Source organism: Kitasatospora sp. NPDC056531 (assembly GCF_042794375.1).
In the GTDB taxonomy this organism is placed as follows: domain Bacteria; phylum Actinomycetota; class Actinomycetes; order Streptomycetales; family Streptomycetaceae; genus Kitasatospora.
Window position 1 is genome coordinate 131291 of the sequence record NZ_JBHTTU010000005.1, and the last position, 95263, is coordinate 226553.

The following is a 95263-nucleotide window of genomic DNA, read 5'->3' on the forward strand; positions in this document are numbered from 1 at the left end:
TGGGTCTTTTCTTTGGGGTTTTACGACCGCCGTTTCCTGACCCCTTCCTTCCCCACCTCCACCATGTCTGTGGGGTGACCGGCCGGGGGGGGGGCCCCCGTCGCAGGCGGCCCCCACCCACCGATCGGCGCGGCTCAGCCGGCCTTGACCAGTCGGCGGGCTGGCCTGCGGCGGCTCCTCGAACCGGGCGAGAGTGCCGCTGCCACGTGCGGACGCTGTCGGATCCATCCGGCCGGGGCCGGGCCGGAGCCGGGGTCAGGGCAGGCGGCGAACGATCCAGTGGGCGAGTTCGGCGCCGACCTCCTGGAGCAGTCGCCGCGTCTCGGCCATCGCGACCTCGGGACTCCCGGCCCGGTCGGCGAGGGAGTGCACGGAGGTGATGCCGTGGGCGGCCAGTTCGGCGGGCGGGACCTCCACCCGTCCCGCGACCGCGGCGACCGGGACACCCGCGCGACGGGCCCGGTCCGCTACGCCGATCGGCGCCTTGCCGCGCAGGCTCTGCGCGTCGAGGCAGCCCTCGCCCACCACGACGAGGCTCGCCCCGGCCAGCGCAGCGTCCAGACCGAGTTCGGACAGCAGCACGTCGACACCCGGCTCCCGTCGGGCCCCCAGGACCAGCGACGCGAAGCCCGCGCCACCCGCCGCACCGGCGCCCGGCCGGCCGGACAGATCGGTTCCGAGTCGCGTCGCCATGAGCCCCGCGAACCGACGGAGCCCCGCCTCCAGCAACGCGACCTGGTCGGGATCGGCCCCCTTCTGCGGGGCGAAGACGGCGGCCGCGCCGTCCGGCCCGAGCAGCGGGTTGTCGACGTCGGAGGCCAGCACGAGCCGGATCTCCCGCAGGCGCGGGTCCAGGCCGGTCAGGTCGATCGTCTCGGCGTCCACCAGGGCCGCACCGCCGGGCGGCAGTTCGGCGCCGCGGGCGTCCAGCACACGGGCGCCCAAGGCCCGCAGCAGGCCGGCCCCGCCGTCGGTGGTGGCGCTGCCGCCCACGGCGAGGACGAGCTCCCGGCAGCCCAGATCCAGTGCGGTTTCGATCAGTTCACCCGTGCCCCTGGTGGACGCGGTCAGCGGTGCGCGCCGGTCCTCGGGCAGCAGGTGCAGCCCGGAGGCCTCGGCCAGTTCCACCACCGCCCGGTCGCCGCGCACGGCCAGCCGGGCGGTGACCGGCTCGCCGGCGGGACCGCTCACCCGGACCGGTACGGCCCGGAACCCGGCCGCGAGGAAGGCGTCCGCCGTCCCCTCGCCCCCGTCGGCGACCGGTGCCTCACGGACCGACAGCTCCGGTGCCGTTCGCCGGATCCCCTCGCCCAGCCAGCGGCAGGCCTGAACGGCGCTCGCCGACCCGCGGAACTTGTCGAGGCAGAGCAGGATCGGTCCGCGAGCGGGCGCATTGGTCAGTGACACGGCGCCAACGTAGCAGGAGGTCCCATCTCTGAGAAGCGACAGGATGATCAAGCCCACGGTTGGACGCCTCGGCATGTCCAGATCCACTGCCCTGACAAGGGGTTTCAAAACTTCTCCCACGAAACCCCTGGACTCGCCAGCACATGCCTCCTATAAATCCATCCCATGAATCAAGGTGATGTGAACGCTCACAGCGCGGCCCGCTTTCCCCGTCGCACCGTCCACCTGGACTTCCACACCGGGCCCGACATCCCCGACGTGGGGCGGGACTTCGACCCGGTGACCTTCGCCCGGGCCTTCAAGGAAGCCCACGTCGACAGCGTCACCCTCTTCGCCAAGTGCCACCACGGCCACCTCTACTTCGGGACCGACCGGCCGGAGCGCCACCCGGGCCTGGACCCCGACCTCGACCTGCTCGCCGAGCAGGTCGAGGCCCTGCACTCCGTGGGCATCCGCACGCCGATCTACCTCTCCCTCCAGGTCGACGAGTACGCGGCCCGGGAGCACCCCGAATGGATCACGGTCGACGAGAAGCTCAAGGTCACCCGCTGGAGCGCCACCGCCTTCGAGGCGGCCTGGAACATCCTCGACATGTCCAGCCCCTACGCCGACTACTTCGCCGACCAGTTGGACGAGGTGCTGCGCCGCTTCGCCCCGGTCGACGGCATCTTCATCGACATGTGCTGGAACCAGCCCAGCGCGAGCCGCTGGGCGATCGACGGGATGCGCCGCGAGGGCCTGGACCCGACCGACGAGGACCACCGGAACCGCTACGCCGACCTCGTGGCCAAGCGCTACATGGCGCGCTACTCCGCCATGGTGGAGAAGACCCTCCCCGCCGACGCCGTCCAGGGCGTCTGGTTCAACAGCCGCCCGAAGACCGGCCTGTCCGAGGAGCGGCAGTTCATCCGGCACGTCGAGATCGAGGGGCTGCCCACCGGCGGCTGGGGCTACGCGTTCCTGCCGTACGTGGCCCGCTTCGTCCGCCCGCTCGGGCTGCCCGTCCTCAGCCACACCGGTCGCTTCCACGAGAGCTGGGGCGACAACGCCGGCCTCAAGCCCCTGGCGGCCCTGCGCTACGAGACCAGCCAGATGCTGAGCCACGGCCTGACCGGCGGCGTCGGTGACGTGCTGCACCCGCGCGGAGTGCCCTCGCGGGCGGTGTACGAGCTGATCGGCTCGGCCTACGGGCACATCGCGGCATGCGAGCCGTTCCTGGAGGGCGCACAGGTCGTCAGCGAGATCGCCGTGGTCGTGGACCCCGGTCTCGGCGACAACCCGGGCGCGAGCAACATCGGCGCCGTCCGGGCGCTCCAGCAGCTCCGCGCACAGTTCGAGATCGTCCCGCCGACCGCCGACCTGAGCGGGTACCGGGCCGTCGTGGTACCGGAGAGCACCCCCGTGGACGACGCCCTGGCCGAGCGCCTGGGCGCGTACCGCCAGGCCGGTGGCGCCCTGCTGCTGGTCGGGCCCGCGCTGCTCAAGAACGGCACGGAGCCGGCCCTGCCCGACCTCCCGGTCGAGGGCCTCGCCCCGGCTCCGGCCGGGGAGACCTTCCTCGCCTGCGAGGGCGTGCCCGGAGCTCCGGAGGACTTCCCGGTCATCAACTGGGGCTCCCGGCTGACCGCCCGGGCGCTGCCCGGCGCCGAGGTCCTGGCCCGGGTCGTGGCGCCCTACTTCCCGCGCTCCTGGGACCGCTTCTGCGGCCACCAATACACTCCCCCGGCCGGCCCGACCGACGAGGTGGCCGTCGTCGTCGGCGGCGGGGTGGCCGCCGTGACCGTGTCTCTGCTGGAGGCCTTCCACGAGCACGGCCTGGAGACGTACCGTCAGCTGCTCGGCGCCGCCCTGGACCGGCTGCTGCCGGACCCGCTCGTCCGCGCCGGCGGGCCGGTCCACCTGGAGACCACCGTCGCCCGGACCGCCACGAGCACCGTGGTGCACCTGATCAGCTTCCTCCCGTCCCGGGAGACCCCACAGCTGGACCTGGTGCACGACGCGTTCCCGCTGGTCGACGTGCCCGTCGCGATCCGGCTCTCCGCCGCGCCGCGCTCGGTGCGGCTGCAGCCCGTCGGCCAGGAGCTGGCCTGGGAACACGACGGCGAGTACGTCCACGTGCGGGTCACCACCGCGGAGGGGCACGCGATGGTCGTGGTCGAGCACGACTGACGCGGTAGCGGCCCCGGGGCGCTCCCGGGGTCCGTCCTCAGACTCCCGCAGGCGGAGGTTTGAGGACGGACCCCAGGACCGTCAGCCGACGGGCAGCAGGGTCGGGTCCGCCATGATCCGGCGGACCGTCGTCAGCGCCGCGCCCAGCAACGGCCCGCGCCGGCCCAGGGCGGACGGGCGCAGCGCCTCCGGGGCCCAGGGCCGCACGGTGACCCGGGCGGCCAACTCGGCGCGTACGGACGGCAGCAGCCAGTCGGCGAGGTCCGAGTAGGCGCCGCCGAGGACGAGGCCGTCCGGGTCGATGAGGTCGACGGCCGACGTGAGGGCCAGGCCCAGGGCGCGCCCCGCGCGGTCCAGCGCCGCCAGGGTCGCCGGGTGCCCGGCGCCCGCCCGTTCGGCCAGCAGGGCGACCGCCTCGCCCTGGCCGTGGTTTGGGAGAGCGGGCCTCGCGCAGCACGGCCGCCTCGCCCGCGTACTGCTCCAGGCAGCCGCGGGCGCCGCAGGCGCACTCGGGGCCGTCCGGGTGGACGGGGAGGTGGCCGAGTTCGCCGGCGAAGCCCCGGGCGCCCCGGAACAGCCGCCCGTCGATGACCAGGGCGGCGCCGATCCCGGTCTCGGCGGAGACGTGCACGAAGGTCTCCACCGGCTGCCCGGCGGTCCAGTACTCGGCCAGTGCCCCGAGGTTGGCCTCGTTCTCCGGTTCGGGCACGGTGTCCGCGTCCGGCCAGTGGTCGGAGAGCCGGACGCCGCGCCAGCCGAGGTTGGGCGCGCGCTCGACCAGTCCGCCGGGTTCGTTCGGCACCACCCCGGGCACGGCCAGGATCCGGCCCTCGACGCGCAGCCCGAGGGTGGCGGCCTCCGCCTCCGCCGCGGCGGCCATCGCGGCGACCTCCGCCAGCACCTCCTCGGCCGGTCGGCCCGCGTTGGCCCGTTCCTCCCGGCGCCACACGCGCGGCTCGCCCCGCAGGTCCACCACGCACGCGCCGAGGTGGGTGACGCCGATCTCCAGGCCGAGGCCCGCCGGGCCCTCGCCGCTCACGGCCAGTGCCCGTCCGGGCCGGCCGGGGCGTCCGCTGGCGGTGGCCGCCGCCTCGGTGAGCGCGCCGCGTCCGATCAGCTCGTCGACCAGCGAGGAGACGGCCGCCCTGGTCAGCCCGACGCGTCCGGCGACGTCCGCGCGGGAGAGCGGGCTGTACGCGGCGACGGCGCCGAGGACCACCGCGAGGTTCTGCCGGCGCATGTCCTGTTGCGACGCGGGCCCGTGCTCCGCACTCCTGCTCGCCTTGCCGACCACCGTCACGCGCCGCTCCTCCTACCGGTCCTCGGCCGGAGCGCCCTGCAAGGCCCCGGCCCGACGCAGGGTATCGCCGATCCGCATCAGCGCGTCCTCGTCCTTCTCCACCGGGTCCAGCACCGGGCCGTGGGCCGTCCGCCAGCGGCGGGCCACCGCGTCGGCGGGCTCACCGGTGAGCAGTGCGGCCGCCTGGGCGGCGGCGCCGAGCGCGACCAGTTCCTGCGCGTCGGGCACCTGAACGGCCCGGCCGGAGAGCCGCAGCACGGTCCGCTGCCAGGCCTGCCCGCGGGCGCCGCCGCCGATCAGCAGCAGCGGTTCGTCGCCCGCCGGGTCCGCGCCGCCCGCGCGCAGCACGCCGTCCAGCGCGGCGAGCAGGGCGTGGGCGGCGCCGTCGTACGCGGCCTGGAGCAACTGCCCCGGGGTGGTGTCGTGGCGCAGCCCGTGGACCAGGCCGGAGGCGCCCGGGAGGTCCGGGGTGCGCTCGCCGTCCAGGTAGGGCAGGACGACGGCGGTGCCGCCGTCCTCGACCTCGTCGCGGCCGCGGCCGAGCAGTACGGCGAAGCGGTCCACGGCGAGGGTGCAGTTGAGCGTGCAGGCCAGCGGCAGCCAGGCGCCGAGGGCGTCGGCGAAGCCGGCGACGGTGCCGGTCGGGTCGGCGGGCCTGGTGCGGCCGACGGCGTAGACGGTGCCGGAGGTGCCGAGGCTGAGCACCGGCTGCCCGGGGAGCAGGCCGAGCCCGAGGGCGGCGGCCATGTTGTCGCCGGTGCCGCTGGCGACCGGCGTCCCTTCGCGCAGCGCCGTGCCCGGACGCACGACGCCGGCCCGCGTGCCCGGCGCGAGGACCTGCGGCAGCAGGGCCGGGTCGAGGCCGATGCGGTCGAGGACGTCCTTGTCGTAGCCGTCCGGCCCCCACCAGCCGGTTCCCGAGGCGTCGCCCCGGTCGGTGACCGCCTCCCCGGTCAGCCGCTCGGTCAGGAAGTCGTGCGGCAGCCGGACGGCGGCGACGCGCTCTGCGGCGGCGGGCTCGTTGGCGCGCAGCCAGGCCCACTTGGGGACGGTGAAGGCGGCGGTGGGGACGCTGCCGGTGCGGCGGGCGAGTTCCGCCGCACCGATGGCGGCCTGGAGCCCGGCGGCCTGGGGCGCGGACCGGACGTCGTTCCAGAGCAGCGCCGGGCGGACCGACGCCCCGGACGCGTCGAGGGTGACCAGGCCGTGCTGCTGGCCGGCGATCGAGACGGCGGCCGCGCGGTCCGCCCAGCCCGTTGCCGCGGCGGCCTGGGCGAGCGCCCGCCACCACTGCTCGGGGTCGCTCTCGCGGCCGGCGCCCGTGCTGACGGTGTGCGGGGCGCGGCCCTGTCCCAGGACGGTGCCGGTGTCGAGGTCGACGGCGAGGGCCTTGGTGGACTGCGTCGAGCTGTCGAAGCCGATCACGACACGTTGCTCAGCCATGCGTTCCTCCGGAGGGGGTTGTGAACTGCTGGGGATCGAGGTCGTTTTGGTGCACACAGGTGCCCATGAGTCCGTTTGCGATCGCGGCTTGTTGGATCGATGAGACGACTGTCAGTGGTGCGTGTGAGGGTGGTGGCGCTGACCGGGAGGGAGGACTGCGTGACTGGGCCGAAGAAGAAGCTCCGACGGATCGACGCGCCGTTCACTTCGCGGCGGCCTGGCACCTCGACCAGTACGGCAACCCGGTCGGCGAGCCCCGCCGGTTCCGCTACGACCTGACCGGCACCGCCAACCACCGCGACGCCCAGATCCGCCACGCCATCACCCGGCTCCTCCACTGGGCCAAGCGGTGCGGGGTGACGGCGATCGGCCTGGAGAACCTGGACCTCACCGCCGAGACCACCCGCGAGAACCACGGCCGCCGCAAGCGGTTCCGGCAGCTCGTCTCCGGCATCCCCACCGGCAAACTCCGCGCCCGGCTCATCTCCATGGCCGCCGAGCTGGACATGGTCATCGTCGCCGTGGACCCGGCCTACACCTCCCATTGGGGTGCGCAGCACTGGCAGAAACCGCTCGCGACACCCACCCGCAAGACGACCCGACACGACAGAGCCGCTGTCGCGATCGGGCGACGCGCCCTCGGGTACCCGGTCCGACGACGGACGGCACCGCCCCACGACGACCGGAGCGATCGTCGTGGGCATCGGACCGTCCAGGCCCCATCGGGCATCCGGGGGCGTGAGGGAACCCGCCGCCCCGTCACGGACCGCGCACACGATGCGCGCAGCCGGACGGGGACAACGAGAACGCGGGCGACCAGTCGGGCATCCACCACCGTTCGGGATGCACGCAGTGATCAGACCTGGGTCCAAGACTCACTCCTGATCACTTAGTTGGAACGGTTCCTTCTGACGTTCCGGCATACTAGTTTGTTGAGAGCCCTGACAAACACCCCCTGGATCTGATCCGGAGCCGCTCCATGTCCAGCGACCCGCTCGCCCCCACCCCCGCGCACAAGTTCACCTTCGGCCTGTGGACCGTCGGCTGGCAGGGGCGCGACCCCTTCGGCGACGCGACCCGCCCCGCCCTCGATCCGGTCGAGACCGTGCAGCGACTGGCCGAACTCGGCGCCTACGGCGTCACCTTCCACGACGACGACCTGATCCCTTTCGGCGCGGGCGACGCCACCCGCGAGGAGACCGTCAAGCGCTTCCGCGCCGCGCTGGACGCCGCCGGGCTGAAGGTCCCGATGGCGACCACCAACCTGTTCACCCACCCGGTCTTCAAGGACGGCGCCTTCACCGCCAACGACCGCGACGTGCGCCGCTACGCGCTGCGCAAGACCATCCGCAACATCGACCTGGCCGTCGAACTCGGTGCCTCGGTCTACGTCGCCTGGGGCGGGCGCGAGGGCGCCGAGTCCGGCGCGGCCAAGGACGTGCGCACCGCGCTCGACCGGCTGAAGGAGGCCTTCGACCTGCTCGGCGAGTACGTCGAGCAGCAGGGCTACGACCTGCGCTTCGCGATCGAGCCCAAGCCCAACGAGCCGCGCGGCGACATCCTGCTGCCCACCGTCGGCCACGCCCTGGCGTTCATCAACGAGTTGGAGCGCCCCGAGCGGGTCGGCCTCAACCCGGAGGTCGGCCACGAGCAGATGGCCGGGCTCAACTTCCCGCACGGCATCGCCCAGGCCCTGTGGCACGACAAGCTGTTCCACATCGACCTCAACGGCCAGTCCGGCATCAAGTACGACCAGGACCTGCGCTTCGGCGCGGGCGACCTGCGGCAGGCTTTCTGGCTGGTCGACCTGCTGGAGTCGGCCGGCTACGACGGCCCCCGGCACTTCGACTTCAAGCCGCCGCGCACCGAGGACTTCGACGGCGTCTGGGCCTCGGCGGCCGGCTGCATGCGCAACTACCTGCTGCTGGCCGAGCGTTCCCGCGCCTTCCGGGCCGACCCGGAGGTGCAGGCCGCGCTCGCCGCCTCCCGTCTGCCCGAACTGGCCCTGCCCACGGCCGGGGACGGCCTGGCGGGGCTGCTGGCGGACCGCTCCGCCTTCGAGGAGTTCGACGTCGACGCCGCCGCCCGGCGCGGCATGGCCTTCGAGCAGCTGGACCAGCTCGCCCTGGAGCACCTCCTCGGCGCCCGCTGACCGCAGCCGTGACCGAGCCGGGTCGTGCCACCTGCACGACCCGGCTCGGTCCGTCCTGGTTCAAGCGCCGGTGGTGGCGGTGGCCTTCGGTCGTACGGTCGGGCCCGACTCGACTCCGCGGCCTTGGCTCATTCCGCAAAGCTAGGCCGTCCACAAACATTCCCGACACGTCACAGCCAGCGACCCGGCCCCGGCTCCGCGCTGAACCAGCCGTCGGTCAGCTCGTGTTCCAGGCGGCACCCCACGCCGGCGGAGCCGCGCACCAGGGCGTCGAGCGCGACGGGCGTCAGGTGGCGTTTGGTGCGGCTTCGCATCGGCACTTCCGGGCATCAATCGGGCATCGGTCGAGCATCAGTCGGGCCTGAAGGGGGCGGGGCCCCGCTCGCCCATGCGGTGACGAGCGGGGCCCCGCGTCCGGGGCCGGACTCAGGCCGGGTAGGGCAGCTCGGCCTCAACGGTGCCGGCCGGGCTGACGTGCAGGGCGCCGTCCGGGCCGCCGATCCGCAGCTGCCACGGGTGCGGGCTGTCGGTGGTCACCCGGATCCGGTCGCCGGTGCGGCGCAGGTGGAAGCGGGCGCTCTCGCCGGGGCCGTCGGAGCGCGGGATCACGACGGTGCGCTCGGCGCCGTCGGCGAAGGCGTGCACCCGCAGTTCGATGCCCTCGGCCCAGGCGGAGACCGGGCGCTGGTCGTCCGCGCCGAGCGGGATGACGGAGTCGGGGCGGGCGAGCAGCGGCAGGGTGTGGAAGCCGTGCTGTTCGCGCACCCAGCGCGGGCCGGTGACCTGGTCGCCGGTCAGGAAGTTGGTCCAGGTCCCCTCGGGCACGTAGTACTCGACCGTGCCGTCCTCGGTGAAGACCGGGGCGACGAGCAGGTCGTCGCCGAGCAGGTACTGCCGGTCGAGCGAGGCGGCGGCCGGGTCGTCCGGGAACTCCAGCACCATCGCGCGCATCACCGGGACGCCGGTGGCGTGCGCCTGCTGGGCCGCGTGCTGGAGGTAGGGCGCCAGGCGGTGCTTGAGCAGGGTGAACTCGCGGGTGACCTCGACGGCCTCCTCCCCGAAGTCCCACGGCACCCGGTAGGACTTGCTGCCGTGCAGCCGGCTGTGCGAGGAGAGCAGGCCGAACTGCGTCCAGCGTTTGAAGACCGCCGGGGTCGGGGTGCCCTCGAAGCCGCCGATGTCGTGGCTCCAGAAGCCGAAGCCGGACAGCCCGAGAGAGAGTCCTCCGCGCAGCGATTCCGCCATGGCGTTGAAGTGCGATTCGCAGTCGCCGCCCCAGTGCACCGGGTACTGCTGGCCGCCCGCGGTGGCGGAGCGGGCGAACAGCAGCGCCTCCCCCTCGCCGCGCTCCTCGCGGAGCAGCTCGAACACCGCCTGGTTGTACAGGTGGGTGTAGTAGTTGTGCATCCGCTCGGGGTCGGAGCCGTCGTGCCAGACCACCTCGGTGGGGATGCGCTCGCCGAAGTCGGTCTTGAAGCAGTCCACGCCGACGTCCAGCAGGGCACGCAGCTTGTCGGTGTACCAGGCGCGGGCGGCGGGGTCGGTGAAGTCCACCAGGGCCATGCCCGGCTGCCACAGGTCCCACTGCCAGACGCTGCCGTCCGGGCTGCGCACGAGGTAGCCCTCGCGCATGCCCTCGGCGAACAGCTCCGACTTCTGCGCGATGTACGGGTTGATCCAGGCGGAGATGCGCAGCCCCTGCTGCTTGAGCCGGGCCAGCATGCCGGCCGGGTCCGGAAAGGTGTCCTGGTCCCACACGAAGTCGCACCACTGGTACTCGCGCATCCAGAAGCAGTCGAGGTGGAAGACGCTCAATGGGATGCCGCGCTCGGTCATGCCGCCGACGAAGCGGTTGACGGTGGCCTCGTCGTAGTCGGTGGTGAAGGAGGTGGTCAGCCACAGGCCCAGCGCCCAGGCCGGGGGCAGCGCGGGACGGCCGGTGAGCGCGGTGTAGCGCTCCAGGATCTGCTTGGGGGTGGGACCGTGGACGACGAAGTACTCCAGCGACTGGTCCTCGACGCTGAACTGCACCTGGCCGACGGACTCGGAGCCGATCTCGTAGCTGACCTTGCCGGGGTGGTTGACGAAGACGCCGTATCCCTGGTTGGTCAGGTGGAACGGAACGTTCTTGTACGCCTGTTCGCTGCTGGTACCGCCGTCCGCCTGCCAGATGTCCACCACCTGGCCGTTGCGGACGAACGGGGTGAACCGCTCCCCCAAACCGTAGACCAGCTCGCCGACGCCCAGGGAGAGCTGTCCGAGCATGTGGTGGCGGCCGTCGGCGTCGGTGACGAAGCCGGTGCCGCGCTCGCCCACCGTGGTCAGCACCCGGCCGCCCGCGGTGAACTCCAGCTGCCACGGCTGGGAGGCGTCCACCCGCAGCGTCAGTTCGCCGGCGCACAGCTCCACCACGTCGCCGTCCCGGCGCACCTTCCCGCTGCCCTGCTCGGCGCCGGGCAGCGCGAACTCGGGCCCGCATCGCACCGAACCGGCGTGGTGGGTGGTGCGCACCCCGATCACGCCCTCGGCCGGGGACCAGCACTCGACGGTCAGCAGTGGGCTGTTGAGCGTGTCACCACGGCCGCGCACGTGTTTGACGGGCGCGTAGAGGGTCATCCGGTCCTCGCCGGTGCGGACGTCGGCGACCTCGGTGGCGTAGCGCGCGGTGACGCCCGGGCGCATCAGCCAGTAGCCGTCGGTGAACTTCATCGTGCGGGTTCCTCCGTCCGCGCGCGGTGCGCGGTGATCAGGCCCCGGTACCAGTGGTAGCTGTCCTTGGGCGTTCGGGTCAGGGTTTCGTAGTCGACGTGGACCAGGCCGAAGCGCTGCTCGTAGCCGCGGGCCCACTCGAAGTTGTCCAGCAGGGACCAGACGTAGTAGCCGCGCACGTCGACCCCGGCCGCGATCGCGTCGGCGACGGCGGCGAGGTGGCCGGCCAGGTAGTCGATCCGTTCCGCGTCGTGGACGCGGCCGTCGGGGGTGAGGCTGTCGGCCTCGGCGGAGCCGTTCTCGGTGATCCAGACCGGCGGGAGCTGCGGATAGCGGGAGTCGAGGTCGCGGAGCAGCTCGGTGAACGCGGACGGGACGACGGGCCAGCCCATGGTGGTGAGTCGAGTGCCGTACGGGTTGGGCTCGGCGACGCCGATGTCCATGGCGGTGCGCAGTTCGGGGTCGTCCTCGCGGTGCGGGGCGGCCTCGACGGTGATCGGCCGGTAGAAGTTGATGCCGACGAATTCCAGTGGCGCGCCGATCAGTTGCAGGTCTCCCGGTCGACGCCAGGGGCCGTCGGCCAAGCCGGCCCAGGTCTCGGCCTCGTGCTCGGGGTAGCGGCCGGCGAACAGCGGCTCGGTCCAGACCTCGTTGTGCAGCACCTCGGCCCGGCGCACGGCGGCGAGGTCCTCTTGCTGCTCGGAGGCGGCGTGCAGGCGGTCGAGGTTGAGCGTGATGCCGACCTCGCGGGCACCGGCGGCGCGCAGCTCCCGGACGGCCAGGCCGTGGCCGACCAGCAGGTGGTGAGCGGCGGCCAGTGCCCCGCGCCCCTCCCGGGCGCCGGGCGCGTGCCGGCCCTCGGCGTAGCCGACGAAGGCGGAGCAGAACGGCTCGTTGAGGGTGATCCAGCGCTCGACCCGGTCCCCGTACCGGTCGGCGGCGACGCTCGCGTACTCGGCGAAGGCCTCGGCCGTCTGCCGCACCCGCCAGCCACCGTGGTCCTCCAGGGCCTGCGGCAGGTCCCAGTGGTAAAGGGTGGCGGCGGGCGCGATGCCGGCGGCCAGCAGTTCGTCGATCAGCCGGTCGTAGAAGTCCAGGCCCTTCTGGTTGACCGGGCCGGTGCCCCGTGGCAGCAGGCGCGGCCAGGAGATCGAGAAGCGATAACCGTCGACGCCGAGTTCGCGGAGCAGGGCGACGTCCTCGGGGAAGCGGTGGTAGTGGTCGCAGGCCGTGTCGCCGGTGGCGCCGCCGAGGGTGCGGCCGGGGGTGTGGCCGTAGGTGTCCCAGATGGACGGGCCGCGGCCGTCCTCGTCGTGGGCGCCCTCGATCTGGTAGGCGGCGGTGGCGGCGCCGAAGCGGAAGCCGGGCGGCAGTTCCGGGAATGTTAACGTGCTCATGCGCCCACCTCGCTGCGCTCGGCAGGGGCATTCGCCCACGCGCACCTCTTGATGATTCGCTCACTTCGTTCGCTCATGCGCCCACCTCGCTGCGCTCGGCAGGGGCATTCGCCCACGCGCACCTCTTGATGATTCGCTCACTTCGTTCGCTCATGCGGCGTAACCTCACGGGATCTCTCGGAAGTTGGGCGCTGGGCGCGGCACGACGGTCACGCCTCCGGCGTCAGCCCGCGCTCGCGCAGCCAGGCCAGCTGGGCGGGCGGGTTGGAGCCGCAGCCGCCGCCGTGGTCGGCGAAGGGCCACACCGTCATGGTGTGGTCCTCGCCCGCGTAGCGGTTGAAGGCGGCGTAGACCGTCCGGGGCGGGCAGACCGGGTCCATCAGGCCGACGCTGAACAGCGCGGGTGCGGTGGCCCGCTGGGCGAAGTGGACGCCGTCGAAGTAGTCCAGGGTCTCGAAGGTCGGCCGCACGCGCAGCGGGCTGTGCCAGCGCAGGTATTTGACGATCTCCTGGTACGGCCCTTCCATGGCGATCTGCGCGCCCTCGCGGAAGTGGCACAGGAACGGGACGTCCGGCATCACCGCGGCCACGCGGTCCCCGGTGAGGCCCGCGACGGCGAGGGCCAGGCCGCCGCCCTGGCTACCGCCGGCCAGGACGATCCGGTCGCCGTCGAGGCCGGGCAGTTGGGCGACGGCATCCACGGCGCGCACGCAGTCGGTGATCAGCCGCCGGTAGTAGTAGTTCTCGGGGGAGTCGATGCCCCGGGTCATGAAGCCCTCGACCCACTGGGTGCCGTCGCCCATCCCCCGGTCCGGGGTGTCACGGCCCTGGCCCCGGCTGTCGACGACTAGTTGGGCGTAGCCGGCCGCGGACCAGAACAGGTGCTCGGTGGGCAGCCCGCGGCCGCCGCAGTAGCCGATGTAGGTGACGACGACCGGCAGCGGTCCCTCCACGCCTCGTGGGCGCAGCAGCCAGGCGGCCACCGGCTCGCCGTTCCAGCCGGGGAAGCGTGTGTCGTCGACCTCGACGGTGCGCAGGGCGAACTGGGAGGTGACGCGTTCGACCTTGACCGCCCCGCCGTGCGAGCGGGCTTCGGCGAGGGTCCGCTGCCAGAACTCGTCGAAACCCTTCGGGGCAGTCAACTCTGGCTGATAGCTGGCGAGTTCGTCGACGCCGAAGTTGGTGAGCGGCATGGGGGCTTCCTCCGGGTGGAGCGAGGACGAGGTGGCGTGATGGGGCGTGAGCAGCGACATGGGGGCCGCCTCCGGGCGGCGGGGTGGCACGGGTGGGACGGGGGCGGCGCCAGATCGCCTCGCGGCTTCGGGTGCCGAGCGGGAACAGGAAGGGGGGCGGCCCGTCCCCCCATGAGCGGGCCGCCGGTCTGTGGGGCGAGAGGCCTCAGCCGGCCGCGCCGAAGCGGAAGGCTGAGAGCCGGAAGTCGCCGTGCAGGGTCAGGCTCAGCTCGTGCACGCCGTGGAGCGGGGCGGCGAGCTCGGCGGTGGTGCTCGTCCAGGCGTAGCGGTCGCCGGTGACGGGCACGTCGATCTCGGCCAGCACCCCTCCGCCCGCCCGGACTTCGAGCCGCGCCCCGCCCGCGCCGACGCCCTCGCGGGAGGTCTCGACCTCGATCGCGGAGGCGCCGGAGAGGTCGACCTCGCGGAACAGCAGCGTCGCCGGGTGGGCGGGATCGGTGGGCGTGACGGCGTCGCCGTCCTCGCGCGTGGCGTCGACGATGGTGGCGTCCTCGTAGTCGTCGAAGTCGACGGCCAGGAGCCGGCGTTCGACGCCCGCCCGGGGTGCGGCGGCCGTCCCGATCACGGTGAGCGGCGCGGTGAGCACCGGGTGGTCGGCGCAGCGGGCGACGATCACCTCGTAGCCGCCGGGATCGACGGTGAAGGCTCCGGTGGCGACGGACCAGTGGGCGAGCTGCTCGGTCGACAGCCGGAACGTCAGCTCGCGGCTCTCCCCCGGCTCCAGCCGGACCTTGCGGAAGTCGGCCAGGCGCAGCCGGGGTGCCTCGTAGCGGGCCTCCAGGGCGCGGACGTAGACCTGGACCACCTCGCTGCCGGGCCGCGGTCCGATGTTCTCCAGGGTCACGGCGACGTCGACCGAGCCGTCCTGGCCGACCGACGGCTGCGACAGGCGCAGGTCACGGTAGCCGAAGTCGGTGTAGGACAGCCCGTGGCCGAAGGAGTAGAGCGGGGTGGACCGGTGGTACTGGTAGGTCCAGCCGGCCTTGATGATGTCGTAGTCGAGCGGGGCGGGCAGCGGGTCGTCGCCCCGGTACCAGGTCTGCGGCAGGCGGCCGGCGGGCTCGGCCTCGCCGAGCAGTACGGCGGCCAGCGCGTGTCCTGTTTCCTGCCCGCCGTGGGAGGTCCACACCACGGCGGGCAGGTGCTCGTCGGCCCAGTCGAGGGCGTAGGGGTAGCTGCTCATCACGACCAGGGCGGTGTTCGGGCGGACGGCCGCGACGGCGCGCAGCAGCTCCTCCTGCCCCTCGGGCAGGTCGATGTCCGCGCGGTCCTCGGTCTCACGGCCGTTGATCATCGGGTGGTTGCCGAGGACGACGACCGCGACGTCCGCCGTCTCGGCGGCCGCCCGTGCCTCGGCGATGCCGTCACGCACCAGCTCGCGCTGCCAGCGCTCGGCGTCGTCCGCGGTCTCGGCGGTGACGCTCACCCGGCCGCCGGTCGGGTCCACGGCGGCGTAGCGTCCGGTGAACACGGAGCGCAGCAGCACGGTGTCGGGGCCGGCCGGTTCGAGCCGGAAGGTCTCCTTGACGAACCAGCTCTTGATGATCTCCTGGTCGGCGGCCAGGCCGTCGTCGTCCTGGAGGCTCAGGTAGTGGCCGGTGTCGGCGGCGCGCAGGGTGGAGGCGCCGCCGCCCCAGTCGGTCACGTCGAAGGCGGACTTGCCGAGCAGCTCGCCGGTGGTGCGCGAGCGCAGGGTGATCCGGTCGGAGCCCGCCACCGGGACGACCTCGCCGCCGTGGGCGTCGAGGGCCGCGGTCAGTCCGGTGGCGATGCCCACCTGGTACGGCATGGTGCCGCTGTACCAGTCCTCGAAGAGGGTGTCGGCGAGCGGGCCGATGACGGCGATCCGGGGCGTGCGGGCCGGGTCGAGCGGCAGCAGGCCGTCGTTCTTGAGCAGCACTGTCGACTCGGTCGCGGCCTGCCGGGCCAGCGCGCGGTGCTCGGGGCAGTCGATCACCTCCGGCCCGGTACCGGCGTACGGGTCCAGCTCGGGGTCGAACTCGCCGAGGCGGAAGCGCAGTTCCAGCTGCCGCCGGACGGCGCGGTCCACGTCGGCCTCGTCGATCAGACCGCGTTCCAGCGCCTCGCGCAGTCGGCCGACCGGGGTCGCGCTGTCCTCGCCGTGGTCGGTGAAGCTGTCGATGCCGGCCTTGAGCGCCGCCGCGTGGGACTCGACGTGGTCGTCGAAGTAGTGCTCCGGGTCGACCAGGTTGGAGGGGGCCTCGGCGTCGCTGACCACGAACAGCTCGTGGCCGGTCGGCTCGGCCCAGCGGCGCAGCTCCGCCTCGATCAGCGGACTGACGTGGCAAGGGCGGCCGTTGACGAGGTTGTAGGCGGCCATCGCGCCGGTCGCGGCGCCGGCGGCGACGACGGGGCGGAAGGCGGCGAGGTCGTACTCCTGGAGGACGCGCGGGCGCAGTCCGGAGGAGGTGGTGCAGCGGTCGTCCTCATTGTTGTAGGCGAGGAAGTGCTTGAGCACCGGCGCGGTCCGCAGGTAGTCCGGGTGGTCGCCGGCGAGTCCCCGGCAGAACGCCTCGCCGACCCGCGCCGTGTGCACCGGGTCCTCGGAGTAGGCCTCCTCGTTGCGCCCCCAGCGCGGGTCGCGCAGCAGGTTGAGCACGGGGGCCCAGGCCTGTAGGGAGTTGGCCCCGCGCTCGGGGGTGCTGATCGCCGGCGGGCGGTGGTAGTGGAAGGCCCGCAGCTCGGTCGAGAGCGCCTCGGCGACGCTGCGCACGAGGTCCTCGTCCCAGCTGGCGCCGAGACCGACGGCCTGCGGGAAGACCGTCGCCACGCCGAGCCAGGAGACGCCGTGCAGGCCCTCGCTGCCGGTGCGGAAGGGGGCGACACCGAGGCGCGGCACGGCCGGCGCGTACTGGTGCAGCATCGCGACCCGCTCGTCGAGCGTGAGCCGGTGGAGCAGGTCGTCGACACGCTTGCGCAGCGGAAGCGTGGGATTGCGGAAATCGGGCAGGCCGGCTGCGGACACGGACACGGAACTCACGTGGAATACCCCTCGGGCGGCTGGGCTCGGTGGTCGTTCATCGAAGCGCTTCGACGCTGGCACGCTCCGAGAGGCCTGTCAACTCCCCAGGACACAAACGATTTTGCATTTGTTCAGCCTCTTGCTCAACCGGTAACGCGTCGTTAGTCTCGCCGAAACATCCAAGCGCTTCGACGCTTCGACGCATCGACGCATCGACGGAGAGGGGCCACGCCACCATGAGATCCGGGTTGAACCGCAGAAGCTTCTTGACCACCGCCGCCACAGTCGCGGGAGCCGCCGCGATGGCACCCCTGCTGTCCGCCTGCGGCGGTGGAGCGGACAAGAAGGCCAGCACCAACACCAAGGAAGGCCTCAAGGCCGCCCTGCCGGCCTACGTGCCGAACGCCGGCACGGTCAAGCCGGACATAGCCTCCATCCAGGGCGGCCCCGACGCCGCCACCGACCCCGCCTACTTCTCCTACCCCGCCTCCCCGCCCGCCAGCACCTCCGGCGTCCCCGGCAAGGGCGGCAGCTATACGGCCGTCACTCCGCTGTGGGGCACCAACCCCCCGGTCGGCAACTCCTTCTACGAGGCGATGAACAAGGCCCTCGGCTGCGAGCTGACCGTCAAGCCGGCGGACGGCAACAACTACAACACCATCGTCCCGACGATGACCGCCGCCAAGAAGCTGCCGGACTGGATCTGCCTGCCGACCTGGTGGAACCCCAACTTCAACACCGGCGAGCTGGCCGGCAGCCAGCTCGCGGACCTGACCCCGTACCTGTCCGGCGACAAGATCAAGAAGTACCCGAACCTCGCCGCCCTCCCCACCGGCGCCTGGCAGGTCGGGGCCTGGGGCGACAAGATCTACGGGATCCCCAACTTCTCCACCAACTTCGCCATCTCGGGGATGGTCTACCATCGCCGGGACGTCCTCGAAGCCCGCGGCATCACCCCCGACCAGGTGAAGTCCGCCGACGACCTGATGAACCTCGGCAAGGAGCTGACCGACGCCAAGCGCGGCGTGTGGGCCTTCGACGACGTCTGGACCTACATGTACACGGCCTTCGGCGCTCCCTGGAAGTGGAAGGTCGACAACGGCAAACTGGTCCACCTCTTCGAGACCCAGGAGTTCCTGGAGGCCCTCGACTGGCACAACCGGCTGGCGACCGCCGGCTACATGCACCCCGACGCGATGGCGGGCGACACCAAGGGCACCGAGCGCTTCTACAGCGGGAAGGTGCTCATCGAGGGCGGCGGGACGGGCGGCTGGAACCTCAGCGACTACCAGTCCGGCGTCTCCGCGGACCCGAACTACCGGCGCGGCGCCTTCAACTTCTTCGCCGCCGACGGCAAGGGCAAGCCCGTGGTCTACATGGGCAACGCCACGGGCATCGTCAGCTACCTCAACGCCAACCTCAAGCCCGCCCAGATCGAGGAACTGCTCTCCGTCGCCAACTACCTCGCCTCCCCCTACGGCACCGCCGAGTTCACCCTGATCAACTACGGCGTCGAGGGCGTCCACCACACCCGCGTCAACGGCGCACCGACCTTCACGGACGAGGGCAAGAAGGACGTCCAGCAGCCGACCTTCCCGTTCCTGGCCGCTCCCCCCTCCGTGATGAGCAACCCCGGCAGCGACATGGTCACCAAGGACTGCGCGGCCTGGCAGGCCGCCAACGTCAACGCCCTCACCAAGCCCATCTTCTGGGGCCTGAACTACAGCATGCCGCAGGCCATCGCCGCGGCCGAGGCCGCCCAGAGCGTCAACGACACCATCAAGGACTGCTACCGCGGCAAGAAGAAGGTCTCCGACGTGCAGGACGTCGTCGCCAGCTGGCGCAGCGGCCCCGGGGACCGGCTCAAGAAGTGGATGACCGAGAACGTCCTGAACAAGTACGGCACGGGCCAGTGAGCACCACCCAGCCGCAGCGCCCCGCCGGGCCGAAGCGGCTCAACTGGCGGATCAGGCTGCGGCGCGACAAGTCCCTCCTGCTGATGACGGTTCCCGCCGTCGTCCTGCTCCTGGTGTTCAACTACGCGCCGCTGTTCGGCATCGTCACCGCTTTCCAGGAGTACGACCCGCTGGTCGGGGTCTGGCACAGCCAGTGGGTCGGCTTCGACCAGTTCCAGCAGCTGTTCGGCGACCCGGCGTTCTGGGCCTCGCTGAAGAACACGCTGTACCTCAGCTTCGTCCAGCTGATCCTCTTCTTCCCGATCCCCATCGCCCTGGCCCTGCTGCTCAACTCGGTGATCAGCGAGCGGATCCGCAACTTCTTCCAGTCCGTGGTCTATCTGCCGCACTTCTTCTCCTGGGTGCTGGCGATCACGATCTTCCAGCAGATGCTGGGCGGCGCCGGCGTGCTCAACCAGTTCCTGCGCCAGCACGACATCGGCACCTGGGACATCATGACCAACCCGCACACCTTCGCCCTGCTGGTCACCTCGCAGGCGATCTGGAAAGAGGCGGGCTGGGGGATCATCGTCTTCCTTGCGGCGTTGAGCGCGATCAACAGCGAACTGTACGAGGCCGCGGCCGCCGACGGCGCCGGGCGGCTGCGACGGATGTGGCACATCACGCTGCCGGGCCTGCGCGGGGTGATCGTGCTGATGCTGGTCCTGCGGCTCGGCAACGCCCTGTCCGTCGGATTCGAGCAGTTCCTGATCCAGCGCGACGCCGTCGGCCACGACGCAGCGGACGTCCTGGACACCTTCTCCTTCTACTACGGCATCGCCACCGGCGGCTACAGCTACGGCGCGGCGGCCGGGCTCTTCAAGAGCGTGGTCTCGCTGCTGCTCATCTGGGGCGCCAACAAACTGGCGCACGCCTTCGGCGAGGACGGGCTGTATCGCAAATGACCGACGCACTCACCATGGACAGGCGGAGCGAGAAGCGCCGCAGTTCGGCAGCGACCGCCCGACGCCGGGCCCGCCCGGCCCGCCCGCCCTGGGACGAGCCGCCGACCGCGGTCGGCCAGGCCGCGAAGGGCCTCACCCTCGGCGGGATGCTCGCCGTCATCCTGGTCCCGCTCTGGATCATCGTACTGACCAGCTTCTCCACCCCCGGGGCCGTCAACCGGGCCGGCGGGCTGGTGATCTGGCCGGACGGCCTGACCACCGAGACGTACCGCCAAATGCTCAGCGACCCGACGGTCGTCACCGCCCTGATGGTGAGCCTCGGCGTCACCATCGTGGGCACCGCGGTGTCCATGGCCGTCTCGATCCTGTGCGCCTACGGCCTCTCCCGGCCCCGCTCGCTCGGCCACCGCTTCGTCCTGATGCTGCTGATCATCACGATGTTCGTCGGCGGCGGCCTGATCCCGAGCTTCCTGGTGGTCACCGGGCTCGGCGGCTACGACCAGTGGTGGGCGCTGATCCTGCCGAGCGCGGTCTCCGTCTTCAACATCCTGGTGCTGCGCGCCTTCTACCAGGAGACCTCCTCCGAACTCATCGACGCGGCCCGGATGGACGGCGCCGGGGAGTGGCGGATCCTGTGGTCCGTCGTCCTGCCCACCTCACGCGCCGTCACCGCCGTCACCGCGCTCTTCTACGCGGTGGGCTACTGGAACTCGTTCTTCAACGTCATGCTCTACATGCCGACCGACAGTCAGAAGTGGCCGCTGCAGTACGTGTTGCTCACCTACGTCAACCGGGGCATCGGCATCCCCGGTTCGGTCAACTCCGGGTTCGGGAGCACCCACGCCCAGACCGCACCGCTGTCCCTGCAGATGGCGGTCGTGGTCCTCACCCTGGTACCACTGGTGATCGTGTACCCGTTCGTGCAGAAGCACCTGCGTACCGGTGTCCTCACCGGCGCGATCAAGGGCTGAGCCGGACCCGGGTACCCCAGAGACCGGGGGCGGCCCCACGCGTGCGGCCCCTGCGCCGCGCGACCGGGCCGCTCCCCCACCGGAACCGACACGAAGGAAGCAGCGCGATGGTGACACTCGCCGATGTGGCCAGGCACGCCGGCGTCTCGTCCAGCACGGTCAGCTACGCCCTCAGCGGCAAGCGCCCGATCTCCGACGAGACCAGGCTCCGCGTCGAACGGGCCATCACGGACCTCGGCTACCACCCCAACGCGGGTGCCCGGGCCCTGGCCGGCAAGCGCTCGCACATCATCGCCCTGGTGGTGCCGCTCCACCCCGAGGTGCACGTGCCCACGATGATGGAGATCGCCATCGCGGTCACCGTGGCGGCCCGCGAACACGGCTACGACGTCCTGCTGCTCACCAACGACGAAGGCCCCGAAGGCGTCCGCCGGGTCGCCGCCACCGGACTCGCCGACGGCGTCATCCTGATGGACGTCCGGCTGGACGACGACCGCATCCCGGTCCTACGGGCCCAGGACATCCCGGCCGCGCTCATCGGCCTGCCCGACGACCCCACCGGCCTCTCCTGCGTCGACCACGACTTCGCCACCGCCGGCGCCCTGTGCGCCGACCACCTCGCCGACCTCGGCCACCGCGACGTCGCCTTCATCGGCTACAGCAGCGGCGTCTACCAACGGCACGCCGGCTACGCCGAGCGCACCGTCAACGGCTTCCGCGCCCGCGCCGAGCGGCGGGAGCTGCGCATCCTCCACCGGCCGTGTGAGGGGACGTACGAGAGTACCGCCGGCACCCTGGCCCGCATCCTCGCGGACCGCCCGGACACCACCGGCTTCGTCGTGCAGAACGAGGCCGCGATCGGCCCCTTGCTCAGCCTGCTGCGCGCCAGCGGGCGGACCGTGCCGGAGGACGCCTCCGTCATCGCCATCTGCCCCGATCCGCTGGCGGAACAGCACTCGCCCCGGCTCACCTCCGTGACCAGCCCGAAGAAGGACCTCGGGCAGGTCGCCGTCGACCAGGTCATGGCGAGGATCGCCGCGACCGCCGCCGGCGACGAGCCGAAGGACCAACTCCTCCTGATGCCACCGGAACTGATGGTCCGCGAAAGCACCGCCCCGGCCCCGCGCCGCAGTTGAGCCACGACCAATCGACACCACGACCATTCGGCACCACGACCACAGGACGGTTCCCCGATGGACATCCGCCAACTCACCGACCGCCTCGGCGGCCTCGCCTACGGCGGGGACTACAACCCCGAGCAGTGGGACGCGGAGGTGTGGAAGCAGGACGACGAGCTGATGCGCCGGGCGCGCGTCAACCTCGCCACCGTCGGCGTCTTCTCCTGGGCCCTGATGGAACCCGAGGAGGGCCGCTACGACTTCGACTGGCTCGACGCCCACGTCGACCGGCTGCACGCGGCCGGGGTCGCCCTCGACCTGGCCACCCCCACCGCCTCCCCGCCGCCCTGGTTCTCCCTGGCCCACCCGGACGCCCTGCCCGTCGGCCCCGACGGCACCCGGCTGACCCACGGCAGCCGGGACACCTACTGCGTCGCCGCCCCCGCCTACCGTCTGGCCGCCCGCCGCATCGCCGAGGCCCTCGCCGAACGCTACGGCGACCACCCGGCGCTCGCCCTGTGGCACGTGCACAACGAGTACGTCAGCCTCTGCCACTGCGACCATGCCGCGGCTGCCTTCCGGGTCTGGCTGCGCGCCCGCCACGGCTCCCTCGACGCCCTCAACGAGGCCTGGGGAACGGCCTTCTGGAGCCAGCGCTACACCTCGTGGGAGCAGATCCTGCCGCCCCGCCAGAGCCAGTGGCACCGCAACCCCGGCCAGGCCCTGGACTACAGCCGCTTCTGGTCCGACGAGACCCTCGCAGCCTACCGCGAGCAGCGCGAAGCGATCCGCGCCCACAGCGACCGCCCGGTGACCACCAACCTCATGCTGCCCGGCTACCAGAACCTGGACCTGTGGGCCTTCGGCCGCGAGGTCGACCTGGTCTCCGTCAACCACTACCCCACCGCACCCGGCATCGACGCCGCCGCCCACGCCGCGTTCGACGCGGACCGGGCCCGCTCCCTCGCCGGCGGCGCCCCCTGGCTGCTGATGGAACAGGGCACCAACACCGTCTACGCCGGCGGCCGCGTCCTCGCCAAGGAGCCGGGGGACATCCTGCGCCACTCGCTCGCCCACATCGCCCGCGGCTCGGAGGGCGCGCTGTTCTTCCAGTGGCGCCAGTCCCGGGCCGGCGCCGAGCAGTGGCACTCGTCGATGGTCCCCCACGCCGGGCCGGACAGCCGCACCTTCCGCGAGGTCACGGCGGCCGGAGAGGCCTTCGCCCGGCTCGGCGAGATCGCCGGCTCCACCGTCCGGGCCGAGGTCGCCGTCCTGCACGACTCGGACGCCTGGTGGGCGATGAACGTCGACGGGCTCCCCTCCTCCGAACTCGACTACATCACCCCGCTGCGCCGCGCCCACCGGGCGCTCTGGGACGCCGGCCGGACGGTCGACTTCGCCCACCCCGAGCACGACCTCAGCCGCTACCGGCTGGTCATCGCCCCCGCGCTGTTCCTGCTCACCGACGCGGGCGCCGAGAACCTGCGCCGCTACGTCGCCGACGGCGGCACCCTGCTCGTCCAGCACTTCAGCGGCATGGTCGACGAACGCCTCCACTCCCGGCTCGGCGGCTACCCGGCCTCACCGCTGCGCGAGGCGCTGGGCATCCGGGTCGAGGAGTACCGCCCGCTGCGGCAGGACGAGCAGGTCGCGCTCTCCGACGGCTCGACGGCCACCGTCTGGAGCGAGTCCCTGCACACCGAGGGCGCCGAGGCGCTCGCCGCTTACACCCACGGCATGCTGGCCGGCAGCCCGGCGCTCACCCGCCACGACTTCGGCTCCGGCCACGGCTGGTACCTCTCCACCCGCCTCGACGACGCCGGCTACGCCGCCCTGGTCGGCCGACTGCTCGCGGAGGCGGGCGCCGCTCCGGAGCTGCCGGGCCTGCCGTCCGGCGTCGAGGCCGTCACCCGCCACGCGCCGGACGGCCGCCGCTGGCACCTGCTGCTCAACCACCGCGACGAGGCCGTACCGCTGCCGCAGCCGGCCCACGACCTGCTCACGGACGCCACCCTGAGCCAGGTGCCCGCCGGCGGCTGCGCCGCCCTGCGCGCGTTGTGAACGCTCACTAATTTGTGAACGCTCACCAAGTCTCGCCCGTCCCACCGAGGAAGGCCACCATGAGCGACCCGCACGAGACCATCCGCTGGGGGCACCACACCCTGGAGCTGGAGATCGGCCTGGGCGAGCACGGCACCCCCCGCCTGACGCGCATCGGCGCGCCCGGCGAAGGTGCCACCACCCCGCGCCCGGGAGCGCCGCTGCCGCTGGTGGAGGTGACGACCGCCGACCTCGGCCGCCACTGGTCCGGCCGGCACCTCGTCGACACCGCGCTCGGCTCGCGGCTGCGCCACCGCTCCCACCGCTCGACCCGGGACGGCGACTGGCACGTGCTCACCGTCGAGCTGCACGACCCGGACACCGGCCTGACCGCCGAGGCGGTCTACCGCTCGCCGGACGGCCTGCCGGTGCTGCGCAGCGAGGTGGTGCTGCGCAACGAAGGGGCGGCGACGCTGCACCTGGAATCGGTCGGCTCGCTCGTGACCGGCTGCCTCACCGGGAGCGACCCGGCGGCCCTGGAGACCGCCGACCTGCTGTGGGTGGAGAACGACTGGTTCGCCGAATGCCGGTGGCAGCGCAGGCCGTTGCGGGCGTCCTCACCCGACCGCAGCGGCCGCTCCCCCTACCGCGCCGGCCGCAGCAGCCACGTCGTGGCCGGACAGGGCGTGTGGTCCAGCTGCGGCCACCTGCCGATGGGCGGCCTGACGGACCGGGCGTCCGGCCGTACCTGGCTGTGGCAGATCGAGCACAACGGCGGCGGCTGGCGCTGGGAGTGCGGGGTGCGCGACGACACGGCGTACGCGGCGCTGTACGGCCCCGAGGACGCCGACCACGGCTGGCGCCACCCGCTGGAGCCCGGTGCCGAGTTCCGCACAGTTCCCGTGGCGCTCGCGCTCGCGCCGGACGGAGGTCCGGACGGCGCGTTCGCCGCCCTCACCCGGTACCGCCGGGCCACCCGGCGCCCGCACGCCGACCACCACCGCCTGCCCGTCATCTTCAACGACTACATGAACTGCCTGATGGGCGACCCCTCCACCGACAAGCTACTGCCCCTGGTCGACGCCGCGGCCGAGGCCGGCACGGAGTACTTCGTCATCGACGCCGGCTGGTACGCCGACGAGAGCGAGAACTGGTGGGAGACCGTCGGGGCCTGGGAGCCGTCCGCCTCCCGTTTCCCCGGGCCGAGCGGGATCCACGAGGTCCTGCACCGGATCCGGGAGCGCGGCATGGTCCCCGGCCTGTGGCTGGAGCCGGAGGCGGTCGGGGTCGCCAGCCCGATCGCCGGGTCCCTGCCGGAGGAGGCGTTCTTCCGCCGCGACGGGCGGCGCGTGGAGGAGGGCGGCGGCCGATACCACCTGGACCTGCGCCACCCCGCTGCCCGCGCCCACCTGGACGGCGTGGTGGACCGCCTGGTCCGCGAGTGGGGCGTCGGCTACCTCAAGCTCGACCACAACACCGACCCGGGCTCCGGCACCAGCGGCCACCCCGGCGAGGCCCCGGCCGCCGGACTGCTGGGCCACAACCGGGCCCAACTCGACTGGCTGGACGGCGTCCTGGACCGGTACCCGGACCTGGTGATCGAGAACTGCGCCTCCGGCGGCATGCGGATGGACCACGCGCTGCTCTCCCGGCTCCAGCTGCAGTCCACCAGCGACCAGCAGGACCTGCTGCTCTACCCGCCCATCGCGGCGGCGGCCCCCACCGCCGTCACACCCGAGCAGGGCGCCGTGTGGGCGTACCCGCAGTCCGGGGACACCCCCGACGAGGTCGCCCTGACCATGGCCAACGCGCTCCTCGGCCGTGTCCACCTCTCCGGCCGGCTCACCGAACTCGGGCCGCGCGAACGCGACTTGGTCCACGAGGCGGTGGCCGTGTACAAGTCCATCCGCGCCGACCTGCCGCAGGCACTGCCAGCCTGGCCGCTGGGGCTCCCCTCGTGGGAGGACCCGTGGATCGCCCTGGCGCTGCACACCCCGACCACCACCTACGTCACCGCCTGGCGCCGCCACGGAGCGGACGCCGTCCAAGAGCTCGACCTGCCGCACCTGCTCGGCGCCGACGTCCGCACCGAGGTGCTCTACCCGGCCTCCAGCCAGGCTGCCGCTACCTGGCACCCGGACACCGCCGAACTCACCCTGAGCCTGCCGGCGGCACCGTCCGCCGTCCTGCTGAGCCTCACCAGGAGTCCTTCCGAAGGGAGTTGACGATGCGACGCGTGACCGCGCGCTCCTCATCGCGCCGGTCCGCATCCGAACGGAACACGCTTCGCGTCCGGGCCCGACCCTACGCAGCCGCACCGGGCCCGCCGTCCAGATCGCGAGAGTTCGTTTCCCCACATCCGAACACCACGCACCCCCACCACCCTGGAGGGACGCACCTTGAACCGCCAAGCCCAAGTATGTCGTGAACGCGTCATAGCCGCTGCGGCAGCCCTGTCGCTCGCGGTCACCGGCGCGATCGCCGTCGCCGCGCCGCCCGCCCAAGCCGCGAGCTCCGTGTCGGTGTCCGTGGACGCCGCCCTGCAGCTCGCCACCATCCCCGACACCGGTGTCGGCATCAACACCGCGGTCTTCGACGCCACCATGAACGACTCCGCCACCCCCGGCCTGCTCAGCACCGCCGGCATCGGCGCCGTCCGCTACCCCGGCGGCAGCCACTCCGACGTCTACCACTGGCAGACCGGCACCGCCTCCGGCGGTGCGTACGTCGCCCCGAACACCGGCTTCGACGCCTTCATGAGCACCGTGCGCGCAGCCGGAGCCCAGCCGATCATCACCGCCAACTACGGCTCCGGCACCCCCCAGGAGGCCGCCGACTGGGTCCGGTACGCCAACGTCACCAAGGGCTACGGCATCAAGTACTGGGAGGTCGGCAACGAGGTCTACGGCAACGGGGAGTACAGCAACGGCAACGGCTGGGAGTACGACACCCACAGCAGCAAGAGCGCCACGACCTACGCGACCAACCTGGTCCAGTACGTCGATTCGATGAAGGCGGTCGACCCGAGCATCAAGATCGGCGCCGTGCTCACCACCCCCGGTGGCTGGCCGGACGGCGTCGTCGGCCCGGGCGACACCATGGACTGGAACCACACGGTCCTGTCGATCGCCGGCTCGAAGGTCGACTTTGTGATCGTTCACACCTACCCCGCCGGCACCAGCCCGGCCGACCTGCTCACCAAGCCGCAGGCCCTGATCCCGAACATCGCCGGCACCGTGCGCTCGCTGATCAACCAGTACGCCGGGTCCAAGGCCCCCAACGTCGGCATCGCGGTGACCGAGGCGAACACCACCACCTACCGGGACACCTCCCCGAACGGGCTGTTCGCGCCGGACACGTACCTCACCTGGATGGAGAACGGCGCGTTCAACATCGACTGGTGGGCCCTGCACAACGGCGTCGACTGCACCAACCTGAGCACCGTCGAGGGCGCCACCGAGTACAACGACTACGGCATGGTCTCCAGCGGCGCCAGCTGCGAGCCGCCCCTCAACACCCCCTTCCCCGCCTACTACGGCACCCAGATGATCAGCAAGCTCGGAGCGCCGGGCGACACCCTGGTCAAGGCCGCCAGCTCGTCCTCGCTGCTCTCCGCGCACGCCGTCCGCCGCACCAATGGGGACGTGGACGTCATGCTGATCAACAAGGACCCGAACAACGCGGCCACGGTGAACCTCTCGTACACCGGGTTCACCCCCTCCGCCGACACCCCGACCGTCCACTCCTACCTCAAGAACGGCAACTCGATCAGCACGGCCCAGTCCGGCAGCACGACCACCCAGACCGTGCCGGCCTACGGCATCACGGTCGTGCAGATGCACCCGACCAACGCCCCCTGCCGGGTCGTCTACAGCAAGAACGAGTGGCCGGGCGGCGTGATCGGCACCGTCACCGTCGTCAACAACGGCCTCGGCCAGGTCAACGGCTGGGACCTCGGCTTCAACTTCGGCGGTGACACCAGCATCACCAGCAGCTGGAACGCCTCGGTGTCACAGAGCGGCCCGAGCGTCAACGCCGGGAACGCCTCGTTCAACGCCGCCGTACCGCAGGGCGGAAGCGTCCAGTGGGGCTTCAAGGCCACCTGGTCGAGCAGTGACGCCGATCCGTCCGCCTTCTGGTTCAACGGCGCGGCCTGCGCGATCGGCTGACCCCGGAACCGGTGGTGCCCCGGGCTCCCCAGGGTCCGGGGCACCACCCCCAACGCGAACCACCTCCTCACGAATCAGGAACCGACCACGTGCCAGACCAGCCCCAGCCCGCCGGCACCGTGCCCAACCCGGTGATCCCCGGCTTCCACCCCGACCCGAGCGTCTGCCGCGTGGGCGACGACTACTACCTCGTCTGCTCCAGCTTCGAGTACTTCCCCGGCATCCCCGTCTTCCATAGCCGCGACCTGGTGAACTGGACCCAGATCGGCAACGCCCTGGACCGGCCGAGCCAACTGCACCTGGCGCCCGAGGTGCCCTCCTCCGCCGGGATCTACGCGCCGACCCTGCGCCACCACGACGGCCGCTTCTGGCTGATCGTCACCATCGTCGGCGGCGGCGGCAACGTGCTCTTCACCGCCACCGACCCGGCCGGCCCCTGGTCCGACCCGGTTCCGGCGCCCGGAGTGCCCGGCATCGACCCGGACCTCACCTGGGACGAGGACGGCACCTGCTGGTGCACCGTCGCCGGAGTCTCCCAGGTGCGCCTCGACCCGACGACCGGCGAGACCTTCGGCGAGCCGCAGCGGATCTGGTCCGGCACCGGCGGTAAGGCCCCCGAGGCACCGCACCTCTACCGGATCGGCGACTACTGGTACCTACTCATCGCCGAGGGCGGCACCGAGCGCGGCCACGGCGTGTCCATCGCCCGCGGCACCTCGCCCACCGGCCCGTTCGAGCCGTGCCCGGACAACCCGGTCCTCACCCACCGCAGCACCGACCAGCCGATCCAGAACACCGGCCACGCGGACCTCGTCCAGGCCCCCGACGGCTCCTGGTGGATGGTGCTGCTCGGTGTCCGGCCGCGCGGCGGCACGCCCGGCTGGCACGTGCTCGGCCGGGAGACCTTCCTCGCCCCGGTCGAATGGGTGGACGACTGGCCGGTCGTCGGCCCGCTCACCACCGAACTGGCCACCCCCGCCTGGCCCTTGCACCCTGCTTCCGCCGTGCCGGCTCGGGACGACTTCGACCAGGCCGAGCTGCACCCCCAGTGGATCTCGGTGCGCGAGCGCCCCGAGCAGCTGTGCACCACGAAGGAGCGGTCCGGCTGGCTGACCCTGCGCGCCGCCGGCGCCGCCCTGGACGAGCCCGACGCGGTGTTCGTCGGCCGCCGCCAGCAGCACCTGGCCTGCCGGTCCCGCACCCTGATCGACCCCGTCGAGGGCCGCGGCGGCCTGGCCGTCCGGCTGGACGAGGAGCACCACTACGAGATCGAGGCGGCCGCCGGCCAGGTGACCGTGTTCGCCCGGATCGGCTCGGTGCGCACCGAGGTCGCCTCCCAGGCGGTGCCCGCCGGCGTGGTGGTGCTCGGCGTCGACATCGCCCCGACGCCCCCGCGCGACGCGCGCAGCGGTCCGGACACCCTCTCCTTCGGCGTCGAGGACGCGGACGGCACCTTCACCACGCTCGCCGCGCTCGACGGCCGGTACCTGTCCACCGAGGTGGCCGGCGGCTTCACCGGCCGGGTCATCGGCATGTACGCCGCGGCCGGCACCGTCCATTTCGACCGGTTCGACTACGAGCCCCACCAGACCTCATGACCATCAGTCAGGAATCCCCCCACTTGTTCGCGCGAAAGGGACAACCCGTGAACGACACTCAGCAGTCTGCTCGCCCGCGCAGCCGCCGGCTCACCCGGACGGCCGGCCTCGTAGTGGCACTGGTCACCGCCGGCAGCCTCACCTGCGGCACCGCCATGGCCGCGCCCGCCGACCCGGCCCAGTCCCAGGCGGCAGCGGACAAGGTCCCGCACAACGCGACGGACGCCGTGGCCGCGATGCAGCCCAGCTGGAACCTCGGCAACACCCTGGACGCGATCCCCGACGAGACCTCCTGGGGCAACCCGCTGACCACCAAGGCCCTGTTCGACCACCTGGTGAAGGAGGGCTTCCGCAGCGTCCGCATCCCCGTCACCTGGTACTCCCACCAGTCCGACACCGCCCCGTACACCATCGACGCGGCGTACATGAAGCGCGTCAAGCAGGTGGTCGACCTGGCCCTGGCCGACGGCCTCTACGTCGAGATCAACGTGCACCACGACTCGTGGAAGTGGATCGCCGACATCGCCACCGATCACGACAAGGTGATGGCCCGGTTCAACTCCACCTGGCAGCAGATCGCCGCCACGTTCAAGGACGAGCCGCGCAAGCTGCTCATGGAGAGCGTCAACGAGCCGGTCATCAACAACGCGACCGACGCCCAGAAGACCCAGTACATGAACGAGCTCAACACCTCGTTCCACTCCATCGTCCGCAAGTCCGGCGGCAAGAACGCGGACCGCCTGCTCGTGCTGCCCACCCAGGGCTGCACCCCGTCCCAGCCCCTCATGGACGACCTGAACGCGGAGATCGCCTCGCTGCACGACCACAACCTGGTGGCCACCGTGCACTACTACGGCTACTACCCGTTCAGCGTGAACATCGCGGGCGGCACCACCTACGACGCCCAGAACCAGAAGTACCTGGCCGACACCTTCGCCCTGATGAAGAGCGAGTTCGTCAGCAAGGGCATACCGGTCTACCTGGGCGAGTACGGACTGCTCAGCGAGCCCAACTCCGGCACCGTCGAGCACGGCGAGATGCTGAAGTACTACGAGGACCTGAACTACCACGCCCGGCTCAACGGCGTCACCAGCGCCCTCTGGGACGACGCCAACTACCTGAACCGCACCACCCTGCAGTGGCGCGAGCCCGACCTGATGGCCCTGATCAAGACGTCCTGGACCACCCGCTCGGGGACGGCCTCCACCGACAACCTCTTCGTGCCGAAGTCCGGCCCGATCCCGGCGCAGACCATCACACTCAACCGCAACGGGCAGTGGTTCGCGGGCCTGTGGCAGGGCGACATGCCGCTGATCCCCTACCTCGACTACACGCTGAACGGCGACCAGCTGACGCTCACCTCCGACGCACTCACCCGGCTGGCCGGCGACCGCGCCTACGGGGTGAACTCGACCCTCCAGGTCCGGTACTCGCAGGGGGAGCCCTGGCAGCTCCACGTGATCTCCTTCGACAAGCCGGTGGTGTCCGCCGCGACCGGGACCACCACCGCGCTCAACATCCCCACACAGTTCAACGGTGACCAACTGGCGACCATGGAGGCCAAGTACGCCGACGGCACCAACGCCGGCTCGGCGAGCTGGACGGCGTTCCAGGCGTTCAACTCGGCCTTCGCGCCGGACTACGCGGGCAACGCCCTGGACCTCAAGCCGGACTTCCTCAACGCGCTCAAGGACGGCACCCAGGCGACGCTCACCTTCCACTTCTGGAGCGGCGCCACCGTCAGCTACAAGGTGACCAAGTCCGGCACCACGGTGACGGGCACCGCCTCCTGACCCGAGTCCTCCCCGCCCCGGCCGCCGCTCCAGGCGGCCGGGGCTCCGTCACGTTCCGAGGTGCACCCATGTTCCCGCTGCCCCCGCGCGTGCTGTTCGGCGCCGCCTACTACCACGAGTACCAGCCGTACGAGCGGCTCAAGGAAGACCTCGACCTGATGGCCGAGGCGAGGTTCACCGTCATCCGGGTCGGCGAGTCCGTCTGGTCCACCTGGGAGCCGGAGAACGGAAGGTTCGAGCTGGACTGGCTGACCCCCGTCCTCGACGGCGCCCACGAGCGCGGCATCGCGGTCGTCCTCGGCACCCCCACCTACGCCGTGCCGCCGTGGCTGGCCCGGCAGTACCCGGAGATCGCCGGCGACCGGGCGACGGGTCGGCGCACGTGCTGGGGCGGCCGCCAGGAGGCCGACTTCTCCCACCCGGCCTTCCGCTACCACGCCGAACGCGTCACCCGGGCGATCCTCGACCGCCACGCCGCGCACCCGGGCGTCATCGGCTTCCAGGTCGACAACGAGCCCGGCCTGCGCCTGCCGCACAACCACGGCGTCTTCCAGCGGTTCGTCGACCACCTGCGCCACACCTACGGCGACGTGGAGACCCTCAACCGGGAATGGGGCCTGGTCTACTGGTCGCACCGGCTCTCCACCTGGGCCGACCTGTGGCAGCCCGACAACAACCAGCAGCCGCAGTACGACGTCGCCTGGCGGGCGTTCCAGGCCCGCCAGACCAACGAGTTCATCGCCTGGCAGGCCGGGATCACCCGCGAGTACGCCCGCCCCGACCAGTTCGTCACCACCTGCCTCGCCTACAACCACCCCGCGATGGAGGACGACGAGATCACCGACGCCCTGGACGTCACCGCGGGGAACCCGTACTACGAGATGCAGGACGCCCTCGCACTGCCCGATCCCACCCCCGACGACCACGAGCAGTGGTGGAGGACCACGGGCGTGTGGGCGCTGTACCAGAGCGCCGACCGGATCTTCTCCTCCCGCCAGGAGCCGTTCCTCGTCACCGAGACCAACGCCCAGGCCATCAGCGGCACTTCGGAGAACCGGCCGGCCTTCGACGGCCAGTGGCGGCAGGCCGCCTGGGCGCTCGTCTCGCGCGGCGCGCGGATGATCGAGTACTGGCACTGGCACACCCTGCACTTCGGCGCCGAGACGTACTGGGGCGGGATCCTGCCGCACAGCGGCAAACCCGGCCGGGTCTACGCCGAACTCGCCAGGCTCGGAGCCGAGTTCGAGACCGCGGGGCCGCTGGTCGCCGGGATCGAACCCGATGCCGACATCGCGATGGTCTACTCGATGCCCAGCAAGTGGCTGATGCAGAAGTACCCGCCGCTGGCGAAGCCGGGCGGCGATCCGGATCCGGCCTCCTACCACCGCCTCTTCGACCCCTTCTACCGCGGCGCGTTCGAGGCCGGCCGCCAGGTGCGGATCCTGCACGCCCGCCAGCTGCACGACGCCCGGGGCATGGGGGTCCCCCCGGCCGAAGGCTGGGGGAGCGACGGTCCGGCACCCGACGAGGCCGCGCGACGCCACCCAGTGCTGGTCGTCCCCGGGCTCTACCTCGCCGAGGACTCCCTGCTCGACTGGCTCGCGGCCTACGCCGAGGCCGGAGGCCACCTCGTGCTCGGCCCCCGCACCGGCTACGCCGACCACGAGGCCCGGGCCCGCCACGAGACCGCCCCGCCGCGCCTGACGGCCGCCGCGGGCGTCTGGTACGACGAATTCAGCAACCTGCCCTCGGACCTGCCGCTGCGCACCGTACCCGGCAGTCCGCTGGCGCTTCCGGCGGGCACGACCGCGACGCGCTGGGTGGAAGGCCTCACCGCCACCGATGCCACCGTGCTGGCCGGGTACGACCACCCGCACTTCGGCCGCTGGTCCGCCGTCACCACCCGCGCCCACGGTGCCGGCCGGGTGACCTGCGTCGGCACGGTGCCCGGACGCGACCTGGCCCGGGCGCTGGCCGCCTGGCTGGCCCCCGCCCCCGCCAGTGGCTGGCGCGACCTGCCCGCGTCCGTCACCGCGACCACCGGGACGGCCCCGGACGGACGCCGCGTCCACGTGGTGCACAACTGGAGCTGGCAGCCCGCCCGGGCCCAGGCCCCGGTGCACCTGACCAACGTGCTGGGCGGCGCCTCGGTGCCTTCCGGCGGGTCGGTCTCCCTCGGCGCCTGGGACGTGCGGGTCTTCGTCGCAGGCTGAGAAGCGACGCGAAAGGGGAGGCGGGCCCCGTCCGGCCCACCGCCCCCGTTCACCGCTCGGCGGAGAATCCGCTACCGGATCCAATCGCAGTGCACGGGGCTTCAGCCCGATGGTGAAGCGTTTCTGACCCCTGCCGTGACCTGTAGGGTTCGCTCCCTGACGCGCTGTTGTCAGCCCCACCCTATAGGTTGATCATCGTGCAGCTCCGGTACTCCTTCCGCCTCTACCCGAACGGGCCTCAGCGTTCCACGCTGGCCCGCGCGTTCGGGTGTGCTCGGGTGGTGTACAACGATGCCTTGCGGACCCGTGAGGCAGCCCGTGCGGCGGGGCTGCCGCTCGTTCCGTCCGGGGTGCTGTCGAAGGCCCTGACGGAGGCGAAGAAGACCGAGGCCCGTTCCTGGCTCGGTGAGGTGTCCGCAGTGGTGCTGCAACAGTCCTTGCGGGACCTGGACACCGCGTACCGGAACTTCTTCGACGGACTCAAGGGCAAACGGCCTCACATGGGCGCGCCGCGCTTCAAGTCGCGCAAGGACCACCGCCGGGCAATCCGGTTCACCGGCAATGCCCGCTGGTCGATCACCACCGGCGGCGACCTGTCATTGCCGAAGGTCGGTGAGGTGCGGGTGAAGTGGTCCCGGCAGCTGCCGTCGGTGCCGTCCACGGTCACGGTGGTCAAGGACGCCGCCGGACGGTACTTCTGCTCGTGCGAAGAAGCAGGAACCCACCGAGACGGTCAGCCGACCGTGGTAGGAATCCCCGCCCGTTAGGGAGCGGAGCGGAAGTCAATCGGCCGAGAAGCAGTACACCGTCATCGAGCGGAACTCCTCCCCCGGGCGCAGGACGGTGGAGGGGTACTCGGGGCGGTTCGGCGAGTTCGGAAAGTGCTGCGTCTCCAGCGCGATGCCCGCGTACGCCTCGTACGGGCGGCCGGAACGGCCGATCAGCGTGCCGTCGAAGTGGTTGCCGGTGTAGACCTGCAGCCCCGGTTCCGTCGTCAGGCACTCGACCCGCCGACCACTGGCCGGGTGGCTCAGGACGGCGGCACGCCGGAACCCGTTCCCGTCCAGCACCCAGTTGTGGTCGAAGCCCGCTCCGGCCCGGCGGATCTGCGGGTCCCCGTCGACGACGCGGTCCCCGATCAGCCGGGCCTCGCGCAGGTCGAAGGGCGTGCCCAGGGCGCGCGCGACCGGTCCGATCGGGATCAGCTCGGCATCCACCGGGAGGTAGCCGGGGGCCTCGACCCGCAGCAGGTGGTAGAGCACCGTTCCGCTGCCCTCACCGGCCAGGTTGAAGTACGTGTGGTTGGTCAGGTTGACCACCGTCGGGGCGTCCGTGGCCGCCCGGTAGCCGATCCACAGCTCACCGGCCGGATCGAGCAGGTACGTCACCTCGACGGTGAGCGCTCCCGGGAACCCCTGGTCGCCGTCGGGGCTGTGCAGGCGCAGGCGCACTCCGGCCCGTCGGCCCTCCCGGACCGGCACGCCGTCCCAGAGCCGGGTGGCGAAGCCGTCCGTCCCACCGTGCAGGGTATGGCCGCCCGGCTGGGTGGTGAGCCGGTGCGTCGTGCCGTCGAGCGGCAGGACGCCGTCGGCGATCCGGTTGGCGTAGCGGCCGACCGTCGCACCGAAGTACGCGGCCTCCCCGAGCAGGTCCTCGACGCGGTCGCAGCCGAGGACGACGTTCGCCCGCCGCCCGTCCCGGTCCGGCGCGTGCAGGGCCTGCAGGCGGGCGCCCAGGCTGAGCACCTCCACCGTCACGCCCTCCGGCGAGCCGATGGTCCAGCGGATGACGGGCCGCCCGTCCGGCAGTGTCGCGGCGACCTCCTGGGAGACCGTCAGTTCGCCCCGGGACACGAGTGCGTCTTTCGGCACGGTGTTGCTCCGTTCCTTGCGGGGCCCGTGGGGGAACGGGCGACGCCCGCCGGGCCGGCGGGCGTCGTCGGTCGTGGCCACGGGGCTCAGAATCCCTGGGCCAGGCGGTGGTAGGCCTGGTTCCAGCGCAGCTCCTTGGTGAACCGGCGGATGTTCGTGTCGTCGTCGATCACCAGCAGTTCCACGGCGAGCATCTCGGCGAGGTCCTCGAGCTCCTCGGTGCCGACCGCGCCGGAGAGCACGGTGTGGTGCGGCGCGCCGGCCGTCAGCCAGGCCTCGGTGGAGGTGTGGAGGTCCGGACGCGGCTTCCAGACCGCACGGGCGACGGGCAGGTGGGGCAGCGGCGCCGGCGGCGCGACCACGTCCACCTCGTTGGCGACCAACCGGAACCGGTCGCCGAGGTCCGCGAGTCCGACCACGACCGCCGGGCCCGGCTCGGCGTCGAAGACCAGGCGGACCGGGTCCTCCCGCCCGCCGATGGACAGCGGGTGGATCTCACAGGAGGGGGTGCCGGCCGCGATGCTCGGGCAGACCTCCAGCATGTGCGCGCCGAGGATCAGCTCGCGGCCGAACTCCAGGTGGTAGGTGTAGTCCTCCATGAAGGAGGTGCCGCCGGCCAGTCCGCTGGACGTCACCTTGAGGGTGCGCAGCAGGGTGGCGGTCTTCCAGTCGCCCTCGCCGCCGAAGCCGTAGCCGTCGGCCATCAGCCGCTGCACCGCAAGGCCGGGCAGCTGGCGCAGCCCGCCGAGATCTTCGAAGTTGGTGGTGAAGGCCTTGAAGCCGCCCTGCTCCAGGAAGCCGCGCAGGCCGAGCTCGATGCGGGCCGCGTAGCGCAGCGACTCGTGGCGCTCCCCGCCGGTCCGCAGCTCGGGCGCGAGGCGGTAGCTGTCCTCGTACTCCTTGGCCAGCGCGGTGACGTCGCTCTCGTCCGTCGCGTCCACGGCGGCGACGAGGTCGTTGACGCCGTAGGTGTTGACGGAGACCCCGAAGCGGAGCTGGGCCTCGACCTTGTCCCCTTCGGTGACGGCGACGTCGCGCATGTTGTCGCCGAAGCGGGCGAGCTTGAGGCCGCGCAGCTCGGCGCGGCCGGCAGCGGCGCGGGCCCAGGTGGCGATCCTGGCGGCCACTGCCGGGTCGGTGACGTGTCCGGCGACGGTCTTGCGCGCGACCCCGAGGCGGGACTGGATGTAGCCGAACTCGCGGTCGCCGTGGGCGGCCTGGTTCAGGTTCATGAAGTCCATGTCGATGGAGTGCCAGGGCAGTTCGACATTGGCCTGGGTGTGCAGGTGGAGCAGTGGCTTCTGCAGGGCGTCGAGTCCCGCGATCCACATCTTCGCCGGGGAGAAGGTGTGCATCCAGGTGATCAGGCCGATGCAGTCGTCCGCGGAGTTGGCCTCCAGGCAGACCCGGCGGATGGCGCTCGCGTCGGTGAGGACGGGCTTCCAGACCACCTCGACCGGCATGGCCGGGTCGCGGTTCAGGGCCTCAGCGATCCGTTGGGACTGCGCTGCGACCTGGCGCAGCGTCTCCTCGCCGTAGAGCCCTTGGCTGCCGGTCAGGAACCAGACCTGGCATCCTTCCAGTGGCTTGTTCAAGGGGTGGCTCCTTACCGGGCCTGGGGCTGGCCGTAGACGTTCTGGTAGCGGTGGTTGAGGCTGTCGATGTCCGCCTGGGCGATCGGCAGGGGCTCGCCGAGCTGGCGGGAGAGGTGGACGGTGCGGGCCACGTCCTCGCACATCACGGCGGCCTTGACTGCTGCCTTGGCGTCCTTGCCGATGGTGAAGACGCCGTGGTTCTGCATCAGGACGGCGGGTGAGCGGTGGCCCTTGAGGGTGTCCACGATGCCGCGGCCGATCGAGTCGTCGCCGATCAGGGCGAACGGGCCGACCGGGATCTCCGCGCCGAACTCGTCGGCCATCGCGGTGAGGACGCAGGGGACGGCCTCGCCGCGGGCCGCCCAGGCGCAGGCGTAGGTGGAGTGGGTGTGGACCACCCCGCCGACCTCGGGCATGTGGCGGTAGACGTAGGCGTGCGCGGCGGTGTCGGAGGAGGGCGCGTGCTCGCCCTCGACGACCTTGCCGTCCAGATCGCAGAGGATCATGTTCTCGGGCGACAGCTCGTCGTAGGAGACGCCGCTGGGCTTGATGACCAGCAGGTCCTCGCCGGGGACGCGGGCCGAGACGTTGCCGGCGGTCCAGACCACCAGGTTGTAGCGGACCAGTTCGCGGTGGAGGTCGCTGACCTGGCGGCGGATGAGGTCGATGGTCGCGTTCACAGGGCCTCGCTCGGTGTGGTGAGGGCGGCGTTCCGGATGTCGCGCAGGCGGTGCAGCAGCTTGTCGGCGCCGAGGCCGAAGTGGTCGTGCAGGGCTCGGTATTCGGCGAAGAGCCGGTCGTAGGTGTCGGCGGCGGCCGGGTCGGGCTGGTAGGCGCCCTTCTGCACCCGACCCATGGCGGCGGCCGCGGTCCGTACGTCCGGGTACGCTCCGGCGGCGACGGCCGCGTGGATCGCCGAGCCGAGCGCCGGGCCCTGCTCCGAGTCGGCGACCGAGACCGGGCGGCGCAGCACGTCGGCGTAGATCTGCATCAGCAGGGCGTTCTTCTTGAGGCCGCCGGTGACGATGAACTCGGTGACCGGGACGCCGCCCTGCTCCAGGGCCTCGACGATGACGCGGGTGCCGAAGGCGGTGGCCTCCAGCAGGGCCCGGTAGATCTCCTCGGGGCGGGTGGCCAGGGTGAGCCCGACGATCACGCCGGAGAGGTGGTGGTCGACCAGGGTGGAGCGGTTGCCGTTCATCCAGTCGAGCGCCACCAGGCCGTGCCCGCCCACGGGCCCAGCGGCGGCCTTGCGGGTGAGCAGCCGGTGCAGGTCCTCGCCGTTCGCCTCGGCCTCGGCCAGGTAGTCGGCGGGCACGCCCTGGCGCAGCCACCAGGCGAAGATGTCGCCGACGGCGCTCTGGCCGGCCTCGTAGCCGTAGGAGCCGGTGACGATGCCGTCCTCGACCACGCCGCAGATGCCGGGGACGTCGGCGAGGGTGGCGCCGTTGACCACGTGGCAGGTGGAGGTGCCCATGATGGCGAGGAGTTGGCCGTTGTCGACGGCCCGGGCGGCCGGGGCGGCCACGTGGGCGTCGACGTTGCCGGCGGCCACGGCGGTGCCGGCCGGCAGGCCGGTCCACTCCGCGGCCTGGGCGGTGAGCGCGCCGACCCGGGTGCCCAGCGGGGAGAGCGGGTGCTCCAGACGGGTGCGGGCGAAGTCGGCGAAGTCCGGGTGGAGCGCGGCGAGGTAGTCCTCGCTCGGGTAGCCGCCGTCCTGGTGGATGCCCTTGTAGCCGGCCGTACAGGTATTGCGGCTCTCGGCGCCGGTGAGCTGCCAGACGATCCAGTCGGCGGCCTCGATCCAGCGCTCGCAGGCGCCGTAGACGGCCGGGTCCTCCTCCAGCACCTGCAGCGCCTTGGCGTACTGCCACTCGGCCGAGATCCGGCCGCCGTACCGGGAGATCCACTTCTCGCCGCGGGCGTGGGCCAGCTCGTTGATCCGGTCCGCCTGGGGCTGCGCGGCGTGGTGCTTCCAGAGCTTGGGCCAGGCGTGCGGGTGGGAGGCCCATTCGGGCGTCTCGGCCAGCGGGGTGCCGTCGGCGAGCACCGGCAGGACGGTGCAGGCGGTGAAGTCGGTGGCGATGCCGATGACCTGGGCGGGGTCGACGCCGGCCTCAGCGAGCGCGGCCGGGACGGCGGTGCGCAGCACCTCGCGCCAGTCCGCCGGGTGCTGCAGCGCCCAGTCGGGCGGGAGCGGCCGGCCGGTGCCGGGCAGCTCGCGCTCGATGACAGCATGCGGGTAGTCGTGGACGGCGGTGCCCACCTCCTCGCCGTCCCGCACCCTGACCACCACCGCGCGGCCGGACAGGGTGCCGAAGTCGACGCCGACGACGTACCGGTCGTACCGGTCGTACCGGTCGGCGTCGTGGGCGGCAGGGGTCACGGTCACGTCCTCATCCTTCGTACGGGAGGCCTGCGTTGTCGTCTGTCGCCGGTGCGGTCCTCGACCGGGGCAGGGCGGACCGCACCGGCGACAGGGTTCGTTCCGCTGCCTCTCCCTCTGGAGGACGGAACGCATAGCCGTCGGCCGGACACACGGAAGCGGGATGCGGTGGCCCGACCGGCGGAGTGGGGAGGAGCGCTTTGTTAACGCTCACGGAGATTGTTAGCGCTAACAAACAGCATGTCAAGGGGGGTTCGCGGGCCGAACCCGGGGAACCGGCTGGGTGTTCGGGGGTTACTGCCGACCGGCCACCGGCTCAACGCCGGATGGCCGGTCCCACGCTGCGCCGCAGCACCATCTCCGGGGAGATCTGCACCTGGGCCGGGGAGGCTGCGGCACCCTCCAGCTCCCCGACGAGCAGTTCCAGGGCCCGTCTGCCGAGCTCACCGAAGTCCTGCCGCACCGTCGTCAGCGGCGGGGTGAAGTAGGCGGCCTCCGGAATATCGTCGAAGCCGATCACACTGATCTCCTCCGGGACCGACCGACCGGCCTCGTGCAGGGCGCGCAGCAAGCCGAGGGCCATGTGGTCGTTGGCGCAGAAGACGGCGGTGACGTCGCGCAGTCGGGCGATCCGCAGCCCCGCCTGATAGCCCGAGCGGGCGCTCCAGTCGCCCCGCTCCACCTCCGGCACGGGGGCTCCGGCCGCCCGCAGCGTGAGGCGCCACCCCTCCTCCCGGTCCTGGCTCTCCAGCCAGTTGGCCGGCCCTGCCAGGTGGTGCACGGTTCGGTGGCCCAGGTCGAGCAGGTGCCCGGTGGCCTCTCCGGCGCCGTAGCGATTGCCCACCGACACCATGGGCACCCGCGCCTGGCTGCCCGAACCGACCGCGACGAGCGGCACGGAACTGGAGAGCCGGGCCACTGCGCTGACGGCGGAGGTCTGCGGCGCGATCACCACGACGCCTTCCACCCCCTGGTCGCGCAGCCGGTCGACGGCCTCCTGAACCGAACGTCCGTCCAGGGAGCGCAGACTGGTCACGCTCACGAAGTACCCGGCGCTGCGCGCGGCCCGCTCGATGCCGTCCAGCATCGAGGCGGGGCCGTAGAGGGTCGAGTCGAAGCTGACCACCCCGAGGGTCTGCGACCGGCGGGTGACCAGGGCGCGGGCGGCGGAGTTGGGCCGGTAGTCCAGTTCCCGTATGGCGGCCAGCACCCGGTCCCGGGTGTCGGGCCGGACGTGCGGGGCGCCGTTGAGCACCCGGGACACCGTCTGGTGGGAAACGCCCGCCAGTTTCGCCACGTCCGCCATCACGGGCTGGCGCTGTTCCGTCCCGGCGCTATCGGTTCCCACTCGCAGTCCCCTCCTCGGCTGTGGACCACAGTACGCGACCAGGTCCGGGCCAATCCGTCACCCTCGGTTCAACAGGCGGCTTCTCTTCATACCAGCCCTACAGGCCGCTGACATGTGCCAATATCCCCAAGTTAACGCTCACGCCTCTTCCGTGGAGGTGATTGCCCGGATCGCCGTCCCGCTGCCGGCACAGGTGGCCGCGCTCGGTGAGCGGCCCGACACACAGCGCGTTCAGGCCAGGAGGACCGGGTTGGTGAGCGCTGCTATGCCGCCTTCGGCATCGCGGACCTCTGCGCGAACGAAGACCGATTCCACCGCCTCCGCCGCACCGACCCACCACTCGACGGTGTCCGCGCCGGTATCGGGCAGCGCGGCATCGCACACCCGGCCCCTCCCGGTGTGGAGACTGACCGTGCCGGAGGGCACGCCCCGTATGTCAACCCGTGCGACGACGCCCGGCGCGTCGCCGATCGTCAGCGCTTCACCGATCCCGGCCGTCCGACCAGCACAGGTGAGCGTGAACAACAACTCGACGGCGTTCGTCGCGGCGAGCCAGCTGCGGCCGGCGCGGAGCCCTGCGAGGACCGCCTCGGCGCGCAGTCCGTCCGACAGGGCCACGGTGTGCGGGATGCCGATCTGGCCCGCGAGGTGGGTGTCGCTGTTGCCGATCGCCGGCCGCCACCGCTCCCGCCGGACGTCCGGCGCCAGGCTACGACCCCACTGCGCCAGCGCCGCCTCGTTGTCCGCCTGCCACGGCAGCGCGGAACGCCAGGGCCCGTTCCACACCTCGACCAGGTCGAACCCCCGGTACGGGTACCGGAAGGAGCCCGAGTCGTACGGCGCGAACGGGTGCGCCGCCACGCACAGGCCGCCGCCTCGGCGGACCTCCGCCAGATGCCGGTCGATCACGCCGTCGCCGGCGCCGTAGCACCAGTCGACCACCTGCCCCGGCCGGAGCCCCAGGGCGAGCCAGTGCCCGTCCCGCGTGGTCACCTCCTGGCCCGGGATCACCAGCGGATCGCCGTCCGCGCGCCGTCCCCAGTTGCTGTGCGGGTGCGCCGAGTTGTGCTCGGTGACGGCGAGGAAGTCGAGCCCCGCCGCGCGGGCACCGGCCAGCAGCTGCTCCGGGGTCAGCTCCCCGCCGTTCGAGACGGCCGAATGCACGTGGCAGTCGCCCCGGTACCAGCCTCTCCCCCGGTCGGCCACCCGCGTCGACGGGATCCGCGGCTCCGACGGACGCCGTCCTGCTTCGTCGTTCATGGCCGTCCCGGCAGCCTAGGGGGTGGTTCGGACTGTGCCCGCCGGATTCCCACCGAGCCGGCAAGGGCCGCGCGCCCCCGGCCGGGGTGCGCACTACCCGAGGGTCCACTTCTGGTTGTCGCCGCCCCAGCAGCTCCACAGCTGGACGGGTGTGGCGTCGGCGGTGAGCGCCCCGGCGACGTCCAGGCAGCGGCCGGACGGGGCGCCGGTGACGCTGCCGTCGGAGTTGAACTGCCACTTCTGGTTGGCACCGCCGTTGCAGGGCCAGGTCACCACCTTGGTGCCGTCGGCCGTCCCGCCGCCGTACGCGTCCAGGCACAGCGTGCTGCCGGAGATGTTCACCGTGAGCTGTCCGTCGGCGGTGCGGGTCCAGGTCTGGTTCGCCCCTCCGGAGCAGCTGTAGATCTGCGCCTGCAGCCCGGGCGTGGTGGAGGCGTTGGGGACGTCCAGGCACTTGCCCGAACCGGCGCCTCGCAGCGCCCCCGTGGCGGCCGCCGGGGAGTTGGCGTATCCGGCGGCGACTATGTTGGCCTGGACGGCGTTCTCGGTGGCCTCCGACGGGTAGCCGGAGGTCATCACGCCCTCGTAGAAGGTGCCGCGGGCGCCGTTGCTGTTGTCACCGCCGATGCCGAGGATGATCGCGCCCTCCTTGTGCATCGGGTTGTAGCCGGACACGTTCGGGCGCGGCCCGGAGTGGAACGTCGACAGCCCGCCGGACTGGGCGTCGCCGGCGCGGATAGCCCACTGGTTCGGCGCGCCCTTGACCATGGCCGTCAGGTAGCGGTGGTTCACCGTCGGGTCGTTGGCGTTGTAGCCCGCGTTGGCCCCGGAGAACAGGCCGTTCTCCAGGTCGGCCATCACCCAGGGGCCGGGCCCGGTGCCGTAGCCCCAGACCTTGATGTTGCCGAAGTAGATCGCCTCCATGTGGCCGTTGCCGGTGTCGGTGCTGCTCGTCTCGGCGTTGCCGTAGTCGAAGCAGCAGCCGCCGTTGTAGTGGGTGCCGTCGAGGATCGCGTACATCCCCTCGGGCTGGTCACCGGTCGCGACACCCGAGGTGTGGTTGTTGCGGTAGCCGGTGCCCGGCGCGACGTACACGCCGTAGGCCCGGTGGCCGTTCAGCGTGGTGGGCGCCAGGGTCGCGTCCGCGAGGTTGTCCGGGCCGGACGCGGCGCCGCCCCCGGGTGCCTGGGTGAGGTGGTTGCCCCGCCCGCTCTGGTCGTAGATCACGGTGATCACGCAGCTGGTGCCGGCGCAGAAGGCGTCCTGTGCGGCGGCATCGGCGTAGCCGCCGGTGCTCAGCACCCCGATGTTCCGCGGCGCCTGGTCCGACGCGCGTCGGACCTGGTACAGCGGCCCGCCGTACCCGGCGTAGAGCGCGCGGGTGGTGCTGTGCGCGGCCACGCAGGGTGTGCCGCCGGCGGCGTAGAGGTCGCACGGCCCTTGGGTTGCGGCCTGGGCCACGCCGCTCGTCGCGGTGGCGCCGACCAGGACGGCCAGTGCCGCCCCGGCCCGGGCGAGGCAGCGCAGCGCGCCGCGTCCACGGGTCGTCCTGTTGTTGTCACTCATGGCGCCTCCCTGCTCATCGTTTGAGCGCGGCCAAGGTGAAGTGAGCGCTAACAATCCGGCCCGCGGCGACAGACGTCGGCCCGGGGGCGGGAGGTGGAGGTTCCTGGATCGGCGACAGTGCCCGCACCGACCGTGTCCCGTCAAGGCTTTTGACACATCACACCGAGGAAAGCGCCGATCGGGCCCGGATGGCCGTCGGCCCGTCATCCCTCCATCGCTGCAAGGAGGTTGACGCTAGGCGATGTGAACGCTCACACTCCACACCGGCGCAACTGAGCACAGGTGCCGGTTCGCCGCGCCTTTCACCTGCTCCCCCACCCACCGGCGCGATCGAGAGGAACCACCACATGCGCGCACCCTTCCGCCGGCGCTCCAGAGCCGCACACGTCGCGTCCGCCGCGATCGTCGTCATGGCACTGGCCGTCGGCTGCAGCAAGCAGGGCGCCGGTGACTCCGGCACCCCCACCGGCGGCTCCTCGGCCGCCGCGCCCGCGATCCAGGGCGACATCACGTTCAACGACGACAACCTGACCCGCCTCGACGCCGCGCTCAAGACCGCGCTCCAGGGCAAGGACCTCTCCCAGCTGGACCTGGCCATGGTGGTCAACGTCTCCGTGGACTACTGGAACGCCGGGAAGGCCGGTTTCATCAAGGGTCTCGCCGACCTCGGGGTCAAGGGCACCTTCCAGGCCCCGGCGAACGGCCGACTGGACCAGCAGCTGTCCATCCTCCAGACCCTGCGCGGTCAGGACATCTCCGCCTTCTCGCTCTCCGCGATCGACCCGACGGCCGTCAAGTCGCCGATCCAGTCCGCCGGTTCGGCCGGCATCCCGGTCCTGGCGATCGACTCGCCGCTGCCCGCCGAGGACGGCGCGGCGCTCTACCTCGGCACGCCCAACTACCAGGCCGGCAAGCGGGCGGGCGAGGCGATGAAGGCCGCGCTGGGCGGCCGGGGCAAGGTCGTGGTGCTGGTCGGCTCGCTGACCGCCTCCAACGCCGTCGAGCGCATCCAGGGCTTCGAGGACGCACTCAAGGGCACCGACATCAAGCTGTCCAACAAGCTCGCCGACAACATGGACGCGGCCAAGGCCCTCACCAACGCGCAGACCGCCATCCAGACCGACCCGGGCGTGACCGGCCTGTACGGCGTCTACTCCTACGACGGCCCGTCGGCCGCGCAGGCGGTGCAGGCCGCGGGCAAGACCGGAAAGGTCAAGGTGGTCTCGGACGACAGCGATGCCCAGACCCTCACGTTCATCCAGCAGGGCGTCATCCAGGCGACTGTCGTCCAGTCGCCCTACCAGCAGGGCTACACCGGCGCCTACCTGCTGGCCGCGCTCAAGGTACTCGGCAAGGACGCCACGATGGCCATCGTGAAGCCGTTCCTGGAGTCCGACGGCAGCACCCTGAGCTCCGGCGTGGGCGTCGTGACCCCGGACAACCTCGCCGGCTTCCGGGCCAAGCAGACCCAGCTCGGCATCACCGGATGACCGGGGCAGTCGCCCCCGCGGCCGGACAGCCGGCCGCGGCCCTGCGCGGGGTGCGAAAGGCATACGGGCCGGTCGCGGTGCTGGACATCCCGGAGCTCGATCTGATCAGGGGCCAGATCACCTGTGTGGTAGGGGAGAACGGCGCCGGCAAGTCGACTTTGATGGGCGTGCTGTCCGGCACCGTCTCCCCCACCGCCGGGGAGGTCCTGGTCGGGGACCGCCTCCTTCAACCGGGGCGGCCCGACCACGCGAAGGCGCTCGGCGTCAGCCTGGTGGCGCAGGAGTTCCCGCTGGTGGGTCGGCTGAGCGTGGCCGAGAACCTGCTGCTCGGCCGGCGCACCCGGGCCACCAGCGGCGCGGGGAGGCTGCGCCGGGCCCTGTTCGACCGCTCCGGCACCCGGCGCGAGGCCCGCGAACTGCTGGCGGACATCGGCGTCGAGGGCGTCGACGTCGACCGACCGGTGGAGCAACTGCCGGTCCCGCTGCGGCAGATGATCGAGATCGCCAAGGCCTGGGGAAACCGGCCGCTGGTCCTGATCCTGGACGAGCCGACCTCCTCACTCGGGCCGGTCGAAGCCGGGAAGGTCCTCGCCCTCGCCCGGCGCCACGCCGCGGACGGCGGCGCGGTGCTGTTCATCGGCCACCGGCTGGACGAGGTGCGGGAGATCGCCGACCGGGTGGTGGTGCTGCGCGGCGGCCGCCTGGTCGCGGACCTCGGCCCGGACGAGGCCACCGAGGCGCGGATGATCCGCGAGATGGTCGGCGGCGAACTCGCCCGCGACGTCGCCGTACGCCCCGTCCCGGCCGCGGCCCGCACCGTCCTGACCGCCCGGGGGCTGACCGCGGACGGCCTCGGCCCGGTCGACCTGGACCTGCGGGCCGGTGAGATCGTCGGCGTGGCGGGCCTGATGGGTTCGGGCCGCAGCCGGCTGCTGCACACCCTGATGGGCGCGCAGCCGCGCACCGGCGGCGAGGTCGAGCTGGGCGGGCGCCGCTTCCGCCCTCGCCACCCCGCCGACGCGGTCGCCGCAGGCATCGGCCTGGTGCCGGAGGACCGCAAGGAGCAGTCCCTGCTGCTGTCGCACCCGGTGCGGTGGAACGCGACCCTGGCCACCCTGCGGCGCGACTCCCGGCACGGGGTGCTCACACCCCGGGGCGACCGTGCACGCTCACAACGGATCCTCGACGCCCTGGGCGTACGGCTGCACAGCCAGGAGCAGCCGATCGGCGACCTGTCCGGCGGCAACCAGCAGAAGGTGGTGTTCGGGCGCTGGCTGCACGCCGCCCCCGCCGTGCTGCTGCTCGACGAGCCCACCCGCGGCGTCGACGTGGGCGCCAAGGCCGAGATCTACCGGCTCATCGACCGGGCCGCCGCGGACGGGCTCGCCGTCCTGGCCGCCTCGTCCGAACTGGAGGAACTGCTGTGGATCTGCCACCGGATCCTCGTGATGGCCCGCGGACGGATCGTCGCCGACCTGCCGCGCGAGCACTTCGGCAAGGAACGGATCATGACAGCAGCCACCAGCCGGCCGGAGCCGTCGGCGAGCACGGAGGGACCCGTATGACCACCGAGACCGCTCCCGCCCGCGAGTCCACGGCGGCACCGGCGCGGAGCCGGTTGCGCGTGCTGGTCGACACCCCGGAGGTGGGTGTCGTCCTCGCCTGCGTCGCCGTGTTCGCGGCGCTCGCGCTGGCCCGGGACACCTTCGCTAGCGCGGTCAACCTCCAGGGCATGGGTGCCGACCTGGCCCAGTACGGGCTGATCGCGATCGGCGAGTCGCTGGTCATCCTGACCGGCGGCATCGACCTGTCGGTGGGCGCCCTGCTGGGCACCAGCGTGATCCTGATGTCCTGGTTCAACGTCCGGGCCGGCCTGCCCGCGGGTCTGGCCGTCCTGGCCACGTTGGCCGTCGCCGGACTGGTCGGCCTGGTCCACGGACTGGCCGTCACCCGGCTGCGGATGCCGCCGTTCGTCGTCACGCTGGTCACCTACACCGTGGCGCAGGGCGTGACCCTGGCGATCACCTCCGGCACCTCGATCGTCGGCATCTCCCCGTTCTTCGGCGACGTCGGCCAGAGCTACCTGGCCCAAGTCCCGGTGCCGCTGGTGCTGTTCGCGGTGGTCGCCGTCGCCGCATGGTTCTTCCTGGAGCGGACCTACGCCGGGCGGCAGGTCTACGCGGTCGGCGGCAATCCCGAGGCGGCCAGGCTGGCCGGCATCCGCGGTGACCGGCGGGCGGTGTCGATGTACGTGACCTCCTCGCTGGTGTCGGCCTTCGCGGGAATGCTCGTGCTGGGCCGGATGGGGGTCGGCTCCGCCAGCGGCGTCGGCGTCGGCTGGGAGCTCTCGGCGATCGCGGCCGCGGTCATCGGCGGGGTCAGCCTGACCGGAGGGCAGGGGCGCGTCCTGGGGATCGTCGCCGGTGCCGTCCTGCTGGAGCTGATCAACAACGGGCTGACCACCCTCCAAGTCAACTCCGACTACACCAACATCGTGCTCGGTTGCGTCCTGGGCCTGGCCATCACGGCCGACCGCCTGCGCGCCAGGCACGTGGCGAGGCGGTCCTGAGCCCGCCCCTCGGCACCGGCACGTCCCGCCGTCCAGGCCGTCAACCCGATCCTCCGGGCCTGCGGCCCGACCCCGGCCACCGGCTGATCCCCGGACCGACAGGTGCCCGTCTCCCGACCGCCGGCGGGAGGCGGACGACACGACACCCACGGCGGGGAGCATGCCGTGGCACAGGGGCAGCACCCCGGCTCCACCGCCCGCACCAGAACCTGTCGTTCACCAATCATTCGCCGAATTGTCACCCTGCGAACTCCGGCAGAGCCTCCCCTTCCGGTGCGGCACGCCCGGCCGGACCGGCCGACGGGACATCGCGATCCAACGGTGATCCCGGGGCCCTTGACGCCGCTCTTGTTAGCGTTAACACTTCATGTCACACCAGGCCAGAGCTACTGCCACCCCGACGTTCCACAGCGCGAGGGACCGCTCCGGCCGGCCCCGCTCGACCGCTCCCAGTCGCCCAGCCAGGGGCGCACTGTGCCGGTCGCGGAACATCATCACTGGAGGAACTGTGCGGAAGCTTTCAGCGGGCCTCGTCGCGGTGGGCCTGACGCTCTCGTTGGCGGCCTGCGGCCAGAGCTCCAACGGAGTCGGCGACGGGGCGGCCAAGGGCGACGCCAAGGGCGGACTCATCGGCATCGCGATGCCGACCAAGTCGTCGGCCCGCTGGATCGACGACGGCAACAACATGGTCAAGGACTTCCAGGCCAAGGGCTACAAGACCGACCTGCAGTACGGCGACAACGTGGTGGAGAACCAGGTCTCCCAGGTGGAGAACATGATCACCAAGGGCGCCAAGCTGCTGGTGATCGCCGCCATCGACGGTTCCTCCCTCACCAACGTGCTGCAGAAGGCCGCCGATGCCCACATTCCGGTCATCTCGTACGACCGGCTGATCCGGGGCACCCAGAACGTCGACTACTACGCGACCTTCGACAACTACAAGGTCGGTGTCCTCCAGGGCGGATACATCGCCGACAAGCTCGGCCTCAAGGACGGCAAGGGGCCGTTCAACATCGAGCTGTTCGCCGGCTCGCCGGACGACAACAACGCGACCTTCTTCTTCAACGGCGCGATGAGCGTCCTCAAGCCGTACATCGACCAGAAGAAGCTGGTCGTGCAGAGCGGCCAGACCGACTTCAACCAGGTCGCCACGCTGCGCTGGGACGGCGGTCTCGCCCAGTCCCGGATGGACAACCTGCTGAGCAAGGCCTACACCGCCACCCACGTCGACGCCGTACTCTCCCCGTACGACGGCATCTCGATCGGCATCCTCTCCTCGCTCAAGGGCGTCGGCTACGGCACCGCCAAGTCCCTGCCCATCGTCACGGGCCAGGACGCCGAGCTGGCCTCGGTGAAGTCGATCATCGCGGGCGAGCAGACCCAGACCGTCTACAAGGACACCCGGCAACTCGCCAAGGTCGCCGTCCAGATGGGCGACGCGCTGCTGACCGGCGGGAAGCCCGAGGTCAACGACACCACCCAGTACAACAACGGCGCGAAGGTCGTTCCGGCCGAGCTGCTCCAGCCGGTCAGCGTCGACAAGGACAACTACCAGAAGGTCCTGGTCGACAGCGGCCAGTACACCGCGGACCAGCTCAAGTAGCCCGTGGGGCCCGCTAGACGGGCCCCATGCCGAACCGGCGGTGCGGCGGGCGCCCGGGCTCCCCCCGGGCGCCCGATGGATCCCCACCGCACCGCCCCGAACGATACGGACGCACAACCATGGCTGGACCCGTTCTCGAAATGCGGTCGATCAGCAAGTCGTTCCCCGGTGTCAAGGCGCTCTCCGAGGTCAACCTGACCGTGGCCGCCGGCGAGGTGCACGCCATCTGCGGGGAGAACGGCGCCGGCAAGTCCACCCTGATGAAGGTGCTCAGCGGGGTCTACCCGCACGGCGGTTACGAGGGCGAGATCCTCTTCGAGGGCGAGCCCTGCCGGTTCAAGGACATCCGGGCCAGTGAGCAGCGCGGCATCGTCATCATCCACCAGGAACTCGCCCTGGTGCCGTACCTGTCCATCGCCGAGAACGTCTTCCTGGGCAACGAGCACGCCACCCGGGGCATCATCAGCTGGCACCGGACACTCACCCACGCCGCCGAGCTGCTCCGGCAGGTCGGCCTGGAGGAGAGCCCGCACACCCGGATCGCCGACCTCGGTGTGGGCAAGCAGCAGCTGGTCGAGATCGCCAAGGCGCTGGCCAAGAAGGTCAAGCTGCTCATCCTGGACGAGCCGACCGCAGCGCTGAACGACGAAGACAGCCGCAAGCTCCTCGACCTGATCCTGGAACTCAAGGCGCAGGGCATCTCCTGCATCATCATCTCGCACAAGCTGAACGAGATCGCCCGGGTCGCCGACGCCGTCACCATCCTGCGCGACGGGCAGACCATCGAGACCATCGCGATCGGCCCGGAGGGCATCTCCGAGGACCGGATCATCCGCGGCATGGTCGGCCGGGACCTGGAGCACCGCTACCCCGACCGCACCCCCGACATCGGCGAGGTCGCCTTCGAGATCGAGGACTGGACCGTCCGGCACCCGATCGACCAGCAGCGCACCGTGGTGGACGGCGCCTCCCTGAACGTGCGGCGCGGCGAGATCGTCGGCGTCGCCGGCCTGATGGGCGCCGGCCGCACAGAACTCGCGATGAGCGTCTTCGGCCGCTCGTACGGGCGCTGGAGCGGCGGGCGGGTGCTGCTGCACGGCCGGGAGATCCGCACCCGGACGGTGCCGGAGGCCATCGGGCACGGCATCGCGTACGTCACCGAGGACCGCAAGCACTTCGGCCTCAACCTGATCGACGACATCAGCCGGAACATCTCGCTGAGCGCGCTCGGCAAGGTCGCCCGGTACGGCCGGGTCGACCGGCACGAGGAGAGCAAGGTCGCCGAATCGTTCCGGCAGACCATGAACATCAAGGCCCCGACGGTGTTCACCCGGACCGGCACGCTCAGCGGCGGCAACCAGCAGAAGGTCGTCCTCAGCAAGTGGATCTTCGCCGAGCCGGAGGTGCTGATCCTCGACGAGCCCACCCGGGGCATCGACATCGGCGCCAAGGCGGAGATCTACACCGTCATCGCCGAGCTGGCGGCCCAGGGCAAGGCCGTGCTCGTCATCTCGTCCGAACTCCCCGAACTCCTGGGCCTGTGCGACCGGATCTACACCATGGCCGAAGGCCGGATCACCGGCGAGGTCGCCCGCGCCGACGCCACCCAGGAATCCCTCATGCGGCTCATGACCATGAGCGCCGCATCCAGCAACGAGCAGGTGTGAGGCATGGCCCAGACCGAGATCATCCCGGACTCCGCCCAGAACGGCCCTGAGCCCGACCCGAGCCCGTCCGTCGGCTCCGTACTGGCCCGCGCGCTGCGCGGCAACGTGCGCCAGTACGGCATGCTGGTCGCACTCGCGCTGATCGTGCTGCTGTTCCAGATCTGGACGGACGGCATCCTGCTCCAGCCGCTCAACATCACCAACCTGATCCAGCAGAACGGCTACATCCTCATCCTGGCGATCGGGATGATGATCGTCATCATCGCCGGGCACATCGACCTCTCGGTCGGTTCACTGGCCGCCTTCGTCGGGGCCGCCGCCGCGGTGATGATGGTCGAGCACCACCTGCCGTGGCCCGTGGCGATGCTGGTCGCGCTGGTGATCGGCGCCCTCGCCGGCGCCTGGCAGGGCTTCTGGATCGCCTACCTCGGGATCCCGTCCTTCATCGTCACCCTGGCGGGCATGCTGCTGTTCCGCGGCGGCACCCAGATCCTGCTGCAGGGCCAGTCGGTGGCGCCGTTCCCCAAGGGCTTCCAGAGCATCAGCAGCGGCTTCCTCCCCGAGGTCGGCCCGCACACCAACTACCACAACCTCACCCTGCTGCTCGGCCTCGCGGTGCTGGCCGTCGCGGTCCTCCAGGAGCTGCGCGGCCGGCGGCAGACCGCCTCGTACGGGCTGGAGGTGCTCCCGCTCGGACTGTTCCTGGCCAAGCTCGCCGTGATCACGGCGGCCGTGCTCGTGTTCACCTTGCTGCTGGCCAGCTACCACGGCGTGCCGATCGTCCTGCTGATCCTCGGCGCCCTGCTGGTCGGCTTCGGCTACCTGATGCGCAACTCGATCATCGGCCGGCACACCTACGCCATCGGCGGCAACGAGGCGGCGGCCAAGCTGTCCGGGGTGAAGAGCAAGCGGGTCGTCTTCCTCGCCTTCACCAACATGGGCCTCCTCGCGGCGCTGGCCGGGCTGGTCTTCGCGGCGCGGCTCAACGCCGGCACCCCGCAGGCCGGAATCAACTTCGAGCTGGAGGCGATCGCCGCCGCCTTCATCGGCGGCGCCTCCGCCAGCGGCGGCGTCGGCACCGTCATGGGCGCGATCATCGGTGGCCTGGTACTCGGCGTGCTGAACAACGGCATGTCGCTGGTCGGCGTCGGCACCGACTACCAGCAGGTGATCAAGGGCCTGGTGCTGCTCGCGGCGGTGGGCTTCGACGTCTACAACAAACGCCGGGCCGGTTCCTGACGCCGGAACCGCCCCGGATGCCCTCGCCCTCGGCCGTCCTCCATCGGACGGCCGAGGGCGACATGCGTTTCCGGCCCTGTCGGACTCACTGGGCCGGAAGCACCAAGGCGAGCACGACGAGGGCGGGCACGATCTGCACGAAGAGGATCTTGCGGGACGACGTCAAGGCGCCGAACAGGCCGGCGACGGCGACGCAGGAGACGATCTTTTCGGCCGGGCGGCAACCTCTTCCGCGACGGCGGCAACTGACGGGTGACCGCAAGGCGGAAGCCGCTCACGGGTCGTTCGATCCCACCGCCGTCTGCCACCGCGCTCCGCCGATCCGGGCGGGTGCGCGGCGGCGGGCCGAAGCAAGGAGTAGCCCCCCATGAACGAGACGGATCCAACGGCAGACGGCCGCGGCCGACGCGTCCGCCCGGCCAGTGGTGCGCGGCGTCCCCGTGGGCGCCACCGTCGGCGCTGGACCACGCTGGGCCTGGCCCTGGGCGTGCCCGGTGTGCTCGGCCCCTACCTGCTGTTCGTACAGGCCGACTCGAATGCCGCGTCGGTGGATCCCGACGCCTACTACACGCTGGTGTCCGTCCGCAGTGACAAGGCGCTGGACGTGCCCGGTGCGGACACGTCCGACGGCGCCTGGGCCCGGCAGATGAACCCCGCAGCCGGTGCCGTGAGCCAGCAGTGGTGGCTGCGGCTGGCGGGGGACGGCTACTACGAGCTGGAGAATCACGGCAGCCACAAGGTCTACGGCCGCGGCGTGGTGTGCGGCGACCCGTCCTGACAGGCCCGGCCCGGAGCGGGCGGCGGATACGCGTCGCCCGTCCCCCGGCCGGCCGGAAGAACCTGCGCCCGACCGGCGACCTTTCCGTCTCCGGCGCCCACTGGGCAGCGCAACGTCGAGTCGATCTACCGAATGGACGGGAATGAGGCCGACGAAGCACGCCGCCCCGCGGACACGGCGCGGGCCCGTATCAGCGCCGACGGCATGAGCTCCACCTGGCTCGGCCCCTGGTTCACCATCGGACTCAGGAGTCGGCGCCTGTGGCGTCGACGCTTCCATCGCACACGGCGGAAGCCGCGACCATGACGTGCGCGGACAGGGGCACCTGGTCGACCGCGCCCGGCTACCGATTGGTACGCTGCCGCTCTCCCGCTTTCGGATGTGAGCGCCAACACGCACTGAGAGGCCGCCGACGGACATGCTCTTCGATGATGCGTCCGCGGACTTCCATGGGTTCTTCGAACGCCATTACGCCGAACTGGCCCGTCTCGCCTATCTCCTGACGGGCGAGCCGGATGCGGCCGACGACCTGGCAGCCGATGCACTGCTCGCCTTGCGGCGGCGATGGGACCGGCTGCGCGCAGCGGAGCAGCCGCTCGCGTACGCGCGGGGCGTCGTGGCCAACCTGGCGCGGGCGCGGATCCGCAGTTCGGTGCGTGGAAGGCGGCGGGTGGCGCTGTTCTGGTCCCATCGTTCGAAGCGGGTCGACGGTCCGGACGTGGCTGCTGTGGTGGACGTGCGGGCGGCGTTGGACCGGTTGCCGTTCCGCAAGCGGGCGTGTGTGGTGCTGCGGTACGCCTTCGACCTGTCGGAGCGGGACACGGCGCTGGCTCTCGGAGTGTCGGTCGCTACGGTGAGGAGCCAGACCTCGAAGGGTATCGCCGAGCTGGAACGGATGCTGGGCACACGCGTGGCCGGAGAACTGGTGGCCGACAGGAGGAATCGTTGAACGAGGAGGTCGCCGGGCTGCTGCGCGATGCCGCCGAGGCCCATCAACCCGACCGCGCCCGGATCCGGGCCCGGTTGGAACGCGGTATGACACCCGTCTCGACCCGCCGCCGCGGCCCTTGGGTGAGGCGATCCTGGCCGAAGGCGGCTCTCACGTCCCTCGCCACAGCCGGCATCCTGGCCGTTGGCCTCGCCGTCGCCCCCGTGGTCCGGACCCCGCCGCCGCCCGACGCCGCGACCGCTCCCGCATCAGCCGCGACTGCGAGTTCGACACCATCGGTCCCCTCCACCGGCAGCCCGGCCCCGACCGTGCCGACAGGCAGCCCGAGCCCGGCACCGTCCGGCGGCACCCAGGTCCAGCAGGGACCGCTGTCATCGGACGGCTCCGTCGACCCGCACAGCACGATCTACTGGGCGCAGAGCAACCTCACACTCAAGACCACGCAGCCGCTCGCCACGCTCACCGTCGAACTGCGGATCGCCCAGACCGGCGGGGTGCAGAACACCGGCTACTGGCAGACCCTGCCCGCCAACTGTTTTACCGTCACAACGCAGGAGCAGGGCGGTGCGCTGGTCTACCGCTGGACGCTCAAGCCCGGCTGCACGGTGCCGCCGGGGCAGCACGTCTTCGCGGGCCAGTACAACCACGCCGCCGGCCTGCGGGATCCGAAGGACGACACCTACCGTGCAGACGCCTCGGACTCCGACGGCGCCCTCGCGGTCGGGGGCCACTTCTCCTCCCCGCGGTGAGACGGGCACCCGGGGGTGCCGCGACCGGCTGCAAGAAACACGCGCCCGCGCGGCAACCTTCCGTCTCCCGGCGGCAACTGATGGACGACCCGGCCTGCCGTCCGCAGGCCGCCGCTCCAGAAGGACAGACCATTGCCAGATCTCGACCGAGGCACGCACCGCCGGCGCACGGCGACCCGCCGCGTGCTCGCCACCGCCGGAGTCCTCGCCGTCACGGGCGCTGCCGTTCCCCTGATCGCCCAGGCCGCCCTGCCCGCGAAGGCCCGCACGCTGACGGTGGCCGCTGACGGCAGCGGTCGGTACCGCACCGTGCAGGCGGCGGTGGACGGCGCGCGACCCGGCGACCGGATCCGGATCGCCAAGGGCACGTACCACGAGGTGGTACGGGTGCCGGTCGGCAAGGACGGTCTGACCATCGCGGGCGCCACCGGCAACCCCGCCGATGTCGTCATCGCCTATGGCAACTCCGCCGGCACCGCCAAGTCCGGCGGCGGCCGACTCGGCACCGAGGGCAGCGCCACGGCCACCTTCGCCGCCGCCGGCCTGACCGTCGAGAACCTGACGGTGGTGAACTCCTTCGACCGGGCCGCTGCACGCCCCGGCACCGAGACCCAGGCCGTCGCCGTGGCGGCCGAGGGCGACCGGCAGGTCTTCCGCAACGACCGCATCATCGGCCACCAGGACACCCTGCTCGCCTGGTCACCCGACGCCACCGCGCAGACCCGCCAGTACTTCACCGACGACTTCGTCGAGGGTGACGTCGACATGATCTTCGGCAACGCCACCGCCGTCCTCGACCATGCCACCATCCAGGCCGACGACGACGGCGCCCCCGCCGACGGCCTCAACGGCTTCCTCACCGCCACCAACACGGAAGCCGCGCACAAGTACGGCCTCCTGATCACCGACAGCACCGTCCGCTCCACCGCGAAGGACGGCACCTACTACCTCGGCCGGCCCTGGCACCCCACCGCCTCCGCCGTGGCCCAGGTCGTCATCCGCAACACGGCGCTCCCCGCCGCGATCAAGAGCACCACCCCGTGGACCGACATGAGCGGCTTCTCCTGGCGCTCGGCACGCCTCGCCTCGTACGGCAACACCGGACCGGGCGCCGCCACGACCACTGACAGCCCACAGCTGCCGGCGGCCCAGGCCGACGAATACACCGCCACCGCGTACCTCGCAGGCACCGACGGCTGGAACCCGGTCGACCGGGCGACCTCGACCAGCTCCGGCTCGACCGTGCCCGCCGGAACAGCGACCGGCGACACCCGCCACGTCACCGAACCCGCACCGCCCAGCACCGTCTGCGCCGCCGTCCCCGCCACCCGGACCGTGCCCACCCGAAGCACCGACCAGGCGAGCGAGACCACCCCGCCGGACACGATCCGCATCCAGCACGCCCTCGACACCTGTACCCAGACCGGACACAACACCGTCGCCATCCGTCTGCAGGCCACCGACGCCAGCCACAACGCCTTCCTCACCGGACCGCTGACCATCCATCAGGGCGAGGTCCTGCTGCTCGACAGCAGCGTCACCCTGTACGGCTCGCGCAACCCCGCCGACTACCAGATCAGCGGCAAGCCGACCTGCGGCACCCTCGCCTCCTCCAGCGGCGGCTGCAAGCCGCTGATCAGCGTCGCCGGAGCCGATGCCGGCATCGAGGCCGTCCGCGCCGCCGACGGCAGCCAGGGCCGCATCGACGGCCGCGGCGACCAGACCATCCTCGGTACCACCACCAGCTGGTGGCAACTCGCCACCGACGCGCAGCAGACCGGCTCCAACCAGAACAACCCCCGCCTGATCCAGGCCGACAACTCCGACAACTTCACCCTCTACCACGTCGACCTGCTCAACTCCCCCAACTTCCACGTCGTCTACAACAGCGGCAACGGCTTCACCGCCTGGGGCGTACGGATCAAGACCCCCGCCACCGCCCGCAACACCGACGGCATCGACCCGGCCGGCGCCACCAACGTCACCATCACCGACTCCTCCATCATGGACGGCGACGACGGCATCGCCGTCAAGGCCGGCAACAGGCCCAGCAGCAACATCACCGTGACGAACAACCACTTCTACGGCACCCACGGCATCTCCATCGGCAGCGAGACCAGCAGCGGCGTGACCAACGTCCTCTTCCGCGACAACACCCTCACCGGCACCGACGCCCTCGGCAACGCCAGCGGCTCCAGCACCGGCATCCGCATCAAGAGCTCCCCCGCCAACGGCGGCAAGGTCACCGACGTCACCTACCTGAACACCTGCCTCGACGCCGTCCGCGCCCCGCTCGTCTTCGACACCCACTACTCCGCCGGCAACGGCTCCAACACCCCCTGGTTCACCGGCATCACCGTCGACGGCGTCACCGCCACCCACTCCCCCAGCGGCGCGAGGTCCACCCTGGTCGGACTGGACAAGGCCCACCCGCTCGAACTGGCCCTGGCACACCTCAAACTCGACGTCACCACGGCGACCGCCGCCAACGCCCGCATCACCGCCACCGACACCAACCTCCACCCGTCCGGCCCCGACGTCACCCTGACCACCACCAACGGCCCAGGCGCGGCCCCCACCTGCGCCTTCCCCACGTTCCCCGCCCTCTGACCTCACCGCCGACCGCTCGCCCCGGCCTCCTCGGAAGGCCGGGGCAGCCCGCTTGAGGACGACACCTATCCGCAGCCTCAACGGCTCGTGGACCCCGCAGGCCGCCAGCGAGAGCAACCCCGTCGCGGGCAAGGCCAACAGCGGCGCCACCTGGACCAACGACATCAGCCACGGCGACCTGGTCCGCAACAACCCCGACCAGACCATGACCATCGACCCCTGCAACCTCCAGTTCCTCTACCAGGGCAAGTCCCCCACCGCCAGCGGCCCATACGACCAACTGCCCTGGCGGCCCGGCCTCCTCACCCTCCAGCGCTGACCCGCCTGATCAACGGTGATCGCGATCGGGTGCGGCCTGCCGGCGCGTAGACGAAAGGTCTACGGCACGGGCGGCTCCACCTGCTGACCGACACTCACCGCTTCGAGGAACCCCAGCCGTGCGTCGGCTGGGGTTCCCCTCTTTCGTGGACCTGGCCGCGGCGTGGTGTACGGCGACGCGTCCTGACAGGCCCGGCCCGGAGCGGGCGGCGGATACGCGTCGCCCGTCCCCGGGCCGGCCGAAAGAACCTGCGCCGGAGCGGCAACCTTTCCGTCTCCGGCGCCCACTGGGCAGTGCAACGTCGAGTCGATCTACCGAATGGACCGGAATGAGGCCAACGAAGCACGCCGCCCCGCAGTCGAACCGCAGGCGTGGGCTGGTCATGGGCATACCGCTGGCGCTGGTGGCGGTCGGTCTACTGGTATGCCTGGCCTTCGCGCTCCTCCCGGGGAGCGGGGGCGACGCCGGTGCCACAGAGCCGGCTGCCGCCTCCGTCGTGGCCACCGAGCCGAGCACGCCGCCCGGCACCGGCGTCCCGGCCGAGCCCACGCCCTCGGCGGCACCGCCGTCGGTCACCAGCCCCCCGCCCTCGGCCACGGGCACCCCGTCGCCGTCGGCCACTCTCACGCCGCGGCCGTCGGCCGCCCCAGTCACCACGGCCACCCCGTCGCCGTCGGCCACCACCGGCGGTGCCCGCACCGCGCCGGCCCCGGCGTCCCTGGCCGGGCGGATCAAGCCCGGGACGAACTACCAGGGCGTCGCAACCTCCTACGACGCCGCCGACGGCAACGGCGCCTGCTCGTTCGGCCCGTCCGGCGACCTCATGATCGCGGCGATGAACCACACCGACTACGAGTCGTCCAAGGCATGCGGAGCGTTCGTGCTCGTCCGCGCGACCAACGGGGCGAGCATCACGGTGCGGATCGTCAACGAGTGCCCGCTGCCCTGCGCACCCGGGCAGCTCGACCTCAGCCACGAGGCCTTCGCCAAGCTCGCCGACCTGTCGGTGGGCCGCCTACCGATCACCTGGTCGCTGCTGAGCCCCGTCGCGCCGGACACCATGTCGATCCGGTACAAGACCGGGTCCACCCAGTGGTGGTGCGGGATCCAGGTGATCGGCCATCGGAACCCGGTAGCGGCGTTGGAGGTCCGCACCGGCGGCGGCTGGCGGCAGTTGTCCCGCACCGACTACAACTACTTCCTCTCCCCCGACGGGAGCGGGTGCGGCGGACCGATCAGGGTCACCGACATCTACGGCGAGCAACTCACCGTCGACGGCGTCGCGTTGCAGCCGGACGTCGCCCAGCCGACCCGAGTCCAGTTCGCCCGGCATTGACCGCGCCACTCGCCCGTCGGCCGGCGGTGGTCCCCCGCCGGGGCGCCCACCGCCCTCTCCCGGAGACGGGCACTGCTAGGCTCATGCCGGTTGTTAACGCTCACATTGCAGGGAGAGGGCGACCGGGGGAAATGCTCCTCGATGACGCGTCCGCGGAGTTCCACGACTTCTTCGAACGCCACTACGCCGAACTCGCCCGTCTCGCCCATCTCCTGACCGGCGAGACGGACGCGGCCGACGACCTCGCCGCGGACGCCCTGATCGCCCTGTGGCAACGCTGGGACCGGCTCCGCGCGGCCGACCACCCCCTCGCCTACGCGCGCGGGGTGGTCGCCAACATGGCCCGGGCCCGGATCCGCAGCGCAATCCGCGAGCGACGCCGGGTCCTGCTGTTCTGGTCCCGCGCCCCGCAGGAAGCGGACGGCCCGGACGTAGCTGCCGTGCTGGACGTCCGAACGGCGCTCGCCCGGCTGCCGTTCCGCAAGCGGGCGTGCGTGGTGCTGCGCCACGCGTTCGACCTGTCGGAGAAGGACACCGCCGTGGCGCTGGGCATATCGGTCGGTACGGTGAAGAGCCAGACCTCGAAGGGGATGGCCGAGCTGGAACGCGCACTCGGCGCACGAGCGGTCGGCGAACTGGCGACAGGAAGGAGGAATCGGTGAACGAGGACATCGCCTGGCGACTGCGCGAGGCCGCCGAGACCCACCAGCCCGACCGCGCACGGATCCTGGCCCTCGTCGAACGCGGCGCGGCCGGCCCTCCCGTCCGTCACCGCACACCGTCGTTCACGAGGTCGTGGCCCAAGGCCGCCCTCGCCGGCCTCGCCACCGCCGGCATCCTGGCGACCGGCGGCCTCGCCGTCGCCGGCATCATCCGGACCCCGCCGCCGTCGGACACCGTCACCACCGCTCCGGGCGCCCCCTCCCCGACTGCCACTCCGACGCCGACGCGGTCGGCTCCCCCAACCGCCACCGCTCCGGCACCGACCGCAGCCACCACCCCGGCCAGTCCGCACCCGAGCCCGTCCTCCGGCAGCCGGGCCCAGAACGGGCCGCTGTGGTCGGAGGGATCGATCGACTCGCACAGCAACGCCTACTGGGCACAGAGCGACCTCGCCCTGAAGACCACCCAGCCACTCACCTCGCTCACGGTGGAACTGCGCATCGCCCAGACCGGCGACGTACGGGACGCCGGCAACTGGCGGACCCTGCCGGCCGACGACTTCACCGTCACCGTCCAGGAGTCCGGCGGTGTGCTGGTCTACCGCTGGATGCTCAAGCCGGGCCGTACCGTGCCCGCCGGGCAGCACGAGTTCGCCGGCCAGTACAACCACGCCACCGGCGTTCGCAGTTCCGCGAACGACAGCTACCGCGTCGACGCCCAGTCGGCGGGCGGCACCGCGTCCGTCTGGGGAGGCTTCGCCCCGACAAGGTGAGGGCCGGCCCTCCGAGAAGTCGGCCGGCCCTCGCGGCACCCCCCGGTTCGCGTACCGGGCCCGCAATCCTTCCGGGCCGGAGCCGGAACCGCGGCCGGAGGCCGTGCGCGATCCTCCCCCGCGGACGCGACCAGGGCGCCCGCTCGAACGAGCGGGCGCCCTGGACCGACTCGGATTCCGGCTTGGAGGCCTTCGGGTCAGGCGCCGACCGGCTCCGTCCGGGCGAGGTTTGAGACCGCCTGGGCGGCGGGCTTCCGCAGCCCCTTGAGCAGGACCACCACCGCCGTGGTGACCACCGTGCCCGCCGCGACCGCGGTCAGGTAAAGGAACGGACTGCCGATCAGCGGGAGCACCCAGATCCCACCGTGCGGGGCACGCAGGGTGGAGCCGAAGGCCATCACCAGGCCGCCGGCGGTCATGCTGCCGACGATGTTCGCCGGGATGACCCTCAGCGGGTCGGCCGCCGCGAACGGGATCGCACCTTCGGTGATGAACGACGCGCCGAGCACCCAGGCGGCCTTGCCGTTCTCCCGCTCCTCGGAGGTGAACAGCCCACGCCGGACGACGGTCGCCAGGGCCATGCCCAGCGGCGGGGTCATACCGGCGGCCATCACGGCGGCCATCACCTTGAGACTGCCGGCGTCCGGGGTGGTACCCGCGGCGGTGAGCGCACCGGCCGCGAAGGTGTACGCGACCTTGTTGAGCGGACCGCCCATGTCGAAGGCCATCATCGCGCCGAGCAGCAGGCCGAGCAGGATCGCGTTGGAACCGGAGAGGCCGTTCAGCCAGTCGGTCAGGCCGTTCATCGCCGAGGCGATCGGCGAGCCGACCACCACGAACATCAGGAAGCCGACCGCCGCCACCGACAGCAGCGGGATCACCACCACCGGCATGATGCCCCTGATCGCGCGTGGCACGTTCCAGCGGATCATCCACAGCACCAGGAAGCCTGCGGCCACGCCCGACACGATGCCGCCGAGGAAGCCCGCGCCGACCGCCACCGAGACGGCGCCGCCTGCGATTCCGGCGGCAAGTGCCGCCCGGTCCGCGATCGCCCAGGCGATGTACCCGGAGAGGATCGGGACCAGGAAGCCGAAGGAGGTCTTGCCGGTCTGGAACAGCATCGCCGCCCAGCTGTGCGAGGAGGTCCAGTCGAAGTGGCCCAGCACGGACGGGGCGGAGGCGATCTGGTACCCGCCGATCGCGAAGGCGAGGGCGATCAGCAGGCCGCCGGCCGCGACGAACGGGATCATGTAACTGACGCCCGTCATCAGGTACTTGCGCAGCCGCTGGGCCCAGTGCTCGCCGGCTGGTGCGCTCGGTGCGGCGGCCGGGGCGGCGGCACGCGCTCCGCTGCCGGCCTCGGTGACCAGCCTGGCGGCCTGGGCGATCAGGTCGTCGGCGCGGTTCACGGCGGCCTTCACACCCACGTCCACGGTCGGCTTGCCGGCGAAGCGGGCGCGGTCCCGGACCTCGACGTCATGGGCGAAGATCACCGCGTCGGCCGCCGCGATCACCTCGGGGGCCAGCACCGTCGTCCCGGCCGAGCCCTGGGTCTCGACCTGGATCCGCGCACCCGCCCGGGCGGCGGCCAGTTCCAGGGCCTTGGCGGCCATGTAGGTGTGGGCGATGCCGGTCGGGCAGGAGGTCACCGCGACCAGCCGCAGACCGGCGTCGGCGGCGGGCTCCGGAGCGCCGGCCGGCGCCTCCTCCCCGTTGACCAGGGCCGCGACAGCGCTCGGGCTCTCGGCATCGCGCAGGGCCCCGGTGAACGCGGGGTCCATCAGTCGGCGGGCCAGCGCGGCGAGGATCTGCAGGTGGGTGTCGTCCGCACCGGCCGGCGCCGCGATCATGAAGATCAGGTCGGCAGGCCGCCCGTCCGGGGCGTCGAAGTCCACACCCCTGGCGCTGCGGCCGAAGGCCAGGCTCGGCTGCGTGACATGGGGTGATCTGCAGTGCGGGATACCGATCCCGTCCCCCATCCCGGTCGGGGCCTGGGCCTCGCGGGCGGCGACGTCGGCGAGGAAGCCGTCGAGGTCGGTGACCCGGCCCTCGGCTACCAGCCGCTGGGCGAGGGAGCGGAGAGCCTCGCTCTTGTCCGCGGGGGCGAGGTGGAGATCAACGAGTGCGGGTGTGATCAGTCCGCTGGTGTCGCTCATCGTGTCGATCCTTCAACTGGTGCCTGACAGTGTTCCCTTGCCCCCGGGAAATGGCCGCCCTTCCGTCCCACACGGTCGGGCGGGGTGCCTCCGACAGGAGGCGGTTCTCAACCGCGAAGCGGGCGTTCGAGCGGGATGTCCGCCGTCACGACCACGGCGGCCGGGTCCAGATCGGCCGGGGTCGGCATGACGCTCCCCGGCAGTTGCACGGCGGCGGCGCCGTGCGCCAGGGCCGCCGCGAGTGCCCCGGGGCCGGTGCCACCGGCTCCGAGGAAGCCCGCGAGTGAGGCGTCGCCCGCTCCCACGTCGCTGCGGACGGCGGCGACCGGTGCGCTGCCGTACCAGCTGCCCTCCTCGGCGATCAGCAGCATCCCGTCCGCTCCGAGGCTGGCGAGGACCTGCTGGGCGCCGCGCTTGCGCAGTTCCCCGGCCGCGTCCACGGCGTCGCCGACGGTGGCGACCGGGCGGCCCACGGCCTCGGCGAGTTCCCCCCGGTTGGGCTTGAGCACGTCGGGACGGGCCGAGAGCGCGGCGAGCAGTGCGGGTCCGGAGGTGTCCAGGGCGATCCGGGCGCCGCCCGAGTGCACCTGCGCGACCAACTCGGCGTACCACTCGGGCTCCAGGCCGCGCGGCAGGCTGCCGCAGCAGGCCAGCCAGTCGACGCCGTTCCCGGTGCCCTGCCCGATCTTCTGGGTGTCGCGGACGAGAGCCAGCAGCGCGGCCGACTCGGCCGCGCTGAGCTCGGGGCCCACCGCGTTGATCTTCGTGAGGCTGCCGCCGTCCTCGGCGATCGAGACGTTGATCCGGGTGTCGCCCGCGATGGCGACCGCCGCGACGTCGATGCCCTGGCGGCACAGGAGATCGGAGAGCAGCCCGCCGGAGAGGCCGCCCAGCGGCAGGACGGCCGTGGTGCGGTGGCCCGCGGCGGTGAGCGCGCGGGAGACGTTGACGCCCTTGCCGCCGGGATCGAGCCGGTCGTGCACGGCTCGGTTGACCTCGCCCGGTGTGAGCGTTCCCAGTTCGTAGGTGCGGTCGAGGCTGGGGTTGGGGGTGATGGTGACGATCATGCGCGGATGACTTCCGGTCCGTGGTTCTCGATCTCTGCGGTCTGCTCGTCGGTCAGTCCAGTGTCCGTGACCAGCACGTCGACCTGGTCCAGCGAGCCGAACCGGGCGAAATGGCGGGCGCCGCACTTGGAGGAGTCGGCCACCAGGACCACTCGGCGTGCCCCGGCGAGCATGGCCCTCTTGACGGCCGCCTCGGCGAGGTCCGGCGTCGACAGTCCGCCCTCTACGGAGAAGCCGTTGGTGGCGACCACCGCGACGTCCGCGTGGATGTCCGCCAGGTCGCGCAGCGCCCAGGCGTCGACGGCGGCCTGGGTGCGGTGGCGCAGCCGCCCGCCGACGAGGTGCAGGGCGAGCGCGGGGTGGTCGGCCAGCCGGGCCGCGACCGGGAGGGCGTTGGTGACGACGGTGAGGGCGCAGTCCAGAGGCAGTAGGCCGGCCAACCGGGAGACGGTCGTCCCGGCGTCGAGGATCACGCTGCCCTCGCTGGGCAGCAGGGCCAAGGCCGCCTTGGCGATGCGCTCCTTCTCGGCCGCGGCCGTGGAGTCGCGTTCGGCCAGGCCGGGTTCCAGGTGCAGTGCGCCGACGGGAAGCGCCCCGCCGTGCACCCGGTGCAGCAGGCCGGCCCGGTCCAAGGTGCTCAGGTCACGCCGGATGGTCTCCTGCGTGACGCCGAAGTCCTCAGCCAGCGTCGGCACGTCCACCCTGCCCTGCTCCTGGGCGAGGCGGAGGATCTGTTGCTGCCGCTCCGGTGCATACATGTGGGATTGGGTCCGTTTCATGTCCGTTTACGCCTGGTGAAGCCCGACCATACGCGCTTCGGACAGAAAAGCAAGAGGTCGTTCCGCCTCTTGTCCACTCCGCAAAATGTGCCCGAATGTGTTGACATCTCTGCGCAACCGGGCGTAGAACCAACCGAAACAACGCGCCAACGGGCGTGAAACCACAGACCGCCTGGTCCCCGCGACTGCCCCCGTACCGCGAGGACCAGGCACCGACCACGGTGGCCCGCGCTTCACCCTCCGCGCCGGCCACCGTGCCCCACCCTTCCGCCGACCCGGCTCCCACCCGGGTCGGCGATCCTCTCCTCCCTCTCCCCAAGGACTCCCATGCACTCGATCCAGGTCACCGTCGGCTCCAGCAGCGGTCTGCACGCCCGCCCGGCGTCACTGTTCGTCCAGGCTTCCGCCCGGCAGCCGGTCAAGGTCACCGTCGGCCGCCCGGGCCAGGCGCCGGTCGACGCCCGCAGCCTGCTGTCCGTCCTCGCCCTGGCTGCCGGCCGCGGCGAGATCCTGGAGCTCACCGCCTCCGGCGAGGGGGCCGAGGACGCACTCAAGGCGCTCGCCGAGCTGCTCGCCACCGACCTCGACGCAGCGGCATGACCGGTCCGATGCGCGGGATCGGTGTCGGCACCGGCAGCGCGGCAGGACCGATCGCCCGGATGGCACCCGTACCGTCACTGCCGGCACCGAGGACGGTCGCCGACCCAGCGGCCGAGGCGGCCGCGGTCCGCGCCGCCCTCGGTGCGGTCGTCGCCGACCTGGAGGAGCGCGCCGCCCGTGCGAGTGGCACCGGCTCCGAAGTACTCACGGCCCAGGCCATGATGGCCGCTGACCCGGTCCTCGCCGACCGGGCCGCCGAGCTCGCCGAACAGGGCACCGACGGCGCCCACGCGCTGGCCGCCTCCTTCGACGGCTTCCGTGACGCGCTGGCGGCCGCCGGCGGGTACTTCGCCGAACGCGCCGCCGACCTGGACGACCTGCGCGACCGCGCGGTGGCCCACCTGCTGGGCCTGCCCGTGCCCGGCCCGCCCGACCCCGGGCACCCGTACGTCCTGGTCGCCGACGACCTGGCGCCGGCCGACACCGCACTGCTCGACCCCGAGCGGGTATTGGCCCTCGTCACCGTCCGCGGCGGTCCGACCAGCCACACGGCCATCCTCGCCAAGGCGCTCGGCGTGCCCGCCGTGGTCGGCTGCACCGGCGCCATGGAGCTGGAGGACGGCCGACAGGTCCTGGTGCACGGCGCGGACGGCGTGGTCGAGCCCGACCCGAGTCCGGAAGCGATCGCGCGGGCCGCCGCGCGCGATCGCCGACGCCGCGAGCTGCTGGCCGGGTTCCAGGGGCCGGGCCGGACGGCGGACGGCCATCCGGTCTCGCTGCTGGTCAACCTCGGTGCGCCGCACGAGCTGGCCGGCGCGGCCGCCGCCGATGCCGAGGGGGTGGGCCTGTTCCGCACCGAGTTCCTCTTCCTGGACCGCGCCGAGGCACCGGGCCTCGCCGAGCAGACCGCCGCCTACCAGCAGGTCTTCGCGGCCTTCGCCGGCCACCGGGTGGTCGTCCGCACACTCGACGCGGGCGCCGACAAGCCGCTGCCCTTCGCCACCTCCGCCGACGAGGAGAACCCGGCGCTGGGCATCCGAGGCTTGCGGACCGCCGCCCGCGATCCGCAGCTCCTGGAGACCCAGCTCGCCGCGATCGCCGCGGCCGCCGACGGCAGCACCGCGCAGGTCTGGGTCATGGCCCCGATGGTGTCGATCCCGCGTGAGGCCGCCGAGTTCGCCGCCCGGGTCCGCGCGCACGGCCTGCCGATGGCCGGCGCGATGATCGAGGTCCCGGCAGCCGCGCTGCGGACCGACCGGCTGGCCGAGTCCTGCGACTTCTTCAGCATCGGCACCAACGACCTGGCCCAGTACGCCTTCGCGGCCGACCGGACGCTCGGCTCCCTCGCCGAACTGCTCGACCCCTGGCAGCCGGCCCTGCTCTCGCTGGTCGCCGCCGCCGCCCGGTCCGCGGCCGAGCACGGCCGTCCGATCGGCGTGTGCGGTGAGGCCGCTGCCGACCCGGAACTCGCCCTGGTGCTGGTCGGCCTCGGGATCACCAGCCTGTCGGCCGCACCCGCCTCGCTCCCCGAGGTGCGCGCGGCTCTGGCCGCCCACACCCTTGCGGAGTGCCGCGAACTCGCCGAGCTGGCGCTGCTCGCAGACGACGCCGACGACGCCCGCCGCAAGGTCCGGTCGAGCGTCGCCGGGCACTGATCCACTCCGTTGCAGCATCGGCCCCGATCTGCCCGGCGCGCGAAGGGCTCGGACCTCACCGTCGACCGCATCCGCCGCACCGGTCGGCTGCGGGCGAGTTGGGCGGCGGCGACCGGGCCGGCCGCAGGTCCGTCGGTCACCGCCCGGGCCGGGGCAAGGGGCGCCCCGTGAGTTCGGCGCGGACCGTGCCCGGGGTGCCGTCTGCCCTCGCCTCCTGTCGGACCGCGGCCGCGATGACGGAGGTGCCGTCGTCCGCGGGGAGGGCGAGGCGGAGGCTCCCGTCGGTGGCGCGGGGGTGGCTCGCGGGGGTGAAGCCCTCCAGGAACCGGATGGCGGCGGCGAGCGAGAAGGGCCCGGTGGGGGTGAGGGAGACGGCGGTCACGGGTCAGCCCCCGTGTGCGGTGAGGGTGTAGCCCTCGGGGCCCTCGAAGGAGAACATCGGCCCGAACGGGCTGTCCGCCATGGGGGTCAGGATCCTGACTCCGGCAGCGGCGAGCTGGTCACGGAGCTGGTGGGCGTCCGGGGTCCGGAACCAGAGCACCACGCCCAGGCCGGGACGTGCGGAGTCGGTGAGGTCGATGCCCGGGAGGAGCTCGCGGACGGCGAACGGAGTCGGCTTGGTGTCGAACACGACCGCGTGCGGCGGCGAGACCGCCGCCCGGCGCAGCCCCAGGTGCTGTTCGCAGAAGGCGGCTGCGGCGTCCACGTCGCGGACCTGCAGGGCGACGAAGTCGGGGCCGTCGATGGTGGCGGGCATGGGGGTCTCCTCGATCTCTAATGTCAGGACTTTGACATAGCGGAGACTAGGACCCCTCGGCTGGGCGTGTCAAAATGCTGACATGATGGAGAAGCCGCAGGCCGAGCCGCCGCACCACGCGAAAGACGTCACCCGACACGTGGGGTACGCGCTCAAGCGCGCCCAGGCCGCCCTGCGCAGCGCCATGGACGGGGTTCTGCGCGAGCACGAGCTGACCGTTCCGCAGTACGCCACCCTCGAACTCCTGGCCCTGAACCCCGGCATGTCCAACGCCGACCTCGCGCGCGCGACCTTCGTCACCCGCCAGTCCGGCAACGTCGTGCTGCAGGGCCTGCAGGAGGCGGGGCTGATCACCCGCCCGGCCACCGCCGACCACGGCCGGGCCCGCCCGGCCCACCTCACCGAGGAGGGCCGGGCACGCCTGAACGCCGTCCAGGACGCCGTCTACGCCGTCGAGCGACACATGACGGCGACGATCCCGCCCGAGCGCGTGGCGGCGCTGCTCACCGACCTCGACCGCATGGCGGCGGCCCTGGAGGAGTGACCGACCGCCAGGTGGACGGCCGACCGAGGATTCGTCGTCGACGTCATCCAGGGCGGCGCCGGCATCTCGCGGCAGGCGGCGACGATCGCGGCGGCCTTCGCGGGCTCCAGCAGGCCGAGTTCCTCGTTGGCGAGGGCGGCGGCCTCCTTCACGGCGGCGAGGGCGTCGATCAGGTGCGGGTAGGCGGAGATGGGCGTGCCCGTGACGGGGAAGTTCTCGGTGGCGCGCAGGGTGTGGACGCCCCAGTAGGCGTCGGCAGGGACGTCGCGGTTCCGAGCGGGTCGTGTTCGCTGCGGGTGACGGCGGCCATGGGTGTGTGGGTCCTCTTCCGGGGCAGGTGGTCAGGGTTCCGGTCAGGCGGAGGTGAGCACGGCGGTCGGGTCCAGCGCCGCCACCGGCCGGACGCCGCCGACGGGCCGGCCTCCGCCGGTCATCGGCTCCCCGGCGAACCCGGTGAGCAGCCGCGGGTCGACTCCCGCCCGCGCCAGGGCGGCGGCCGCCACCGGGATGCGCGCCCGGTCCGCCCCGTCGGCGATCTTCACGGCGACGGCCCGGCCGTCCGGCAGCGCGGCGATCTGGACGCCTTCGAAGCCGTCCTTGGCGAGCAGCCCGGGAACCGCGCGCATCAGCTCGGCCACGTCCCGGCCCGCGCCGGAGGCCATCTCCGGATGGTCGCGCAGCGCGTCCGCCACCCGGCGCTCGGCCGTGCCCGGCGCCGCCGTGGCGATACGGGCGGCGGCGCGGGCGAGGCCGTGCAGGGACACCGCGAACAGCGGGGAGCCGCAGCCGTCGACGGTGACGTTCGCGGTGCGCTGGCCGGTGAGCTCCTCGACGACCTCGGCGATCGCCGTCTGGAGCGGATGGGCCGGGTCGAGGTAGGTCTGCAGGGGCCAGCCGTTGAGCGTGCAGAGGTACAGCATCGCGGCGTGCTTGCCGGAGCAGTTCTGGGCGAGCCGGGAGGGCGGGCGGCCCCCGCGCACCCAGGCGTCCCGGACGGCCGGGCCGTACGGCAGGTCCGGGACGTTGCACAGATCTTCCTCGGCGACCCCGGCCAGTTCGAGGATCCGCCGGGTGCCGGCGAGGTGGCGTTCCTCGCCGGAGTGGCTCCCCATCGCGAGGGACAGCAGGTCGCCGTCGAGCGGCAGCCCGGCCCTCACCATGGCGACGGCCTGGACGGGCTTGAGAGCGGACCGCGGGTAGCAGGCCGCCTCGATGTCGCCGGTGCGGAACCGAACTTCGCCGCCGCCGCCGAGGACGACGACGGAGCCGTAGTGGATCCCCTCGACCACGCCGCCCCGGGTGACGTGGGCGACGGGTGAATGGAGGGGCTCACGGATCGGGGGCGCATCCGCGAGGAAACTGCTGCGCATCACTGCCTCGTTCGATGGTGGGTTGCTACGGGTGGCGGCCTGGCTCGCGAAGTCCCGTGAGCCATTGAGATCTTGACGATCGATCAGGAGTGCTCGTCGCTCGTGGTCGCGGCGCGTGCGAGGCGTCCGCGGATCGCGTACCAGCCGGCGACCAGCGCTGCGGCGATCAGTGGCACGCACAGCACGGTGGTGCGCGCGGCACCGCCGTCGGCGTACATGAGGACCAGCACCGACGCGAGGAAGGCGAGCGTCACGAGCTCGGTCCACGGGGAGCCGGGCAGGCGGTAGCCGGGGCGGGTCAGTTCGCCGGCCGTGGTCTTCCGCCAGAACAGGAGATGGCAGACCATGATCATGCCCCAGGTGGCGATGATGCCGATCGCCGCGAGGTTGAGCACGATCTCGAACGCGTCGGCGGGGACCACGAAGTTGAGGCCGACACCGAGGACGCACATGCCGCTGGTGAGCAGGATGCCGCCGTAGGGCACCTGGCTGCGGCTCATCCGCGCGGTGAAGCGCGGAGCGGAACCGTTGACCGCCATCGAGCGCAGGATCCGCCCGGTCGAGTAGAGGCCGGAGTTGAGCGAGGACATGGCCGCGGTCAGCACGACCAGGTTCATCACGCTGCCCGCCGCCGGGACCCCGACGTGGGAGAGCACGGTCACGAACGGGCTCTGGCCGGCGCTGTACCTGTTCCACGGCAGCAGCATCGAGAGCAGGACGACCGAGCCGACGTAGAAGAGGCCCACGCGCCACATGATCGAGTTGATCGCCTTCGGCATGATCTTCTCGGGGTTCTCGGTCTCCCCGGCCGTGACACCGACCAGTTCGACGGAGGCGTAGGCGAACACCACCCCCTGGATGATCAACAGCATCGGCAGCAGGCCGTTGGGGAAGATGCCGCCGTTGTCGGTGATCAGCGACGGGCCCGGTACGGCGCCGTCCACCGGATGCCGGGTGACCAGCAGGAAGATCCCGATGCCCATGAAGACCACCAGCGCGCTGACCTTGACGATCGCGAACCAGAACTCCAGTTCACCGAAGATCCGCACCGAGATGAGGTTCACGGTCAGCACCACGGCCAGGGCTATGAGCGCGATCACCCACTGCGGGACGTCGGAGAACAGGTGCCAGTAATGGGTGTACGTGGCGACGGCGGTGATGTCGGCGATGCCGGTGGTCGCCCAGTTGAGGAAGTACATCCAGCCTGCGGTGTAGGCGCCCTTCTCCCCCAGGAATTCCCGGGCGTAGGACACGAAGGCGCCGGAGGACGGGCGGTACAGGACGAGTTCGCCGAGCGCTCGCACGACGAGGAACGCGAAGACGCCGCAGACGGCGTACGCGACGAACAGGGAGGGCCCGGCGTCGGCGAGGCGTCCGCCCGCGCCGAGGAAGAGCCCGGTCCCGATCGCGCCGCCGATGGCGATCATGTTGACGTGCCGGGGTTTCAGGGACTTGCTGTAGCCGGTGTCTCCGGCATCGACGTGACGGGTCGTGGGGAGTTTCTCGTCCTTGAGGAACTGCTCGCTCACGCCTCGGGTCTGCCTTCCGTCGGGGACTCCGCACGCCCGGGGCGCACGATGTCGGTGAGGGTCGTCTCGACACGGTGCAGGTGGTGCGACATGGCCGCCACCGCGTCGTGCTCGGAACCGTCGATCAGCGCCTCGACGATCGCCCGGTGTTCGCAGTTGGACTGCTCGCGCCGACCGCCCAGCTCGTTGAGGAAGGTCGACTGACGCGCCAGCGCGTCACGGATCTCCTCGATGACCCGGCGGAAGACCGGATTGCGGGAAGCCTCGGCCACCGCCAGGTGGAAGACGGTGTCCAGCGCGACCCACGCGGTGGTGTCGGTCTCCCGCTCCATCCGATCGAGCAGGTGGGCCAGGTGGTCCAGGTCCTCCGGAGTGCGGCGCAGCGCCGCGTATCCGGCGACCGGGATCTCGACGTGCCGGCGCACCTCAAGCAGGTCGCTGGCGGCGTAGTCACCGAAGGTGGGGTCCTCGACCGTGTTCGCCACGACGAAGGTGCCCTTGCCGGTCTTGGAGACGGTCAGGCCCATGGCCTGGAGGGCCCGGAGCGCCTCCCGCAGCACGGGCCGGCTGACCTCCAGGGTCCGGCACAGCTCAGCCTCCGACGGAAGCTTGTCCCCTACGGCGTACTCACCGCGCTCGATGGCGCTGCGCAGGTGGCCGAACACCGCTTCCATCGCGCTGACGCGCCGCGGGATCACACCACCTGTCTGGCTGTCTGACAGGTTCACGGGGCGATCCTGGACGTTACGACGCGGCGGTGTCAAGACACCGGAGTCGATGCGACGGCTCGAGGGCTTCGTCCCGTGCACGCGGGTCGCTCGGAGGCACCGTCCGGACGGGCGTTCGCGGCGGACCTCGCGACGGCCACCAGCGCGTGCATCACCGCCGAGTCGAAACCCATCTCCGGGTGCCCCTGTACGCCCACGGCGAAGCGGTGCCGGGTGCTCCCGATCGCCTCGATGGTGCCGTCCGCCGCACGGGCGGCCACGACCGCCCCGGCCTCGGCGATCAGCTCGTCGAAGGTACGCGTCCCCGCATCATCCCGGTGTCTCCTCCGCCCGGCGAGCTCATTTCGCCCCGCCGTCCGGCGCGTACCGCAGCACGGTCCCGACCCGCACCTCCACGCTTCCGGCCGCGATCAGCGCGCTCACCGGCTCCGGGCCGCCGCCGTCCGCCTCGAAGGCCACCAGCACGCCCGGCTCCTCGCCGCACTGCCGCTCGACCGACCGCCGCTCCTCGGGCGTGGGCGCACGGAACACCGGGTCCTGGAAGGACCCCGGGCAGCGGACGTACAGCGGGTCAGCGAAGACCAGCTCCAGGTTGTGGTGGTAGGAGAGGTCGTGGTCGGCGGCCAGGCGCAGCTCGCCCGGGCGCCAGGAGTACACGTCCCAGTCCCACCAGGAGCCCTCCGGCAGCTCGATCACTCCGGCCACCGGGCCACGCCGTCCGGCGTCTGCGCGATGCCCGGGTGGCGGACGGCCTCCAGTTCGGCGTCGGCGAGCAGGTCGGCGATCAGCGCGGACGGGCCGAAGACCTCGGTGGCACTGAGGTCCCAGTTGGTGAGGACGAACCAGGAGCGGTCCGCGGGCCACCAGTGCGCGGGGAACTGACGTCCCTGCGGGCGGGCGTCGTGGTGGGCCGGCGCCCCGTCCAGTCGACCGCGGTGGGCCGCCACCGGTTCCCCCACGGCCTCGATCGCGGCCGAGGCGAAGCAGCAGGCCGTCCCCGGCCCGTCGGCGCTGTGCCGGGCCAGCACCTCCACCAGCCGCGCCAGGCAGTCCCGGTCCGGCGCACCGAGCTCCGGGTACTCCACCTCACCCGCGAGGGGGACGCGCTCCCTGTCGACCGTCAGGTACGACAGGGTGAACGGCCAGTCGGCGAGCCGCCGCCCGGCTCCGGCCAGGGCCTCGGCCCAGCGCACCCGTCGGCCGTCCACCCGCAGGGTGTGCAGGACCCAGCACCGGTCCGCGAAGCCGTGCTCGGGCGAATTCGGCTCGTAGCCCAGGATCCCGTCCGCCGCCTCCAGCAGCGGGCGCAGCCCGTCCAACTGGTCCCCGTCCGGCACCGGTTCCACGGTTCAGCCCCCCGTCTGCGATCCGAAAACCGGTACTCCGCGCCGGTACGCCTGGGCGAGGATAGCCGCCACCGTGCCGTGCCCGCGCTGTCCGAAGCCTGCCCGGGTGCGCCGGCCCATCGGAGGACCAGCCATGAACCCGCCCGTGGAGGACCCGACGCCATGACCCGATCCCCCCTCAGTCGCTTCTACGACGATTTCGCCGACGACTACCACCTGCTCTACGCCGACTGGAACGCCTCGCTCGCCCGCCAGGGCACCGCACTGGACGTCCTGATCCGCGAGCGGCTCGGCGACCGCCCCGCCGAGGTGCTGGACTGCGCCTGCGGCATCGGCACCCAGGCGATCGGCCTGGCCGGGCTCGGTCACCGGGTCACCGGCACCGACCTCAGCCCGGTCTCCGCCGCCCGGGCCACCGCCGAGGCCGCCGCGCGCGGGCTCCAGCTGCCCACGGCGGCCGCGGACATGCGCGAACTGCCCTTCCCGGATGGACGGTTCGACGTCGTGGTCTGCGCCGACAACGCGCTGCCGCACCTGCTGACGGCCGGGGAGATCCGCGCCGCGCTGGGCGAGATGCGCCGGGTCCTGCGCCCGGGCGGGCTGCTGCTGGTCACCACCCGGCCGTACGACGAGCTGCGCCGCGCCCGGCCGACCTCCACCACGCCGCAGACCGCCGAGCGGGACGGGTGGCGGTCGGTCATCTTCCAGCTCTGGCAGTGGCACGAGGACGGCGAGCGGTACGACCTGGAACTGTTCCGGCTGCTGCCGGACGAGGCCGGCCAGTGGCAGGTCGCGGTCCGTCGCTCCACCTACTGGGCGCTCACCCAGGAGCAGTTGAGCGGCTTCGCCGCCGAGGCGGGCCTCGCCGGGATCGGTTGGGCGCAGCCGGCCGACACCGGCTTCTTCCAGCCCGTCCTGATCGCCAGGGCACCCTTGCACTCCTGACACCCCTGACACCGGTGGCACCATTGGCGCTCCGCCCCGCCGCAGGTCCGTAGCCGGACGCGGCGGGGCCCTTTTTCGCCCGCCGATTTGCCGCCTCGTGTTACTTTTTACTCATGCGAGTAAATCCTCAGGGCGCAGGCGCCGCCGACGCCCCTCCGGCAGGCGGCCGGAGCTTCACCACCGACGCCCGACGCGTCCAGATCGTCGCCGCCGCGATCGGAACCGTCGCCGAACTCGGCTACGCCCGCGCCTCGTTCGCGCAGATCGCCAAGCGGGCCAAGCTCTCCAGCGTGCGACTGATCTCGTACCACTTCGACGACAAGGAGGACCTCTTCCAGGCCCTCGTCGACACCGTCCAGGAGCAGGTGCGGGTCTTCATGCAGCCACGCATCCGAGCCCACCGCGAACCGGGCGCGATGCTGGCCGCCTACATCGAGGCCAACCTGGAGTTCATGGCCGACCACCCGGTCGAGATGCGCGCGCTGGTGGACGTCCTCGCCAATGCCCGCCGCGAGGACGGCACCCCGCTGGTCAGCACGGCCGGCTTCGACACCCCCGTCGCCCTGCTGGTGCAGCACCTGCGGGACGGCCAGCACAGCGGCGCCTTCCGCTCGTTCGACGCCGTGGCGATGGCCACCGCGATCCGCGCCTCGATCGACGCGGCCGCCAACCGGCTCGCCGTCGGGGGCGACTTCGACCCGCGCGCCTACGGACGCGAGCTGGTCACGCTGTTCGACCTCGCGACCAGGAACGAGGCCGCGTCATGACCGTCCATGCCGCTCCCCGCCGGAGCAGGGCCTTCTTACCGCTGCTGCTCGACCTCCTCCTGCCGCTCGGCCTCTACTACGGGCTGCGTCTCGCCGGCGTGGACCAGTGGTGGGCCCTGCTCTGGTCGGCCGCGATACCGGCGGCCACCGTCGTCGTCCGGCTGGTCCGCACCCGCCGGGTCGACTTCCTCGCCCTGCTGATCCTCAGCATGATCGGGCTCGGGCTGGTCCTCTCCGTGCTCACCGGAGACCCGCGCACCCTGCTGATCCGCGAAGCCTGGACAGGCATGCTCGGCGGACTGATCGGCGTCTGGCTGCTCGCCTCGGTCGGCTACGGGCGCCCGGCCCTGATGGTCATCTTCCGCTCGTTCGTCCAGCTCAAGGCAGGTGAGGACGGGCTGCGCGCCTGGACGGGCCGCTGGGACCGGGACGCCGCTTTCCGCCACGGCCTGCGGGTCCTCACCACGGCGTGGGGCGCGGCCAGCCTGCTCAACGCCCTAGCCCAACTCGCCTTCGCCTACCTGCTGCCCGTCGACGCCGCCCCGGCGGCCATGCACGCCTGCTGGCCGGTCATCGCCGTACCTCTGTTCCTCTTCCACCTCGCGTACACCAAACGCCACGGCCTGCGGGCCTGACCGGAACGGAGCCTTCCGTGACCACCACCGCCGACCGCTTGCTGCTCCTGCCCGAACCCAACCTCGACCTCCAGACCCGCGCGGCCCTGGGCGCCACCGCCTACCGCCTCGCCGAGGCCGGCGAAGTCCTGGCCGCCGTCGACCGCATCACCCGGGCCGGCCTGTCCGGCCGGACCTACCACGGGGAGTTCCTCGCCCTCGGCCGCCGCACCGCTGCCGCCGCCGAGTCCGCCCTGCGTTCCGGCCACTCGACGACCGCCCGCGACAGCTACCTGCGCGCCGCCAAGTACCTCTCCCTGGCGCTGTTCTCCGTCCTCGGCAGCGCCCGGCCCGCCGACGAGCCGGCCGTCTTCGCCGAGATGCAGGCCTGCTGGCACCGCGCCGGCGAACTCCTCGACCCGCCCGTGCAGCGACTGCGCATCCCGTACGGGGACCTCGGACTGCCCGGCCTACCTCCTCACTCCCCCGGGCCGCCCCCGGCGCCGCCCCACCCTCATCCTGGTCAACGGCAGTGACGCCCAGAGCATCGACCTCTACGCCTTCGGAGCCCGCGCGGCAGTCGAACGCGGCTGGAACGCCCTGATCCTGGAAGGCCCCGGCCAGGGCAGCCTGTTGTTCGAGCACGGCATCCCGTTCCGCCCCGACTGGGAACACGTCATCCGACCCGTCATCGACCACCTCCTCCGCTCGCCGCTGGTCGACCCCGACCGGATCGCCATGACCGGCTGGAGCATGAGCGGCATCCTCGCCATCCGGGCCGCCGCCTTCGAACCCCGCCTCGCCGCCGTGGTCGCCGACCCCGGCGCCATGGACAACTGGCTCGCCTGGCCCGAGATCTGGCGCCGTCTCGCCGACGGCCCCGACCGCGAGACCGTCAACCGCCACTGGCAGCGGACCGTCCTCCCGGACCTCGGCCCCGCCACCCCACTGCTCGCCAAACGCGCCGAGATCTTCGGCCCCCGGTTCCTCCGCGACGCCCGCGCCGGCCGGGCGCCCCAGGACCTCTGGCAACTCGCCCACACCATCCGCCGGTTCCGCTGCGACGACGTGGCCCACCTGGTGGCTTGCCCCACCCTGGTTCTCGGCTACGAGGACGAGGCCCTCATCCCCGGCCAGGACACCCTGCTCCACGACCTCCTCCGCTGTCCCAAACAGCACACCGTCCTCACCACGGCCCAGGGCGCCGGCGACCACTGCGCCCCGATGGCACCGCAGGTGCGCAACGGCGTCATGCTCGACTGGCTGGAGCACACCCTGGCTTGACGCCCTCCTGTGGTGGGGCGGGCCCGATCGGGCCGCCCTGCTACGGCCAGAGCGTCCCTCGGTGCGCGGCGACCTGTTCAAGGAATTCCTGGAGCACCCGGCAGAGGACCTCGGGGTGTTCCAGGTGGACGTCGTGCCCCGCTCCCGGGACGCTCAAGGCCACCGCCCCGGGGTGCCGTTGGAGCATGGCCTCCGTCTCGTGCGGGGGGATGATGCCCGATTGACCCAGGATGACCAGCGTCGGGCAGGCGATGCTCGTCCACTCGTCCCAGAAGGAACGCCGGGCATTCTCCGTCAGCGCTTCGACCATCACGTCACGGTCGAAGCGCGGCCGCCAGCCGCCGTCTCGCTCTTCCAGCCCGGCTGCCCAGCCCTCACCGACAGCACCGCCGCCGAAGAACTCGACGGCGGCCCCGCGCGAGGGGAACGGCGTCGGCCACGCGTCGAGCGCTGCGCCGATCTCGGCACGCACGTTCGGGTTGGGGCCGCCCGGTCCCGCCTCGACGAGGACGAGCCCGCCCAGCAGGTCGGGGTGCGCGGCGGCGGTGAGCATGGCGGTGTGGCCGCCCAGCGACTGCCCCACCAGGACCGGCCGGTGCAGGTCGAGACGTTCGACGACGGCGACGGCGTCGGCGACGTACGCGGCGCGGGAGACATCACCCGGCCGGCGCTCGCTTGCGCCGTGGCCGCGCTGGTCGACGGCGACGACCCGGTGGCGGCGGCTCAGGTTCCGGGCGAGGGTGTCCCATTCGCCCGCGTGGCCGGCCAGTCCGTGCAGCAGGACGACCGGGGGGCCCGATCCACCCCAGTCGCGGCAGGAGACGCGGACGCCCTCGCGTACCACGATGTGCTCGGTCCAGGTCATGCCGGGTTCTCCAGGAGGTGGGCGCAATGGGTGGGGTGGTGGGCGCGCGGGCGCCGAACGACCTGCGTCGCCGTCACCCGTGCCGCCGCGCGGTGCCTCAGGAGGGACGCGTCGCCTTGCCGTCGAGCCAGAGGGTGTCGGAGTCGTCGCGGTGCGAGCCGGTCGTGCCGACGTGCTTCGCGTCGATGCGAGGGCCGTGCTTCATGACGTGCACCAGCGCCATGCCGTGGCCGCGCCCCAGGCCGTATTCCTCCTTGAGCCACGTGAGGATGGTTCCCGCCTTGGTGGACGGGGCGTCGAAGCCGCGCTCCTGCGCCAGCGCGATGAAGGCGCGGGGGGTCAGACCCGTCTTGGTCTCGATGGTGTCCAGGTACGCCTGAAACGACATGTGCTTCCTCTTGTTCGATGATCGGTGGCTGGGGTCCGGGGCCCCGTGGGCGGGTCAGGCGGGCTGGTAGGTCAGGTCCAGCACGCCGGTCGAGAAGGTGGCCGAGGCCGTGAGCCGCAGGGGGACCCGGCCCGTGCCGTCGGCGAACAGGCGCTTGCCGGTGCCCAGCACGAGCGGGTGCACCAGGAGCCGCAGTTCGTCGAGGAGGCCCGCTTCCAGGAGGGTTCGGGTCAGGGAAATGCTTCCGGAGAGGTTGATGTTCCCGCCCGGCTGCTGCTTGAGGTCCTTGAGGAAGGCGATGACGTCGCCGTCGATGACGGTGGTGTTGTTCCAGTGGGCCTCGTGCAGGGTGGTCGAGGCGACCAGCTTGCGGATGCCGTTGAGCGCGTCCGCCATCGGGCCGGTCTGCCCGGGCCAGACCGCGGCGAACGCCTCGTAGGTCAGTCGCCCCATCAGCAGCGTGTCCGCTCCGGCCTGCATCTGGGCAAGGGCCTCGCCCATCTCCTCGTTCAGGTAAGGGAAGTGCCACTGTTCCGGTGATTCCGCCACGCCGTCCAGCGACACGAACAGCCCTGCCGTGATCTTTCGTTCTGCGGTCGTCATGACCAATCCCCCTCGTTGATGGCGCTCGGGTCGACCCCCCTCAGCGCCAGTACTGGACTGTACAGTACCCATCTGAGTACTGATCAGTCCAGTACTCTTCGAGGGCATCAAGGAGGCAGACATGCAAACACCGGAGGACGGTCGCACGGCCCGCAAGCGTAGGGCGATCATGGAGGCGGCCACCGAGTTGTTCCTGCGCAAGGGGTATCCGGGCACCAGCATGGACGAGATCGCCGCGACGGCCGCGGTGTCCAAGCAGACCGTGTACAAGCAGTTCAAGGACAAGGAAACGCTGTTCGGCGCCATCATCCTCAACGCCAGCAGCAAGGTCGGCCTGTTCGTCGATGCCGTCGACGCACTGCGAGACACCGATGACCTCGACCAGGACCTGACCGGACTGGCCCGGCGCTACATCACCACCGTCATCCGGCCCGAAGGGCTGCAACTGCGTCGGCTGCTCATCGCGGAGGCCGACCGCTTCCCCGAGGTGGCGGCCGACTACTACCGGCGCGCGCCCGAGCGGACCATCGCCGCTCTGGCGGCCTGCTTCCAGCGCCTCGCGGCACGCGGGCTGCTGCGGCTGGACGATCCGGCGCTCGCCGCCGGCCACTTCGCATGGCTCGTCCTGGCCACCCCCATGGACCGTGCCATGTTCTTCGGCCACGACGACACCCAGACCCCGGCCGAACTCGAACGGCTGGCGGACGAGGGTGTGCGGGTGTTCCTGGCCGCGTATTCGGCTCGCTAAACGAACGGGTCCGATGCCCTCGATGGTCGTGCGCGATCGGTGAGCGCTTGATCACGGCGTTGGTGATCCAGTCGTGTCGGATGGCGGCGGCGAGAGCGAGCAGCCGCCGACAGGACCCGACCCGCCTGCGAGGCCCTCACAACGCAGGTGCCCGGCCCGCTCGTTGAGCGCAAGCCGGGCACCGGTCAGATCACTGGCTGGTCAGTGCTGGTTGTCGTTGTCCTCGTACAGCTCGCGCGGGTCGATCGACCAGATGCCGCGCCCGAAGGTGGCGGCGTAGAGGCGGCCGTCCGGGCCGGTCTTGAGCTGCTGCACCGAGTTGGTGGGCAGGTTGCGGCCGAGTACCGAGAAGTCGGTCCTGCCCGGCGCGCGGTAGAAGACGGCGAGGTCGGTGCCCAGCGCCAGCCCGCCGTTGGGCAGGATCTTGACCGAAGTAGCCGGGACGTCGGGCAGGTTGGCCGAGACGTCGGTCCAGGTGGCGCCGCCGTCACGGGTCTCGAAGAGGTGGCCGTTGCCCGCGCCGGGGCCCTCGGTCCAGGTCCGCGAGAAGCCGTTGATCGCGACGAACACGTGCTGGGCGTCGCTCTCGTCCACGGCGAAGGAGGAGATGTAGCGGTTCGGCAGGGTGCCGTCGACCGGCAGGTTCAGCTGGTGCCAGCCGGTGCCGTCGGTCTTGCCGACGGCGATGCCGCGGCTGAAGCCCTGGTTGTTACAGGGGCCGCACCAGCCCGCGTACACCGTACCGTTGACCGTCGCGACCGCCGTGGCGACGTGGCCGGCGCCCAGGTCGTACGCGCTGGTCCACTCACTGCCGCTGCGGATCGCGTAGCCCTTGTGCTGTACCCAGACGTGCCGACCGCCCGCGATCCAGGTGTTGACGTCCTTCGGGTCGCTGGTGATCGGCGCGATGAAGCGTGCGGAGCTGGTGTCCTTGTCCGGCGGGGCGACCTCGAAGGAGGTGGCCTTGCCCGGGTCCTTCGTCCAGCTGCCGTCGTTCACCGCGCAGTTCTGGGTGACCCACAGGTCGAGGTAGACGTACTCCTCGGCGATGTTGCAGCCGTTGTTCGGGTCGACCAGGGTGTCGCCGCCGTCGCCACCGAAGTTGGAGCCCATCACCTTGTCGTGGGCGCGCAGGATCGACTCGCCGTTGTCCTGCAGGCCTCCGCTGACGATGACGCCCTTGCCGGAGCGGTCCGCCGGGTCCTTGCCGACGCCGACCGAGTAGTACTGCAGGGTGTCCATGGTGCCGTCGTTGAGCGGCGTCCAGTCCTTGCCGTGGCCCCAGGCGTCCAACTGCCCGTTGCCCGGGCGCTTGTAGATGCCGCCGTCGTTGCCGACGTAGACGTTGACCTTGCCCTGGTAGCTGCCGAAGGCGACGGCGTGCTGGTCGGAGTGGGGGGTCGGCGAGCAGTCACCGGTCTGCTTGGCCGGGTCGATGCTCCAGCACGGGAAGCCGTTGTTCCAGTACGGCCCCACGGTGGCCCACTCGGCGCCGCCGTCGGTGGTCTCGAAGACCTCCTCCAGGCCCGCGTAGACGTGGTCCGGGTTGGCCGGGTCCACCTGGAGGGACTGGTTGTACCAGGACTGGATGCCGGGCTGGTAGCCCGGGTCCTGGAGGGCGGAGCCTGATCCCTTGAGCTTGTCCTTGTCCGCGATCAGCGTCCACGGACCGGACGGCGAACCGGACTTGGAGACGTAGATGCCCTTCAGGCCGGTGTCCGGGTTGTGCGCCATGACGTCCGGCGACTGGTCGATCGCGTAGTAGCGCGAACCGTCCGCCGAGCGCGCGAAGGTCACGTTGCCGACGTTCGCCGCGTCCGTAGGCAGGTCACCGAGCGACGAGACCCGCTGCCAGCTGCCGTCCGCTGCCTTGCTGTAGAAGCCGTTGTAGGTGTCGCCGCCACGCCAGCCGACCGCCAGGACCACCTTGGACGGGTCCTTGGGGTCGATCGCGATGTCGTTGGCGATGTTCCTGTACGGCGCGCTCGGGTCGCCCGCCTTCGCACCACCCGGCAGGTACTCGGGGTTGGGCGCGAACTCCAGCGTCCACGGCCCCGACAGGTCCGTGGTCGAGTGGCTCCACACACCCCGACTGGTCGCCGCCCACACCCTGCCGCCGCCGAAACGGAGCGCGTGGATGATCGTGGACTCCAGCTCGGCCCCACCGACCCGGTTCCCGGGCTGGAACTCGCCGTGCTTAGGGTCCGACAGCAGGTAGACACCGGTGCCGACGTACGAGGTGGCGCCGGTGTTCGACTCGCCCGTGGCGTACCAGAGCCGCCCGCCCTCGTCCAGGTTCAGCGTGCCCGTCGACAGCGTCGGCAGCTTGTCCGCGATCGGCTCCCAGTTCCCGCCGCCCGTCCGGGAGCGGAACACGCCGCCGTTGGCGCCACCGGCGTAGACGTAACCGTCGTTGTCCGCCGCGATGCCGGTGATCCGACCGGTCACCAGCCCGGCGCCACCGCTGGAGTTGGAGTTGACGTCGCGGTAGCGCGGGTCGTCCGAGTTGTACGGCTTGTCAGTGACGTGGTCCCAGTGCCCGTCCGTGTGCGGCATGGACTGCAGCTGCGACCAGGCCGCACCGTACGCGCCCGGCGCGACCACGCCGGGCGCGGTGCGGGCCTCGGTGTACTGGGCGACGCCCTCGGCGGAGTTCTCCGCCTCGTCGCCGCCGTCCCCGGCCTCCGTCTCGGCCTTGGGGCTGAAGGTCGAGAGGGCGTTCTTGCCCTGGACCTTCTGGGCATGCTGCTTTCCGATGTCCGCCTGGTGCCGCACCTGCCAGGGCTGCGGTGTCGGCGGCTCGGACGGCGCGGCGAGCGCCTGGGTGGTGGTCAGTCCGACGGCGGTGAGCGTGACGGCGCTCAGCAGCAGCCGTCGTCGTTGCCTGGTGGGCACGAGTGCGGTCCTCCCCTGTGGCCGGCCGCGCGGTCGCGCGGCCCCGGCGAAACAGGGGGTAAGCCTGGCCGGTCAGCCCGGCCCGGGGAAGATCCATACGGTAAGAAGCGGTTAAGAGCCCTACCGTTTCCAACAGTTGGCATTCACCGAATGCTCTGGGGCCGACCACCCCTGATGACCACTCACTTCCTACGGATCCGCCGCCGGAGCACCCGCGCCGAGGCGACCGGATCGAAGGCCCCCGGCCGGTCGCGGGTCAGCGGGTAGCAGGCGAGCCCGATCAGCACCGCGCTCAGGTGCCCGATGCTGGTGTAGTCCCGCCTCTGGTACTCACCCACGCCGTAGACGATGAGCACCCCGGCCAGGTAGAGGTACCGCCAGGGCCGCACGATCAGATAGGTGAGCACCCCGATCACCCCGGCGAGCGCGTAGCTGACGCCGTAGTCGAGCGTGTAGACGGCCTTCGGCGCGGCGAGGCCGCGGTGGATCGCCCACCCGAGGACGCCCTCGCTGAGGTACGTCGCCCCGACGTGCGCCAGCATCGCCACCGAGATCCAGCGCAACGTGCCGAGCCAGCGTTCGGCGGGCACGTGGAAGATGTTGTAGAGCGCGAAGTAGCTCAGCCAGCCGCCGCCCGCGATCCACAGCGCGCTGGTCGCCAGCACCCGGACCGGCGCGACCCGAAGGTGGTGCAGGTTGGTCGAGCGCCGCTCCAGGATGCGGTCGGCGGTCGCGGTGTCGACGTGGCGGATCACCTGGGTGGTGACCAGCAGGATCGCCAGCCAGATGTAGGTGCCGGGCGCGCGCCGCACGTAGAACCACGCCGCACGGGCCGCGCGAGCCCACCAGCGCCGCCGGTGCGTCTGGGGCACCTCGGTGGTGCTGCCGGACATCGGCGCCTCCTCGACGGTCCCTCCCCACCCTCGCCGGTCCGCACCAGCGCCCGCCGCTGCGGCGACCCGTTCGGGTGATCCGGCACCGGCCCGCACCGGCCCTCCCGGCCCCCGCCCAGGCCGACCTTCCATCGACACGGCCACCACCCCCGACTGGCGTAGGCTGGGCCTCCGGCCTCCCGCGGAGCTGCCGGTACCTGAGGAACGAGACAGCAAGGGCGCCAGGCACGATGAGGGACCGCCTCGGATCAACGAGACCGATCGACACCGCGACCGCCCGACACCCGGCACTCAGAGCCGCCGCCCGCCTGCGGCTCACCACGGTCTACGTCATCCTGCTGACCGTCACCGCCTCCTGGCTGGCCACCCAGAGCCACGCCGAGCGGGCCCGGTTCGTCCGGCACAACAGCAGCAACGTCCACCACATGGAGGTGGGCAAGTGGTGGACGATGTTCACCAGCGGCCTGGTGGTCGACGGGGTCCCGGCCTGGGCGGGCATCGCCGCCGTCGCCGTCGCCCTGGGCCTCGCCGAGTGGCGCTGGGGCCCGGCCCGCGCGGGCGCCGTCTTCGCCTTCGGACACCTGGGTGCCACCCTGCTCACCGAGGGTGCCATGTGGGTCATGGTGACCGCCCGGATCCCCGGCGCGCTCTCCCGGGCCCGGGACGTCGGGATCAGCTACGGACTGGTCGCCACCGCCGCCTGTCTGCTCGCCCTCGGCCCGCGTCCGCTGCGCCGCTACGGCCTGTCAGCCCTCGCCTTGGCGCTGGCCACCGCCTGGGCGCTGAACCAGCAACTGGCCGACGCCGGGCATCTGGTCGCCCTCGGGCTCGGCGTGCTCGCCTCCCGCACGGCCTGGGTTCGCGGCCGCGCCTTCCGAACACCCGACAGCGGACCCGGCGGAGACCCCGAGCGCGAACCCGCCCACAGCAGCGGCCACAAACCCTGACCTCCCCGCCGACCCGACCACGACGGGCCGGGCTCCCACCCGCGGGAGTCCGGCCCGCCTCCGTCTCCGGACACCCCTCCCCGCACCGCCCGCAGAACCGTCGGGCCGGTCCCGACGGCCCCGAGACCCGACTCCCCCAGAAAAATCCACCCCACCTCCCGAGCCACCCCTCGGCACCCTTTCCGACCTCCAGCCCACCTCAACCACCGCCCCCTTCAACCAAGTTGCCCAGATCAGCAGCCGACGGGAAGCGGCGCGGCAAGCAGCCACCCCGACCCACGCCTCCGTATTCTCTTGCGCTACTCTGCAAACCTATGCCAGAGTGCGGGCATCGGATCGAATACGCCGAATTCCCTCACACGTCGCTAAATCAGGAGCCCGCGCCGCGCGGGTGGGTCAAGGGTGCAAGCATGTCGAAGGTCTTGAGCAAGCTGCCGGTCGGTGAACGGATCGGCATCGCATTCTCCGGTGGGTTGGACACCTCCGTCGCGGTCGCGTGGATGCGCGAGCACGGCGCCGTCCCGTACGCCTACACGGCCGACATCGGCCAGTACGACGAGCCGAACCTCGCCGACGTCCCGGCCCGTGGCCGCGCGTACGGCGCCGAGCAGGCCCGGCTGGTCGACTGCCGGGCCCCGCTGGTCGAGGAGGGCCTGGCCGCCCTCGCCTGCGGCGCCTTCCACATCCGCTCCGCCGGGCAGACCTACTTCAACACCACCCCGCTCGGCCGCGCCGTGACCGGCACCCTGCTGGTGCGCGCCATGCAGGAGGACGGGGTGTCCATCTGGGGCGACGGCTCCACCTACAAGGGCAACGACATCGAGCGGTTCTACCGCTACGGTCTGCTCGCCAACCCCAACCTGCGGATCTACAAGCCGTGGCTGGACCAGGCGTTCGTCACCGAGCTCGGCGGCCGCAAGGAGATGTCCGAGTGGCTCGCCGAGCGCGACCTGCCGTACCGGGACTCCGCCGAGAAGGCCTACTCCACCGACGCCAACATCTGGGGTGCCACCCACGAGGCCAAGCGGCTGGAGTACCTGGACGCCTCGATGGAGATCGTCGCCCCGATCATGGGCGTCGCCTTCTGGGACCCGGCCGTGGAGATCCAGACCGAGGACGTCACCGTCGACTTCGAGTTCGGCCGTCCGGTCCGGATCAACGGCCGTGAGTTCGGCACCGCCGTCGAGCTGGTGCACGAGGCCAACCTCATCGGTGGGCGGCACGGTCTGGGCATGTCGGACCAGATCGAGAACCGCATCATCGAGGCCAAGAGCCGCGGCATCTACGAGGCCCCGGGCATGGCGCTGCTGCACACCGCCTACGAGCGCCTCCTGAACGCGATCCACAACGAGGACACCCTCGCCACCTACCACGCCCAGGGCCGCCGGCTCGGCCGGCTGTTGTACGAGGGCCGCTGGTTCGACCCGCAGGCGCTGATGCTGCGCGACAGCCTGCAGAAGTGGGTCGGCCAGGCCGTCACCGGCAGCGTGACCCTGCGGCTGCGGCGTGGCCAGGACTACTCGGTGATCGACACCCAGGGCCCGAACTTCAGCTACCACCCCGAGAAGCTGTCGATGGAGCGCAGCGTCGACGCCGCCTTCGTCCCGGACGACCGGATCGGTCAGCTGACCATGCGCAACCTGGACATCGCCGACTCCCGCAGCAAGCTGGAGCAGTACGCGGGCCATGGCCAGCTGGCCCCGTGGAGCGGCCTGATCGGCGAGCTCGCCCCGGGCGGCGCGGCGCCGATCGCCGCCGGCACCGGCGACGAGGCGGAGTCCACCGCACTCGACCACGCGGCGATCGAGTCCGGCACCGACTGATCCTTCCGGTTGGGTCAGGCCACTGACCCGACCGACGGACGCGTCCTGCGCGGGGTCGTCGCACCACACCGACGCGGCGGCCCCGCTCCGTCCCCCGCTCCGTCCGCCGCGCCTCACCCGAACGGCCTAACCGGCCGTGCGCGCCGCCGCCGGCGGTAGCTGAATGGCGGACGGCGCCCGGCGACGGGAAGGCAGGTCCTGGGATGGGTGAGGCGATCGGCCCGATGCTGGCCTCGGCGGTGGCGGTCGCGCTCAGCCCGCTGCCGTTGATCGCCGTGCTCCTGATCCTCGCCTCGCCGCGCGGCCGGACCAACGGGCTCGCCTTCACCGCCGGCTGGGTGCTCGCTCTGGCAGCGGTCGAGGCCGTGGTCCTGACGGTGGGCGGCGCGCTGGACCCGGACGGCGGCAGGCCGACCTGGTCGTCCTGGCTGAAGCTGGCCCTCGGCGCCCTGCTCCTCTTCCTCGCCGCGAAGCAGTGGCGCGACCGCCCGAGACCGGGGCACGTGACCGCGCCGCCGACCTGGCTCCTGGGGATCGACCGGTTCACCGCCGCCCGGTCCGCCGGCTTCGCCGTGGCCCTGGTGGTGGCCCATCCGAAGACCCTGATCCCCGCCGTCGGCGGCGCCGCCTCGATCGCCGCCAGTCCGGGCGGCACCGGGGCGAAGGCCGTGGCCGCCGCCCTGATGGTGCTGCTGGGCTCGCTGGGCACCCTGCTGCCACTCACCGTCCACCGGCGCGGCAACGACCGATCGATCCGCGCCCTCGGCGAGTGGCGCGCCTGGACGGCCGCGCACAACGCGGCGATCATGACCGCCGTTCCGGTGGTGCTCGGCGCCGCCTACCTGGGCGACGCCCTTTCCGGGCTCACCTGAACGCGATCCGCGCCAGCGGCCGGCCCCGGCACCTCACCGCCCGAAACCTCACCGCCCGAAACCTCACCGCCCGGGCCGTGGTCGCCGACAGCGCCCCGGCGCCGTCACCGGATCCGCACCACTCCCCGCCCCCGCACCGTCCGCGCACCCAGCCGCCCACCGCCGGCGCCCGCGTCGCCGCCGGCCCCCGCCCCCGCCGCCACCGCGTCCCGTAAGGTCAGCAGGATCTCCCCGTCGTACCGTTCCGCCAGTCGCCGCGCCAGCTCGGCCGCGCCGCTCGGCCGGACCTCCGGGGCCAGCTCCGGCAGTCGCCCGGGGCCGCTGAGGTCCTCGGCCTCGGCGGCCCAGCGCGCCGCGGCGCCCCGCTCGCCCTCGGCGGCGTAGTGCACGGCCAGGCAGTGGACGGCCAGCTGGTCGCCGTACTGGACGGCGATCCGCCACCAGAAGACCCCGTCCGCCGTGCGGCCCATGCCGTAGAGCAGGCAGCCGAGAGTCCGCAGGGCCGTCTTCTCGGCGAGTTCGAGGTCCAGGGCCAGCTCCGCCGGCTCCACCGCTCCCGCCACACCCGCGCACAGGTACCGCAGATCGCGCCGTAGGTCGCGCCGCAGTTCGGACCGCCCCCCGGCCCAGGGGTGCTCCCCCGGAGCCGGGACGTGCGGCGGCCGGGCGGCTGCGGGCGGGCGGGCCGGGCGCTCGCGCACGGTCGGGGCGGAGCGTCGGGCGGCGGCCAGCCGTTCGGCCAGCCGACGGGTGAAGGCCGCCGGGTCGTGGTCGCGGAACTCCCGGTCCAGCTCGGCGGCGTGTGCGCACAGCAGCTCGGTGATCCTCATGTCGCCTGCCCGTCGTCCGGGTGCTCCAGCAGGTACTCCAGGTGGCGCCGCCCGAGGCTGTAGTAGGTGCGGGCGGTGGTGTGCGCGATGCCGAGCGCCCGGCCGATGTCGTGGTAGGACAGGCCCGCCTGGCGCAGCCGGACCACGTCGGCCTGGACCGGCGCGGCCCGCGCGAGCTCCTCCATGGCCCAGTCCAGGGCGTCCAGCTCGGCGAGCTCCTCCAGCTCGTCCTGGCTGGTGTCGGGGCGGCGCTGGGCGATCACCCGCAGCCGTTTGCGCTCGGTGCGGCGGCGCTCGCGCATGACGTCGACCACCGCGTCCTTGACGATCTTGAAGGCGAAGGCCTGCGGGTCCTCACTGGCCAGCGCCCTGCGCCAGTTCCGGTAGAGCGTGGTGCCGGCGTTCTGCACGGCGTCCTGGGCGTCCTCGCGGTGACGCAGTCGCTGCCGGGCGTAGCGGAGGTACCCGGAGTTCTCGCGGGTGAAGAAGGCCTCGAAGTCGGTCGGCAGGTCGTCGAGCGGGTCCGCCCGCAGGCTCCGCTCCTCGCCCGGCCCGGGAGTGTTCACACGCGCCCCCTCTTCCTGGGTCAGCTGGCCGGCCCACCGGGTGGCACGCCGACGGCCCCTTGGGGGCTCGTGGTGTAACCGTCCGGGAGGCCCGGGTTGTTGACCGGATCGGGCGGACAATTGGCGACCGTTTCCGTTCACTTCCGAACAGTGCCGCTGACCTGCCCTTTCGAGTGCCCGGGAGGCCACCCGACGGCCGCAGCGTGACTCAGATCACACTCCGTCGAAGCCCGGCTTGACAAGCCCTCCGACCACCCCGCACCACGGCCCCGCGACACCGACGCCGAAACCGGCGCCGACACCCACACCGATACGACAGCCCTACGGCGCGGGCTCCACCACCGCCGAGTCCAGCGCGCCGGTCACCCGCTCCAGCAGCTCATGCAGCGCGGCCAGGTCCTCGACCGGCAGCCCGGTCGCCGCGAGCAGCCGACGCGGCACCTGCCCGGCCCGCTCGCGCAGCGCGGACCCCTCGGACGTGAGACTGACGGTCACCGAGCGCTCATCCTCCGGACTGCGCTCGCGGCGCACCAGCCCGGCCGCCTCCAGCCGCTTGAGCAGCGGGGAGAGCGTGCCGGAGTCGAGCCGCAGGCGCTCACCGATCCGCTTGACGGGCAGTTGGCCGTCCTCCCAGAGCACCAGCATCACCAGGTACTGCGGGTAGGTGAGCCCGAGGTCCCGGAGCAGGACCCGGTAGACACCGCCGAAGGCGCGCGAGGCGGCATTGAGCGAGAAGCAGATCTGCTGGTCGAGGCGGAGCAGTTCCTCGTCCGCCATGCCCGGGAGCGTGGTCATGGACCCATGGTACCGATCACAATCGCACCATTGAGTTGTGCGCAATTGAATTGCGTGCTCTACTTGTCGAGCAGACAGCGGGCCGCCAGGCAGCCGCCCGAGCGGCACGATCCGCGCACGGCGATCCACGACCCGCACCCCGCGAGACGAGCAGCAACACGAAGGGACACCACCATGGACGCGCTCTACACCGCCGCAGCCACCGCCAACGGTCGCGAGGGCCGCGCCGTCAGCTCGGACGGCCAGCTCGACCTCGCTCTCGCGATGCCGCCCGCGCTCGGCGGCAGCGGCCAGGGCACCAACCCCGAGCAGCTGTTCGCGGCCGGCTACGCCGCCTGCTTCGCCAGCGCCCTCGGCCTGGTCGGCCGCCAGGCCCGCGTGGACACCAGCGAGGCCTCGGTGACCGCCGAGGTGTCGATCGGCAAGGACGACGCGGGCTTCGGCCTCTCCGTGGTGCTGCGCGTCGAGCTGCCCGACACGCTCGCGGGCGAGACCGGCCTGCTGCTGGTCAAGCAGGCCCACGAGGTCTGCCCCTACTCCCGCGCCACCCGGGGCAACATCCCGGTCGAGCTCGTCGTCGAGTAAGTCCGGCAGGGCGAGCAGGCCTCGCTGGACGAACGCGCCGCGCACGACGCGCAGGCCGTACGAGCCAGGTCCACCGAGCGAGCCCTACGCCCACCCGGCAGACACCGCCGAGGCCCGCCGCACCAGGTGTGCGGCGGGCCTCGGTGCGCACCCCCCGGGTCAGCCGCCACCCGGCCCGTCCGCCGAACGCAGCGTCTCCAGTCGGTGCCGGTACTCCTCCGCGTCGATCTCACCCCGCGCGAACCGCTCCGCGAGCACCTGCTCCGGGGTCGGGCCTTGTGCCCAACCGCGCGGCCCCCCCGGCCCCGGACCGGCGACGCCCGCGGCCGCGGGGCCGGGCGGAACCGGCTGCCGTGAGCGGGAGAGGTACCGGAGCAGGGCGACGACCACGAGCACCAGCAGCGCCAGGACCAGCAGCGAGCCGATCACCATCACGGCGATGCCCCAACCGCCGATTCCGTGGCCGGGCCCGTACCCGTGGAAATGCCAGTGCCTCATCAAGACCTCCTCCTCCGGCCCCACCGGGCCCGCCGAGGCGACCGACGCCCTACCGTCCGAGGTGCCGGACCACCGGAGGTGCCGTCGCGCCCGGGAGCGGTTCCGCGGAAGGAGCGGAGTGTCCGAGGTGGTCAGCGCCTTACCACCATCGTGCGCCCGCGACCGGTCAAAGCGCTGTCAAGGAAGCCTGAGAAAACGTGCCTACGCTCACGCCCCCGATCACCGGGGTAGCGTTGCCGCTCATGAGCCACCACCTGCCCGGCGACCACCGCTCCCCCGAGCAGCTCGTCGCCGCCGGGATGCTCCGCCGCCACACCGACGGCTCCCCCCACCCGGCGCTCGGCCGCTCCCCGATCGTCTACGTGTCCACCCCGCTCTGGACCGAACTCACCGCCCTCGCCATCGCCCCCTCCGCCGCCGAGGCCACCGCAGCCGCCCTGCTGCGCGCCATCGCCGACCGGGCCGAGGACGCGGCACTCGCCCCGGGCAACGAGCGGGCCCCGCGCGACGACCTGTACGTGACCGACCCCGCGCACATCGGCCCGCACCGCCGGGCGGTCTGGTTCCAGCGCTCCGGCCCGGGCGGCCCGATCACCGCGACGTTCGCACCATGAGCCCCCGAACCGCGAGACCCTGAACCACCGCGTTCACGAACCGCGACGTCACGAACGCCGAAGTCCGAAGCCGCCGGTTCAGCGCTCGACCTGCAGGCTGCGGCAGACCCAGCTGAGCCGGTCCGGCCCGTCGGCCGGCGGCCGTTCGTGGTAAGTCCCGTCCGACACCGACAGGTTGACGATCAGGTAGGCGTGCCAGCCGGCCCCCACCCCGTGCAGGTCCGCGTAGACCAACTCCTCCTTGACGTACCAGTCCACCGAGTGCGCGCCGAGCACCACCCGCAGGCCGAAGGTCGCCCCCGGCTCGATCCCGAGGCCGCCGCCGTGCCAGTACCGGAACCCGCCGCGGACGTGGTTGGAGATCTCCAACAGGTCCGGGTTGTCCGGGTGGTACTCGAACACGTCGACCTCGTTGCCGCCGTCCCGCCAGGTCCAGATCGCCGGCCAGGCGCCGAGCTCGACGGGCAGCGTGACCTGCGCGGACAGCACGTCCCCGGTGCGGACCTGGAAGCCCTCCGGACTGCCCTCGGTGGTCAGCAGATTGCAGGTCCACAGCCCGCCGGTGGGCCGCCGGACGGCGGCGAACACCCCGCCGGGGCAGTACTGGCGACTCAGGTAGTCGAGTTTGTGGTCGCTCCGGTTGGTCGGCCCCATCCGGGGGTACGCGCTGGTGCGCCCGGCGATCCACTGCCTGGTCGAAGTGAAGTCCGCGTCGAACACGACTGTCACGGCCGCCTCCCCAATGCTCCGGTGCCCCGACAGTCCGAACCGTCGGGCACACGGAGTGAGTTACCCGGTACGCTCCGCAGTATGCGAACCGGACCGGCGAGGTCCGGGGCGGCAGCCGGGCCCGCGGCCCGAAGGTCAGCCGACCGACGCGGTGGCACCCCCGGCCCGGAGCCGGTCGGTCACCGAGACCACCCCGTCCACCGAGCGGCACAGGTTCAGCACGACCGGCACCAGGTGGGCCTCCGGCACGGTGCCGCTGAGCACCACCCGGCCCTGGTCAACCTCCACCCCGACCTCCGCCGGGCTCACCCCGTCGATCCGGCCGAGCACCTCCTCGACGATCTCCCGCCGGATCACCCGGTCCTCGCGCAGGAACACCCGCAGCAGGTCCCCGCGGCTCACCATCCCGAGGACCCGCCCCTCGTCGTCCAGCACCGGCAGCCGTTTCAGCCCGTGCCGGCTCATCAGCCGGGCCGCCGCGACCACGCTGGTGTCGGGCGTGGTGCAGACCGGCTGCGCCGTCATCAGATCCGCCGCCGTGATCTCGCCGCCCAGCCCCGCCGGCGCCGACTCGGGCGCCGGCAGCAGACTGCCCGGGTCCTCCTGCGCGGCCAGGGTGCGCAACAGGTCGGCCTCCGAGACCACGCCGAGCGGCCGCCCCTGCGGGTCCACCACCGGCACCCCGGTGATGTCGTAGTCGGTCAGCAGCGCGACGATCTCCCGGAAACCGGTCTCGGGCGCGACCCGGACCACGGGGCTGGTCATCACAGATTCGACGGTGGCATGCCGCACGCCGGTTCACCTCGTCCAACGGTGCTGGTCGGACCGGGCACGGATCGTCCCGGCCGGTACCCGCAGCATGACCCCGAACGGCCTAGATCGCCAGGGGCCAAGGGGCTGAACGAGTGGGACCAAGGACTCTGTGCCGTGAACACGGAGTCGACGGGCGGGAGCTCGCGGTCCCGGGGCTCGCCGGCGCCACGGACGGCGCAACCATCACATGGTCGACTCGTCGGACCGTCCACCACGACGGCACGCACGGCTCCGGGAGGGCCCGTTGGCAGAAGGGGCGGTGGGCGCGGCGTCCGTCCAGGTCGAGGCACTCCTCGACAACGGTGGCCGGATCAGACCGTCGCGCCGACCCGGCCGACCAACGCCTGCCCGTAGTCCGGCAGTTCGACGCTCGACACCTGCTTGCCCAGCTCCAGCATCTTGTCCAACGCCCACCGCCGGTTGAGCACGGCGTTGCGCAGCCGCAGTCCGGTCGCGGTGCGCGGCGCCAGGAACGGGCCGGTGCGGTCCCCGCCCTTCTGGCAGCCCTGGGCGTAGTCGCGCAGCAACCGCTCGTACCGGCCGAAGGCGGCGCGGTGGTCGCCGTCGGCCAGGGCCAGCTCGCCCGCCAGGACGTACGCGGCCACCACCGCCGTCCCGGTGCCCATTCCGCCGATTGTGGCGCCGCAGGCGGCGTCACCGAGCAGGGCGATCCGCCCGGTGGACCAGCTGGGCACGTCGGCGCGGCTGATCGAGTCGAAGTACAGCTCGGGCGCGGCGTCCAGGCCCGCCAGCAGCTGCGGCACCCGCCAGCCGAGGCCCTCGAAGGCGTCCCGGATCAGCGCCTTCTGCTGGTCGAGATCGTGGCGCTCGTAGCGCAGCTCGGGCGAGGAGAACAGGCAGAAGGCCCCCGCCCGGGCGGGGTCGCGGTGGTCGGCCCCGACGGACATCAGCCGACCGGGCACGTTGAGGCCGACTCCGCCGACCGGCAGGCCGCCGTCGTTGGGCAGTTGCCAGGTGGCCGCGTAGTAGCCGAGGTGGCGGACGAACCGCCGCTCGGAGCCGAAGGCGAGCCGCCGGACGTTGGAGTGCAGCCCGTCGGCGCCGATCACCAGGTCGAACTCGCGGGGTGCGCCGTGCCGGAAGGCGACCCGGACGCCGTGCGCGGTCTCCTCCAGGGCCGTGATCGAGTCCCCGAAGAGGTACTCGGCACGGGCGCTGCTGTGCCGGTGGAGCAGCTGGGCCAGTTCACCGCGCGGGACCTCCAGCTCGCCGCCGGCGAATTCGGCGGGCAGGTGCAGCAGTTGCCGTCCGTCCTGGTTCACGAAGGTGATCGGACTGCCACCGGTGTCGAGCGCGCGCAGTTCCTCCAGGACGCCCATCCGTTCCAGCACGGTCAGGTGGGTGCGGCCCCGGAAGTCGACGTTCTGGCCGCCGCCGCGCAGCGCCGGGGCGAGTTCGATCACCGTCACCTCGAAGCCGTACCGGCTCAGCCAGTGGGCCAGCGCCGGACCGGCGATGCTCGCGCCCGAGATCAGCACCTTGGCGCGCCGGGTGTCGCGCGGGGAACCGCTCCGGGCATCGTGCGCAAAGCCGCTCATGGAAACCACTCCGTCCGAGGGTCGAGGTCCGGGAGTCACGAGTCGAGTAACTGCGTCTCGCGGACACTGTTCATTGCTGTGTACGGTAGACACAGTTGGCGCGGACAGGCAACCCCCAGAACGGGAGCGGACGATGGGCGAGGCGGCGAACGACACGGTGCGGCTGCTCTGGGGCCCGCCGGCCAAGCCGACCCGGGGCCCCAAGCCGGCCCTCAGCCTGGAGCGGATCGCCGCCGCCGGGGTCGAGGTGGCGGACGCGGAGGGGCTCGGCGCGGTCTCCATGCAGAAGGTGGCCGCACTGCTCGACTTCACCAAGATGTCGCTCTACCGCTACGTCCCCGGCAAGGCTGAACTCATCGCCCTGATGGTCGAGTCGGCCGTCGACGAGCCGCCGACGCCCGCCGAGGGCGCCCACTGGCGGGAGCAACTCACCGCCTGGGCCCACCACTTGGCCGCATCGTTCACCCGACACCCGTGGCTGCTGGACGCCACCGTCGGCCCCCGGGTGCCGGGTCCGAAGGAACTCGCCTGGCTGGAACGGGTGGTGGCCGCCCTCGACGGCCACGGGCTGACCGGCGCCGAACGGATGGACGCCGCCGTGCTGCTCGCCGGGCACGTGCGCGGCATCGCCGAACAGGCCCGCGCCGCCGGCCCGAACGGTTCCCCCGAGGCCGAACTCCTCGCCGCCCTCGGCACCGTGGTGCACCGGCACGCCGAGCGCTACCCCGCCCTGGCCGCCGCGATGGCCGAGCCGGGCGGGCACGACCAGGCCCTGGACTTCGGCCTGGAGCGCATCCTGGACGGCCTGGCCGCCCTGATCAGCCGCCGCACGCACCCGCCGCAGCCCCGATAACCCCTCGATCCACGCCCCTGGGGACGGCTAGCATCCCGCTCCATGGCGATGTTCGTGCACCTGACCGCCGCGGCGAACGCGCCGCGCATCCGCCGCGCCGGCATCCGGGCCGACAGCCGGGGCCAGGGCGGTGTGCGCGGGGTGTACTGCTTCCCGGTGCTGCCCTCGTACACCCTCACCCACCAGTGGCTGCGCGAGCTGGCCCGGTTCGGCCCGAAGGGGTCGCTGGTCGCGGTGCACGTCCGGCTGGACGACACCCAGCAGGTGCTGGTCGGGCACTACCGGGACCGTGCGAAGGAGGCCCAGAAGTGGCTCTCGGCCGCCGAGGCGGTCGCGAGGATCGGCGCGCTCGCGGACCCGCGCGGCTGGGAGGTGGTCGTACCGCGCGCGCTCGGCGCCCGTGAGGTGCACCGGATCCGCGCCGTACCGCAGGTCGCGGGCTGGCGCTACCTCCCGGGCGCCCACGGCACCCGCCCCTGCACCTGCGCGGGCTGCCGCCTGCGCGGCGGGTACGGCGACCGGCGGATGCGCGAACGTCACCCGCACCCGCTGGACGGCCCGCCGCCGCCCGCGCCCGTCCTGCTCGCCCGGATCGAGGCGGCGGGCGAGCCGGGCGACCCGGCAGAGCTGCGGGCCGCCCTGCACTGGTTCGGCCTGCGCCGCCGGGGTCCGGTGGACCTCCTCGCCCGGCTGGCCGACCACCCGGACCCGGGCGTGCGCAGAGAGCTGGTCTGGGCCGTCTACGGCTGGTCCACCCCGGGTGTCGCCGAGCTGTTGGACGGCCTCGCCGAGGACCCGCACCCGGAGGTCCGCGAGGCCGTCGGGGGAAGGGGTGGAGTCGCAGAGAGTGGCTGGCGGAGCTTGGAACGGAGGGGGACTGGAAGTAGGAGTGGGAGGA

General features: G+C 72.1%; 81 protein-coding genes and 4 pseudogenes. 44 read left to right on the forward strand and 41 right to left on the reverse strand.

Going from position 1 to position 95263, the window contains the following annotated elements; all coding sequences use genetic code 11:
• Positions 1–255: 255 nt before the first annotated feature.
• Positions 256–1407 (reverse strand): glycerate kinase, encoded by a 1152-nt coding sequence (locus ACFQ87_RS08230; RefSeq protein ID WP_380609789.1) that lies wholly within the window; start codon positions 1405–1407, stop codon positions 256–258.
• Positions 1408–1587: 180 nt separating this feature from the next.
• Here ACFQ87_RS08230 and ACFQ87_RS08235 point away from each other — a divergent pair, with 180 nt between their 5' ends.
• On the forward strand, positions 1588–3576 hold the full coding sequence (locus tag ACFQ87_RS08235) for an alpha-L-fucosidase (RefSeq protein WP_380609790.1): 1989 nt from the start codon (positions 1588–1590) through the stop codon (positions 3574–3576).
• A gap of 81 nt (positions 3577–3657) precedes the next feature.
• Here the strand turns inward: ACFQ87_RS08235 and ACFQ87_RS08240 are convergent.
• Positions 3658–4816, reverse strand: a pseudogene (locus ACFQ87_RS08240) (ROK family protein).
• A gap of 72 nt (positions 4817–4888) precedes the next feature.
• Entirely contained in the window at positions 4889–6319 is a 1431-nt protein-coding gene (gene xylB / locus ACFQ87_RS08245) for a xylulokinase (protein WP_380609791.1), read from the reverse strand.
• A 212-nt stretch (positions 6320–6531) separates the two neighbouring features.
• Between xylB and ACFQ87_RS08250 the strand changes: the two are divergent.
• Positions 6532–7212: pseudogene (locus tag ACFQ87_RS08250) on the forward strand (IS200/IS605 family accessory protein TnpB-related protein); the annotation flags it as partial.
• Positions 7213–7298: 86 nt separating this feature from the next.
• Positions 7299–8471, forward strand: coding sequence for a xylose isomerase (xylA, locus tag ACFQ87_RS08255; RefSeq protein ID WP_380609792.1), 1173 nt, complete (start codon positions 7299–7301; stop codon positions 8469–8471).
• Between the two features lie 170 nt (positions 8472–8641).
• On the opposite strand, the gene ACFQ87_RS08260 is transcribed toward xylA, so the two are convergent.
• The 6 genes from ACFQ87_RS08260 to ACFQ87_RS08285 all read right to left on the reverse strand — a co-directional run bounded on the left by ACFQ87_RS08260 (position 8642) and on the right by ACFQ87_RS08285 (position 17087).
• Entirely contained in the window at positions 8642–8785 is a 144-nt protein-coding gene (locus ACFQ87_RS08260) for a hypothetical protein (RefSeq protein WP_380609793.1), read from the reverse strand.
• A 112-nt stretch (positions 8786–8897) separates the two neighbouring features.
• Positions 8898–11180 (reverse strand): alpha-xylosidase, encoded by a 2283-nt coding sequence (yicI, locus tag ACFQ87_RS08265; protein ID WP_380609794.1) that lies wholly within the window; start codon positions 11178–11180, stop codon positions 8898–8900.
• Positions 11177–12577, reverse strand: a complete 1401-nt coding sequence (locus ACFQ87_RS08270; protein ID WP_380609795.1) for a GH1 family beta-glucosidase — start codon at positions 12575–12577, stop codon at positions 11177–11179. The genes yicI and ACFQ87_RS08270 overlap by 4 nt, the downstream gene beginning before the upstream one ends.
• 209 nt (positions 12578–12786) lie before the next feature.
• Positions 12787–13830, reverse strand: a complete 1044-nt coding sequence (locus ACFQ87_RS08275; protein ID WP_380609796.1) for an acetylxylan esterase — start codon at positions 13828–13830, stop codon at positions 12787–12789.
• A gap of 145 nt (positions 13831–13975) precedes the next feature.
• On the reverse strand, positions 13976–16831 hold the full coding sequence (locus tag ACFQ87_RS08280; protein ID WP_380609797.1) for a glycoside hydrolase family 3 C-terminal domain-containing protein: 2856 nt from the start codon (positions 16829–16831) through the stop codon (positions 13976–13978).
• A 37-nt stretch (positions 16832–16868) separates the two neighbouring features.
• Entirely contained in the window at positions 16869–17087 is a 219-nt protein-coding gene (locus tag ACFQ87_RS08285) for a hypothetical protein (protein ID WP_380609798.1), read from the reverse strand.
• Positions 17088–17115: 28 nt separating this feature from the next.
• Here ACFQ87_RS08285 and ACFQ87_RS08290 point away from each other — a divergent pair, with 28 nt between their 5' ends.
• The 11 genes and pseudogenes from ACFQ87_RS08290 to ACFQ87_RS08340 form a co-directional block, all read left to right on the forward strand.
• Positions 17116–18729 (forward strand): ABC transporter substrate-binding protein, encoded by a 1614-nt coding sequence (locus tag ACFQ87_RS08290; RefSeq protein ID WP_380609799.1) that lies wholly within the window; start codon positions 17116–17118, stop codon positions 18727–18729.
• Entirely contained in the window at positions 18726–19673 is a 948-nt protein-coding gene (locus tag ACFQ87_RS08295) for an ABC transporter permease (protein ID WP_380609800.1), read from the forward strand. Before ACFQ87_RS08290 ends, ACFQ87_RS08295 begins: the two co-directional genes overlap by 4 nt.
• On the forward strand, positions 19670–20644 hold the full coding sequence (locus tag ACFQ87_RS08300; RefSeq protein WP_380609801.1) for a carbohydrate ABC transporter permease: 975 nt from the start codon (positions 19670–19672) through the stop codon (positions 20642–20644). Before ACFQ87_RS08295 ends, ACFQ87_RS08300 begins: the two co-directional genes overlap by 4 nt.
• Positions 20645–20751: 107 nt before the next feature.
• On the forward strand, positions 20752–21780 hold the full coding sequence (locus ACFQ87_RS08305; protein ID WP_380609802.1) for a LacI family DNA-binding transcriptional regulator: 1029 nt from the start codon (positions 20752–20754) through the stop codon (positions 21778–21780).
• Positions 21781–21837: 57 nt separating this feature from the next.
• Positions 21838–23823, forward strand: coding sequence for a beta-galactosidase (locus ACFQ87_RS08310; protein WP_380609803.1), 1986 nt, complete (start codon positions 21838–21840; stop codon positions 23821–23823).
• Positions 23824–23882: 59 nt separating this feature from the next.
• Positions 23883–26027 (forward strand): alpha-galactosidase, encoded by a 2145-nt coding sequence (locus tag ACFQ87_RS08315; RefSeq protein WP_380609804.1) that lies wholly within the window; start codon positions 23883–23885, stop codon positions 26025–26027.
• Positions 26028–26201: 174 nt separating this feature from the next.
• Entirely contained in the window at positions 26202–27971 is a 1770-nt protein-coding gene (locus ACFQ87_RS08320; RefSeq protein ID WP_380609805.1) for a cellulose binding domain-containing protein, read from the forward strand.
• A gap of 89 nt (positions 27972–28060) precedes the next feature.
• Positions 28061–29569: a glycoside hydrolase family 43 protein gene (locus tag ACFQ87_RS08325; protein WP_380609806.1), complete on the forward strand. Its 1509-nt coding sequence runs from the start codon at positions 28061–28063 to the stop codon at positions 29567–29569.
• Positions 29570–29616: 47 nt separating this feature from the next.
• Positions 29617–31362, forward strand: a complete 1746-nt coding sequence (locus tag ACFQ87_RS08330; RefSeq protein WP_380609807.1) for a cellulase family glycosylhydrolase — start codon at positions 29617–29619, stop codon at positions 31360–31362.
• A gap of 68 nt (positions 31363–31430) precedes the next feature.
• Positions 31431–33575, forward strand: a complete 2145-nt coding sequence (locus ACFQ87_RS08335; RefSeq protein WP_380609808.1) for a beta-galactosidase — start codon at positions 31431–31433, stop codon at positions 33573–33575.
• 197 nt (positions 33576–33772) lie between these two features.
• Positions 33773–34279, forward strand: a pseudogene (locus tag ACFQ87_RS08340) (RNA-guided endonuclease InsQ/TnpB family protein); the annotation flags it as partial.
• A 78-nt stretch (positions 34280–34357) separates the two neighbouring features.
• Here the strand turns inward: ACFQ87_RS08340 and ACFQ87_RS08345 are convergent.
• The 7 genes from ACFQ87_RS08345 to ACFQ87_RS08375 all read right to left on the reverse strand — a co-directional run bounded on the left by ACFQ87_RS08345 (position 34358) and on the right by ACFQ87_RS08375 (position 43601).
• Positions 34358–35527, reverse strand: a complete 1170-nt coding sequence (locus ACFQ87_RS08345) for an aldose epimerase family protein (RefSeq protein ID WP_380609809.1) — start codon at positions 35525–35527, stop codon at positions 34358–34360.
• A gap of 5 nt (positions 35528–35532) precedes the next feature.
• The gene (araA, locus tag ACFQ87_RS08350) at positions 35533–37041 is read right to left on the reverse strand and encodes an L-arabinose isomerase (protein WP_380609810.1); all 1509 of its coding nucleotides are present in this window, start codon (positions 37039–37041) and stop codon (positions 35533–35535) included.
• Positions 37042–37052: 11 nt separating this feature from the next.
• Positions 37053–37721: an L-ribulose-5-phosphate 4-epimerase gene (locus tag ACFQ87_RS08355; protein WP_380609811.1), complete on the reverse strand. Its 669-nt coding sequence runs from the start codon at positions 37719–37721 to the stop codon at positions 37053–37055.
• Positions 37718–39427, reverse strand: coding sequence for a ribulokinase (locus tag ACFQ87_RS08360; protein WP_380609915.1), 1710 nt, complete (start codon positions 39425–39427; stop codon positions 37718–37720). Before ACFQ87_RS08360 ends, ACFQ87_RS08355 begins: the two co-directional genes overlap by 4 nt.
• A gap of 316 nt (positions 39428–39743) precedes the next feature.
• Positions 39744–40775, reverse strand: coding sequence for a LacI family DNA-binding transcriptional regulator (locus ACFQ87_RS08365; RefSeq protein ID WP_380609812.1), 1032 nt, complete (start codon positions 40773–40775; stop codon positions 39744–39746).
• A 231-nt stretch (positions 40776–41006) separates the two neighbouring features.
• On the reverse strand, positions 41007–42035 hold the full coding sequence (locus tag ACFQ87_RS08370; protein WP_380609813.1) for a CehA/McbA family metallohydrolase: 1029 nt from the start codon (positions 42033–42035) through the stop codon (positions 41007–41009).
• Positions 42036–42128: 93 nt separating this feature from the next.
• Entirely contained in the window at positions 42129–43601 is a 1473-nt protein-coding gene (locus ACFQ87_RS08375; protein ID WP_380609814.1) for an arabinofuranosidase catalytic domain-containing protein, read from the reverse strand.
• A 347-nt stretch (positions 43602–43948) separates the two neighbouring features.
• On the opposite strand from ACFQ87_RS08375, the gene ACFQ87_RS08380 reads away from it, so the two are divergent.
• The 6 genes from ACFQ87_RS08380 (at position 43949) to mmsB (ending at position 52169) form a co-directional block, all read left to right on the forward strand.
• A complete protein-coding gene (locus ACFQ87_RS08380; RefSeq protein ID WP_380609815.1) occupies positions 43949–45091 on the forward strand; it encodes a substrate-binding domain-containing protein in 1143 nt (380 codons plus the stop codon).
• The gene (locus ACFQ87_RS08385; RefSeq protein ID WP_380609816.1) at positions 45088–46656 is read left to right on the forward strand and encodes a sugar ABC transporter ATP-binding protein; all 1569 of its coding nucleotides are present in this window, start codon (positions 45088–45090) and stop codon (positions 46654–46656) included. Before ACFQ87_RS08380 ends, ACFQ87_RS08385 begins: the two co-directional genes overlap by 4 nt.
• On the forward strand, positions 46653–47660 hold the full coding sequence (locus ACFQ87_RS08390) for an ABC transporter permease (protein ID WP_380609817.1): 1008 nt from the start codon (positions 46653–46655) through the stop codon (positions 47658–47660). Before ACFQ87_RS08385 ends, ACFQ87_RS08390 begins: the two co-directional genes overlap by 4 nt.
• 508 nt (positions 47661–48168) lie before the next feature.
• The gene (gene chvE / locus ACFQ87_RS08395) at positions 48169–49263 is read left to right on the forward strand and encodes a multiple monosaccharide ABC transporter substrate-binding protein (RefSeq protein WP_380609818.1); all 1095 of its coding nucleotides are present in this window, start codon (positions 48169–48171) and stop codon (positions 49261–49263) included.
• A gap of 119 nt (positions 49264–49382) precedes the next feature.
• Positions 49383–50930 carry a multiple monosaccharide ABC transporter ATP-binding protein gene (mmsA, locus tag ACFQ87_RS08400; RefSeq protein WP_380609819.1) on the forward strand — a complete coding sequence of 516 codons (1548 nt, stop codon included), beginning with the start codon at positions 49383–49385 and terminating at the stop codon, positions 50928–50930.
• A gap of 3 nt (positions 50931–50933) precedes the next feature.
• Positions 50934–52169, forward strand: coding sequence for a multiple monosaccharide ABC transporter permease (gene mmsB / locus ACFQ87_RS08405; RefSeq protein WP_380609820.1), 1236 nt, complete (start codon positions 50934–50936; stop codon positions 52167–52169).
• An 85-nt stretch (positions 52170–52254) separates the two neighbouring features.
• Here mmsB and ACFQ87_RS08410 read toward each other — a convergent pair whose 3' ends face one another.
• Entirely contained in the window at positions 52255–52431 is a 177-nt protein-coding gene (locus ACFQ87_RS08410; protein WP_380609821.1) for a DUF1304 family protein, read from the reverse strand.
• 105 nt (positions 52432–52536) lie between these two features.
• Here ACFQ87_RS08410 and ACFQ87_RS08415 point away from each other — a divergent pair, with 105 nt between their 5' ends.
• The 8 genes from ACFQ87_RS08415 to ACFQ87_RS08450 all read left to right on the forward strand — a co-directional run bounded on the left by ACFQ87_RS08415 (position 52537) and on the right by ACFQ87_RS08450 (position 60345).
• Positions 52537–52947: an RICIN domain-containing protein gene (locus tag ACFQ87_RS08415; RefSeq protein WP_380609822.1), complete on the forward strand. Its 411-nt coding sequence runs from the start codon at positions 52537–52539 to the stop codon at positions 52945–52947.
• Positions 52948–53365: 418 nt separating this feature from the next.
• A complete protein-coding gene (locus ACFQ87_RS08420; protein ID WP_380609823.1) occupies positions 53366–53896 on the forward strand; it encodes a SigE family RNA polymerase sigma factor in 531 nt (176 codons plus the stop codon).
• Positions 53893–54645 (forward strand): hypothetical protein, encoded by a 753-nt coding sequence (locus tag ACFQ87_RS08425; RefSeq protein ID WP_380609825.1) that lies wholly within the window; start codon positions 53893–53895, stop codon positions 54643–54645. Before ACFQ87_RS08420 ends, ACFQ87_RS08425 begins: the two co-directional genes overlap by 4 nt.
• Positions 54646–54777: 132 nt before the next feature.
• Positions 54778–57255: a pectinesterase family protein gene (locus tag ACFQ87_RS08430; RefSeq protein ID WP_380609826.1), complete on the forward strand. Its 2478-nt coding sequence runs from the start codon at positions 54778–54780 to the stop codon at positions 57253–57255.
• A 52-nt stretch (positions 57256–57307) separates the two neighbouring features.
• On the forward strand, positions 57308–57574 hold the full coding sequence (locus tag ACFQ87_RS08435; RefSeq protein ID WP_380609827.1) for a non-reducing end alpha-L-arabinofuranosidase family hydrolase: 267 nt from the start codon (positions 57308–57310) through the stop codon (positions 57572–57574).
• A gap of 328 nt (positions 57575–57902) precedes the next feature.
• Positions 57903–58910 (forward strand): expansin EXLX1 family cellulose-binding protein, encoded by a 1008-nt coding sequence (locus ACFQ87_RS08440; protein ID WP_380609828.1) that lies wholly within the window; start codon positions 57903–57905, stop codon positions 58908–58910.
• A gap of 131 nt (positions 58911–59041) precedes the next feature.
• The gene (locus ACFQ87_RS08445; RefSeq protein ID WP_380609829.1) at positions 59042–59572 is read left to right on the forward strand and encodes a SigE family RNA polymerase sigma factor; all 531 of its coding nucleotides are present in this window, start codon (positions 59042–59044) and stop codon (positions 59570–59572) included.
• Entirely contained in the window at positions 59569–60345 is a 777-nt protein-coding gene (locus ACFQ87_RS08450) for a hypothetical protein (RefSeq protein ID WP_380609830.1), read from the forward strand. The genes ACFQ87_RS08445 and ACFQ87_RS08450 overlap by 4 nt, the downstream gene beginning before the upstream one ends.
• 197 nt (positions 60346–60542) lie before the next feature.
• Here ACFQ87_RS08450 and ACFQ87_RS08455 read toward each other — a convergent pair whose 3' ends face one another.
• The 3 genes from ACFQ87_RS08455 to ACFQ87_RS08465 form a co-directional block, all read right to left on the reverse strand.
• The gene (locus ACFQ87_RS08455) at positions 60543–62504 is read right to left on the reverse strand and encodes a fructose-specific PTS transporter subunit EIIC (RefSeq protein ID WP_380609831.1); all 1962 of its coding nucleotides are present in this window, start codon (positions 62502–62504) and stop codon (positions 60543–60545) included.
• Between the two features lie 107 nt (positions 62505–62611).
• Positions 62612–63571 (reverse strand): 1-phosphofructokinase, encoded by a 960-nt coding sequence (pfkB, locus tag ACFQ87_RS08460; RefSeq protein WP_380609832.1) that lies wholly within the window; start codon positions 63569–63571, stop codon positions 62612–62614.
• Positions 63568–64329 carry a DeoR/GlpR family DNA-binding transcription regulator gene (locus ACFQ87_RS08465; RefSeq protein WP_380609833.1) on the reverse strand — a complete coding sequence of 254 codons (762 nt, stop codon included), beginning with the start codon at positions 64327–64329 and terminating at the stop codon, positions 63568–63570. Before ACFQ87_RS08465 ends, pfkB begins: the two co-directional genes overlap by 4 nt.
• Before the next feature lie 348 nt (positions 64330–64677).
• Between ACFQ87_RS08465 and ACFQ87_RS08470 the strand changes: the two genes are divergently transcribed.
• Positions 64678–64950 carry an HPr family phosphocarrier protein gene (locus ACFQ87_RS08470; protein WP_380609834.1) on the forward strand — a complete coding sequence of 91 codons (273 nt, stop codon included), beginning with the start codon at positions 64678–64680 and terminating at the stop codon, positions 64948–64950.
• Entirely contained in the window at positions 64947–66605 is a 1659-nt protein-coding gene (ptsP, locus tag ACFQ87_RS08475) for a phosphoenolpyruvate--protein phosphotransferase (RefSeq protein WP_380609835.1), read from the forward strand. The genes ACFQ87_RS08470 and ptsP overlap by 4 nt, the downstream gene beginning before the upstream one ends.
• Before the next feature lie 136 nt (positions 66606–66741).
• Here ptsP and ACFQ87_RS08480 read toward each other — a convergent pair whose 3' ends face one another.
• Positions 66742–66987: a hypothetical protein gene (locus tag ACFQ87_RS08480; RefSeq protein ID WP_380609836.1), complete on the reverse strand. Its 246-nt coding sequence runs from the start codon at positions 66985–66987 to the stop codon at positions 66742–66744.
• A gap of 3 nt (positions 66988–66990) precedes the next feature.
• The gene (locus tag ACFQ87_RS08485) at positions 66991–67362 is read right to left on the reverse strand and encodes a VOC family protein (protein ID WP_380609837.1); all 372 of its coding nucleotides are present in this window, start codon (positions 67360–67362) and stop codon (positions 66991–66993) included.
• A gap of 82 nt (positions 67363–67444) precedes the next feature.
• Between ACFQ87_RS08485 and ACFQ87_RS08490 the strand changes: the two genes are divergently transcribed.
• A complete protein-coding gene (locus ACFQ87_RS08490) occupies positions 67445–67906 on the forward strand; it encodes a MarR family winged helix-turn-helix transcriptional regulator (RefSeq protein ID WP_380609838.1) in 462 nt (153 codons plus the stop codon).
• 62 nt (positions 67907–67968) lie between these two features.
• On the opposite strand, the pseudogene ACFQ87_RS08495 reads toward ACFQ87_RS08490, so the two are convergent.
• The 7 genes and pseudogenes from ACFQ87_RS08495 to ACFQ87_RS08525 all read right to left on the reverse strand — a co-directional run.
• A pseudogene (locus ACFQ87_RS08495) lies at positions 67969–68216 on the reverse strand (lyase family protein); the annotation flags it as partial.
• 43 nt (positions 68217–68259) lie between these two features.
• Positions 68260–69276, reverse strand: coding sequence for an asparaginase (locus ACFQ87_RS08500; RefSeq protein WP_380609839.1), 1017 nt, complete (start codon positions 69274–69276; stop codon positions 68260–68262).
• A gap of 83 nt (positions 69277–69359) precedes the next feature.
• Entirely contained in the window at positions 69360–70805 is a 1446-nt protein-coding gene (locus ACFQ87_RS08505; protein WP_380609841.1) for an amino acid permease, read from the reverse strand.
• Positions 70802–71479, reverse strand: a complete 678-nt coding sequence (locus ACFQ87_RS08510; RefSeq protein ID WP_380609916.1) for a FadR/GntR family transcriptional regulator — start codon at positions 71477–71479, stop codon at positions 70802–70804. Before ACFQ87_RS08510 ends, ACFQ87_RS08505 begins: the two co-directional genes overlap by 4 nt.
• A gap of 86 nt (positions 71480–71565) precedes the next feature.
• Positions 71566–71793, reverse strand: a complete 228-nt coding sequence (locus ACFQ87_RS08515; RefSeq protein WP_380609842.1) for a gamma-glutamyl-gamma-aminobutyrate hydrolase family protein — start codon at positions 71791–71793, stop codon at positions 71566–71568.
• Between the two features lie 79 nt (positions 71794–71872).
• Complete coding sequence (locus tag ACFQ87_RS08520; RefSeq protein WP_380609843.1) at positions 71873–72229, reverse strand: hypothetical protein; 357 nt, start codon at positions 72227–72229, stop codon at positions 71873–71875.
• The gene (locus tag ACFQ87_RS08525) at positions 72226–72870 is read right to left on the reverse strand and encodes a hypothetical protein (protein WP_380609844.1); all 645 of its coding nucleotides are present in this window, start codon (positions 72868–72870) and stop codon (positions 72226–72228) included. The genes ACFQ87_RS08520 and ACFQ87_RS08525 overlap by 4 nt, the downstream gene beginning before the upstream one ends.
• A gap of 171 nt (positions 72871–73041) precedes the next feature.
• On the opposite strand from ACFQ87_RS08525, the gene ACFQ87_RS08530 reads away from it, so the two are divergent.
• From ACFQ87_RS08530 to ACFQ87_RS08550, 5 genes are all read left to right on the forward strand, one after another.
• Positions 73042–73824 (forward strand): class I SAM-dependent methyltransferase, encoded by a 783-nt coding sequence (locus ACFQ87_RS08530; protein ID WP_380609845.1) that lies wholly within the window; start codon positions 73042–73044, stop codon positions 73822–73824.
• A 113-nt stretch (positions 73825–73937) separates the two neighbouring features.
• On the forward strand, positions 73938–74591 hold the full coding sequence (locus tag ACFQ87_RS08535; protein WP_380609846.1) for a TetR/AcrR family transcriptional regulator: 654 nt from the start codon (positions 73938–73940) through the stop codon (positions 74589–74591).
• Entirely contained in the window at positions 74588–75226 is a 639-nt protein-coding gene (locus ACFQ87_RS08540; RefSeq protein ID WP_380609847.1) for a VC0807 family protein, read from the forward strand. The genes ACFQ87_RS08535 and ACFQ87_RS08540 overlap by 4 nt, the downstream gene beginning before the upstream one ends.
• A 17-nt stretch (positions 75227–75243) precedes the next feature.
• Positions 75244–75741, forward strand: coding sequence for a hypothetical protein (locus tag ACFQ87_RS08545; RefSeq protein ID WP_380609848.1), 498 nt, complete (start codon positions 75244–75246; stop codon positions 75739–75741).
• A gap of 97 nt (positions 75742–75838) precedes the next feature.
• Positions 75839–76489, forward strand: a complete 651-nt coding sequence (locus ACFQ87_RS08550) for an alpha/beta hydrolase family protein (protein WP_380609849.1) — start codon at positions 75839–75841, stop codon at positions 76487–76489.
• Positions 76490–76529: 40 nt separating this feature from the next.
• On the opposite strand, the gene ACFQ87_RS08555 is transcribed toward ACFQ87_RS08550, so the two are convergent.
• The 3 genes from ACFQ87_RS08555 to ACFQ87_RS08565 form a co-directional block, all read right to left on the reverse strand.
• Entirely contained in the window at positions 76530–77354 is an 825-nt protein-coding gene (locus ACFQ87_RS08555; protein ID WP_380609850.1) for an alpha/beta fold hydrolase, read from the reverse strand.
• A gap of 97 nt (positions 77355–77451) precedes the next feature.
• Positions 77452–77742 (reverse strand): DUF4287 domain-containing protein, encoded by a 291-nt coding sequence (locus ACFQ87_RS08560; RefSeq protein ID WP_380609851.1) that lies wholly within the window; start codon positions 77740–77742, stop codon positions 77452–77454.
• A gap of 54 nt (positions 77743–77796) precedes the next feature.
• On the reverse strand, positions 77797–78345 hold the full coding sequence (locus ACFQ87_RS08565; protein ID WP_380609852.1) for a dihydrofolate reductase family protein: 549 nt from the start codon (positions 78343–78345) through the stop codon (positions 77797–77799).
• A gap of 121 nt (positions 78346–78466) precedes the next feature.
• On the opposite strand from ACFQ87_RS08565, the gene ACFQ87_RS08570 reads away from it, so the two are divergent.
• A complete protein-coding gene (locus tag ACFQ87_RS08570) occupies positions 78467–79093 on the forward strand; it encodes a TetR/AcrR family transcriptional regulator (protein ID WP_380609853.1) in 627 nt (208 codons plus the stop codon).
• Between the two features lie 201 nt (positions 79094–79294).
• On the opposite strand, the gene ACFQ87_RS08575 is transcribed toward ACFQ87_RS08570, so the two are convergent.
• Positions 79295–81988: a glycosyl hydrolase gene (locus ACFQ87_RS08575; RefSeq protein ID WP_380609854.1), complete on the reverse strand. Its 2694-nt coding sequence runs from the start codon at positions 81986–81988 to the stop codon at positions 79295–79297.
• Between the two features lie 182 nt (positions 81989–82170).
• Positions 82171–82881 carry a rhomboid-like protein gene (locus ACFQ87_RS08580; protein ID WP_380609855.1) on the reverse strand — a complete coding sequence of 237 codons (711 nt, stop codon included), beginning with the start codon at positions 82879–82881 and terminating at the stop codon, positions 82171–82173.
• A gap of 230 nt (positions 82882–83111) precedes the next feature.
• Between ACFQ87_RS08580 and ACFQ87_RS08585 the strand changes: the two genes are divergently transcribed.
• The 3 genes from ACFQ87_RS08585 (at position 83112) to ACFQ87_RS08595 (ending at position 86523) form a co-directional block, all read left to right on the forward strand.
• Complete coding sequence (locus tag ACFQ87_RS08585) at positions 83112–83828, forward strand: rhomboid-like protein (protein WP_380609856.1); 717 nt, start codon at positions 83112–83114, stop codon at positions 83826–83828.
• Positions 83829–84238: 410 nt separating this feature from the next.
• Positions 84239–85651, forward strand: coding sequence for an argininosuccinate synthase (argG, locus tag ACFQ87_RS08590; RefSeq protein WP_380609857.1), 1413 nt, complete (start codon positions 84239–84241; stop codon positions 85649–85651).
• A gap of 203 nt (positions 85652–85854) precedes the next feature.
• On the forward strand, positions 85855–86523 hold the full coding sequence (locus tag ACFQ87_RS08595) for a GAP family protein (RefSeq protein ID WP_380609858.1): 669 nt from the start codon (positions 85855–85857) through the stop codon (positions 86521–86523).
• Positions 86524–86627: 104 nt separating this feature from the next.
• Here ACFQ87_RS08595 and ACFQ87_RS08600 read toward each other — a convergent pair whose 3' ends face one another.
• The 3 genes from ACFQ87_RS08600 to ACFQ87_RS08610 all read right to left on the reverse strand — a co-directional run bounded on the left by ACFQ87_RS08600 (position 86628) and on the right by ACFQ87_RS08610 (position 88714).
• Positions 86628–87353, reverse strand: a complete 726-nt coding sequence (locus tag ACFQ87_RS08600) for a hypothetical protein (RefSeq protein ID WP_380609859.1) — start codon at positions 87351–87353, stop codon at positions 86628–86630.
• Positions 87350–87919 (reverse strand): RNA polymerase sigma factor, encoded by a 570-nt coding sequence (locus ACFQ87_RS08605; RefSeq protein WP_380609860.1) that lies wholly within the window; start codon positions 87917–87919, stop codon positions 87350–87352. The genes ACFQ87_RS08600 and ACFQ87_RS08605 overlap by 4 nt, the downstream gene beginning before the upstream one ends.
• A 321-nt stretch (positions 87920–88240) precedes the next feature.
• Positions 88241–88714, reverse strand: a complete 474-nt coding sequence (locus tag ACFQ87_RS08610) for a MarR family winged helix-turn-helix transcriptional regulator (RefSeq protein ID WP_380609861.1) — start codon at positions 88712–88714, stop codon at positions 88241–88243.
• 174 nt (positions 88715–88888) lie between these two features.
• Here ACFQ87_RS08610 and ACFQ87_RS08615 point away from each other — a divergent pair, with 174 nt between their 5' ends.
• Positions 88889–89299 (forward strand): organic hydroperoxide resistance protein, encoded by a 411-nt coding sequence (locus ACFQ87_RS08615; protein WP_380609862.1) that lies wholly within the window; start codon positions 88889–88891, stop codon positions 89297–89299.
• A 159-nt stretch (positions 89300–89458) separates the two neighbouring features.
• On the opposite strand, the gene ACFQ87_RS08620 is transcribed toward ACFQ87_RS08615, so the two are convergent.
• Complete coding sequence (locus ACFQ87_RS08620) at positions 89459–89797, reverse strand: SHOCT domain-containing protein (protein ID WP_380609863.1); 339 nt, start codon at positions 89795–89797, stop codon at positions 89459–89461.
• A 242-nt stretch (positions 89798–90039) separates the two neighbouring features.
• Here ACFQ87_RS08620 and ACFQ87_RS08625 point away from each other — a divergent pair, with 242 nt between their 5' ends.
• Positions 90040–90411, forward strand: coding sequence for a hypothetical protein (locus ACFQ87_RS08625; RefSeq protein WP_380609864.1), 372 nt, complete (start codon positions 90040–90042; stop codon positions 90409–90411).
• Positions 90412–90489: 78 nt separating this feature from the next.
• On the opposite strand, the gene ACFQ87_RS08630 is transcribed toward ACFQ87_RS08625, so the two are convergent.
• From ACFQ87_RS08630 to ACFQ87_RS08640, 3 genes are all read right to left on the reverse strand, one after another.
• Positions 90490–91140 (reverse strand): beta-glucanase, encoded by a 651-nt coding sequence (locus ACFQ87_RS08630; protein WP_380609865.1) that lies wholly within the window; start codon positions 91138–91140, stop codon positions 90490–90492.
• 135 nt (positions 91141–91275) lie between these two features.
• Positions 91276–91905: a CBS domain-containing protein gene (locus tag ACFQ87_RS08635; RefSeq protein ID WP_380609866.1), complete on the reverse strand. Its 630-nt coding sequence runs from the start codon at positions 91903–91905 to the stop codon at positions 91276–91278.
• 359 nt (positions 91906–92264) lie between these two features.
• Complete coding sequence (locus ACFQ87_RS08640; protein WP_380609867.1) at positions 92265–93512, reverse strand: FAD-dependent monooxygenase; 1248 nt, start codon at positions 93510–93512, stop codon at positions 92265–92267.
• A 133-nt stretch (positions 93513–93645) separates the two neighbouring features.
• Here ACFQ87_RS08640 and ACFQ87_RS08645 point away from each other — a divergent pair, with 133 nt between their 5' ends.
• Positions 93646–94365 carry a TetR/AcrR family transcriptional regulator gene (locus ACFQ87_RS08645; RefSeq protein WP_380609868.1) on the forward strand — a complete coding sequence of 240 codons (720 nt, stop codon included), beginning with the start codon at positions 93646–93648 and terminating at the stop codon, positions 94363–94365.
• Positions 94366–94407: 42 nt separating this feature from the next.
• Positions 94408–95263: HEAT repeat domain-containing protein (locus tag ACFQ87_RS08650; protein ID WP_380609869.1), on the forward strand; the 856-nt coding region annotated here is incomplete at its 3' end.

Bases quoted from the DNA above. Each gene is read 5' to 3' on its own strand.
- xylB (WP_380609791.1), bottom strand. From the start codon at position 6,319: ATGGCTGAGCAACGTGTCGTGATCGGCTTCGACAGCTCGACGCAGTCC.
- xylA (WP_380609792.1), top strand. From the start codon at position 7,299: ATGTCCAGCGACCCGCTCGCCCCCACCCCCGCGCACAAGTTCACCTTC.
- ACFQ87_RS08260 (WP_380609793.1), bottom strand. From the start codon at position 8,785: ATGCGAAGCCGCACCAAACGCCACCTGACGCCCGTCGCGCTCGACGCC.
- yicI (WP_380609794.1), bottom strand. From the start codon at position 11,180: ATGAAGTTCACCGACGGCTACTGGCTGATGCGCCCGGGCGTCACCGCG.
- ACFQ87_RS08270 (WP_380609795.1), bottom strand. From the start codon at position 12,577: ATGAGCACGTTAACATTCCCGGAACTGCCGCCCGGCTTCCGCTTCGGC.
- ACFQ87_RS08275 (WP_380609796.1), bottom strand. From the start codon at position 13,830: ATGTCGCTGCTCACGCCCCATCACGCCACCTCGTCCTCGCTCCACCCG.
- ACFQ87_RS08290 (WP_380609799.1), top strand. From the start codon at position 17,116: ATGGCACCCCTGCTGTCCGCCTGCGGCGGTGGAGCGGACAAGAAGGCC.
- ACFQ87_RS08300 (WP_380609801.1), top strand. From the start codon at position 19,670: ATGACCGACGCACTCACCATGGACAGGCGGAGCGAGAAGCGCCGCAGT.
- ACFQ87_RS08305 (WP_380609802.1), top strand. From the start codon at position 20,752: ATGGTGACACTCGCCGATGTGGCCAGGCACGCCGGCGTCTCGTCCAGC.
- ACFQ87_RS08310 (WP_380609803.1), top strand. From the start codon at position 21,838: ATGGACATCCGCCAACTCACCGACCGCCTCGGCGGCCTCGCCTACGGC.
- ACFQ87_RS08315 (WP_380609804.1), top strand. From the start codon at position 23,883: ATGAGCGACCCGCACGAGACCATCCGCTGGGGGCACCACACCCTGGAG.
- ACFQ87_RS08335 (WP_380609808.1), top strand. From the start codon at position 31,431: ATGTTCCCGCTGCCCCCGCGCGTGCTGTTCGGCGCCGCCTACTACCAC.
- ACFQ87_RS08370 (WP_380609813.1), bottom strand. From the start codon at position 42,035: ATGAACGACGAAGCAGGACGGCGTCCGTCGGAGCCGCGGATCCCGTCG.
- ACFQ87_RS08375 (WP_380609814.1), bottom strand. From the start codon at position 43,601: ATGAGTGACAACAACAGGACGACCCGTGGACGCGGCGCGCTGCGCTGC.
- ACFQ87_RS08380 (WP_380609815.1), top strand. From the start codon at position 43,949: ATGCGCGCACCCTTCCGCCGGCGCTCCAGAGCCGCACACGTCGCGTCC.
- ACFQ87_RS08385 (WP_380609816.1), top strand. From the start codon at position 45,088: ATGACCGGGGCAGTCGCCCCCGCGGCCGGACAGCCGGCCGCGGCCCTG.
- ACFQ87_RS08390 (WP_380609817.1), top strand. From the start codon at position 46,653: ATGACCACCGAGACCGCTCCCGCCCGCGAGTCCACGGCGGCACCGGCG.
- mmsA (WP_380609819.1), top strand. From the start codon at position 49,383: ATGGCTGGACCCGTTCTCGAAATGCGGTCGATCAGCAAGTCGTTCCCC.
- mmsB (WP_380609820.1), top strand. From the start codon at position 50,934: ATGGCCCAGACCGAGATCATCCCGGACTCCGCCCAGAACGGCCCTGAG.
- ACFQ87_RS08415 (WP_380609822.1), top strand. From the start codon at position 52,537: ATGAACGAGACGGATCCAACGGCAGACGGCCGCGGCCGACGCGTCCGC.
- ACFQ87_RS08420 (WP_380609823.1), top strand. From the start codon at position 53,366: ATGCTCTTCGATGATGCGTCCGCGGACTTCCATGGGTTCTTCGAACGC.
- ACFQ87_RS08440 (WP_380609828.1), top strand. From the start codon at position 57,903: ATGAGGCCAACGAAGCACGCCGCCCCGCAGTCGAACCGCAGGCGTGGG.
- ACFQ87_RS08445 (WP_380609829.1), top strand. From the start codon at position 59,042: ATGCTCCTCGATGACGCGTCCGCGGAGTTCCACGACTTCTTCGAACGC.
- ACFQ87_RS08455 (WP_380609831.1), bottom strand. From the start codon at position 62,504: ATGAGCGACACCAGCGGACTGATCACACCCGCACTCGTTGATCTCCAC.
- pfkB (WP_380609832.1), bottom strand. From the start codon at position 63,571: ATGATCGTCACCATCACCCCCAACCCCAGCCTCGACCGCACCTACGAA.
- ACFQ87_RS08465 (WP_380609833.1), bottom strand. From the start codon at position 64,329: ATGTATGCACCGGAGCGGCAGCAACAGATCCTCCGCCTCGCCCAGGAG.
- ACFQ87_RS08470 (WP_380609834.1), top strand. From the start codon at position 64,678: ATGCACTCGATCCAGGTCACCGTCGGCTCCAGCAGCGGTCTGCACGCC.
- ptsP (WP_380609835.1), top strand. From the start codon at position 64,947: ATGACCGGTCCGATGCGCGGGATCGGTGTCGGCACCGGCAGCGCGGCA.
- ACFQ87_RS08485 (WP_380609837.1), bottom strand. From the start codon at position 67,362: ATGCCCGCCACCATCGACGGCCCCGACTTCGTCGCCCTGCAGGTCCGC.
- ACFQ87_RS08490 (WP_380609838.1), top strand. From the start codon at position 67,445: ATGATGGAGAAGCCGCAGGCCGAGCCGCCGCACCACGCGAAAGACGTC.
- ACFQ87_RS08500 (WP_380609839.1), bottom strand. From the start codon at position 69,276: ATGCGCAGCAGTTTCCTCGCGGATGCGCCCCCGATCCGTGAGCCCCTC.
- ACFQ87_RS08510 (WP_380609916.1), bottom strand. From the start codon at position 71,479: ATGGAAGCGGTGTTCGGCCACCTGCGCAGCGCCATCGAGCGCGGTGAG.
- ACFQ87_RS08530 (WP_380609845.1), top strand. From the start codon at position 73,042: ATGACCCGATCCCCCCTCAGTCGCTTCTACGACGATTTCGCCGACGAC.
- ACFQ87_RS08535 (WP_380609846.1), top strand. From the start codon at position 73,938: ATGCGAGTAAATCCTCAGGGCGCAGGCGCCGCCGACGCCCCTCCGGCA.
- ACFQ87_RS08540 (WP_380609847.1), top strand. From the start codon at position 74,588: ATGACCGTCCATGCCGCTCCCCGCCGGAGCAGGGCCTTCTTACCGCTG.
- ACFQ87_RS08555 (WP_380609850.1), bottom strand. From the start codon at position 77,354: ATGACCTGGACCGAGCACATCGTGGTACGCGAGGGCGTCCGCGTCTCC.
- ACFQ87_RS08560 (WP_380609851.1), bottom strand. From the start codon at position 77,742: ATGTCGTTTCAGGCGTACCTGGACACCATCGAGACCAAGACGGGTCTG.
- ACFQ87_RS08565 (WP_380609852.1), bottom strand. From the start codon at position 78,345: ATGACGACCGCAGAACGAAAGATCACGGCAGGGCTGTTCGTGTCGCTG.
- ACFQ87_RS08570 (WP_380609853.1), top strand. From the start codon at position 78,467: ATGCAAACACCGGAGGACGGTCGCACGGCCCGCAAGCGTAGGGCGATC.
- ACFQ87_RS08580 (WP_380609855.1), bottom strand. From the start codon at position 82,881: ATGTCCGGCAGCACCACCGAGGTGCCCCAGACGCACCGGCGGCGCTGG.
- ACFQ87_RS08585 (WP_380609856.1), top strand. From the start codon at position 83,112: ATGAGGGACCGCCTCGGATCAACGAGACCGATCGACACCGCGACCGCC.
- argG (WP_380609857.1), top strand. From the start codon at position 84,239: ATGTCGAAGGTCTTGAGCAAGCTGCCGGTCGGTGAACGGATCGGCATC.
- ACFQ87_RS08595 (WP_380609858.1), top strand. From the start codon at position 85,855: ATGGGTGAGGCGATCGGCCCGATGCTGGCCTCGGCGGTGGCGGTCGCG.
- ACFQ87_RS08600 (WP_380609859.1), bottom strand. From the start codon at position 87,353: ATGAGGATCACCGAGCTGCTGTGCGCACACGCCGCCGAGCTGGACCGG.
- ACFQ87_RS08610 (WP_380609861.1), bottom strand. From the start codon at position 88,714: ATGACCACGCTCCCGGGCATGGCGGACGAGGAACTGCTCCGCCTCGAC.
- ACFQ87_RS08615 (WP_380609862.1), top strand. From the start codon at position 88,889: ATGGACGCGCTCTACACCGCCGCAGCCACCGCCAACGGTCGCGAGGGC.
- ACFQ87_RS08620 (WP_380609863.1), bottom strand. From the start codon at position 89,797: ATGAGGCACTGGCATTTCCACGGGTACGGGCCCGGCCACGGAATCGGC.
- ACFQ87_RS08625 (WP_380609864.1), top strand. From the start codon at position 90,040: ATGAGCCACCACCTGCCCGGCGACCACCGCTCCCCCGAGCAGCTCGTC.
- ACFQ87_RS08635 (WP_380609866.1), bottom strand. From the start codon at position 91,905: ATGACCAGCCCCGTGGTCCGGGTCGCGCCCGAGACCGGTTTCCGGGAG.
- ACFQ87_RS08640 (WP_380609867.1), bottom strand. From the start codon at position 93,512: ATGAGCGGCTTTGCGCACGATGCCCGGAGCGGTTCCCCGCGCGACACC.
- ACFQ87_RS08645 (WP_380609868.1), top strand. From the start codon at position 93,646: ATGGGCGAGGCGGCGAACGACACGGTGCGGCTGCTCTGGGGCCCGCCG.